Here is a 115,343-nt window from a genome sequence, read left to right on the forward strand (position 1 = left end):
CCATCATTTGCTGGACGATCTTCTTTTCATCCCGTTCATTTAGCGGAAAGTCAACTGCCTGACACACGCGTTGTAAAAACTGTTCAATTGCCGTTTGAATACGAAATTCTTGTTGACGATTTGCCCAGTTGTAATACTCGTGAAAAACTGTCCGACTTGTTTCTCGGTGCCACATGGGAACCAACTTATAATTGGTCACAGCAAATTTTTCACTATAACTGCGATTACTTTTGATTAAACGATCCAAGAAATCATCCGGCTCAGCGTAAATCTCTTCACTTAACATAAACCCTTGCGATGCACGAATTATAGTTACCATTAATAAATATGCGTGTTCAATAATTTCATGATCATCCCACAAAATATCAAAATCTGTTGAAGTCCGCATTACAAAACAAACGAGCTGCTGTCGTTCCAAGTCAAAAGGCCATTCAGTAGTCCCATAGGCTTCAAGAAAATAAGATTGGTAAAAAAAGCGAACCCAGCGCTCATCTGGAGCTGTAATTCGAAATGGTTTACGTTCTAAGACTAAACCCCTTCTCTTTAATGCTTTAGCCGTACTATTTACCATACGATAAAATGTTGCTTCACTTAGAAACAATTTATTGATCCAATATTCAGCATCTCGATTGGGATTCAAAAAAACCGCCTCAATAAATTGAAATTCATTGGAATCTTGTAGAATTTTTTGATAAATGTTATTAATCTTGTTGGACTGTACAGGCTGTGCTTTGATTCCCTTCATTTTTGAAATATCAATATGAAGGTATTCTTCTAATTCATCGTTGATATAGTTAACGTCCGTTATTAACGTTTTGGTTGAACATTCTAATGTAGCTGCAGCCTCTTCTAGTGACCACCAGCGTTGATGCTTCGTTAAAAATTCAATTAAATATAAACGTCTTTTCATGGCTGTATTCAATAACAATCTCATCTATCTCACCAACTTGCCATTTTTTTAATTTTATTTTAACATATAAGTAGTTAATGCGGGAATTATTCTGAACTTTTTATTTATTAATTTTCATTACTCCAGTTTTTTTCACAAAAATGAAATTTATGAATGATTTTTGAAAAACCGCTAACCTCTAAGGCTTTCTTAACGCCATAAAAATATAAAGTGTTATCTATTGTGAAATTTATTTAACTTTTGCCTTAATTCTCGTTAATCTAAGAGTGTAAAGAACAAGTCACAGTAAAATTCAGATTTGTCACCTACGGAAACATAGTAATGGGGGGAACGACTATGTTAAAGAAATTATGGAATAAAAGGGCAACAAAATTAATCATCCTTTGTTTAGGCGCTCTTGTTGCATTTCTTGCTTTTGACTTTTATACTTCTGGCACTACATACGGTAGCAACTCGGCAGCAGCACAAACACCAAGTGACATCATTGCACCAACAATCACAGGTGATGCTGCCATCACATTAGAACGAGGAACAAGTTTCAATCCTGCGGACCACTTTACAGTAACCGACGATCAAGACGAAAATCCTACTTTGGAAGTTCAAACACCCGTAGATACCTCAGTTGTCGGTGTTACGCCGGTCTTACTAACTGCTAAAGATGAACTTGGCAATACCAGTACAAAACAAATTATCGTTAATGTCGTTGACACTGCAGCTGAAGAAAAAGCCAAAGCTGAGGCTGAAAAAAAAGCCAAAGAGGAACAGGCTAAAAAAGAAGCTGCTGCTAAAAAAGAGGCTGAAGAAAAAGCCGCTAAAGAACAAGAACTGGCAGCACAAGCTGAAAATACGCAACAAAACACAGTTTCAGACCAAACTAGTTCAAATACAAATGAAGCTAAAAATGAGGCAGCACAAAAAGAAAACGTTAACAATAATTCGCAAAATAATAATCAAACAGCAAATACAAGTAACTCAAATCAAAATTCTGCTCCAGCTGCTCCTGCCACAATTCAACCCATGCAATTGGAAATTAACGGAAAATTTATCAACTATCAAAATGCCGGACAAGGTAGCGGACAAGCGATAATTGATGCTGACCACAGCCGTGCAGCTACATGGGGCGGTGCTGCCGTTCAATCTGGCGACGATGGTTTGAATACTCACATTATTGCGCATAACCCTGGTGCCTTCGATGTAATTTTCACCCTTGCAATAGGCTCTCAGTTTAGAATATCAGATGCAAATGGTAAAGTCACCACTTATACTGTTAATGAAATCACCCAAGTTGATGATGAAGCGTATCGGCTAAGCGATGGCGCAGATTATTGGGATAAAATGATTGGCACTGGCGGCGGTGAAAGAGTTACCTTGCAAGCTTGTATTAATGACATTCACAATCTCGTAGTATTTGCATCCAAATAAAATACTTGTCCTCCCGCAAGTATTTACTCATCAATAAAAAGCTCTTCAACAAGCGCCAGAACTTGTTGAAGAGCTTTTTAATTATGTATCCTGCTGATGCAAAGCAGGCGTTAAATCCGCCAGCCCGACACTGATACGTAATGCCCGATCCACTGCTTTCATCGTAACAGAATCCAACACACAGACTTTTTCCTTTAAGCGGCTTTTGTCAATCGTGCGAATCTGTTCTAACAAAATTACCGAATCTTTATTAATACCACTTTCTGCCGCCTTGATGCCGACATGAGTTGGTAGCTTTGGTTTTGCCATTTTAGCCGTAATAGCTGCAACAATTACGGTTGGACTAAAATGATTGCCCCGATCGTTTTGGATAATTAATACTGGGCGAATGCCGCCTTGTTCAGATCCAACAACCGGTGACAAATCAGCAAAGAAAATATCTCCGCGTTTCACCATTTAACTCATCCTCATTCAATATATTCCCGTGGTACCCGCGGTGAAATACCGCAAGCAACTTCGTAGTGAATTGTCTCTAATTTTTCTGCAACTTCCTCAAGTGTGATCGCTTCTCCACCATTTTTCCCAACCAGCGTTACTTTTGTGCCTACAGCTACTTCATCAGGTAAGCGAACCATAATTTGATCCATGCATATACGACCAACAATTTCACAAAATTTTCCGTCAACTAGAACGCTAAATCCTTGTAATTTTCGCAACCAACCATCAGCATATCCAATTGGAATAGTTCCAATCCACTCTGCCTGGGGTGTAATATACGTTTCACCGTAACCAATGCCGCTTCCTGTCGGTAATTGTTTCACCTGAACAATTTGAGACACTAATTCTAAAGCTGGCTCTAATTGATAAGGTGCTGTTAATGTATGTCCAGAAGGATTCAAGCCATATAAAGCCACGCCATAACGAACTAAATTACCAATTGGCTCATGCCATAGTGCTGTTGCGCTATTACTATCATGGACATAACGAGGTTGATAGGGTAAGTTCTCTAAAACCGCTAAAAAGCGATTTTTTTGGGTTTCATAATACGTTTTATCTGCTTGATCTGCAGTAGCAAAATGCGTGAAAATCCCTTCCCACTTCATTTGCGGTATCGCTTCCATTAAACGAACGGCCTCATTGACACTTTCAGGAGCTAAAAATCCAATCCGCCCCATGCCCGTATCAACTTTTAAATGTATTTTCAACGGTCGTGGCAATTGTTCTACCTGAAGCATTTCAAAAGCCTCCTGTAGCCACTCTACCGTCGCAACTGGAAAAGCCAAATCGTATTCACTTAATAGCTGAAGATAACTAATCTCCACCAATCCTAAAACTAAAATCGGCTGGGTAATGCCTGCTTCACGTAATTCAATGCCCTCATCAATCGTTGCGACACAAAAACCACTGGCGCCACCTTTTAATGCGGCATGAGCTACTGCTGTGGCACCATGACCATATCCATCTGCTTTAACTACTGCAAAAAGATTTGTAGTTTGCGGTAATTGCTGCAAGATATTTTGAATATTTTTTACAATTGCATTTAAATTTATAATCGCTTTTGTCGGACGGTGAATCGATGTAACCACGGTTTTTCCTTCTTTCTATCTTCAAACAAAAATTACTCTGCTAATAAGATTTGCGCAAATGCTGTTTCATCTGTGTGGGTAATACTAACAAATACTTGCCCAATATAAGGAGAAGCGGTCATTTTGGGCGCCCCTAATTCATCTGGCAGAATCTCTAGTTCTTGAAAAGTTACTTTTCCTATACCTGTACCCCATGCTTTTGAAAATGCTTCTTTACAAGCATAGCGGCCGCCTAAAAATTCAACCTGCCGTTTAAAAGGCAATTGCTGAAAAATCGCTAATTCTTTTGGTGTTAACACCCGACTAGCAAATTGTGGCTTATCTGTAATAATTTTTCTAATTCGACTTAACTCAACCGCGTCGATGCCAATTCCTTTTATCATTTGCAAACTCCTACATTACAATTTTCAAGCCGTTTCAAAAGATGTTTTTTGCTAGTCTCATTCTACCAAATGTTACGAGAAAAACCATTAAAAGACTTCACATCTTTCAAAAAGCTGTAACGAAGTTTTATAAAGTGAAATTTATTCAAACTCAAGCGTAACGCAAACTCATACGCTATGTAAACCCTTTTTTGAAATAAAAATGAAAATATTTACTATATAAAAATTTATATTATTGTTAAGAAATAGTGTAAAAAAGCCACCTGAACTATATTTCTATAAAAAAAACGTTATTTTACACTAAGACCTTTTTGCACAACAAAAAAAGACTGCCTCTTTAGATAATAAAAAACAGCGAATCACTAGAAAGTGACTCGCTGCATGTACAAGTATTAATCTTGATTGTTGCGAATAACAAAGCTGCGTTTTCCGCCACCGTCATTTTGACGACGGTCATCGCGCCGGCGATCGTTGCGTTTTTGGCCTTCTTTGTTATAGTGGCTATTTTTATTTTTGTTACGGTAGTTCCCGCCATCTTTACGATTGCGATTGTTGCTACCGCCACCACCACTGCGACGACCATTTTTATTGAAGCCTTTTTTACCACTTGGTAAAGGACGTTCTGGTGTAATTTTAACCGGTACAGCATCAGCTGGATCTTTTGCGATAGTTTTTAGCAATAAAGCGACTAAAACTTCTGGATCATAGCCTTCAATTAATTTTTCTGCTGTAGTCATGTAACGTTCCAAACCGTTTTCTTTCAACCCATCTTCAACTTGTTGTACCGCAGCACCTAGTTGACCTTTGAAAGCTTCTTTTTCGGTTGGTGGACGTAATGGTGACATCCGTTTTTTCGTTAAGTTTTCAATAACGTGCAAGTAGCTCATTTCATTTGGTGTTACAAAAGTTACTGACATTCCGCCTTTACCGGCACGACCAGTACGGCCGATACGGTGAACATAGCTTTCTGGATCTTGTGGGATATCGTAGTTGTAAACATGTGTTACACCGGAAATATCCAAACCGCGAGCAGCAACGTCAGTAGCAACTAAAATATCCAATTGGCCTGATTTAAAAGCGCGTAAAACACTCATCCGTTTTTGTTGTGACAAATCACCATGGATACCTTCAGCACGGTAACCCCGCGCTTCTAACCCCCGTGCCAATTCATCAACACGACGTTTCGTGCGTCCGAAAACGATCGCAAGTTCTGGTGTTTGAACATCTAATAAGCGCGTCATTACATCAAATTTTTCAAAATCTTTGGCCCGAACATAATATTGATCAATCAAATCAGCTGTCATTTCTTTGGCTTTAATTTGAACGTGTTCAGGATTTTTCATGAATTTTACGCCAATATTTTTAATAGCTGGGGGCATCGTAGCAGAAAATAGTAATGTTTGGCGTTCTTCAGGAACTTGAGAGATAATTTTTTCAATATCTTCTAAAAAGCCCATGTTCAACATTTCGTCAGCTTCGTCTAAGACTAATGTGCGAACAGTTCCTAATTTCAATGTGTGACGGTTAATGTGGTCAAGCATCCGACCAGGCGTCCCAACAACAATATGGGGACGATCTTTTAAGCCGCGAATTTGACGGCCAATATCGGCGCCACCGTATACAGCTTGGACGCGGATTTTTTTGTCTCGTCCTAGACGGTACAATTCTTCTTGCGTTTGAATCGCAAGCTCACGAGTAGGTGCAATAACAAGTCCTTGCAATGTGTGGTTATTTGTATCAATTTTTTCTAACATCGGTAGACCAAACGCCGCTGTTTTACCAGTACCGGTTTGTGCTTGGCCGATTACATCGCGACCTGCTAGTGCTAAAGGAATTGTTGCTTCTTGGATTGGAGTTGCTTCTTCAAAGCCGGCCCGCTCGACAGATTGCAATAATTCAGGTGATAAATTAAGTTCGTTAAATTTCAAAAGTTTCCTCCTTGAGATGTGTTTCTTATCTATAGTATTTGATGCCCCTCTACCGAAAATAACTCTCGGCAGCCTGCTGCCAAATAGCAAAAGAGGAAGGCCAAAAGAGGCACAATCAAAAAGCTAAATTTCTTCATCAAGCATAGAACTATGCTTTTTCGCTTATTCATTGTCTACTTTTGTACCGTCCTCTTAACTTCAAAAAGTGAATCTCACTTTACCCTTGATTTTCGGTATCGCGTCATTTTAACACAGAATGAAACTTTCAGCAAGTTTTCAATTTTCATCCATAATATAAAAAAGCAAACAGTCATACTCCAAACTGTTTGCTTTTTATGGTTACATTAAAGCTGATACAACTTCTGTTAATCCCATTCCGTTACTCCCTTTTAAAACAATCGTATCTGTCGGTTGTAGTTCAGCTTGAACCAATTTTATTAGTTGAGCTTTATTTTCTTTATCAAAATGATAAACCATTAGTTGGCTATCTTTTTTAGTTAAAGCGTTAAATAAAGCTTTCATCTCACTACCATACAGAAAAATGACATTAAAGCGATCATCGATATGATTTGCCATACGCGCATGCATGGTTGGTGAATCCGGGCCTAATTCTAACATATCGGCTAAAACTGCTAATTTTCGTCCCGCTGTATTTAGGTTGGCCACTGTGTCCAGTACCAAGCCCATCGCAGTTGGGTTGGCATTGTATACATCACTTAAAATCTGTGCACCGTTTTTTGCAGCTAGCCATTCTGTCCGATTTTTTGTTAATTGGAATTCTGCTAAGCCTTGTTTGATATTTTGTTGTGAGACACCAAAATACTCTCCCAACGCATAGGCAATTAATGCATTTTTGACATTATAGCCGCCAATCACTGGAATACTATATTCTTTATCGGCAACCATAAAAGTCGTTTTTGTTTTATCTTCTTTGGTAATTGTAGCGGTTAAATCACCGGCACTTAAGCCAAACGTTACAACTTTTTGCGTTAGATCAGAAACTAATGGTGTTAATAGCTCTTCATCTGCTGGGACAACCAATAAGCCGTCTCTTTTTAGCCCCGCTGTAATTTCCATTTTTGCTTTAGCAATCCCAGCTCGCGAGCCAAGATTTTCAATGTGTGCTTCGCCGATAATGGTAATTGCCCCTGCATCTGGCTGTGCCAGCAAAGACAATTCTGTCAGTTCACCGGCATGATCCATTCCCATTTCTAAAACTAAAACTTCGCAGTCTGTTGGCATATGCAAAATAGTATAAGGCATGCCGATATTATTGTTATAGTTTCCTTGTGTCTTGTATGTTTTAAACTGGGTCGCCATTACCGCAGCTGTCATATCTTTTGTCGTTGTTTTACCATTACTTCCTGTAATCGCCGCAACTTTAGGCTTAACTTTTTGTAAATAATATTGTGCTAACGTTTGAAAAGCAGCTAAAACATCTGCAACTAAAATAACGATCATATCTTTTGGTGCTTTATTGAGCTCCTGACTCCAAAATGTCGCAATCGCACCGTTTTCTTTGGCTAAATTGACAAAGTCATGCCCATCACGCTCACCTGCTAAGGGAACAAATAAACCACCAGTTGTGATTTTACGGCTATCAAATTCAATATTAGAAATAAGTGTTTCTTCCTGAAATTCATTTTGCCCAAACAAAGCAGCAATTTCTTTAACTGTTAAATTCATTATATTCTCCGTTCTAACCATATTATGAGCGCTATAAAACGCACCTTCATTTTAAACATTCTAACTTCTTGCATTAAAACAAAAAAGGTGAGATGTTCGCAAAGAATCATCTCACCTTTTCTTTATTTCACGTCGGTTAAAAAGCTTTGCCGTTGTTTATAGCGTTTTAATGCTAATTGAATCAACTCTTCGATCAAATCACCATATTTTAAGCCCATTTTTTCCCATAATGATGGATACATACTATACTGGGTAAAACCTGGCATCGTGTTTAGTTCATTTAAGAATAGTTCATTTTTATTGGTTAAGAAGAAGTCACAGCGAGACAATCCGCTACCACCTAACATAATATAGGCTTTTTTGGCGAACTCTTGCGCTTTTTCTTGCACATCTTCTGTCACTTCTGCTGGAATTTGCATTACGATTTGATTGTCGATATATTTAGAATTGTAATCGTAAAAAGCCACATCTTTTACAATTTCTCCGGCTAAAGTTGTCCGCACATCTTCATTGCCTAAAATTGCGACTTCAATTTCTCGTGCTTCAATCCCTTGTTCTACAATTGCGCGGGTATCGTATTTATAGGCTTCTTGCAAAGCATTTTGCAATTCTTCTCTGTTTTCAGCTTTTGAAATTCCTACAGATGAACCCATATTCGCTGGTTTAACAAACATTGGATATAACAAGGTGCCTTCACATTGTTCAAAAATTTGCTTTGGATTTTCTTTCCATAAGTTTTTCAAAACAGGAACATAAGGAACTTGCGGAATACCTGCAGCCTGCAAAATATATTTCGTCATAATTTTGTCCATGCCACAAGCACTAGTTAAAACCCCAGCCCCAATATAAGGCATATCGATCGTTTCTAAGAAACCTTGAATTGTTCCATCTTCGCCATTTGGCCCATGTAATAATGGAAAGACAACTGCATCATCTTCTTTGATGGTACTTGGTGAAATAATTTCACCTGTTGCATCTTTTGTATCCCAAGTTAAATTAAGAACTGATTCATTTTTTGGCTTTTCCGTCAGCAACGGTCCTTTGACCCACTTGCCATCTTTTGTGATGAAAACTAGTTGGACTTGATAGTAGTCGTAGTAGATAGCATTCAGCACTGAATAAGCTGAAAGAATTGAGACATCGTGCTCGGCACTGCGACCGCCATATAATAATACGATTTTCAAAAGTATTTCCTCCCGTGATCAACTCACATCTTTTTTATCTCTCACATTTTAGCACAAAAAAGCCTTTCGCGACATAATATTTCAAAAGTAGCTGTCAGCTATTTTTGAAGTCGATTTGTAAAATGCTTTTTAAATACTGAGTAAAATGCTTTTTTAGTTGAATTATTTGTCACCAAAGCTTTTAAACAGTACCATAGAAGAAAAAGCACGCCACTTGTGAGCAAGACTTAGGAGGTGTCAAAATGAGTCAAGAAGTGTCTAAGAAAAAAAGACTCCAGATGATTGTCAAAATTTTCACCAAATATAAAGTTATTCAAAATTTCAGCCAACAAAAAAATCCAGACGCTGTTAGAACTGCGTTTGAAGAATTAGGGCCAACTTTTATCAAAATCGGACAAATGCTATCGGTGCGGACCGATTTACTTTCACCTGCTTATATCAAAGCCTTTAAGAGCTTGCAAGACAACGTCAAAAGCGATGACTTCAGCGAAGTAAAAGCACTGTTGGAGTCTGAATGGGAACTTGCTATCTCTGATATTTTCACTGAATTTGAAGAACAAGCTTTTGCTTCTGCTTCAATCGGGCAAGCCCATCGCGCAACTTTAAAAAGCGGTCAAAAAGTTGTCGTTAAAGTCCAGCACCCCGGTATTATTTCAGCCATCAATGTTGATTTAGCCTTATTTGAAAAGGCTATCCCTTTATTTGCCAAAATTCCTGAAACAAAAGTCATTGATTTACGCAGTGTTTTACGCGAAGTCAAAACTTCCCTTGATAATGAAACGGACTTTTTAAAAGAAAGTAAAAATGCTGCGCGTTTTTATAAAAACAACAACGATTGGCATGAAGTAAAAGTCCCCCAAGTTTTTCCTGAGTACTGCACGAAAAAAGTCATCGTTTTAGAATTTATGTCCGGCAAAAGTCTGCGTTACTTGCTAGAAGCACCAAAAAATGAGATAGCCTACGAAAATGTTAGTAACCAAGCGTTAAAGAAAAAGATTGGCTTACTTTTAGTTGAATCCTTCATGAAGCAAGTTTTTGAAGATGGCTTTTTTCACGCCGACCCACACCCAGGAAATCTTTTCTTACAGCTGCTAAACCCCAATATTGAAAATTTAGCAACGGAAAGAGTCGGGCGGTTTGGACCTTTTGGATCTGAAGCAACTTGGAAAACAAAAACCCAACTTCCTCCATACCGAGTTGTCTATTTGGATTTTGGTATGATGGGCAATTTAGATGATAACTTGCGAAGTAAATTAACGGATACAGTGATTGCCCTTTACACCCAAGATACTGCTGCGGTGGCACAAGCTGTTTTGCGCTTGTGTCGTCAAGAAGGCCCTTTTGATGAGTATCGTTTTCACGATGAGCTCGAACAATTTTTAGTGGAATACTATCATCTTTCTTTAAAAGAAATCGATTTACAACAAGTGCTCAGTCAGGTAATCGGCATTTGTAACGCTAATAATTTACAAATGGACCAAGCTGTCACTATGCTAATAAAAGCCTTTGGCACCTTAGAAGGCGTGGTGGAAGAATTAGATCCTGAACTTTCGATGATGGAAGTTTTGCAAAATTTCGCGCAAAAATATTTTTTCAAACAATTTGATTTAAAAGAAGAAGCCAAAAGACAAGGCCTAAACCTCTTTAAAAATTTACGAAGTTTACCCAAACTACCTGAAAAAATTAGTAATGCGCTGGATACTGTCAGCAACGGTAAGAGTCGTGTCAACTTAGAAATTAACGACCAAAAACAAATTCTAGACCGCCTTGAAGCCATGGTCAATCGCATTGTAGTCGCTCTAGTTTTAGCAGCAGTTATTCTGAGTTCTTCACTGTTAGTCGTTTCAAGTCCTGACGCTCAGCCAAAATTTGTCGACAATTTAGGCTTATTCGGTTATATTGCGGCCTTTGTCACGATTTTATTATTGTCACTTAGCTATCTTTATCGCCGCTTTAAAAAAAGATGAATTGCTATTCTTTCTAGTCAAAAATAGGATTACAACAGATACTTTCACCCATCTGCTGTAATCCTATTTTATAATGTTTCTTGCAATAAACTTTCCATCTTTACGACAAATTCTTGGCGATCTTCTTTCGTGAAAGCTTTTGGTCCTTTTGTCTTTTGACCAGCTTTTCTTAATTTAGCCCCTAGATAGCGTTGTTCTAACAATTGATCAATTGTCGCAGCTAAATATTCTTTTCCGCTATGATGAAACACGCGGGCACCTTTTGGTGAGACTAGAGAAGCTAAGCCAAAGTCTTGCGTAATCACCCAGTCATCTGCGTTTATTTCTTTGACAATCCGATAATCTGCACTGTCAGCTCCTTTGTCCACATAAATGAACCGGACAAAATTTGGATACGTTTCAGTTGTATAGTGATCAACACTGGTCACAATGAGTACTGGCACCCGATATTTTTCCGCCAGTCCAATTACTTCTTTTTTTACTGGCGAACCGTCGCCATCCACTACAAAACGCATTTTCATTCCCCTTTTTTCATACTACGTTAGTTTTAGTATGAAGCACAACACGCGTTTTAGCAAATAAGAAGAGCATTTGGCGCCGTGTTTTTCTTTACGCAATAATGAAGAGTGAAAAATATTTTAAAAAGCATTTTTTGTTGCCCATCTTAATAAAACTTGGCGATAATGATTTAAATAAGCTGAAATACTTTATTTTTCAACTCGTAAACGGCATCACAACTAGCGGCTACTTCCTGCTCATGTGTGACTAAAATAATACATTTATTTTGTTCATGGGCAATTTTTTCAAACAATGCGACGATTTCTTTTGACGTTGTTTCATCCAAATTGCCAGTGGGCTCATCGGCAACGATCAGTTCATGGTCACAACATAGCGCGCGAACAATCGCAACACGCTGTTGTTGCCCCCCTGAAAGCTGGGTTACTTTTTTAGCCGCCAAATCACTAGTAATCCCGACTTGCGCCAAATTGGCTAAGGCATAGGCCTCAGGATCACTTTGTTGTGTTTTTGCAATTGCCATAGCTGTCAAAACATTATCCAAAGCTGACATATAGGGCAATAAATTATAAGCCTGAAAAACAATTGAGACATCTTTGCGACGATATTCCTGCAAGCCAATTTCTTTTAAAGACTGTCCTTTATACAAAATAGCTCCTGCTTTTGGTGTATCAAGACCTGTCAAAAGCGAAAGAAAAGTCGTTTTTCCAGAACCACTGCTTCCTAAAATTCCATAGAGTTTTCCTGAATCAAAACTCAGATTTACATTTTCAAACAAAGGGCCATCTGGTTCATACCAATAGCCCAAATTTTCTGTTGTTAGTGTCATTGGTTATTCCTCCTTCAATTTTTAAACTAGATTTACGAAACTAAAATCTTTTTAGGATTTAGGCGTAAAATGCCGACACTGGCTAGTAAAATGGCCAACAGACTGATTGCTAGGCCCATAGCTGCTAAACTTGCAATTTCAGTTGGAGAAACACTGATTTTCAATTCTTTAACCTCTTCACTAGTTTGCATCACACTACCAAAACCACCGCCTCTAGCGCCAAATTCGCCCATTTTACCACCAGCTGGTCCACCATTTTGCTCAGAGGGTGGATTGCCTTGATCATTTGTTCTTGATGCTTGATTATTTGTGACAGTTGTTTGATTTTGCTGTTGCAACAATTGATTTCCAACTGCATTACCAACTAAATTTCCACTAAATGTTGCAATCACCAAAGCAAAGATCATGCAGACAAAAATTTCACTAAAGAATTGCAAAATCACTTTAAAGCGCGATTCTCCTAAAGATAGTAAAACACCAATTTCATAGCGTCGTTCACGTATCGTTAACATAACAATTAAAGTTAGAATAATGACACCTGCCACAACTACTAGCACTATTATATTTTTGGCAAAATCTGAAACATTGTTCAAAGGTTGTAGCATTTGTTGATACATTTGGTCGTTTGTTTGTAAGCTATAGGTATCTGTATCGATCAATTGATTCGCTTTTTTGACAAATTTCGTCATTTCTTTAGGGTCAGCCAAATTGTAAACGGCCGAATCGATTGTATCTGCACTAGTGCTGCCTTTTAAACTATTGGCTAAAGTATAAGAAGAAAAAATCGTATTGGCAGGATTCATAAAATTAAAACGCATCCCCATACTCGTACCACTATCACTCGTTTCATAAATACCTTTTACTTTGACGGTTACATCTTTATCTTCACTATTTTTAATTTTAAAGGTATCCCCAACAGTTAAATCATTGGCACTAGCTAAGGAAGATTCAATTAAGACATTGTTACTGCCTTCATCTTTTTCAGACAATGCAGTACCTGATGTAATTTTGGCAGTACCTGCTGCAAATGTACTGTAAGAATCACTCGCCAAAACACCTGTAATTTGAAAGTCTCCTTGATCCATCTGCCCCATGTTTGCCGGCATTTGTCCACCTGGATTTTTCATATTTTCATTTTCTGAATTTTGCGTACTACTTGTATTCTCTGCTTGATCAGCTTCACTTGAAATTGGCGTAATCCCCGTACTTTTAGCCGCTGAGGTGCTAACTTCAAAAGAATAAGATTTCACCTGTGAAAGGGCGGCAATCTTTTTTGCATCCGCTAAATTTACTGGTGTCAAATTAAAGCTGGCTGGATCAGGACGATTTGATGTCTCATTGGTATCTTCTTCACTTTTTTGAAACATCGCCGCGCGATTAGTGGTGAGTGTGACTGTTGCACCAATACTTTTTTTGGCGTTTTCACTGGCAACTTCAGCTGCACTTTTAATTGTTAACCCAGCTAAAACAAAAATCAAAATTGCTGAAAAAACGGCGATTAATAACACGCTTCGCCCCTTTTTAGCCCAAAGACTTTGGTAAGCTCGTTTTAAAAAATTCATTTCAAATCCTCCTGTTGTTTTTATTTGCTTTCTCAGCCTATTTTTATCAGCTTAAAATCAGCTTAAACCACTAAAAAAACTATTTTTAATAGCAAAGAAAAAGTTTAAGTTTCATTTAGGAGGAGCATGGTAAAATGAAGCTGAGGTGAAGTGTATGTTGAAGTTACTTATAGTCGAAGATGAACACACATTATCAGATAATATCAAAGAAATTATTCAGCCCTTAGGTGAAGTAACACAAGCTTTTGATGGGGAGATTGGCTTATTTGAAGCCCAAAGTAATATTTACGATTTAATTTTATTAGACTTAATGTTGCCAGAAATTAACGGTTACGAATTATTGGCGCAACTGCGCCGTCAAAACATTCAAACGCCTGTTTTGATTTTAACGGCAAAAGACGGCATTGATGATAAAGTTACCGGCTTTCAAAAAGGAGCAGATGATTATTTGACAAAGCCTTTTTACCGCGAAGAATTATTGTTACGGGTAAAAGCATTACTTAAGCGCTCCCTTGGCTTATACGAAGAAAATCTGCTGCATTATGGGCCCATCACCTGCAATTTACAAAGTAACCAAGTTATTTTTAAAGACGAAACTTTAGCCATTCAAGGCAAGGAATTCGAGCTGCTCGTTTATTTCATTCAAAATAAAGGCGTCATTTTAACTAAAGAACAGATTTTCGACCGCATTTGGGGCTTTGATTCCGACACGACATTAACAGTTGTGGAAGTTTATATGAGCCATTTACGCAAACATCTTAAAAAAACCGGCGTAGCCGATGATTTCAAGACATTGCGCAATGTCGGTTACCTGCTGCAGGAATAGGAGTAAATTATGAATAAAGAGCTATCCAAAAAGCAACGCCGGCAATTTTTTTTATTAAATGCTGGCGCATTTGCCCTTATTTTCTTGTTATTGGGTTTTATTGTTTTACAGTTATTGCAAAGTTCTGCCTATAAACAAACAGACGAATCTTTAAAAAATATCAGCCAAGATGAGCGCAGTGTCACCATGGAAATTACACGACTCAAAGAAGGTAATCCTTTTTTGATGCCAAAATCAGATTTTGCGCCAATGGAAAACCGGAGCAATCGCTTTAATTCCCAAATGATCTTATGGAGTGCTGAGGGGAAAATTTTGAATCAAGCGGCGTTAGGTGGGCGCTTTACTGAGCTGCAAGATTTAACTTTAACGCAAAATAAATTAGACAGTATCGAAAGGATTACTGTAAAAAACGGGCAGCAACAGCTACATTTCCGTTCAATTACGCGAAAATTAGCAACGCCAAAAGAAAATGTGGCCTATGTACAATTGTTGGAAAATACCGATCAAATCGACGAATCGCTGCAGACTTTCAAAACGGTATTGATTATGTGTATGATTTTATTTTGGCTGTTATCTTTAGCAGTCAGCTATTTTATTTCAAAGAAAAATATGGCGCCCATTCTGCTCGCCTGGCAAAAGCAGCAAGAATTCGTGGAAAATGCCTCCCACGAGTTACGGACACCATTAACAATTATTCAAAATAGTTTGCAAAAGTTGTTTACAACACCTAATCACACTATCTTAGAAGAGTCTAAAGCTATCGCCCAAGCCCTCAACGAAACCAGACGCCTGAATTCTCTTACGACTGATTTACTAACTATTGCCAGAAGTGATGCAAATGAAACGACACTTACTTTAAAGCAGCTAGCACCCCAGCCTTTTCTGGCACAATTAATAAAACCTTTCCAAGAGATTGCGCAATTAGATGGGAAAATTTTTGTATTAGAAAATTACGCAGCAACTCCAGTTACCGTTGATGAAAAAAGAATTCACCAACTTTTGGTTATTCTGTTAGATAATGCTTTAAAATATACAAAAACTGGCGATAAAATTACGGTGCTTTCTCAAATTACGCATGATGATTGGCTTTTAGAAGTCCGCAACACTGGCGCAACCATTCATGATGAAGACAAAAAACAAATTTTTGAACGCTTTTATCGCGAAGAACGTTCCCGCAACAAAAATAGCGGTGGTTTTGGTTTGGGACTTTCTATCGCTTGGCAAATTGTTAAAGATCACCACGGGAAAATTTCGGTGCATGATTTAAAACCAAAAGGTGTCATTTTTAGAGTTAAAATTCCCGCTAAGCAATAAAAAGAAATACTCCAGTAGCGCACCTGTGTTTTACCATTGACTGCAAAATTATTTTCAAATACAAAAGACCAGGGGAAAATATATGGTGCAATTTTTCCCTTGGTCTTTTACTTTTATTGAGCTTGTAACCATTTTCGATATTGATTTTCCACTAATGTTACTGTTTCAATGGTCAATTCCGGTGTCATAATTGGACTTGTCAATAAGCCTTTTTTCAAACATTCATTCACGTGATCGACTTCATAAGCAAATTCACTGGTAAAAGGAATTTGTAAATCTTCCCGTCCTTCTTTGGTAAAAATCGTAGCGACTTGCGTTTTCCAAAAGTTAGGAATTTCAATGCGACCTTGACTGCCATAAATTGTCATTCCATTATCTGTACCAAATTCAGTCGTAATAAAAATATTAGCTAAAATAGCTGTCCCAAATTTCAAACTCAAGTCGCTTTGCTTATCAGAACGCCCCTTTGGCATGATCGCGTTGCCGTTCACCGCTTGATAGTTCTCCCCTGTAATGTAGTGCATATAATGAAGCGGATAACTGCCTGAACCATGCAACGTTCCCCCTCCTGATTCAAGACTTGGAAACCATTTCACGTGATCGATATTGGGATATGACGTTAGCGAGCGCATTAATTTAACTTCTCCAATTTTTCCAGCTTCGATTGCTTTTTTCACAGCTAAAGTAATCGGTAAAAAAACAGCTTTTTGCGCTTCCATCAAAAAGAGACCTTTTTTTGCAGCTAATTCAAACAGTTCACTTGCTTCAGCGGCTGATAAAGTAAACGGCTTTTCCAATAATACTGGCTTTCCTGCTTCTAGGGCTTGCTTGGCGGTTTCGTAGTGTCCTTTATTATAAGTTGCAATATAGATAATATCGATTTCTTCATCAGAAAATAGTTCCTCATAGCTACCATAAGCTTTTTTAATCTGAAGCTTGGTTGCTACTTTTTGTGCCTTGGCTAATTCTCGTGAAGCAATCGCAGCTACATCGCCTTCTTTACTAGCGCGAATTCCTGCCACAAAGCGAGGTACAATTGATGCGGTACTGACAATTCCATATGAAATCATGATAAATTCTCCTTTTTCTTGAAATTTGGCTTATTCTCACAGCAAGTTCCTTCAAAAGGTTAGCCAGCTCAGAAAAGCTGAAGGAATCGCACATTTTTGAGCCATTGATACGCTGCTGCAAAGCGAGGTATTCCTGTGAGGATGATATATTTTTGATAGCAAAAAAGCCAACAGTTGATTATCAACTGCTGGCTTACTCACAACTGTACTTAAAATTTAACAGAAACAACTTGAATTTACAAAAATCTCAGCTTTTATGAGCCAAAATTAGTCGTGATATTCGCCGCGATCCCATTTTGCTAAAAATTCATCGAAGTAATGCGCATCTGCTTGTTCTGGTTTTGGTCCTTCAACGGCATTAATTTTTTCAATTAACGCTTTGTTTTCTGGTGTTTCTTTGTATTCTGCTTTAATGAAAGCTTCAATAATATCATTGATTAAAAATTCACCAGTAATTTTTCCACCAAAACCAATTACATTGGCATTTAATTGTTCTTTTGAATAAATGGCAGTCGTCATGTCCCGCACTAGGGCAGCACGTACACCGGGCACTTTATTGACAGAGTTTGTGATCCCAACGCCGGTACCACAAATCGTCACACCAAGGTCTGCAGCCCCGCTTGCTACTGCTTCTCCGACGCGTTTACCGTAAATTGGATAATGGGTCCGGGTAAAATCATACGTGCCACAATCTATTACTTCATAACCTTTACTTTTCAAAAAATCAGAAACTGCGATTTTTGTATCTGTGACAATGTGGTCACAACCAATGGCAATTTTCATTATTCATTCTTCCTCTCATCTTTAAACTAATTTCATCATTTGTAATTCAAAAACTTACTTCTTACAGGCAGTTGGCAAAACAAAAATCTCTACGCCATTTTATTTAACATATCCACGCGAATTTGATGACGGCCACCGTCATAGTGAGCAGATAAAAATTCTTTGACAATATTTTTTGCCAACTCTTCACCGACAATTTCAGAACCAATCGTAATCATACGGGCATTGTTGTGTTCTCTAGTCATGTATGCAGAACGTTCGTCTGAAACTTCTGCAGCGACCATGCCTTTAACTTTTGTGGCTACCATAAAACTCCCCGCACCGTAACCATCAAAAGCAATTCCCATTGAGCCTTCGTTTTCTTTAATATCATTTGCGATGGCTAAAGTTGAATCAACGAAATCTGCGGCTGGTGTTTCTGTTTTATCCACGACTTCAAAACCTTCGCCAACTAAATACTCTTTGATAATATCCTTCAATTTCTTTGCCTGTGCATCTGAACCAAGTACGACACGCATTTGTATTCCTCCTCTAATTTCGCTATCTTTTCTAACTATAGATAGTGGTATATTGTTGATATTTATTTTTGACAGCTTCTTCAATACTTTTATCGGTGAATAATGCATCAATATCCCGTAAATTGAAAAAGTTATAAAAATCACTTTGGTTAAATTTATGTGCATCGGCAACCAAGTAACGCTTCTTTGCCTGATTTAAAACCAGTTGTTGAAACTTGCCTTCTTCGATGCTGAAAGTAGATACATATTCTTCCCTTACGCCATTGACTCCAACAAACGCTTTTTCAATACTTAACTTTTGAATTGTTTCATTGGCGATTGATCCCACAAAAGCGCCAGTTTTTTGCCGATAAGATCCGCCAACCAAATATAAATCCAACTGTTCATTTTCTTGTAATAAGTTAAAGACTGGCAAACTATTCGTAACAACCCGCAAATCATGTTTCATTAAATATTTTGTCATTAATTCAATTGTTGTCCCTGAACCTAAAAAAATCGTATCTCCTGAGTCAATAAATTGAACAGCCTGTTTGGCAATATAATTTTTTTCTTCTATACTAATGCGCTTTTTCTCTAAATGGGAAAGTTCCAAATCGTCTAATGGCACTATTGCAGCATTTTCAGTCACCGTACTTTTCCCAGTGGCAAATGTTTTACTTTGCGCACCACCGTGAACGCGAATGATTTTATCTTGCTGCGCCAATTCTTCCAAATCACGCCGAATCGTCATATCCGATACTTGGAGATTTTTCCGCACAAATTGTACTGTAATCACACCATATTGCTCACAAAGATTTAAAATGGAGCGTTGTCGTTCACTTTTAAGCATATGCACCCTCCTTTCATCCTCATATTAAAACAGAACAAAACATTTTTCAACAACAAAACGCGAATTATTGTTTATTTTATTTTGATTTCTAGTTGACAAGCGTTTGAAAGCGATTATAATATGAGTGTAAGCAAGGTTTAAACACACTATTAAACAAAAGCGAACAGGAGGAATTATAGTGAGTACAGGAAAAGAATTCTTTGCCCCTGACACGGTTTATGTATCTGATAAAACCACGCAAGAAGAAGTCTTCAACGAAATTTACCAAGATTTATTAAAGAAAGATTTGGTAACAGATGATTTCATCGTAAATTTGATTGAACGTGAGTTAAATTATCCAACAGGTTTAGATATGACCCCTGTTGATTCACAGTTACCTAATATTGCGATACCTCATACTGAAAGCGAATTCGTTAAAACAACGCGAATTGTGCCAATCAAAATTAATCAAGCAATCACATTTCACAATATGATTAATCCAGATGAAGAATTACAAGTTTCTTTTCTATTTATGATTTTGAATGAAGATGGTGAAGCGCAGGCCGGTTTATTGGCAGATATCATGGATTTTATTAATTCTACTGATCGCAAAAAAATGCTTGAATTCTTTACTTATGAAGATCCAAAACAAATTTACCAATTTTTAGTAGAAAATTTTAAAGGAGAGTAATCACTATGGTTAAAATTTTAGCAGCATGTGGCGCCGGAGTTAATTCCAGCCACCAAATTAAAAGCGCTTTAGAAAGCGAATTAGCAAAACGTGGGTATCAAGTAAGTTGTGATGCGGTCATGATTAAAGACATTAATGAAGAAATGTTGTCTCACTACGATATCTTTGCTCAAATTGCCAACACAGATTTAGGGTTTCCTGTTAATATTCCTGTTGTCGACGCTGGCGCAATCCTTTATCGCATTCCTGCAATGGCTGAACCGGTTTACACGCAAATGGAAGCAGCTATTAAACAAGTGCAAAAATAAATAAGTAGCAAACGGAGTTCTTTTTCTCCGTTTGCACTATCTAAAGAGGAGAAGAAAATATGAGTACAGTTATTGATTTAGCCAACAAGGTCTTCCAACCCTTAATCAATTTAGGGGCAGCGCCATTAATGACAATTGTTTTAACGTTAATCGCACTATTATTCAAAGTAAAATTCACCAAAGCATTAGAAGGTGGGCTTAAATTAGGGATTGCATTAACCGGTATCGGAGCTATTATTAATATTTTATCGACATCATTTGCTGATGCCATGCAATCATTTGTTGAACGTACAGGTCTTTCATTAAATATCACTGACGTTGGTTGGGCTCCTCTCGCTACTATTACTTGGGGCTCCCCTTACACACTTTATTTCTTATTGATTATGGTAATTGTCAATATTGTAATGTTAGTTTTAAATCGTACCAATACATTAGATGTTGATATCTTTGATATTTGGCATTTATCTATCGTTGGCTTATTTGCAATCTTTTGTGGTGCCAACTTGTTTATCGCAACAGCATTGGTTATTTTCATCGGCGTATTGAAAATCATCAACTCTGACTTGATGAAACCAACTTTTAACGATTTATTAAACGCACCTGATGCTAACCCAATGACAACCACCCACATGAACTATATGATGAATCCAATTATTATGGTTTTTGATAAAATTTTTGACAAAGTTTTCCCTTGGTTAGATAAATACGATTTTGATGCTGCTAAATTGAACAGTAAAATCGGTTTTTGGGGTTCTAAATTTGCAATTGGTATTTATTTAGGTATCTTCGTGGGGATGTTAGCTGGACAAACACCAACACAAATCTTCGCTTTAGCATTTACAGCCGCAACCTGTTTGGAGCTATTCTCAATGATTGGTGCTTGGTTTATCGCAGCTGTTGAACCTCTATCACAAGGTATTACTGATTTTGCCAGCAACAAATTAAAAGGTCGCACATTAAACATTGGTTTAGACTGGCCGTTCATCGCAGGCCGTGCCGAAATTTGGGCTGCTGCGAACGTTTTAGCACCAATTATGTTATTAGAAGCTATGATCTTACCTGGTAATAAATTATTGCCACTTGGTGGTATCATTGCAATGGGTGTTACACCAGCATTGTTAGTTGTAACACGCGGGAAATTAATCCGCATGATCGTTATCGGTGCAATCGAATTACCTGTCTTCTTATGGTCTGGTACATTAATGGCACCATTTATTACAGAAACAGCTAAAAAAGTTGGCGCATTCCCTAAAGGTTTAAATGCAGATGCTTTGATTTCTCATACAACGATGGAAGGCCCAGTTGAAAAATTCTTGGCTTACCTAGTCGGAAACGCTTCTCAAGGTGAAATCACCTTTGTCTTATACGCAGCTTTAGCCTTAGTCGCTTACTTATTAATCTTCGTCTGGTATGCACGAGAAATGAAAAAACGTAACGCTATCTACGCTGCCGAAAAAGCAAAATAATCAAACGCATTAACTATTCATTTATTACTGGCATAATAAATGTAAAGACGGAAAGAAAAAGTTCTCGTAACTTTTTCTTTCCGCCTTTTTTATAAGAACTTTTTATTTTGCCTCGTGTTAAACGGTAAAACAAAGAGCAGTCGCTGCGACAATAAGCTGAACTTTCCTAAAAATTTAAAAAAATTTTTGAAAACTCCTGCTTATTGCTTGTGACGGAATGCTTTCATTTTGCCTCTTAATTGTAAAACAAAAAAGTAGCTTTGAGAGAAAATTCTCAAAGCTACTTTTTCCAGTACCAAAATTGGTAGAAGCTTGGTCGTCCACTACCTCACTTCCAACACCCTGCAAATCCGGCAGTGAAGTTTCCTTCTGGTGTTGCTGTTTGACTCGACCACACAAGTTGGTCTTATCGACTCATCGCATGTCCACTACTCTAACCGTAAAACTCCCCCTTGTCAATCATTTCTTATTAGCCCTCGCATTATCCCAGGAGCAAACGATCTTTAAACACACTAGCTATCTCAGGTAAAAACCTTTGATCGTAAAAAAAACTCTCACCTTTCAAGGTGAGAGTAAATATCTCTAACGATTTGTTTCACTTGGCAACAAGATTGTTTGTTGTTTTCCATCGTCATAAGCATAAACTTCTTGGGGCAATTCATAAGAAAATGGGAAAGGTAAGTCTATATCCATTTCAACTTCACTATTTTCTTGCGAAAAATGCATGGTCACTTTGCCATCATGATTTAGTAATTCAAAAGCGATTAAATTATTTAAAGGTACTACTCCTTTTAAATCAAGGTCGATAATGAACCAAATGCTGTCAATTAATTCTCCTGGCATGCTAGAAACAACGCCAACAGAAGCAAAGCGGCTACGTTTTTTATCAAATACTTCAAACAAATTCAAAACCTCCTAAGGCAGTGTTTACTACGATTCATTTTTTTAGAAATGGTTTTTTTACCATCTTAATTCGTAGGTTAAACATCAGTATCGATTCTATGTCTATCATACTTTAAATAAGTAAGAATGCAAAAAAATTGCACTTATAAAGGTAATTTGTAAAAGCTTTGTTTAAATTGGAAAAGTTGCTGTAATTTTACTTTACAAAGAAAAAAAGCACCGCAAAAAAGCGGCGCTTTAAGTCAAATTTATTCAGCTTCAGCTGGTGCTTCTGGTGCTGGTGCTTCTTCTGTTTCTTCTTCAGCGACTTGCGCTTCACTTACAGCTACGATTTGTTCTTCTGGATCAGTTACAATCGTGAAGTCAGCATCTTTTGGCAAGTCGGCAACTGATAAGGCATCCCCAATTTCAAGAGCCGTAACATCTACTTCAATGCGTTCTGGTAATTTGTCTGGTGTTGCTGAAACAACGACATTGTATAATGTTTGTGTCAACACACCGCCGGCTTTCACGCCTGCTGCTTCGCCGACAAGCAATACTTCGGCTTCAACTTCTGTTTCTTCTGTCATATTTACTGACAAGAATTCAACGTGTGTTAATTTTTTAGTAAAAGTATCTGATTGTGTGCCGCGGACTAATGTGTTCACGTTTTTACCATCAATGCTTAATACGATAACAGCATTGGCGCCGTGTTCACGATAGATTTTTTCAAGAGCTGCCGCATCAACTGCAATTGGTGTACTTTCAATTTGGTAACCATTTACAACTGCTGGTACTTTACCTTCGTGACGCAATTTATTGCGTAGGGAACGGGGACGGATTGCTCTTTTTTCTACATTTAATTTTACTGCCATAACTAAATTCCTCCTAAATTTTGGCCGCAATTGCGGTAATCTTTAAAAGCAAATTTGTTACTCAGCACATCAGTGTGGTGCGTATAAAAATACGCAAAAGGACAGTCGTATGCACAACTGTCCTGTCAAAGTCGGTTAAAACTTTCTCCACCAGGTCGTAACGCTGTGTGTATGAGAAACTTTATTTACTTTACTATTTAACCTTAGGCCTTATTTAAATTTAAGTCAAGGAAAGTGCTGTTTTGCTGTAAATCCCTCTTTTTTTCGCTATAATAGACAAGACTTTGCTATTGAATAAAGGAGTAAATATGCGCTTAGACAAATTAATTGAAGAGGCACTACATACCAGCCGCAAAGAAATGAAACGCCTTTTTTTAAGTGGACAGGTAACAATTGACGGCACAAAGGAACGCCACCAAAATCGTAACGTCGATAGTCAAATCCATAAAATCATGGTCGGCAATCAACAGCTCTTTACCGACGAAGTCTATTATTTATTAGATAAACCAGCTGGCGTGGTAACTGCTAACTCTGATCTAAACCACCAAACTGTTTTTGATTGTTTAAAAAAAGCTGACAGGTATCCCGATTTATACGCTGTTGGTCGCCTAGATCGTGATACTTCTGGTTTTTTACTTTTAACAAACAACGGGCCACTCGGTTATGATTTATTGCACCCTGAAAAAAAAGTAGCCAAAGTTTATGAAGCTTGCATTAATGAAATCGTAACCGAAACTGATATCACTAAATTTCGAGATGGGATTATCTTTTTGGATGGTACACAGTGCAAACCCGCCAATTTAGAAATACTCCAAATAGATACGAAAAATCAGCGCAGCTATATCCGTCTAACCATCTGGGAAGGTAAATTCCATCAAGTCAAGAAAATGTTTTTAGCTTGTGGAAAAAAAGTACTAACTTTACGCCGACTTGCTATGGGACCTTTATATTTACCTGAAAACTCGCAGCCCGGAGATTATTTTCCCTTAACAAAAGCGCAATTAACCTTATTAAAACCTTATTTTAGATAGAAAGAAGCGAATAAAATGAATTATTCTACCCTGTTATTTGATTTAGATGATACTTTACTGGACTTTAAAGCAGCCGAAGACCAAGCCTTACAAAAGCTCTTTGCTCAGCTGAATATGACCCTAACACCAGAAATTGAAAAATATTACAAGACGATGAATCACAAATTGTGGGCTGATTATGAACAAGGTAAGTTAAGTCGCCAAGAAGTGACCAACGGCCGGTTTCAAAAATTATTTGCAACTTTAGGCAAAGATGTCGATGGTCCCGCGCTTGATCAAAATTATCGCCACTATTTAACCCAAGGACACCAATTATTAGGCAATAGCCGCCGTATTATCGCCGATTTGGCGAATAAAGCCGATTTATATGTCGTAACAAACGGCGTTTCTGAAACGCAATACAAGCGCTTAGAGGACGCAAAATTACTTCCTTATTTTAAAGATATCTTTGTTTCAGAAGATACCGGCTATCAAAAACCAATGCCAGAATATTTTGACTACGTGGCCCGCCGTATTCCTCACTTTGTTGCCCAAAAGGCTTTGGTGATTGGGGACTCTTTAACCTCTGATATTAAAGGAGCTAACAATGCTGGTTTAGACAGTGTCTGGTTAAATCCTGAAGCAAAACAATTATTACCAGATGTCAAACCAACCTATGAAGTCAAAGTATTAGATCAACTCTATCCTATTTTAGGCGCGTCATTTAACGAAAAAGCATAGCATTTTCTGAAAAAATCTATATAATAGACCTAGTACAAAAAATGAAAGAGGTTTTCTCATGACAAAGAACAAGCCCATCATTATTGGTGTGACTGGTGGCTCTGGTAGTGGTAAAACAAGTGTCAGCCGGGCAATTTTCAATAATTTTCCCGACCACTCCATCATGATGCTGGAACAAGATTCTTACTACAAAGATCAAAGTAATTTAAGCTTTGAAGAACGCCTGAATACAAACTACGATCATCCTTTTGCTTTTGATACTGATCTTTTGATTGAACATATCAAAAAATTGATGTGTTATGAAGCAATTGAAAAACCCGTTTATGACTATGTGGCCCATACCCGCAGTAAAGCAACCATCGTGCAAGAACCAAAAGAAGTCATTATTTTAGAAGGAATTTTAATTTTAGAAGATGAACGTTTACGGGACTTGATGGATATTAAAATCTATGTGGATACTGATGATGATATTCGCATTATCCGCCGTATTAAACGGGATATGGAAGAACGAGGTCGTACGCTTGACTCGGTCATTGAACAATACTTATCAGTAGTAAAACCAATGTATCACCAATTTATTGAACCAACCAAGCGCTATGCAGATATCATCGTGCCAGAAGGTGGCGAAAATCACGTCGCTGTCGACTTGATTACAACGAAAGTGGCAAGTTATTTGTCATAAAAACTCCCGATTGAGTTTAAGTCGGCGCAGCTATACTCGCCTTAAACGATGCCGCTGTTATAGCTGCTAACTTAGTATTGCATCAAAAAAGCAGTGCCAAAATTTTTGTCACTGCTTTTTTAGCTCCGCCTTTTATTCGGGCCCTTTAATAACAAAAACATGATAATCACTTTGTTATACTTCTATTTTCACCAAGACATTTTGAAATGGCACATCGTAAAATGGATCTTCTCTGCGGCCCAAGAAGTCTTTAGTCTGCTGCGGAAAAACAGCATAGCTTAAGACATCTTCCATGAAACGGGCATACTCCTTTATTTCGGCTTCAAAACCTGGTAATTGTGGCGCCAGTAAGTCAGCGGGACGTTCGGTAATCACTTTTTCATTACCGATAATTTTTTCTTTAATCGCTTCAGAAATTGCTACTGGCGGCTTGCCGTACAACCCTTTGACATAGTCTTTAATTTCTTTTGGTACTAATTTGTAACGCTCACCACTGATAATATTCATTAACGCTTGCGTTCCTACCATCTGTGACAGCGGTGTAACCAACGGCGGATAACCTAAGTCAGCCCGCACTTTTGGCACTTCAGCTAAAACTCTATCGTACTTATCTCCTAAACCTTGTTCATTTAATTGACTTAAAAGATTAGACAACATCCCACCAGGCACTTTATACAGCAATGTTTTTGGTTCCACGTCTTTTACTTTTGGATTTAATTTTCCTTCATTTCTGAATCGGTCGCGAATAGGATTAAAATGATCGGCAATTTTTTCCAATTTTCCTTGATCTAACCCCGTTTCATAACCTAATCCAGCTAAGGCGATTGCTACAGATTCTGTCGCCGGTTGACTCGTCCCACCAGCAAAAGAAGAAATTGCCGTATCAATAATATCTGCTCCGGCTTCAGCTACTTTTAAATACGTCATCTCCGCAATCCCGCTTGTCGCATGCACGTGCACATCCACTGGTAAACTAACAACATCTTTAATACGACTAACAAGTTCAAACCCGGTTTGAGGTACAAGTACCCCTGCCATATCTTTAATACAAATCGAATCCGCTCCAAGTTCGGCCATCTCTTTTGCTAGGGCGACAAAATAATCAACAGTATGAAAATCGCTAGTTGTATAAGAAATTGCGGTCTGACAATGTCCCCCAGCTGCTTTACAAGCTTCCACAGAAGTTTTTAAATTGCGCGTATCATTTAAAGCATCAAAAATACGCACAATATCGATACCATTTTCAACGGATTTTTTGACAAATTCAGTCACCACATCATCAGCATAATTTTTGTAACCAAGTAAATTTTGTCCCCGCAAAAGCATTTGGAGTTTGGTATTTTTAACTTCTTTGCGAATAGCTCGTAGTCTTTCCCAAGGATCTTCGTCTAAAAAGCGCAAGCATGCATCAAAAGTGGCACCACCCCACATTTCTAATGCGTGATACCCCGCTTGATCCATCGTTTTCAAAATCGGTAACATATCCCGCGTTGGCATCCTAGTGGCAATCAGGCTTTGTTGACCATCGCGCAAAACGGTTTCCATAAATTTAATTTTTGACAACAAATTTCCCTCCTAACTGCTAATTAAAGGCAATCAAGGGATCACTTGCGTTGACAATTGCCCCCACCTGCACAAAGATTTCAGCAACTGTCCCATCTTTTGGTGCTACAATTTCATTTTCCATTTTCATCGCTTCTAAAATCATTACGGGTTGATTCGCTGTCACTGACTCGCCGGGATTTACTAACAATTTTAAAATTGTACCTGGCATAGGGGCACTGAGTGTGTGACTACCTGCTGATGCAGCGGTAGATTTTGGTTTATCTTTGGGTGTGCTTTCTGATACAGGTTGCGCTGTCGGTGTTGGCGTTGGTGGTGGTGTGGCTGCAGCAGGCATTGGCGCTGGTACTTGCGGTGTTACGCCACCAATTTCTTCCATTTCGACTAAATACTCTTTGCCATCAATTGAAATTTTGAACTTCCGTAACATATAATCCCTCCGTCATTTTCTTTGATAAATCTTTTTAACAATAAATTGTGAATCCGGTGCTACCCCGGCGGCAATACTCGCAGCAATGATTGCCACTAATTGCGTTTCAGGATTTTTTTTCATAATTTTTTTGACCACAAAAGAACTTCCCTCTTTGTTCCCAGCAGCAATACTTGTAGCAATCACACTTATAAGTTCATTGTCATCCTCATTGGGAATAAAAAAAGGTAGCTCTTCCCACTGATCATTGTCAGTTTGCGTTTTGTGTGCCACTGCATTGTTTTGTGAAACAACTTGTCGCTGCGTTGTATCGGTTTGTTCCTTGCCAAATAAACGGCTCCAAAATCCCATCAGGCACCTCCTTTAAAGGAAAATTTAAGACGATAAAAATAATAGCTCAATTAATTTTAACATAACATTATGTAAAGCGTTTACAAAAGAGTGAGCCATTTAATCCCATAAAAAAAAGCCATGCGAACTGCATGGCTAAAACTGACTAATAAAAACCGAACTGACGAATTTTTTGTAAAAGGTATGAACAGACTGCTAGACACATCACCGAACCAACTAAAGCGGGAATTACGTAGAAGCCACCAACTTGCGGACCAGTGGGACCAAGAAAAATTCGCCCAACCCAACTACCTAAAAAACCTATTATCATATAGCCTAAAAAACCACTACGAATATCATTTCCTATAATTAATCCAGCCAATAGACCTAAAGTGCTACCAACAATGAAAGACCAAAATAACTCCAGCATTCTGCCACCTACTTTCGTCACTTATTGCTTATATTTTATCATCATTTACAATAAAATTATAATTATATGCAATAAATTCCGCTTAAAAAAGTAGATTTAAGCAAATTCTAAAGAAGAAGACTTCTTTTTCAATGCGTAATCATAGCCATTAATGACATAGCGATGCTTGCGGGTGAATCTTGCATACTTATCCACATATTTTTCACTGAACTCTTGTATCAAATAAGCCTCAGATAAAATACAGCGAGGCGTTAAAAACTCCTCAAAGCTATCGCCACAAAAAAGCTGCAAACATAAATGATAGCGATAAATTTCTTTTGTGTCTGTTGACGTTAAACCAAGTGAATGGGGGTGGTTTTCTAATGCAGTAACGAAAGTTTGATAACTTTTAGGTAACCAAATCTCATTTCCTAATAATTGACGCAATAAATATAGCCATCCTCTTTCATCAATTTGATAAGGAAGTTGTGGTGCACGACTATGTAAGATTTTTGCTTCCATCGGGGTTAGTTTAAAGCCAAAATTTTGACGCTTTAAGCTAAGTTCTTGCATGTAGGACAATAGTGCTGCATTATCCCTTTCAAAGGGCAGCATCTGCATCTTTTTTAACTGCAAAATCAAGTAACGTTTCTGACTTTCCAAACCCATCAGGCAGCTTTGAAAATTATCATCTAAGCGTAAATTGAAATTTAACCACAATGGCCGAAGTCCTTCTAAACGTCGCCACACTGTTTTCCGGGCAATATAGTGCTGCTGCGAAAGTTGCGTGATCGTTACCAAGGGATCGTTTAGTTTTTGCCACAACAAGTGAAATGTCAAACTTTCAGACAATAGTCTTTGCCACAAACGCGTTTGACAAAAATGATCTGCTAATTCAACCTGAATACCGGCATTTCGTGGCGTAAAATATATCCCGACTGCCTCTTTTTCCTCAATTTCTGCCCACCAATCACACAAGCGCTGAATCTTTGTCTTAGCGAAATGAAATGCTGCTTGCAAGTGCTCGTATGCAACCAGCTCACCTCTTTGTCCCAACGAATAAATTTGCCAAATTGCTCGTTCATCTCTTTCCAATAAGCATTGATAGATCATCTTCTCATCTCCTTATTATTAAGGTACAAAATTAAAACTGGTCTTTTTTCCATTATTTGCTTATGTAACAACTTAATTTGAAAAATAAAATGAACCTTTGCTCATTAAGATTGCGTAATATTTGGCAAGTTGCTAAAATGAATTCATTCACATATCTGCAAAATCGCCGGGTTTTGCCAACAAAAAATTGTTGAGAGTAGCACTTTATCCCATAGGCCAATGGAGGATAAAGTTCTGCTCTTTTTTTGGAGGAATTTTTATGAAAGAAATTAGAGGCTATGTCACGCGGAGTGTCTTAAGTACTTTTGGTTTGTCTTTGTATATTCTAGCCGACACTTTTTTTATTGCAAATGGTGTAGGAACTTTAGGCTTAACTGCTCTTAATATTGCTTTACCGCTCTTTAACCTTTTGAATGGTTTAGGACTACTTTTAGGAATGGGGGGTGCTACCTTGTTTGTTTTAAAAGGAGGACAAAAAAATTACTTTTCCCAGCTACTTTTGACAGGAATTATCATCGGACTCCTCTTTACTTTGTTGGGTTTAATTTTTGCAGCACCTTTAGCTTCTTTACTGGGAGCAAGTTTGGCCACATTGCCGCTAACTACGACCTACTTACGTTTCATTTTAATTATGGCGCCTTTTTTCATTTGCAACAATTTGGTCTTAGCCTTTATTCGCAATGATCATAATCCGCAACTGGCGATGAAAGCTATGCTTTTTTCTAGTCTTTTTAATATTATCTTTGACTATATTTTCGTTTTCCCAATGAATATGGGAATGGCCGGGGCTGCACTAGCTACTGTATTAGCTCCCGTTTTAAGTTTATTGATTTTAAGCACCCACAAAAAGAAAGCCAACCGTCGTTTAATTTGGCAATTTACATTACCAAAATTCAAGACCATCAGCTGTAGCACACAATTAGGCTTAGCTTCTTTTTTGACCGAAATGAGTACCGGCATTAGCATTTTAGTTTTCAATCAAGTGCTGCTTGCTTTAAGCGGAGATATTGCTGTAGCAGCATATGGCGTGCTTGCCAATATCTTACTTGTCGGCTTATCTTTGTTTACGGGCGTTGCACAGGGTATTCAGCCTTTAATCTCACAAGCGGCAGCAAAAAAAGAAGAAACAAAAGTTTTCAGCTATTTACGTTACGGTTTTACCGTGAGCCTTTTTTTAGCATTCCTGTTGTATCTCGTTATAACTCTTTTCAAGTTCCCAATTGTCGGCTTATTTAATCGCGATCACGATGCGACCTTAACACACCTTGCAACCAAAGGGATGGGGATTTACTTTTTAGCCTTGTTTGGTGCCTGCTTTAATATCGTCTTTAGTATTTTCTTTTCTGCTGTCGGTTACGCAAAACAATCTTTTACAGTTGCTTTGCTGCGGGGTTATGTATTAATTCTCCCCTTTGTAATCTTACTTGGAAAAACTTTTGGCATAGTCGGGGTATGGAGCAGCTTACCTTTAAGTGAATTTTTAACCCTATTGATTGCAAGCCTATTATTTATACAAGTAAAAAAAAGTTATCGCAGCGATATTTCCTATTAAGCGTGCTAAAATAAAAAGAGAAAGTAGAGTGATACTATGATTGCCCATAAAAGAGCCAAACGCCATGGCATTTAATAAAAAATGACATGGAGGAAAAAAACATGGAAAATATTTATGACAACGAAACATTTTTTTACAAGTACAGCCAAATGGACCGCAGCCAAAAAGGTTTAACTGGTGCTGGAGAGTGGCCAACGCTGCAAAAGTTATTACCAGACTTTAAGGAAAAAACAGTTTTGGATCTTGGCTGTGGCTATGGTTGGCACTGTCTTTATGCCGCAAAACACGGCGCAAAGAATGTAACCGGCGTAGATTTATCAAAAAAAATGTTGACAGTAGCCAAACAAAAAACAAAAGAATATCCTGTCCAATATTTACAAGCTGATATTGCCACAATTTCATTTCCTGCTGATTCTTTTGATATCGTCATGAGCTCTTTAGCTATTCATTATGTCGCTGATTTTGCTAGTTTAATTGCAAATATCAAAAGCTACTTAAAACCTGAGGGAATTTTACTTTTTTCAGTGGAACATCCCGCCTTCACGGCAGAAGGATCAGAAGATTGGTATTACGATGACAATGGAAATATTTTACATTATCCCCTTGACCATTACTTTACAGAAGGTTTACGAAAAACCAATTTCTTAGGGGAAAAAGTTGTAAAATATCATCGAACCCTCACAACTTATTTGCAGACTTTGTTAAAAAATGATTTTACGCTTTTAGATGTGGTGGAACCCTTGCCGCCAAAAGACAGGTGGCATGAAGATGGCATGAAAGAAGAACTTCGCCGCCCTATGATGTTACTTATCAAAGCACAAAAGAATTAACAGTAAAGCCGAAGTAAACTCGTTTAGTCTAAGAAAAATAAGTGTGAATTTTTTTAAATTGTTCGTCAAATTTTTAAAAGTTTTACCTTATTTCTTATCAGAGTAGTTTGTGAAGCGCAATATCCATAAAAGTTCATAGCATTGGGAATTTTTTAATACCAGCGCGAAAGAAAAATCTTATCATTTTCTCAACTAAAAAGGCTTGGGGCAAAGGTTAATCAAACCTCTGCTCCAAGCCTATTTTTATTATTTAACGTCTTCTTTGTTATCGTCTTTTAATAATGCTTTACGAGATAAGTTGACACGGCCTTGACGGTCAATTTCCGTTACTTTAACTAAAACTTCATCCCCTAATTTCACTACGTCTTCTACGTTGTTTACACGTTCATTTGCGAGCTGTGAAATGTGAACTAAGCCATCTTTACCTTTGATTAAGTTAACGAAGGCACCAAATTTTTCAATGCGGACAACTTTACCTAAGTAAACTTCGCCAACTTTTACTTCTTTGGTTAATTCTTCAATAATCTTAATCGCTTTTTGAATCATTTCTGAATCAGCTGAGGCGATTGAAACTTTACCTTCTTGATCGATATCGATTTTAACGCCTGTTTCTTCAATGATACCGTTAATGGTGTCGCCACCTTTACCGATAACCACTTTGATTTTTTCAGGATCGATTTGGATCATTTCAATCTTCGGTGCATATGGGCTCAACTCTTCGCGTGGTTGCGCCAATGTTGAAGTTAATTCTTCTAAGATTTCAAAACGTGCTTTTTTCGCTTGCGCTAATGCTTCACGTAAAATTTGTTCTGTAATACCTTGAATTTTGATATCCATTTGTAGTGCTGTAATACCATCTTTGGTACCTGCAACTTTAAAGTCCATATCCCCTAAGTGATCTTCCAAGCCTTGAATATCTGTCAAGATTGTGTAATTTTCACCATCTGAAACCAGACCCATCGCAATGCCGGCAACTGGCGCTTTAATTGGCACACCAGCATCCATCAATGCTAATGTTCCTGCACAAATACTTGCTTGTGAAGAAGAACCATTCGATTCTAAAACTTCTGCGACTAAACGAATTGTATAAGGGAAATCTGTTTCACTTGGGATCACTTGTGCTAATGCACGTTCCCCTAAAGCACCATGTCCAATTTCACGACGACCAGGTGAGCCGGCGCGACCCGTTGAACCAACTGAAAATTGGGGGAAATTGTAGTGGTGAATGAAACGTTTAGACTCTTCCACACCTAAACCATCAATAATTTGATGTTCTCCTAGTGGTGCTAAAGTACAAGCAGATAGGGCTTGCGTTTGTCCCCGCGTAAATAAACCAGAACCATGAACCCTTGGTAATAAACCAACTTCTGAGGAAAGTTGACGGATTTCGTCTAACTTACGACCATCAGGGCGGATTTTATCAATTGTAATTAATTCCCGTACCACATCTTTTTCTAAGTCCTCAGCTACTTGCTTGATTTCTTTTGTAATTTGAACCAAGTCTTCTGTTTCAATATTAGCAAATTTTTCTGCGTAAACTTCTTTGACAGTTTCTTTTACTTTCTCAATTTCATCTTCACGAGCTAGTTTTTCTTCTGTCATAACAGCAGTTTTCATAACATTGTAGTAGTTATCGTAAATGTCTTGTTTTAATTCTGGGTTAACTTGTAAAAGTTTTACTTCCATTTTTTCTTTGCCGACAGCTGCGACAATTTCTTCTTGGAAAGCAACTAATTCTTTAATTGCATCAAAACCAAATAGTAAAGCACCTAGCATATCGTCTTCTGACACTTCTTTAGCGCCGGATTCCACCATGTTAATAGCTTGTTTTGTCCCGGCTACACTCAATTCGATATCTGTTTTTTCTGCTTGTTCAACAGTTGGGTTCAACACATATTCACCATTGACACGACCAACTTCAACACCAGCAATTGGGCCATCAAAAGGAATGTCTGAAGTAGATAGCGCTAAAGATGAACCTAACATTGCAGCCATAGCAGGTGAACAATCTTGTTCTACGCTCATTACAATATTGGTTACTTGCACTTCATTACGGAAACCTTCTGCAAACATTGGGCGAATTGGCCGGTCGATTAAACGGGCTGTCAATGTTGCGTCAGTTGAAGGGCGACCTTCACGTTTAATAAAACCACCAGGAATCTTACCAACGGCATACATTTTTTCTTCATAGTTAATCGTCAATGGGAAAAAGTCTGTGTCTTTTGCTTCTTTTGAGGCAACGGCTGCACTCAATACGGCTGTATCACCATAGCGGACTAAAACTGCTCCGTTGGCTTGTTTAGCTAATTGACCGACTTCAACTTGCAAGGGGCGGCCGCCCCAAGTTGTTTTAAATACTTGCTTTGTCATAAGTTCTCCTATCTTTCTGTAGATAGTGGGCTGCTACTAAACAAATGAAAAATTTAAAATAACATTTCAAAGCTTTCATTTGGTTAGTAGTTAGCCTTACCACTACCCCAGCCTTTGTTTAGTTTTTTATAGCAAAAAAAGTGAGATTCATGCTGAACCTCACTTTTAAGACGATAACGACTAACGACGTAATCCTAAAGCTTGGATCAATTCGCGGTAACGTTGTACGTCAGTTTTACGTAAGTAAGCTAACAAGTTACGACGATGACCAACTTTTTTCATCAAACCACGGTAAGAATGGTGGTCTTTTTTGTGGACGCGTGCGTGTTCATTCAAGTGGTTGATCTCTTCAGTCAACACAGCGATTTGCACTTCTGGAGAACCAGTGTCGCCTTCGTGGCGTGCAAATTTTGTCATGATTTCGTTTTTACGTTCTTTTGAAATTGCCATGTTTTTTCACCTCACATTATTATTCTCCCTGCGACTGAGTAAAGCGTTGGTGACTCGCCAAACCAAGTGACAGGTGGTGCGCATTGCACACAGGTATACTTTACTTGATTAGAAGAGAAAATGCAAGTTGAATCCTTTTAAATTTTACTTATCGTCTTTCACAAGCAAATAAATTGAAAATTATTAAATGTAACCGTTATAATCACAACGTGCGTTTTTTTATACGCATACATAGTTTAAAAAAACTGATGTCGCTTGTTAATTGTGGCAACAAATACGTACTGGAAAAAATTGGAGGAAAAAACATGACAACATTACTTGCAGTTAAAGGACATCCCCTTGATGCCAAAGATTCTCATGCAATTCAATTATTAGAAAGCTTTTTAACTACTTATAAAGAAACTAACCCCAACGATGAAATTATCGTGGTCAATCCTTATGCTGCTGATTTTCCTGAAATCGATGGTGATATCACTTCTGGCTGGCACGCTTTAATGAACGGGGCACAATTTAACGAGCTAACAGCTGCGCAACAAGCTAAGCTGGCTGCTTTTAATGGTTTGACGGAACAATTTGAAAAGGCCGATAAAGTCGTGATTGCCAACCCATTGTGGAATTTAAGTATCCCAAGTCGCTTAAAAGCCTGGTTTGACACAATCTGTGTTGCCGGTAAAACCTTCAAATATACAGCTGAAGGTCCGGTTGGTTTAGTTACAGGTAAAAAAGCATTGCATATTCAAGCAAGCGGCGGTTTTTATAACGGACAAGACTTCGCTGCCCAGTATACCCGCCAACTATTGAACTTCATTGGTATCAGCGACTTTAGTGAAGTTTTAGCTGAAGGCTTAGACTTTGACCCAACCAAAGTCGATGAAATTATGGCAAAAGCTACAACAGAAGTAAAAGCTGCAGCAAAAACTTTCTAAGCCTTCTATTGACTTTGTTAGCCAAATAAAAAAGAGTACCTCCGTAAAAATTGCTTTGAAATTTTACGGAGGTACTTTTTTTACTAAACTACACTACTTTTTCCTAAAGCAAAAAATTTTGGACCGTTAGACAAGCTTATCCTATGACAAAAATACGTCCATTTCTGACATCCTTTAGCATCCCCAGTGCATACCTTTTCTGTTATAATATCCTTGAGGTGATTGCAATGGCACTAATCAATCGAATTCAAGGAATGGAAAGTGAATTATCCAAAGCAGAACTGCGGATTTTTCGTTATATAAAAAAGAATATTGATAAAATACCGACCATGACAGCTGAACAAATTGCCAAAGGTTCAAAAACCAGTGCACCGACTGTTGTCCGCTTTGCCAAAAAAGTTGGCGCTTCAAGTCTGACCGACTTCAAAATTCAAATTTCAGCTGAAAGTCAACAGAATGGCGGGAACCAAGAATATTCAGATGTAAAAAAAAATGAACCAATTGCATCTTTAAAAGAAAAATTGTCGCAAAATGCCCAACTTACACTACATGAAACGACACAAATCTTAAGTGACGAAAAATTAGTGGCCGCATTGAAGTTGCTGGAAACAAAAGAGCGTATTTTTGTAACCGGCGTAGGTGCTTCTCATCTAGTAGCCGAAGACATTAAACAAAAATGGGACCGTATTGGTAAAAGCGTATCTTTAGAAACGAACTATAACGCATTGTTACCACAACTTATCAACACTAAAAAAGACGCAGCCTTGTGGTTGATTTCAAATTCCGGTGAAACGCCAGAAATTGTTTACTTTGCTGAAATCGCAAAAGAATTGAAGATTCCAATTATTACCCTAACTCGTTTTGGTAATAACCGACTTTCTAAATTAGCGGATGTTTCCTTACAGGTTTCCCGACCACAAGAAGCTGACCTGCGTAGTGCGGCCACCAATTCGTTAATTGCACAGTTTTTAGCAGTGGATATTTTGTTTTACTCATATATCAGCCGCAACCAAGAAAATGCTGAAAAAATTTATCAATCACGGCAAATCATCAAAGACTTCCGGGAAAAACATTTTTAAATTTCGTCATTGTTTCTTTTTGTCTAAGCAAATGAGGCTTATGTATCTGCTTATTTCACGCCATAAAAAAATCCGTATTCCCTTTTGCTACGTGTTAGCTTGGGAATACGGATTTTTTATTTTGTTTATTTAACCCATTCATTTACTTTATCTGGATTATTTTTTACCCATTCTTTAGCAGCTTGGGCTGGATCTTTGCCGTCGTGAACGGCTAACATGACATCTTCCATGTCCTTTTGTTCCCAATGGAAGTTATCTAAAATTTTGTACGCTTGCGGTTGATCTTCTTTTAGGCCTTTACGAACCATCGTGTTGATTGTTTCAGCTCCCCCCATTGTCCCTTTAGGATCAGCTAAATATTTCAAATCATATTTAGCAAACATCCAATGAGGTGACCAGCCAGTAATAACAATTGGTTCTTTGTTTTTAATAGCTTTACCCAATGCAACAGTCATGGCGCCAGATGAAGAAGATTCAACGGTCCAATCTTTTAAGTTCGGATAAGCAGCCTGAGTTTTATCTGCTGCTTTCATCACACCAGCTCCTGGTTCAATGCCGATAATTTGTTGTTTGGCCTGATCACTTAAATCTTCAATCGAATTAACAGCCATATAGCTTGGTACCACAATTCCAAGTTTGGCACCTTTTAGATTTTCACCTAAATTTTCGACTTGATTTTTGTATTTAGCATATTGTGCCTGGTGTGTATGGGGTAACCACGCCGCTACCATGCCATCTGTTTCGCCATTGGCAACAGATTGCCACATCACCGTCATATCCAACGGTGTCAATTTCACATCATAGCCTTCTTCTCTTAAAACTTCAGCGACAACATTAGTAGAGGCTACTTCTGTATCCCATTCAACATAAGACAGGTGAATTTCTCCCTTATCAGAAGCATGGCTCCCAGCAAAAGTTGAGCCAAAAATTAAAGCGATCACGACAACAGCTACAACACCTGTGATCCATTTTTGTTTTTTCTTAGCAGCAGGAGCAAGATTTTTATTCCGTTCTTTTTTTGGTGCATTTAATTTTTGTGTAAAACGGTCGATGATGATTGCTAAGATAACTAAAGCTAAACCATTAACAAAACCATTCCCGACTTGTGCTTGTTGCAAGGCAGATAAGACCCCACGACCAAGTCCGGGAGCACCTATCATTGATGCTGTTACAACCATTGAAAGTGCAAGCATCATCGTTTGGTTGATCCCTGCCATAATCGTGCCTTTAGCTAAAGGCAATTCTAGTTTAAATAGTTTTTGTTTCCCTGTTCCACCAAAAGAATCGGAAGCTTCGACTAATTCACTTGGAATTTGACGAATTCCTAAATTTGTCATTCGAACAGTTGGTGGCAAAGCAAAAATAACAGAAGCAAAAACACCCGGCACCATTCCGATACCAAAGAAGGCAACAGCAGGAATTAAATAGACAAATGCCGGCATTGTTTGCATAAAGTCTAAAATCGGCGACACAATTGTATTGGCTTTTTCACTTTTCGCCATTAAAATCCCTAACGGAATCCCGATGATAATTGAAACGAGACTCGCAAGTAAAACTAACGTGACCGTATTCATCAAGTCATTCCATAGACCTTGGTTGTAAATAAATAATAGACCAAAAAAAGTTAAAATCGTCAGTCCTGGTTTTTTCTTTGATAAGAAAAAGGCAGCAACGGCCAATAAGATAATAAATAACAACGGTGGAATAAACAGCAAGGTATTGGTGATAGTGTCCATAATGACTTGACCAATCGTTTGCACGAAGCTAAATAACCCCGCAAAGGTTTTTGTCAACCAATCTGTAAAGTTCTCCACCCATTTTGCTACTGGAATTGCTTGTTGTAATAAATTATCCAACAAACTCCACCTCCTTGTCTCCGGTTTGAGCGAGTGCTTCAATCACACTACCGCGAATGACTACGCCCAGTAATTTATCATTTTCATCAACAACAGCTAAAGGTGCTTCAGCGTCTTTAATCACGTCAAAAATATCAGTTACTAGCATATCTTGGGGAATTTTTTTGACATTTTTATCAATGACTTCTTTTAGTGGTAATTGATCTCTTCTCGCTTCCAACGCTTTTAATGCTGTCAAACTACCCTTTAACTTACGTTTACGGTCAACTGCTAACAACATGCTGACACCTTCTTTACGCATGCGATTTAACGCCACGTTAGGCCCATCTGCTTCAATATTCATCGTAATTGCCGGCTCCATAATATTTTGTGCGGTTAACACCTTGGAGCGATCAACATCTTCAACGAAATCACGCACATATTGGTTGGCTGGATTCGTTAAAATTTCTTCACCGGTTCCAATTTGCATAATTTGGCCGTCTTTCATCAAAGCAATTCGATCACCAATTCGCAAAGCTTCGTTTAAATCATGGGTAATAAAGATAATGGTTTTTTGCACATTTTCTTGCAAGTCCAACAATTCATCTTGCATTTCCCGCCGAATTAAAGGATCTAGCGCTGAAAAAGCTTCATCCATCAATAAAATTTCCGGATCATTGGCAAGGGCTCTAGCTAGACCAACCCGTTGTTGCATCCCGCCAGAAAGCTGTTCAGGATATTGATCCTTAAAGGCGATTAAACTAGAATTAGCCAAGGCTTGCTCTGCTTTTTGGCGTCGTTTTTCTTTTGAGACACCACGAATTTCCAACCCTAATTCCGTATTTTCTAAAATTGTGCGATGTGGAAATAGTGCAAAACTTTGGAACACCATATTGATTTTATTACGACGAACTTCTTGTAAAGCTTCTTTATTCATCTTTGCAATATCTTTTCCATCGATGTAAATTTCACCATCTGTTGGGTCAATCAAACGATTTAACAAACGAATTAACGTTGACTTACCAGAACCCGAAAGGCCCATAATTACGAAAATTTCCCCTTCGTTTACTTCAAAATTCGCATCGTAAACACCGACTGTCGCACCGGTCTTCTCTAAAATTTCAGTTTTGCTTTTATGTTCTTTCATCATGGCAAGGGCTTGTTGCTGCTTTTTGCCAAAAATTTTTGTTAAGTGTTCTACTTTCACTTTAGCCATTTTGTTACCCCCTATTTATTTTTGCTGTTTTAAGCTAGTAAAACAGCTTGCCTAATAACGAAATGCAATAGTGTGTTTCTGCTATTAGGATGGAAATTTCAAGTTTGAAAACAACTTTGAAAATTTTCCTCTCAAAAAACTGACCACACTAGATTATCATCATGTGGTCACTTAGTCAAAAAAGAAAAACCAGGAAAAAACGTGAATTCGTTTTCCTGGTTATAACACTAGTCATTTATCTTCTTAAGGTTTTCTTAATATTTATCTTTTTTCTGGATAAAAGAAGTTCATCATACGTTGAAAAACTAATTCATCCCCTACAAAAAAGACCGTTTCGCCAACTTCAAATTTCGCATAAGGTCCCGGTGACAAAAGCAATCGTTCTTCATGCTGTAAGGCCACCACCGTTGCCCCTGTTTCTTGCCAGATATTCAAATCTTTAATGGATTCATTTAAGTGATTTGCCGTTTCGTCCAACTGAATTTCGTAAGGTAAAAACGGGGCCGTCTGCTGGATGCGTCTGGTTTGATTCACAAGAGTGTCTAGCAGCCCCGAAAAGTTTTCTAGCTCTTGTTGTTGCTGCTCCACGCTAGCCAAAATTTCTTTTTTTATTTCTTGAATTGAACTCACATCTTTATATTGTGCTAAAAAACGTTGCGCTTTATCACGCGAAGCAACATAAGCTCCACTACCATGACGCACATCCATAATGCCCAGATCAACTAAAACATTGATTGCTTTTCTAGCTGTTTCAGGGGAAACGTTAAAATTGCTTGCTAAAGTAGAGCGGGCATGAATTTTTTCGCCTTCTTTATAGCGGTTTTCGACAATTCGCTCTGCAATTTCAACAGCAATTTGTTGATAACGCGGGATCGTTAATTTTTTTCCGGCCATCTTCTGACCTCCTTGTCTTTCAATAACTTTCGTTTAGCTGGCTATTTCATTTTCATTATAATGAGAAGTTCTGCGTACTATTCTTACTATCACTTTCCCATTATTTTTCAAATTCTACAAGTATTTCGCAAAAAAAGTGAGGTAAAGGATATCCTTTACCTCACTTTACTTCTTTTACTCTAAAAGAAAAATTTGGTTATACTTCCACTTTCATAACTGGTGTTTTCGCTTCTGTTGCACCAATTTTTTCTAAAACTTCATTTTTTACTTTATCCATATTTGTCACTAAGACTAACATATCTGTGCCTTTGCCAGCTGCTTTAATTGCTGCTAAATCGACATCAGCCACAATCGTATCTGGTGTTACTTTTTGACCTTCTGCCACTTTCAAATCAAATGGTTTACCCTCTAATTCAACCGTATTAACACCCATGTGTAATAACACTTCTAAACCATTGTCCGTTGTAATACCAACTGCGTGCTTCGTTGGAAATACAGATGAAATCGTGCCGGTTACAGGTGCATAAATTGTACCTTCTTTTGGTACAACAAAATAACCTTCACCCATCATTTTTTGTGAAAAAACTGCATCTGTTGATTCTGAAACAGGTTTTACTTCACCATTTGCTACAGCAAAGAATTCAGTTGTCGCTGCTACTTCGCTGACAGGTGTAGTTTGTACTGGTGAAACAGCTGTTGTTGGTTCTTCTGCCATTTTTTCAGCTGCCAATTTTTCTTTTGGAATGCCAAAGAAATAAGTTGCCACAAAACCACCAGCGTAACCTGCCAATAAGCCTAATACATAACCTAACCAATGGCCGTTAGCAATTAATGGAATTAATGCTGCACCAGAAGGTCCAATTGCGGTTGCGCCAACATTACCTAAAGCGCCGATTACTGCACCCCCAACACCACCACCGATACAAGCAGTGATAAATGGTTTACCAAGTGGTAGTGTTACCCCGTAAATTAACGGTTCGCCAATTCCTAAAATACCAACTGGCAACGCACCTTTGATCATTTCTGTTAATTCTTTGTCTTTACGTAAACGAATCCACAATGCCAAAGCCGCCCCAACTTGACCAGCACCAGCCATTGCTAAAATTGGCAATAATTGTGTGCTGCCTGTTGCTTCAATCATTTGAATATGAATTGGTGTTAAAATTTGGTGTAAACCAAACATAACCATCGGCAAGAAACTTGCCCCTAATACAAAACCAGAAAATGCACCGCCGACGTTTAAGATCCAGTTAATCCCGCCAACTAAACCATTTGAAACAAAACCAGCTAAAGGCATAATTAAGAAAATTTCCGCTAATCCGATAACAAGTAATGAAATGGTTGGTGTTACAATAATGTCAATTGCTTCTGGGACGATATCATGTAATTTTTTCTCAACTTTTGAAAGTAACCATACTGCAAAGATAACACCTAAAATACCACCTTGTTGTGGCGCTAAAGGTTGACCATTAAAAAGGTTGGTGATTGGTGCTTCTGGGTTCATCCCAGTTAAGGTTACGACCCCACCAATTACCCCACCAAGTGTTGGTGTTGCACCAAAAACTTGGGCTGCATTAACACCTGTGTAGATGACTAGAAAAGAGAACATCCCATTTTTTAAGATATTCATAACATCGATATATTGTTGCCATGTCGCAGCGTCTAGTCGTCCAGCCGTAACCATATTGGCTAAAACAGAAGCAATACCTGCAACTAAACCAGCGCCAACAAAAGCCGGAATCATTGGTACAAAAATATTAGAAATATCTTTTAAAAGTGCTTTGAATGGTGATTGTTTTTGTTTGGCTTTTTGTGCTGCTTTCATTTCTGCGGCTTTTTGATTAAGTGCATCTTTACCATTTGTAGTAGCTTTAATTTCTTCACCTAAAGAAACACCCGCTTGACTTGCCATTTCTTTTGCAACTTTATTAACCTTCCCAGGACCAATAATTACTTGTAGTTGTTCATCGTCCACTACACCCAATACGCCTGGAATCGCTTTTAATTGTGCTTCATTAACTTCATCACGATCGCGAACCGACATTCTTACCCGCGTCATACAGTGGGTTACGCTTTCAACATTGTTCATGCCACCGGCGCCTTTATAAATCTCTTTTGCCAACTGCTCTAAACTCAATTCTTCTTTTGCCATTCTAACTTTCCTCCTTGAAATCATAAATTGTTTAAAATCTTCTTATTCAAGGAGCTGTAATAGTTTACTACAGCTCCATAATGCCATTAGTTTAATGTTTGTTTTACAAAACCATCTGCTGCCACTAATTTTTCAGCAGCGGTTTCTTTATTGCTGTCTGTCAAAATCATGACGATGGCTAATTTAACATTTTCATCTGCTGCTGTAAAGAAGCGTGCTGCTGTTTGATAATCCACCTCTGTTGCTTGCATGATGATTCTTTTTGAGCGTTCAACTAATTTTTCATTGGTTGCTTTTACATCCACCATTAAGTTGTTATAAACTTTGCCGATGCCAATCATTGAAATTGTTGAAATCATATTTAAGATTAGTTTTTGTGCTGTTCCAGATTTCAAACGCGTAGAGCCCGTTAAAAATTCAGGACCACAGTCAACTTCAATTGGGAATTGTGCATGTTTAGAAATTTCCGCATCTTTATTGCATGAAATCGTACCCGTAGCAGCACCAACTTGGCGGGCATAATCTAAACCACCAATAACATAAGGCGTCCGTCCACTAGCTGCAATGCCGACCACCATATCATTTTCGTTTAATTTCAATTCATGTAAATCATTGGCCCCAAGTTCTGCAGAATCTTCTGCACCTTCAACAGCGACGGTCATCGCTTTGTCACCACCAGCAATAAGTCCGATTACCATTTCTGGTTCTACACCAAAAGTCGGTACACATTCTGCAGCGTCTAAGACCCCTAAACGGCCTGAAGTGCCAGCCCCCATATAAATTAAGCGGCCGCCTTTTTTGAAAGCTGCAATTGTTGCTTCGACTACTTTTTCAATGCTAGCCAATTCTTTTTCAACCGCTAAAGCAACTTTTTGATCTTCTTGATTCATTTTTTGACAAGCTTCTTTAACAGACATCTCATCTAAGCCAAAGGTTGCTTCATTACGGCGCTCTGTTGTTAAGTTTTCTAAATTAATCTTACTCATGTTCTTCCTCCATTTGTTCAAGTTTAAATTTCATGCCACCTCTAATGTGACGAACTAAATCTTTTTCTTCTGCTACAACTTCTGCTACTACGTTAATTTTGTCATTTGCAGGTAGTGCTTCTTGGCAAAGTTGAATTTCACCTGTATAACGTAAATATTTTTCATTATCTACGGTGACACTTCCTAATGTACGGGATACTGTATTTTGGGCTACAATGTGGGGAATCTTACGAAATCTCGCATCCGCACTGCGAATGACCGCCTGCGCTTCATCGAGCCGATTCACATGCTCGCCTAAAATATAAGAAAAATATTCTGTGCCACAATCATTGACACGTAATAAAATTTCGTTGTTATTTATAAAACGTTCAAATTGTTTTTTTGTCCGTTCTTTTAAGCCTCCGTCACCAATATAGATCAAATCAACTGCTGCCTTTTTCTGCCATAAGGCGCAAGCCAAAGGGTGGTGGTAACGATCTTGCTCTAATGTTGGTAAACCTTCATAAAGCGGACCTCTTAAATTGGCATCACCTGGCACAAAGGCTTGAATAGTAAATCCATTTGCTTTTAGCCAGTGATTCTTTTCTAAAAACCAATCTTCAGCTAAACCAGTTTCTGGTCGCGGATAATAATTGTGCCAAGCTTCTAAGTGTGAAAAATCGGCATTTGCTGCCTTTAATTCAGCAATATCTTGTTGGGTGACCGTGCTAGCATTTAATGCTATTTGCAACTGGTGACTAAAGTTGGCGATTTGTTTATTGCTGATATGGTAATCCATACGCAGACCAGTCACGCCAATTGCTGTCAATTCAGCTAAGTTTTCCATTTGAAAACCAGCTTTAACTAACGCGTTACCAGAAATGTCTACCATCAAATCCAACTGGAATTCTTGACACCAACTCCCTAATTGGCTAAGACGTTCTCTGTATTTTGTTGCGTCATCTTCTGGAATGTGTAAAGAAGTAAAGATGCCTTTAAAACCAGCTTGTGCCATTTGCGCCACATAGTCTTTTTGCTGTTGGGACAGTGTTTCATTTAAAAAAATCGAAAAGCCAAACAATGAAATCCCTCCATCTTTTATGAAAAAACGATTAGTAATCGCTTACACCTCGGAGTATACATCATGATTTATTTTTACGCAACCTTTTTTCGTTATTTTTATTATTTTTTTGAAATAACATTTCTTACGCTTTGCAAAAATTTAAGAAGAAAATTTCAAAGCCCCACCAAATAGCATTCTGTGGTAAACTTACTTTTAGAAAAATCAACTTTGAGGTGAAAAATCATGATTACGATGGATGACATCATTAGAGAAGGTAATCCCACTTTGCGGGAAGTTGCCAAAGAAGTACCCATGCCCCCAACGTCAGAAGAAAAGAAACTTGGGGAAGAAATGTTAGAGTTTCTAAAAAATAGTCAAGATCCAATCAAGGCAGAAGAAATGCATCTGCGCGGCGGAGTTGGCTTAGCTGCGCCACAATTAGATATTTCAAAACGTTTAATTGCTGTCCACGTACCTAGCAACGATCCAGAAAATGATACACCAATTATTAGTACTGTTATGTTCAATCCTAAAATTTTGAGCCATTCAGTCCAAGATGCCTGTCTAGGTGAAGGCGAAGGCTGTCTGTCAGTTGATCGTGAAGTGCCTGGTTACGTTGTGCGCCATGCACGCATCAGTGTTTCTTACTATGATGAAGATGGTATTAAACATAAACGTCGTCTTAAAAACTACGAAGCCATTGTGGTGCAACATGAAATTGACCACTTAAATGGCGTCATGTTCTACGATCACATTAATGAAGAAAACCCATTCTCCTTAAAAGAAGGCGTATTGGTAATTGAGTAAGAAAAATTAGCCAAGCAAGATAAAAAAGCCGCACAAACTTTACGAAAAAAGTTCGCGCGGCTTTTTATTCTGTCTAAACAAGTTCGTTTATTCTTGGTATAAAATACCTGCTTTTGCTAAAGCATTTTTTATATTAACGAAATCCTCATCTTTTTCATAAGCAATCGTATGTAGATGAATGCCATTGGTTAATTCTGAAAGTAAGCTGGCATTGGATTGCTGGTATTTTTTCATAAAAGCTGCTACATCTGCTGGCGTTTTTATTTGCAAGTTGCCTGTTAATTCACCATAAATCTCGTGCTCGACAATGACATCAACTACCTCACCGCCATTTTGTACAATCAGATTTAATTCTTCATTGGTTCGGCTGGCATCATGCTGCACGACAATCTTGCTTAATTTGCCGTGACGCTTTTCTTGCAGTAAATATCCGCGGGCGGTCGCTTTTATTTCTAATCCAGAGGCACGCATCAACGCGATATCTCCTACGATGATTTGGCGACTAACTGCAAATTGCTGAGCAAACTTGGAGGCACTAATTGGCTTTTGCGCAATCTTCAACTGTTCTGCAATCACCTCACGTCGCTTTTTTCCCTCCATCTACTTCTCACCTTCTGACAATTTCTGCTGTTGATAGTTGCGCGAATGCGCCATAATATCGGCAAAAGTGGCTGTGATTGTCTGCTTATAGTCAGCATTTTTGACGTTTTCAGCTACCTTTTGTAAAACAGCGGCTTCTCGTTTTACATCTAAGACTGGTTGTGCCTGTTCCTTTTTAAAAGCGGCAATTTGGCTGACTGCCATCATCCGCCTTTCAAGTAAACTTACCAATTCTCGGTCAATTTGATCAATTTCTTTACGTGCTTTGTCTAATGGGCTTTTGGCATTATCCTCATCAATCATTCTTATCACCCGCGCAGGATTGCCTGCTATTACCACATTATCAAGATAAGATTTAGTCACGACACTACCTGCAGCAACTACGACATTATCCCCTAAGGTAATTCCCGGCAAAATAATTGATCCTGCTCCTAACCAGGCATTGTTCCCAATTGTAATCGGCTTGCCGCTTTCTAACCCGCTGTTGCGTTTAACTGGATTTAAAGGATGTGTTGCGGTTAAAAGCTGAACATTTGGCGCAATCATGCAGTTGTCCCCAATTGTAATCGGACAAACATCTAGCAGAACACAATTAAAGTTGGCATAAAAGTTTTTCCCCACCGTAATATTGTAGCCGTAGTCAAATTGCACTGTTGGTTCCATGTAAATATTTCCTGCTACATTGCCAAAAGTTTCTTTTAAAAGCTGGCTCCGAAGCGCCGCGTCTTCTTCTTTGTTAATCAATTGCATTTGCTCTCTAGCAAATTTACGTTCGCTAACTAATTCAGGATCTTCTGAAAAGTACAGTTGTCCTGCAATCATTTTTTCTTTTTCACTAACCATTAGTACCCTCCTAAATATTGATTTCCTTAAATAAATCTTCTGCCGCACATTGTACCATGGTAAACGGTTCCTGAATAGCAAGGGATGTTTGATTAATTGCCATAATTTTGGCGTGTTTGTCCCGGTAATAGAGCAGTTGGTTAAATGGCGCTACTTGAAAACTAGTACCGACAATTACTACTAAATCTGCAGCTCTAACCGCAGCTGTTGCATGATTAACTACATCGGTTGTAAAACCTTCACCATATAAGACGATATTTGGTCGTAAACGTCCGCCACAATTTTCATGGATATCACAAGTTAAATATTTTTCCCAAGGAATGCTTTGATTACATTTACAACAATAAACATCATATAAATTACCATGAAAATTGACAACATGCGGCGTTTTGGCTTTGTCGTGAAGCCCATCAATATTTTGGGAGATGACCCAAACAGGCTTTTTTCTTGCTAAGGCTGCAATCTTTTTATGAATAATATTAGGCTGTGCCTCCGGATGATAAAGTTGTTTGATAAATTGATAAAATTTTTGTGGCTCATAAACAAGACAATCGTGACTTAATAAATATTCTGGCTGATCAATCCCCTGATAGACTCCATGTAGCGAGCGATAATCTGGAATACCCGATGGGGTCGAAACTCCGGCACCGGTTAAAAAGGTAATTTTTGGGGCTGCATCAATTATTTTTATAGCATCTTTTATTGCTGTCATTTATAACACCTCAACTTCTATTATACGTCAGAAACACCTACTTCGCTGATTTCCTTATAAATCTGACAATTATTTAAACAAAAAAGCAGCCGCATTACTCAACTTCAAAAAACAAACGTTAACTGTTAAAGCCAACTTTTTGAAGTTGCAAATCACAACCGCCTTTTTTTATTATTGAAATAATCAGATCTGACAGATTAGCCTTTTATCTACTGAATTACTTTTACTCATTACGCATCATAAAAGCCTAAAATCATAATTCCAATCATAATCGCACCAATGACAAAATAATGTTTGGCTTTCAATTTTTCTTTTAAAAAGATACGCCCTAAAATGACCGATACAATCGCATAAGCTGAAATTAAGGGCGCTACAATAATTGCTTCTTTGGTAGAAACAGCCCCAACGTAGAAAAATTGCCCTAATGTTTCAAAAATTGCCGCAAGACCTTTGTCTTTTTCATTAAAAACAAAGACGGGCTCTTTTTTCACCCATTCTAAGTATGCCCATAAAATTAAAGCCACAATCAAAAAGGTTAATTCATAACTCATATTAGCCTGATCTTCAGGCATTAGTTTGCGATACTCTAAATAATAGCTATCTAAAAATGTCCCCATTCCATCAATAATCATATACAAAATGGGAAATAAAATTGCGATGGCACCAAAGCGATATTTTTTATCAATTTTGACACCTTCTGCCTTAAGAGTAGCATCATCTTGCTCTTTTTCAAAAATCGATAGCAGTAAAATACCAATTAAAATCATCAAAATGGCGACCAACTGTAACCAGCTGACGCTGTTGCCCATAACTAAAAAGCCTAATACTGCAGTTACAGCCCCCGAAGAATTGCTGATTGGCGAGGAAATGGAAACTTCGATATAACGTAAGCCAAAATAACCAATCGCCATTGACAAGATATACATCGCCGATACTGGCAAATACAGCACTAAATTATGCCAATCATAACTGATACCTTCGTAAATGACATAATAAAACAAAACGTGTAGTCCCATAACTAAGCCCACCATAATTGTGGTTTTCATCGCACTGTGGCTATCGTTGGGGTCATTGCCTTTCTTATAAAAAAGATCTGCTGTCCCCCAAGCTAAAATTGTTACTAGCGCTGCTACAAACCACATACTATCCACTCCCAATCTAATAAACTTGTCTTTTTAAAAGTAGCCTAAACTCTATTAATCGTCAATTAATGTCTTTACCAACACTTTATTTTCTCTACTAAAATCGGCAGGATAAATGAAAATGAATTCAATTCATGACAGCGTCTTGTAAACGTGATACAATACATTGGGAAAAACGTAACAAGTAAGTTACGTTTATGTAAAAGCGAGGTGAAACCATTGGTACCATTCATTATTTATTGGGGCGTAATCCTAGTTTGTGTTGCATGGGCTGCGTTAAGCATTTTCTTTTCTATTTTTTATTTGGCCCGCAAAGAAAACGGCAATTTATGGGCATTTGCTTTCTTTAACGTTCTTGCTGCCATCGTACAAGCAATCGTCTTGGCAATTTATCGCACCTGGGGTTGGGGAATTACACAATACTCAAGCTTGATTTATATTATCATCGGCGTATTACTTGTCTTAACCGTTGTCCAAGCTATTTTGGGTCGCGAACCAAAAGAAAGTATCGCTTAATTTAATAAAGAAAAATACTGCTTTTAAAATACAAGAAAACAATGGGTTCTCCTTTTTTCAGGTATTTTCTTAACGCAGTATTTTTTTGTATTCTCCGTATATTTTATACATATATTTTCATGAATCTTTGCTGAAACAAAACTAAAAAAAACATTGGTAAAAACTAACATCTCCTTATATAAACTTAAGCAAACCCTAGATAAATTACTAATACAACAGTATTTCAAGTGAAAATTAAAGAACCTTCATTTAACTGAAAATACTGCATAATATTTCATTTTAATGTAAAAAAGTTTGACAGCTTTATTAAATTGACGTAAAATTCTCTTGTACTATCAACTGAATACGAGATACCTCCGTCACCGAGGTAGAGGTCGCATCATTCATTAATCCTGTCGAGTAAGCAAATATTAAGAAGCAGGCCTAGGGTATGATGCCGAAATGAGTCGCGTGTTTGCTCACCGATTTGTTGGGACGCGCGGGAAATACCCGGCGGACTGTCTTAGCTTTTGGCTAAGTTGCGCTATGTTTTGTGAGAGGTTTGTCGACGAATTATGCTCTTTGTCAACAGCCGATTTCTTTTCATACGAACAGATTTCGGCTGTTTTTGTTTTCGCTGGCTACAACTTCCCCCATCTCTCTTAAGTCTTAAGTGGCCCCACTTCATTCGTTGGTATTGTCAAATACTTTTTAAGGAGCAGAACATGAACAAAAAAATCTCAGTTACCGCACTACTTACCATTATTTTAAGTTTTTTCACCGTCGCCTTTGCTGCGACACCGGCCTTAGCTGACAGCAAAACACCAGCTGAGACACTTTACGGGTAGGCATGGAAGCTGGCTATGCGCCATTTAACTGGACGCAAACCACTGATGCCCACGGCGCTGTCCCAATTCAAGGAGAAAGCTCAGCTTGGGCAGGTGGCTACGATGTTCAGATTGCCAAAAAAGTTGCCGAGGGGTTAGGCAAAAAATTAGTCATCGTTAAAACCGATTGGGATGGCCTACCTGTCGCATTGCAATCTGGAAAAATTGATGCTGTTATTGCCGGCATGTCACCTACTGCCGAACGTAAAAAAGAAATCGACTTTACCAATCCTTACTATGAATCACATCTCGTTATTGTCACACGAAAAGATAGTAAATACGCAAAAGCGAAAGACTTAGCTGATTTTAAAGGCGCTAAAATCACTGCACAATTAAATACCTTTCACTATACCGTAATTGACCAAATTCCCGATGTAAAAAAAGAACAAGCGCAAAAGAATTTTTCTGCAATGCGGGCGGCATTATCTTCTGGTGTGATTGACGGTTATGTCTCAGAACGACCAGAAGGCGTGACTGCAACATCCGTTGATAAAAGTTATGCTATGGTAGAATTTGCCAAAGATAAAGGCTTTAAAACCAATCCAGAAGATGTCCAAGTCGCTGTCGGAATGCGTAAAGGTGATCCTGATGTCGCAAAGGTTAATGAAATTTTAGCGGGTATTTCTGAAGATGAACGCACAAAATTGATGGATGCTGCCATTAAAGAGCAACCTGCTGCGACAGAAGAAAATGAAGCAGAGTCTGGCTTTTTACACGATATTAAAACCATTTGGGGCCAATACGGCGGACTATTTTTACGTGGGGCGGGCTTAACTTTATTGATTGCCATTGTCAGCACGATTTTAGGAACGAGCCTTGGTTTATTAATCGGCGTTGTTCGCTCATTACCAGAAGCAGAAAACAAAGCTGTTTTCATCTTCCAAAGAATTTTTAATTGGCTACTTTCTGTTTACATTGAAGTTTTCCGGGGTACACCAATGATGGTTCAAGCGATGGTCATCTATTATGGACTCGCACAAGTTTTCCAAATCGATTTGAATCGAACCTTAGCTGCTTTTATCATTGTTTCGGTTAATACCGGAGCTTATATGTCTGAGATCGTTCGTGGTGGTATTTTTGCCGTTGACCCTGGTCAATTTGAAGCCGCTCAAGCCATTGGGATGACTCACGGACAAACCATGACAAAAGTTGTCTTGCCTCAAGTAATCCGCAATATTTTGCCAGCGACAGGTAATGAATTTGTCATTAATATTAAAGATACAGCTGTACTAAGCGTTATCTCTGTTGCGGACTTGTTCTTCCAAGGAACATCTGCTGCCGGAACCAACTACAAGTTCTTCCCAGTCTTTACAATTGTCGGCATCATGTATTTAATTATGACCTACAGCATCTCCCGCATTTTACGTTTTGTGGAAAAACGGATGGATGGTCCCCAATCTTATATCAAAGCAGATGAAGCTGATTTAGAAGCAGAAGAACAATAGGCACAGGCTTAGGAGGAAAGAACATGGCAGAACAAATTATTAACATTCAGCATTTGAAAAAAAGCTTTGGTGAAAATGAAGTTTTAAAAGATATCGATTTTTCTGTAGCTAAAGGTGAAGTTGTTTCAATTATCGGTTCCTCTGGTTCTGGTAAATCAACTTTATTACGCTGCATTAACTTACTAGAAAAACCTACTAGTGGTGAAATTTATTATAAAGGGGAAAATGTTTTATCCCCAGGTTATAGCCTGACAAAGTATCGGACGCATTTAGGCATGGTTTTCCAATCCTTTAATCTGTTCAACAATATGAACGTTTTGGAAAATTGTGTCACTGGTCAAACCACAGTTTTAAAACGAAACCGCGCTGAAGCAAAAAAGATTGCTTTAGAAAACTTAGAAAAAGTTGGTATGGATCGCTACGTTGATGCCAAGCCTGCTCAATTATCCGGTGGTCAAAAACAACGGGTAGCCATTGCGCGTGCGTTATCAATGGATCCAGATGTGATGCTTTTTGACGAACCAACTTCTGCGCTAGATCCTGAAATGGTAGGAGAAGTTTTAAAAACCATGAAAGCTTTAGCCCATACTGGTCTAACCATGGTAGTCGTAACCCACGAAATGGATTTTGCCCGTGATGTCTCTGATCGCGTAATCTTCATGGATAAAGGTGTTATCGCTGAACAAGGTTCACCAGAAGATATCTTTGCAAATCCAAAAGAAGAACGCACCAAAAAATTCCTACACCGCGTTTTAGACAAAGACGAATAATTGTTACACCGGATAGATTTTAGAAGATAATAAATCTTCTAAAACCTACCCGGTGTTTTTTTTCGACAGATTTTTTCTAAATAAATCACTTATGGTAAGATTATGGGGCTAAATTTACGAACTAACGCGCTGTGAAACTAAGCAAATTAGGCTTACGAAGACTTTTTATCTACCGGTTTAAAAATCCATCATTGAAATTTTCAGAAAATTATCCTAAAATGGAGCCAATGCTTTTCAAACTTTTAAAAATTTGTGTGAGTGTAGTGCTCACCTACAAAGGATGAATGATTTATGGAACCACAAGAATTAAATCGTAGTTTAAAAAATCGCCATGTCCAATTAATCTCAATCGGAGGCGCGATTGGAACAGGACTTTTCTTAGGTGCCGGCAAATCGATCCAATTAGCTGGACCTTCCATTTTATTTGCCTATTTAATTACCGGCTGCGTTTGCTTTTTGATTATGCGCTCTTTAGGCGAGTTACTTTTATCAAATACGGACAAACACTCTTTTTTAGATTTTGTTGCGGAATATTTAGGCAAAAAATGGGCATTTTTAACCGGTTGGACCTATTGGTTTTGTTGGATTTCAATTGCCATGGCCGACTTAACTGCCACTGGACTTTACGTGAGGTATTGGTTTCCGCAAGTCCCCCAATGGCTGCCTGAAATTATTGCCTTAGTTTTACTAGTTGCCTTAAACATGATTGCTGTGTCTTTATTTGGCGAATTGGAGTTTTGGTTTGCTTTAATCAAGGTGGTGGCCATTATTGCTTTAATAATCGTAGGCGCCTATATGATTGTCACCCATTACAAAACCGCTGCAGGGACAGTTAAAATCAGCAATGTCTGGAATCACGGTGGCTGGTTTCCAAAAGGTGCCTCTGGCTTTATTCTCTCTTTTCAAATGGTAACTTTCGCTTTTGCCGGAATTGAGTTGGTTGGACTTGTTGCTGGCGAAACCAAAAATCCGAAAAAAGTTTTACCAGAAGCAATTAACAACATCCCTATTCGAATTATTCTATTTTATTTAGGAGCATTGTTTGTCATTATGGCAATTTACCCTTGGAATAGTTTAAATTCCAGTGAAAGCCCATTTGTTGAAGTCTTCTCTGACATTGGTATTACTGCTGCTGCTACTGTCATTAATGTAGTCGTTTTATCAGCCGCCGCATCTGCTTGTAACAGCGCGATTTACAGTACCGGCCGTATGTTACGCTCTTTAGCTCAAGAAGGCAGTGCGCCAAAGCCCTTTGAAAAATTAACCAAACATCAAGTTCCAGGTAATGCCATCTTCTTTTCGGCATTAGTCATTTTTATTGCCGTCATTTTAAATTACTTTATGCCCAGTGAAGTATTCACCATCGTAACAAGTGTTGCGACGACTTGTTTTTTGTTTATTTGGGGTATCTTGGTTTACACCCATATGAAATATCGCAAAAGTATGCTGGGAAAGAAAAGTCACGACTTCAAAATGCCCCTTTACCCTTATAGCAATGTCTTAATTTTTGCCTTTTTATTATTTGTTGCCGTCGTTTTACTTTTATCAAAAGAGACGCGTATTGCAGCCTTGGTAACGCCAGTTTGGTTTGTTATCTTGTGGCTCATTTATCATTTTAAATTCGAGCGAAAATAAAATGAGGGCCTTTTGTTACAATTATTTGTTACCTGCAAAAAGCGTTGGTAATGAAGGATTCCCCTTCACTACCAACGCTTTTTATCTATATCAGGGAGGATAAATTCCCCTGCGAAAATGAAAAAATTTATAGATGCAATCCTGCTTGAATTTTGGCGGCTGTTTCGTAAGAAGGAATCCAAATGGCAGAAACAATAAAACGACCAAACAACCCAATCGTAGGATGCCAAAAAACGGCTGCCACTAATAATAGATTAATCACCATTGAAAAACTGCTACGACGATCATTGCGCAACAACTGTGTTCCCCGGGTGTTGTCATCATTCGCTTTTAAAATTTGCTTTGTTAAAATACCAAATGAAAAGCTCCACATGGTGTACACCACCACATAAGCTAACGCTGGCCAGAACATCCCCGGATTACTTCCCACCCACTGCGTGACAGCTGGACACAAAGTTAACCAAAAAAGCCAAAAAATATTGGCCCAAATGACCCGGTCATCGACTTTTTCTGTCATCTTCATCACCCGATGATGTGTCACCCAAATAACCGCGACAAAAATAAAACTGATAGTATACGCAGTTAACACATCCCGCATGGCTAAAAGTGATGCTAAAGTTGGCGCTTGGGGAAAACGAATTTCCAATACTAAAATGGTAATGACGATTGCTACAACACCGTCAGTAAAAGCCGTTAAACGTCCTTTTGTCACAATATTCACCTCGTCTTATTTTAGCATACCTAAAGATTATGGGCACAAGTAATCCTTTTATCCCCTGCTTTAGCGCGTTTTTATTCAAACTTTCAGAAAACTCTTGAAAATCAAGACCTTTTCTGTTATTTTTGTAACACTTATAAAACGGTACATTTGTCATTTAAAGAATCTTTTCACAAGAGCAAATGACTTATTTATCGAAGCATTTTGCAATTATTTTTAGAAAACACAATTTTAGAGGTGGGAAAATGGAAAAGAAACTGCAATTTAAAGATTATTTGTTTGTCGGTTCAATGTTATTTGGTTTATTCTTTGGAGCGGGGAATTTAATTTTCCCAGTGCACATGGGACAGCTAGCCGGTGCTAACGTCTTTCGCGCGAATTTAGGTTTTTTGGTTACTGGTATTGGCTTACCTTTTTTAGGTGTTTTAGCTATCGGTTTATCCCGCAGCAGCGGACTTTATGATTTAGCTTGTCGTGTCAATAAGACCTATGCCAAAATTTTTACTATTTTATTATACTTAGTTATCGGACCATTTTTTGCTTTACCTCGGTTAGCAACAACCTCTTTTGAAATTGGCTTAGCGCCTTTTTTGGCTAAGGAGCAAACTACACTAGCATTAGCAGGCTTTAGTATTTTATTTTTTGTAGCTGCCTGGGCATTATCCCGCAAGCCAACAAAATTATTAAATTATGTCGGTAAATTTTTAAATCCGTTGTTTTTATTACTATTAGGAATTTTAATTTTATTAGCTTTTTTAAATCCCATCGGTGGTATTCAGGCTACGCCTATTCAAGCAGACTACACCAATCACGCCTTTTTAACAGGCTTTACTGAAGGCTACAACACCTTAGATGCTTTAGCTTCCCTTGCTTTTGGGATTATTATTGTGACGACCTTAAAAGATATGGGCGTTAAAAAACCCAGCACGATTGCCATCGATACGGTTAAATCGGGTTTTGTCAGCATTCTTTTAATGGGTATTATTTACACTTTACTGGCTTTAATGGGAACCATGAGTTTAGGTAAATTTGCCATCTCTGAAAATGGGGGCATTGCCTTAGCAGAGATTGCCCGCCACTATCTTGGTACCGGTGGAAGTATTTTACTAGCCTTTATCGTTATCATCGCTTGTTTAAAAACTGCAATCGGGTTAATTACGGCTTTTTCGGAAACATTCGTTGCATTATTCCCCCAACAAAAATATACAACTTTTGTTACTGGTGCTAGTTTTTTAGCCTGCTTATTTGCCAATGTTGGACTAACGAAGATCATTGAGTTTTCAACACCGGTGTTGATGTTCACGTATCCGTTAGCCATCACTTTAATTTTATTAGCTTTACTTGGACCTTTGTTTAAACAAAGAGCTAGCGTGTATCGACTTACCACGTATTTCACTTTGTTTGCTGCAATCATTGACGGTTTGAACGCTGCCCCTGCCTTCTTGAAAAATTTAGCTCCGGTTCAAAGTCTCTTACACTTTGCGACAGATTACCTTCCCTTTTTCAAACTGGGAATGGGCTGGATTTTACCTGCTGTCATCGGCTTTGGTGTAGGTTTAATATGGACCGTCATCAAAAAAGCCCCAGTTGAAAATTCGCAGTAAATTTTCTTAAAAACAAAATATAAAATAAACAAACAACAGCGCCTGGCTTCTTTTTAAAAGCCGGCGCTTTTGCGTGTGCTTATAACTGACAGTCTGACAAAAAAACGATACAATGAGGGAAAAGGAGTCAAATTACGGAGGGATATTTATGGTATATGAAGAGCTGATGATGGACTCATCAACCTTGTTAAAATTTAAACTGTTCCGCAAAATGATGTTTATTGGGCGACAGAATTACCCAATTGCAGAGCTGGCCCAAGAAATGGATTTAAACTACCAGCAAACTGTCATCGACTTAACGGAAATTGATAAAGATATTAGTAAGATTCATCCTGAACACGAAAGCTTTTTAATCGGGGCTGGCAAAATTGATTGTCTTAATTTAACGGCCACCATCGACGAGTACCGTTACTATCTATTACAAGGTTCAGTGCCATTTCAATTTATTTTATATTTTATGAATGAAGAAAATCCAACGATTGAAGATTTCTGTGACCGTTACTTCTCAAGTCGCTCGACAGTATCGCGTAAGATTGAGAAGTTAAAGAACTTCTTGAAATCTTTTAATCTGCGCTTTACATACACTGAAGCTGGCATGGTAGGGGATGAACGCCTTGTACGCTTGGCCTTATTCAATTTAATCTGGTTGGGTTCTAGAGGGATTACTTGGCCTTTTAGTGTGTCCGAAGAAAAAGTTGAAAAAATTGTCGATGCCTTTGGCGAGTACTTCCCACTTTCCCGTACTTATTTAGGTCGTTGGGAATTAAAATACTTTGCCGCGATTTTCTTATTGCGAATTGAAAAAGGTAATTTTGTAAAATATGACAAAGCTTACGACTGCTTGATGAAAGATAACGATTATTATGATTTTTCTCGTTTGAATCCTTTAGTAGACAATAAATTGACGTCACGGCAAAATAAAGCAGAGTCTAGCTTTATTTTCTTCTTGGCACACTTTATTCCTTTTTACACGTTAGAAGATGATCCAACTTTAACGCAAACCATTAAAGACTTCAGCGAAAAACCAAATCCTGTTTATAACTTGGTGGCAAAATTCTTAGATTTTGCCAAAGCTGACTTATTTTCAGACAACCCTGCGCTTTTGGATCAACCAATGGTACTAGGAAATCTATTAAATATTACCTTTGGTTATTATGTCATTAAATATCGGTTTCCAACTATTCAACGACTATTGGGACCAAAACAAGTTTTTGAATCGCCAATTCGAGAAATGGAAGCTAAAATTCACACTTTCTTTACCGAGATGAGTGAACAAGAACCTTATAATAGCTTTGTTAATAATGCGACGATTAGCAGTTTGGTCAATGGCTTTACGCAAGTTTTAATGCCTCTTTACGATACAACTACAAAAGCGCATAAAGTAGAAGTTGGTGTGGCTTTAGAACACAATTATCTACTTGTTAAAAGCGTTTATCAGTTTATGTCTGACTTACAATTTGTTAACGCTGAAACATACAACAGCCAAAAACGTGACCAATATGATTTAATTATCAGCTCTTCTTTATTAGTAAAAAATCAGTACCCTGAATTAAACGTCTTTTTATGGGAACACGGTTTAGATGATGAACAATACATCATCTTATACAAACGTCTACGCAAGATTTTTAACGAAAAAAATAAATAGACGCGCAATTAAGGGGGAGATTTAATGCGTTTTAAAGGCGGACGACAAAGTAAAAACGTCGAAGACCGTAGAAGCAGTTCCGGCGGTTTATCCGGTGGTGTAATCGGCGGGGGCGGGATTGGCCTACTTTTAATCGTTTTATTCTCTTTATTCTTTTCTGGTGGCAATATCGATTTGGGGTCACTTTTAGGAACTGATAATAGCCCGATTACTGCCCAACAGCCCACTGGTACAGATGATCAAAAAGAATTTGCCAGCGTTGTTTTTGGCCACTTGGAAGATTATTGGAACACAGAATTCAAAAAAACAGAATACGCGCAACACCAACCAGATTATCAAGATCCGACATTGGTTTTATACAGCGGCAGTGTGCGCTCGGCTTGCGGCCAAGCTTCTTCTGCGGTTGGACCATTTTATTGTCCTGGAGATCAAAAAGTCTATCTAGATTTGAGTTTTCAAACAGAATTGTCCCAGCGCTTTGGCGCAACGGGTGATTTTGCCATGGCTTACGTTATTGCCCATGAAGTCGGACACCACGTTCAATACGAACTTGGCACCTCTGAAGAAATGGACCGCCTTCGCAGTCAGCTCTCAGAAAAACAATATAATCGTTACAGCGTCGCTTTAGAATTGCAGGCTGATTATTTTGCCGGTTGCTTTGCTCGCTATCTCGAAAATAAAACGTACCAAGGACAGCCTATCTTAGAAGCTGGTGATATTGATGAAGCCATTCATGCTGCCAATCAAATTGGCGACGATACCTTACAGCAAGAAGCTCAAGGTTATGTTGTTCCAGATAGCTTCACCCATGGCACTTCTGAGCAGCGCGTCGATTGGTTTAAACGCGGCTATCAATACGGTGATTTAAAACACGGAGATACCTTTCGTGCCTATAATTTGAAACTTTAGTTTTTAGTTATCAGTATTTTTTCCTTAATACTTTTTTAAAGATATTTACCAACTTCTGTATCTTTGATTCACAAAAAATTCATAAATACTTTGTAGTATATAAGTGTACCAACAAACAACCCTAACTAACACTTTTTCATTTTTAACTCCTTGCCCGTCGCCTCCCTAGCGACGGGCCCTTTTTTAGTTTCGCATTTTTTAAATAAAAAAAACCACGCAAACAAACGTTGCGCAGCTGACTAGACTATTCTAATTTTACTTGGCCCTTATGCGCGAGTAATACTCGTGCGTTGCCCTTCTTTATCTAAAATACTGACTTTACGAATCGACTCTAAAGGAATCATCCGCATTTGCTGTTCATTATTTTGCGGTTTAATGACTAAATGATTGGGATTTAACTGCTTATTTAAAATCCAACCATACACGGTCTCGTATTTAACACTATTCTTGGCTATATCCAACTGTAAAACTACTAAACTTTCCTTTTCAGCTGCTAAAACTAAAGTTTCTGCCATCTCCACTGAAATTTTTGCCTGCAGTTCTTCTTCCATACTGTCACTTAAGAATCCTTTTAATAAGGCATTCGAGGTGTTGGCCACGAAATTGCCGAATTTTTTGACATTCATTTTTTCTTTCATTTCTGCCACCCCTTTGTGATAAGTAAGCATATTTTATCAAATTTCCGCAAAAAGACAAGCTTTTTTGACTGCCTAAGCCTTAGTCAAAATTTCAAACCATGGTTTTAACCCCATTTTTACTAGTTTTTTTGTTTCATTAAAATCACCTGTATAATAAGGATCTGGAATAAAAATATCTTCTTTACCAGCTACAACAGACATAAAAGACGCCACTTGTGCTGTTTTATCCGGTGGTGCCACAGCTAAAATGTCGGCCATATTCTCTTTATCCATGCCCACAAGATAATCAAAATGGTAAAAGTCATCAGCTTTTAATTGTCGAGAAAACATTTGTGCGACATCAACGCCTGCTGCTTTCAAAATTTTTTGGGTGCCCAGATGAGGTGGATTTCCGATCTCCCAGCGACTAGTCGCAGCAGAATCGACTTCTATTTTGCAGCCTCTTTCATTAGCATATTGTCGCAATAATCCTTCTGCCATTGGCGAGCGACAAATATTACCTAAACAAACAAATAAAATACTAGCCATGTCTTTACCTCCTACTGATCATCTTGTTGATATAACCGATACGAATAAAGCTCTACGTCTTTTGCCAGCCGAAACATTTGGGTCGCAATTTCTAACGGCGACTCTGGATAATCTGCTTCAATCCAAGCTAACAAGACACCACTACAGCCATAGGCAAAAAAGTGACCATAAAAGTCTTTATCAGATTCTGACAAATAGTTTTCTGTATCAAATTCTTCAAACAATTTACGAAAAAGACGTCCGACAATTTGTGAAAATTCGCGAATTAGGATTTCTTTTCGATCGGCTACGGTTTTTCGATAGAAATCTCCCCGTGAATGAATCGCCCGCAACATTTGTAAAACCTGTTCTTCCCAATTGTCCAAAGACAACTCGTCACTTGTTAAAAAGTTTAATGCCTCACTATAATAAATAAATCGTAGTAATTCATCTTTGTCGGCAAAATGATAATAAAAAGTCTGGCGGTTAATACCAGCTTGACTGGCGATTGTTTGCACGCTGATTTTATTATAATCTGTTGTTTTCACCAGTTCGATTAACGCTGTCGCAATTTTTACTTTTGTCTGATTAACAGCCATACCAACACACTCCATTATTCATAAGGGTAACCAAAATGTTCGTAAGCCAGGCTGGTAGCGATTCGTCCCCGCGGCGTTCGTTTTAAGAATCCCTTTTGAATTAAAAAAGGTTCATACATATCTTCTACTGTCTCAGTTTCTTCGCCGATATTTACCGCTAATGTACTTAAGCCAACCGGGCCACCACCATAAAGCTCAATCATAGTTTTGATTAGTTTTTGATCGACATAATCCAGTCCTGCTTCATCTACTTGTAATAATCGTAGCGCTCTGGCGGCAATTTTATCATCGATAATCCCATCTGCTTCCACTTGGGCAAAATCGCGCACACGCTTTAACAAACGATTTGCAATTCGCGGCGTGCCACGAGAACGCCGGGCAATTTCATGGGCACCAGTTGCCACAATGTCGGTAGCAAAAATATCAGCTGAACGCAAGACGATTTCTTTTAAATCGGTCTCTTCGTAATACTCCAAGTGACTAATAATTCCAAAACGATCCCGTAATGGTGCCGAAAGCATTCCTGCTCGCGTCGTTGCCCCCACTAAGGTAAAAGGAGGCAAGGGAAAATGGACAGGATGAGCTGTTGGTCCTTGTCCTACCATAATATCCACATAAAAATCTTCCATCGCCGAGTAGAGCATTTCTTCTGCTACTCGCGGCAAGCGATGAATTTCATCGATAAATAAAACATCGCCAGGTTCTAATTCGTTTAAAATTGCGACAAGATCACCTGGTTTTTCAATCGCAGGGCCGCTAGTGGTCCGAATATTAACCGCCATTTCATTGGCGATCACCATCGCCATAGTGGTCTTACCTAATCCTGGTGGTCCATACAATAAGACGTGATCTAAAGACTCTTCTCTATTTTTGGCCGCCGCAATATAAATAGATAATTCATGTTTTACTTTATCTTGCCCAATATATTGCGACAAAAATTGTGGCCGCAATGATTTTTCTAATAATTGTTCTGCAGATTCTTTTTCTGGTGAGACAATTCTCTCTTCTGTCACAGTTTTCCCCCCTCTCTATTTTTTCATTACAAGCTTTAAGGCAGCCCGTAAATATTCGTCTGTCGTTTGCATTTCTTCATTCGCCAAAGCTTTTTCAACTTTTTTGACCTCTTTGGCACTATAGCCTAATGCTCCTAAAGCCTCCATTGCCTCTGTTAACGCCATCTTACCATTTGCATGAGGTAAGAGTTCCAAATTCATTTGTGGGTCGTATAAGTCCCCTAATTTGCCTTTTAAATCCAAGATCATTTGTTGGGCCGTTTTTTTACCCACACCAGGAAATTTGGTTAAATACGTTACATCCCCTGATTCAATCGCATTGATCATACCGGTATGCTCTTCACCGGCCATAATCGCCAAAGCCGACTTTGGACCAATGCCTGAAACGCTGATTAAGCGTAAAAAAAGTTGCTTTTCCGCTAGCGTTTTAAAACCATATAAGCTATGGACATCTTCTCTGATAACTTGCTGGACGTACACTTTTGTTTCTTTATTTTCGTGAAAGCGATAAGGGTTTCCTACTGCAATCTGATAGCCAATCCCTTGATTTTCTAACACGATATAAGCCGGAGTTATCCCCGTAATTTTGCCGATTAAATACTCGTACATTATTTTGTCCTTCCTGTACATACGTTCCCCTTATTGTAGCATAGTTTGGAACTAGACAAAAGCTGACTATTTTACCAACGGCAAATATTCTTTGTAACCAGCAGCTTCCATTTTGGCTTTGGGGATAAATTTTAATGCCGCAGAATTAATGCAATAGCGCAGGCCTCCTAACGCTTGTGGCCCATCACTAAAAACATGCCCCAAATGTGAGTTGGCTTCTTTGCTTCTTACTTCTACTCGGTGCATCCCGTGGGAAAAATCTGCTTTTTCTTTGACACCTAGTTTTTCAATTGGTTTTGAAAAAGCAGGCCAGCCACAACCAGCATCGTATTTATCCGTCGAAGCAAAAAGGGCCTCGCCACTAACAACATCCACATAAATTCCTTGTTCATAAAAATCGTCGTATTTCCCAGTAAAGGGCCGTTCCGTTGCATTTTCTTGTGTTACCGCATATTCTTCTGGTGTTAATTGCTTTTTCAATTCTTCTTTATCCATGAATATCACCTCTTAAGAAAATAGTACGCCCCTGTGTCTGAAAGCAGAAATTTTATGCCTACAAAATACGCAGTAAATATTGGCACGAAAATCAGTGGCTTATCTGACTTTTTATCCCGCTACTTGCTGCGCATTTTTTAATTTATTTTTTTCAACATTTGATTCACAACGCCTACCGGAAAGCCGACAATACTATAATAATCACCATCAACTTTTTTAACAAATAGGCTTGCTTGACCTTGAATACCGTAAGCACCAGCCTTATCTGCATACTCTCCTGTATCCAGATACCGATTAATTTCTTCATCACTTAATTCAAAGAATAAAACTTTGGCAGGAACCAATTCTTGCAAAACTTGATGCCCCTTACGCATCACAACCGCCGTATAAACATGGTGCATGCCACCACTCATATCCTTTAACATGGTAAAAGCTTCTGCTCTTGATTCAGGCTTACCCAAAATTTTGCCATGATTTACTACAATCGTATCACTTGCAATCACCAAATCATTGGGATGTTTAGCTGCAATAACCTTGGCTTTTTCTTTTGCCATATGAATCACGTATTCTTCGGGTAAATCTGTTTTTTTTACCGTTTCGTCAATATCTGCCGGTTCAACTTTAAAATCCGCTACCAAACGCGCTAACAATTCTTTTCGTCTTGGGGATTGTGATGCTAAAATAATTGCCAAGAAAAATTCCTCCTTTAAATTGCCCTTTACAATAACCTTTATAGCTAAATGATAAATCTTTACTTCTAACGCCACTGCCAAGTGTAAAACTACTCCTTCTTACTTTCAACTGATAAGCATGAAGAAAAAAAGCGGAGGAAACTGAATAGACCTAAAAAATAAGGACAGAATTTTTAGAAATTGTTTTTCAAATTTAAAAAATTTCCACCAGAAAAAATCGGGAAAGAGTGATTTCCCGATTTTTTCTTTTTTATTTTATTTCACCAATTCCCGCTACTGTTAAATCTTGAATGCTGGCCGCAGTTTGATCTGCTGTCACGTTAGCTTTAAAGGTAACTTTGTCGCCTTCTTTAATAAAAATAGCGTAGGGACTGTTGTTTGAATTGACGCTATAGACAGTTTTATCGTCTTTTAGCATAAAGGATACAACAGTATTACTACCATTTGCTAACACAACCACACGTTGGACGATACCGCTTTTTTCAGCTAAGGAATCCGCATCGGTGCTGCTATTATTGCTGCCTTTAGTTGCAAGTTCAATCCGATAAGCATCTAGTGCGCTTTGCGCATTTTCGGCATCGACAACAATATCGTTATCCACCGCATTGATATAGACATATTTTTTGAAGATTCCTTTGGTATCCATCAACGAAACAATCCACGTTGGAACGCCATCAATGTTGTAAAGAACAGGCATTTGGGCATCCCATTTCTTTTCTGGATAGATTTTAGCAGCAATGGAAATCGCACCGTCACTATCCATAATCCCAACTTCCAAATCACGGTAATAAGTCAATTGACCACTGCGGGCATTAATTAATGAATACCCCAACGCAGAATCTTGATCATCATCGCCACTGGTAAAGTCGGTAAAATAATTTAATTGCCCTTCTTTACTAAGCATTGGCGTAATTTGACCAGCGGCATAAATACCATTGTCTGTAGGAACCTTCACATCTTTTTTGGCCCCAAAAATAAATTGGTTCCACCAGCCTTGCCCATAACGCCCGAAGAATTCATTCATACTATTCGCCGCGGCTGAAGTAATGGGTGCATCCACAAAAGCTGGTGCCTTTTTACTGTCATAAAGCTTAACTGCTCCTGTTTGGGCGTTTAAGACTGCCGTTTTGAAATTGTCATAATGCATTAGTCCGGTTACGCCATATTCTTTATACAGTGTTTGAATGTAGTAAGGAATTCCTTTATCATCAATTTCTAAATTGATTTTGCCATAAGAAGCATATCCGGGAAACGCAGCATAAATTTTTCGTCCGGCATCTTGATTAAAGAAAGCCGAGGGGGTGTACTTCAATGGCTCTTTGACAAATTCTGGCTGTGCATTAATATCCGTAGCACTAATTTTGAAATAACCTGGAACTTCTCCAAGTTTAAGCCACTTGAAAAAACCATTGTATTCCACTGTTGCCACATAAACGTATTCCCCATTAATCGTCTGGGCAGTAATGCCATCTAAGGTGAACATATTGGAGTTTGGAATCACTGAGAATTTTTGTAGCATTTTCCGCTTGGCCATATCTGGTGCAATTGCAATTGGGGTCTCTTTGGTAGAAGTTAATACCTCTGCTTTTTCCTCTGTTTTAGCATGGATGGAAGAATAAACTTCGTCAATAGAAGTAATTGCACTAATTTTAGAAACAGCAAATAAAATTACCATCAGGGCCACCACACTACCAAACAATTTTCCCAACTGCACAGGAGAAGTTTTTTTATCAAAAGAAACATCCACCCGTTTTCCGGTTACATTTAATGTTTTTTGACGAATTTTACGCCCCGTTTTTACAAGGGTTAGCAAACCTCCAGCTAACAAGATTGCGGCAAATGCACCCCACAAGTTGTACCATAAAAGTGAACTCAAGTTTTTACTTGGAAGTGCAAGATACAAAAAAATACCCATGAAAAGCAGTTCAAAAACGGTTAACCCAACTAATCCTTTTTTAGAACTGTTTTTTTCCATCAGGGCAATTAATAAATTGACAACAATAATACCAATACCAAACAACCCGGTTAAAACAACAAAATCAACAATCATTCACAACACTCTTTCCTTAATAAGACTTTTATTTATTATGCCAGAAAAAAACAGAAAATACTTCATACTTTAGAGGTATTTTCAAAAGATATCCCCCTCACTCGCTTTTTCATCTGGCTAAAAAAAGCTAGCGGGAAAACTGCCGAAACAATCTTCCTGCTAGCTTAAAAAAAATTAATCTTCCAGACCACTCATAGGTGAACGGTGAGGATCTTGAATGCGCTTGAATAACTTCTCCATATCACCATTACTAAAATGAATCAATACTGGACGACCATGGGGACAATTAAATGGATTTTCACATAGCGTCAAATCTTGCAGCAACACACGCGCCTGCAATTCATTTAAGTGATGGTTGGCTTTAATGGATCGCTTACAGCTCATCATGATCGCTGTTGCTTCCCGAAACTTTTTGACACTGACATTTCCTGTCGTTAGCAACATATCAATCATTTCACGGGTGATACTTTCTTCTTGTCCAGCAGGATACCACGTTGGATGCGCGCGAATAATGAAACTATTGGCACCAAAGTCTTCTAGTTGAATCCCAACCTCCAGCAGCATTTCTTTTTTCTCCCGCAATTTTATAGCGTCGCTATTGGGATAATCCAACACAATCGGAACGAGTAGTTCTTGCAAGCTGTTGCCTACATCGCCAATTTTTTCACGGAAATACTCGTATTTAATCCGCTCTTGGGCTGCGTGCTGATCAATAATATACAGGCCATCACTACTTTGGGCAAAAAGATACGTGCCGTGCATTTGTCCAAAGTATTCCAATTGTGGAAAACGTTCTACTGGTTTTTCAGCTTCTAAAGCTGCGATTGCTTTGTTTAAAGCTTGGCTGCCATTTTTATCCTGGAGATTAAATTCTGGGTGATCTAACTCACTTTGCAATTCTTCGGCAAGTTCTGCTGGTGATAGTTCTACTTCACGCTCGGGTGTAATTTCTGCTGAGAAAGTTGGCTTATCTTCAATTTTATTATCCACAGGAGAAATAAAAACCGGCTCATCTTCATCTTGTTGGGGATAACTTGGCGCAACGGGAAATTCTGTTGGAATTTCTGCTACTTGTGAACTATTATAAAATTCATTTGTCTTCTCATCAGCTGTTGGCACGGGATTTTCAGCGCTACTTTCCTCAACTTGTCCACAATCATCCACAGCTTTATCCACAGACTGTGAATTACGATAAACAAATTTGCCGCTGCTAGGATCAAACGTTAAACCGTTGTTTTTCTTTTCAGCAGCCGGCAATGCCATTTGTAATTGTTCTGTTTTTTCTTGTTCATCACGGGAAATTTTTTTCTTAAAGCCCAAGTTTTCTCCCGCATCGGGAATAAGATTTTCTGCCCGCAGCCGTTCATTGATTGCTTTACTAATTAACTTTGTTAACTCTGGCTCTTTGGATAGACGAACTTCTTGTTTGGTTGGATGGACATTCACGTCCACTAATAGTGGGTCCATGGTAATTTCTAAAACCGCAATGGGAAAACGTCCAACCATTAATTTTGAACCATAACCAGTAATAATGGCTTTATTTAACGCAAAGTTTTTAATATAGCGTCCATTAATGATGGTTGAAATATAATTACGGCTAGCACGTGTTACTTCAGGTAAAGAAATAAAGCCTGTGACCGTAAAATCTAAATCTTTTGTATCAATAGCCAACATCTTTTTCGCAGTTTGAACACCAAAAATACCGGCGATCGTTTGCTTCAAATCACCATTACCCGCAGTGGTGAGCATTTTATTGCCATCGTGAACAAGACGAAATGCAATATTTGGATGGCTCAATGCCAAGCGGTTGACGATATCCCCAATATTAGATAATTCCGTTTGCAATGTTTTGACATATTTTAAACGGGCTGGCGTATTAAAGAATAAATTTTCAACTGTAATTTTAGTTCCTTGTCGTAATGGCGCCGCTGTGTGCTGGATTACTTTGCCACCTTCTAGTTGCAACAAAGAACCTTGCGTAGTATCTTGAATCGCTGTTTCTACCGTTACATATGATACAGAGGCGATACTCGGCAGTGCTTCACCACGAAATCCCAATGTTCTAATCCGAAATAAATCATCCCGACTGTGAATTTTACTTGTTGCGTGGCGTTTAAAAGCATTTTCCACATCATCTTCGGCAATACCTTCACCATTATCTGTTACTTGAATTTTTTTTAGCCCAGCTTCCTCGACTAAAATATCAATTTGACTAGATCCTGCATCAATCGCATTTTCAACTAATTCTTTCACCACTGATGCAGGGCGTTCCACCACTTCACCAGCAGCAATTTGATTGGCAAGACGTTCAGATAACTCTTGAATTTTACCCATCGTCTGCCTCCTTTTCTAAATTCGTTTTTGCAACTCGTATAAAATATTTAACGCTTCTCGTGGCGTTGTATCCAATAAGTCTAATTTTTTCAACGTATCAATGACACCTAATTCTTCTGTGGAAACTTCTTGGAATAATGAAATTTGCTCGACTTCTTCTGACACTTTTGACGCAGGTGTGGTAACGGTTGTCTCTTGTGTTTCCAAATGCTGCAAAATCGTTGCGGCCCGTTCCAGTAAATCCGTTGGCAAGCCTGCAATTTTGGCCACATGAATACCGTAACTCTTATCAGCAGCCCCTTCCATCATTTTATGCAAGAAAACAACTTCACCATCTTTTTCCACCGCGCCTACGTGAATATTACGCAACTGGGGCAATGCTTCATCTAAAACAGTTAATTCGTGGTAGTGGGTTGAAAAAAGGGTCTTGGCTTTTACTACTTTGTGAATATATTCAATAATAGCTTGCGCCAGTGCCATCCCGTCATAGGTTGCTGTGCCGCGCCCCAATTCATCAAATAAAATTAAACTATTCGGTGTGGCATGCCGTAACGCTTGATTAGCTTCCATCATTTCCACCATGAAGGTACTTTGACCAGCAATTAAATCGTCACTTGCACCAATGCGGGTAAAAATACGATCAAAAATTGGCAGATTGGCACTTTGGGCTGGTACAAAACTTCCCATCTGAGCCATAATGACAGTCAATGCTAACTGCCGCATGTAGGTACTCTTACCTGACATATTCGGTCCGGTGATTAAAAGAATTAACGTTTCACGATCCATTGTAATGGAATTTGGGATATATTCTTGATGGCCCAAAACTTTTTCCACAACGGGATGTCGTCCTTCTTTAATCGCTAATTCTTGTTTGTTATTCATAGCTGGTCGCACATATTGATAGCGCTCCGCAATTGTGGCAAAACTTTGCAACACATCGGTGGCACTAATTGCTTTGGCTAATTTTTGCAAGCGGCTGATCGCCTTTTTGATTTCTTCTCGTACGGCTAAAAAGAGCTGGTATTCTAAATCCACTGATTTTTCTTCAGCTTCTAAAATTTGCGTTTCCAATTTTTTTAATTCTGGGGTAATAAAACGTTCCGCATTGGCTAAGGTTTGCTTTCGTTCATAACGGCCTTCTGCTAAATTTGCTAAGTTGGCTTTGGTAATTTCAATATAATAGCCAAAGACGCGGTTAAAGCCGACTTTCAAATTTTTAATTCCAGTAGCTTCTCGCTCACTTGCCTCTAACTCAGCTAACCATTGTTTGCCGTTACGCATGGCCAAGCGATATTGGTCCAGTTGCGCGTTAAAACCGTCTTTAATGACATTGCCTTCTGTAATGGCTAAAGGGGCCTCTTCATTAATAGCTTGTTCAATTAAAGCAACTAAATCATCCATCGGTTCTAGATCAAGTAGCAGATCATTCCATGCACCATTATTAATCCCGCTTAAAAGATTACGAATTTGCGGAACTTGCATGAGCGATGTTTTTAGTTGTAGTAAATCACGCCCATTCACATTGCCAAAAGCTACCCGACCAGCTAGGCGTTCTAAGTCATACACTTTGGTTAAGGCTGCTTGTAAATCAGCCCGCTCAAAATAGCTGTCTAATAAAGACTGCACCATCTCTTGACGCAGCGTGATTTGTTTGTTTTGAATTAAGGGACGATCTAACCACTGTTTTAACAAGCGCCCCCCCATGGCTGTCTTGGTTTCATCTAAAAGCCACAATAGCGTACCTTGTTTTTTACCCGTCCGAATCGATTGTGCCAACTCCAAGTTAAACTTCGAATAGTAATCCATCTTTAAGTAGTGATCTGGTTGATAGCTTTCTGCTTTTTGAATATGGGCTAAGCTACGCTTTTGGGTCTCTGCTAAGTAGCATAATAACTTACCCGTAACTTCTTTTTCAGTTACTTCTTTTAATTCACTGGTTAAAAATTGAAATTCAGCATTATCCGTCATTTCCATTTGACTAGAAAAGACGAGATTTAACCGTTCTTGCAACGTCTTTTTTAACTCTTCTGTAATTTCACTAGTAAACACAATTTCTTTTGTTTGCAAAGCACTGGCTTCGTTTAAAACAGCTTCTTCATCTGGCAGTATTGCGGCCTTCAACTCACCTGTACTTAAATCCACGTATGCAAATCCATACGTATCACCGTCAAAATTCAAAGCGGTCAAAAAATTATTGTCTTTTGCTGCCAATCCTTTTGCATCCATGACTGTCCCCGGCGTGACCAATTGGACAACTTCTCTTTTTACCATGCCCTTAGCAGTTTTGGGATCTTCTACTTGTTCACAAATAGCAACTTTGTATCCTTGTTCAATTAACGTATCAATATAGCCTTGAGCCGCATGATACGGGACACCACACATGGGGATTGGATCATCTGCATTACGATTGCGGCTGGTTAAAGTCAGCTCTAAAATTTGAGCAGCTTTAATCGCATCCTCGTAAAACATTTCATAAAAGTCTCCTAAACGGTAAAATAAGAAAGCATCTTGATAGTTTGCCTTAATACTTAAATATTGTTCCATCATGGGTGTATTTTTAGTCTTTTGAGGCATGAAAGCTCCTCCTTTAGTTATTCAGTAGCTCACACTAACTGTTTTGTACCAGGGTAAAATTTATTTTTTTACTTCACTTATTAGCTTAAAAATTTCCTAGACTAATTTTCTGTTTTTTCCTGTTCGTTGTGACTCTCTAAGGTTTGATTCACATCTTGGGAGATACTTTCCGTAATAAAATGCAGTAAATCATTAGCTAGTGCCAGTTTTTCGCGATAAGAAATGACCAACGGATGATTTTCATATTCTTTAGTATATTCATTCGCTGCTGAAATTGCGGCTTTTTGTGCTTCTGGCTTGTCATAATGATCGTATTGTACCGCCTCTTTTTGCGCTGCTTTAATTTTTTCTTCCAGTTCTTTTAAGCGGGGATTATTTGCCACTTTTGCTGCAATTTGACGATAGTCTTTGACAACTTCATTTTCTGCTAGCGCCTGAACTAATTCATTTAATGCGGCCGTTACTGCTGGTTCAAAGTTTTCCATTTTTTCTTCCTATTCATAAAATGGACGATCTGCTGAAATTTGAATCGTCTCTATTTTTTTGGCATGACCATTTTTTTCATCAATATCAATCACACAAGCAGATAGGATACTTCTTCCTTCTTCTACCACTTCAAAGCGTTGTGGCAAAGCTGTGATAAAGCGTTCAATGACCCCTTCTTTTTTCATGCCTAAAATTCCGTCATAAGGCCCTGTCATGCCGACATCACTTAAAAATGCTGTTCCTTTTGGTAAAATACGCCCATCATTTGTTTGCACGTGGGTATGGGTTCCGACAACAGCCGAAACCTTACCATCTAAATACCAGCCCATAGCCTGTTTTTCGCTAGTCGTTTCCCCATGAAAATCGACAAAAATATACGGTGTCCGCTTGCGGGCTGCTGCTACTAATTCATCTGCTTTCGTAAAAGGATCATCAATCGCTGTCATAAATGCCCGGGCCTGCAAATTGATTACTGCTAGCTCAATTTCATTTACTTTAACAAAAACCATCCCCACACCGGGTGCTTTAGCAGGAAAGTTAGCTGGGCGAATCATTTTTTTAGCATCCCCGATAAATTCAAATATCTCGCGATTATCCCAGGTGTGATTTCCTAGTGTTACGACATCCACACCATCTTGCAAAAATTTTTTATAAATTTTGCCTGTAATCCCCCGACCCCCGGCGGCATTCTCCCCATTTGCAATCGTTACTTGCGGACGATACTTTTTCTTTAACTTGGGCAAATACGCCGTAATCGTTTCTCTACCTAGTGTTCCAACAACATCTCCAATAAATAATACCCGCACAAATTTTCCTCTTCTCTTAAATGTCTTGTTCCATTATAGTGGTTTTTCCAAGGAAAAAAAAGTGTCCATCACTAGCGTTAACTAACGGTAATAAAAAAGAGCGCGCGCACTCCTTTAGCTTTTGTGCCATAAGATCAAAATATTTTAAACCGGATGCCAAAATTAAAAAAATATCGTGGTTTGTTGCCGATAAAATTCGTTTATTTCTGTTAATTTCTGATAGTAAAAAAAGTGCCTTGTCGATCGACAAAGCACATTTAATACATCATTAAAATGAAAGTGGCCGTTGATCGTTTTCGTGGATGATTTCCCGAAAATCAGCTAGTCCTAGTGCTAAGCCACGAATTAATATTTCAGCGGTACCAATGTTGGTGGCGAGGGGAATCTCGTACACATCACACAACCGAATCAAAGCTGTTACGTCTGGTTCATGGGGTTGCGCGGCAAGTGGATCGCGCAAAAATATCACCATGTCTAAGTCATCAGCCGCAAGCATTGCGCCGATTTGTTGGTCGCCACCTAAAGGACCCGACTTGTAGCGATGGACTGAAAGTCCCGTTGCTTCTGCAATTTTCTGACCTGTAGTTCCAGTCGCAAACAGTTCATGTTGCGCTAAAATATCTCGGTAAGCCGTTGTCATTTGTACCATCAAATCTTTTTTGCGATCGTGTGCAATTAGTGCGATTTTCATCTTTTCCACCTCCAAATTATTTAAATTAAAGCTAATTCTTGTAAGGCTTTAAAAATCCCGTCTTCATCATTTGAAGCAGTTACAATAGATGCAACATCTTTCACATCATCTTCAGCATTTCCCATCGCCACACCGATTCCAGCTGCAGCCAACATTTCTTTATCATTTTGGCCATCGCCAAACGTAATAATATCTTCTTGTTTTATGCCGAGAGTTCTTCCCAAATGGAGGATTGTGGCAGCTTTTGAACCATTTTCTGGAATTATATCCACACATTTTTCATGCCAACGAACAAAACGCAACGCCGGATATTTTTCATCAAAACGGCCTTCATAATTAGCGTCATAAAAAGCTAACGCTTGATACACTTCTTGTTGGTTTTTAAAATCAGGATCAAATTTTGGCACATGAGAGCCAAAAGAGCGCATCGCTTCGTCCATGACGGAAACATTAAAATCACTATGGCGACCCATTGCATCCATCCCAATAAAAGCGGTATCGACTCTTAATTCATCCAGTTCAGAAATTAGCGCTGTTAGTTGCGCTTCATCCAATAAATGCTTATAAACCTGTTTGTGGTCTAAAAAAGCGGCTGAACCATTGCAAACCACATAGTTATGAAAAGCTAATTTTTTCAAGACCGGTTGGGCCAAAAACCGACTACGACCGGTAGCAACCATGACCAAATGGCCATTATTGCGCAATTTTTCCAAGGCTTTTATTGTATTGGGTAAGGCTTCTTTTTGACTGTTCAACAATGTTCCATCAATATCAAAGGCAATTAATTTTCGCTTCATTTTTTACTCGCTTTCTTTAGCTGCTTGCTGCCTTCTCTTGTAGCAAGCGGACTTAAATTATTCTGGGCAATAAATTGTGTTACATAAACTGGATCTGTTTTGCTATATTCCCGCAATGACCAACCAATAGCTTTTTGAATGAAAAATTCTGGCGTACTCAGATCCCACATGATCGCTTTTTCTAGTAAAACCAAATCTGTCGCAGTTTTACTTTGCAACTGCAGATTAATACTCATCCTGCGCAACCAAAAATCTTCTGCCTGATAAAACCAGCTGAACACTTCTGCTAAGCTTTTAGGATAGGCCTTAATGTAATCATTAAACCCTTTACGCCACGCATCAATGCTGTCCCACCACTCTTTTTGCGCCACTAGTGGCAAATAAGCTCTTAACTCAGACAATTCAAGCCGTAAAACATTTTTATTAAACAAATCAATCGCTAAATACTGGTATTCTCGCGCGTCTTGCTGATAATAATAAAAAATTTCTTCTTGCAATGTGGCTGTAGACCATTGGCGACTTGCCTTTAAAAGTTCTTTTTGCACCTTAGCGCGTAGTGGTTTTGGAATACCCAAAAAAGGAAATTTATTTTTCATATATTTAGCCATGGGAATAGCTTGACTTGGATTAGGCACAAAAGTTAATCGTGACATAAAATCTCCTTATGAATTTGCAGCGTTTTCTTTCTTATCAACGTCAATTGTAAAAGTTATTAGAAAAACAAGCAAGGTTTCATTTTTCAAAATCAGATTACATAACAAAAGACAAACTAAATTACACCTCAAAAGACTATTACTACTTACAGTTTGTCAAAAAAAAAGCTGTAACAAAACTTATCTCACGCAAATCTTCTTTGCAAAGATTTGCCAATCAAAAGTTTTGTTACAACTATTAAAAATTAGTCAACATAAATGGATTTCGAATTGTTTAACCAAGCAAAGCCTAAGCCCATCACCAAGCCGCCGCCAATATAATTCCCGATTAAAGCAAAAATAAGATTATGAAAAACAGTACCTGCTGTCATACCTTCAATTGCTCCACCAGAAGCAAAATAAGCTAATGAAAAAGCTGGGAAGTTTGCGATCACGTGTTCATAGCCTAAAAAAGCAAAGATAAAAATGATAAAGATAATTGCCGCTACTTTACCAGCATCATCTTTCATACGCATACTAATTAAAACCGCCGTATTCACCACGATATTAGCAAACATCGCTTCAATCAAAATTTGCATCGTTGATTTTTCCAATTTACCAGTAATGGAGGTAAAGAAGAAATTATCTGGTTCTAAACCTTGAAATGGCCCTGTTTGAGCAATTAAAAAGCCCACTACCAAACCGCCAATCAAGTTAAACAAAATACAAGAAAATAAAATTTTCGCAGCTAACCCAAAATTCAAACGTTTACGATAAACACCAACAGTCATGTATAACATATTTGAAGTTCCCAATTCGGCATTCAAATACAAAATCATTACAAGTGACCAACTGAACATGAAGGCATACAACATTTTGCCCAAACCTGGCACAATATGCTCGCCTTTCATTGCGATTGCAAATGCTACAGCCGTTCCCAAACCTAAAAATAAACAAGCTAAAATTGCACGGACCGCATAACGAAAGTAACTTCCTTGGATTAAATCAACTTTCTTTTCAATCGATGTGTCAATTTTTGAAAATAACGGTGATACAGGATTCATCTCTTTTCTCCTCTACTTTAAGTGAATAATTATAAATACCCACTTATTTTATAGAGGCAATTCGGTTTTGTAAAGTTCTTTCGGGAAATTTCTGAAAAAGTACGTAACAAAATTACAAGACGATGATTATCTTTAATCTTTTTTTCAAATATCGTTAGTTTTCAAAGAGAAAAATAACTCTTTTTGCCAATGTAAAATGACCGTTGTCTAAGTCATCTTGATCCTATTTCACTAAAATAATCTATTTATACTAAAAATGCGGATAAATAAACAACGTTTTTTATTCCCATATCCTATCATTTTGTAAAAGCAGCCTAGTAGAACAATTTTTCTTGACTATAGCTAGAAAATTATCGTATACTAAGCTTTGTGTAAAATAATGCAGCAGAAGAATAATAGCTCGTCACCAGTCCATCGCTGGCATGCCAGTTCAATTGTGTAACCGCGGCTGCAAAGGTGAAGATTGAAGGATGAACTGCACGAATATGAATTTTTCATCGGATTATTTTACTCCAAAAAACAATTTTATTTTATTGGAGGAATTTTTAAATGTCACGTTATACTGGACCATCATGGAAATTATCACGTCGTTTAGGTATCTCATTATCTGGCACTGGTAAAGAATTAGCTCGTCGTCCTTTCCCACCAGGTCAACACGGCCCTAACAGCCGCGGCAAAAAATCTGAATACGGCTTGCAATTAACTGAAAAACAAAAATTACGCCACATGTACGGCATGAACGAACGTCAATTCCGTAACTTATTCGTTAAAGCTGGCAGAATCAAAGAAGGTAAACTTGGTGTTAACTTCATGATCTTGTTAGAACAACGTTTGGATAACGTCGTTTACCGCCTAGGTTTGGCTACTACTCGTCGTCAAGCTCGTCAATTAGTTAACCATGGTCATATCACGGTTGACGGCAAACGCGTTGACATCCCTTCATACCACGTTGAAGTTGGTCAAGTGATCGGTGTTCGCGAAAAATCTCAAAACAACGTAGCTGTTCGCGCTGCTTTAGAAGCAACTATCGGACGTCCTGCTTTCGTTAGCTTTGATGATGAAAAATTAGAAGGTTCATTAACTCGTTTACCAGAACGTGAAGAAATGACACCTGATGTTGACGAATCATTCGTCGTTGAATTCTACAACCAATTAATGTAATCACGATTACATTGTACGCAAATCCTTTATCTTCAAGGATTTGCGTTTTTTATTTGTCAAAAAAATATTCTACCTTCGATTTCACCTTAGATTTTTTTAGAATTTACTTATTATCAACATAATCCATGAGATTTTCTACAGCTAACCGATCCGCTTCATCGCTAATGTGTGTGTACGTATCTAGAGTTAGATTAATGCTTGCATGCCTATCGTATTCATAGTTTCATAAAACAACTTTTTGTAGTATCGGATTAAATAAAAAAAACAGTCGTCAAAAGACGACTGCACATTTCTAATGAATCACACTTCTATTTTAAAGCGAAATTTATTCCAGATTTCCAAAGTAATACAATTGCCACTCACCTTTATCAATTCGCTTTAAATACCAACACCAATCGCGGTAAAAAGTATTGGGACGTAAATTTTCATACCCAGCTGGACCCACGTAAAGGGTACTGGTCAACAATAAATATTCTGTTTTTGGGGCAACTTCTTTTTCACTTTTTAGACGGGCATATTTTTGTAATTTTTCTTGATACGATAATGTATCTAAGCGGCAATTTTTAAAGACTTCAGAAAAGCCACCTTTTACAACTTCTGCAGCCGCCTGAATTTCCTTTTCTGAATAATGTTTTGAACTGGCAAAATCTTCTTTAACACTTTCTGCTTTCCCCGCTGGTTTATAAAAGGATAATAAGAGTAGTGCTAGCGCTACAATACCAAAAACTACCAGCATCTGCTTTTTCAACTGCTTCATAATTTCTCCTCTAATTCTTTTTTTAAGCGAATTCTTTACTATCATACAATATTTTAAATTTTTTTGGTTAACTATTTCAAAAAACACTTTACTTTTCGTTAACCAAGAAATATAATCTTGTTAACCATTTGTAAATGGAGTTAACGAAAGTGAGTGAAAAAAATGCGTATTTCTTTACGGGAACAATTATTAGCAGCAATTTTTGCAGGGATCATTTCTATTTTATCCCAAGTAACAATACCTTTGGGTTTAATCCCCTTGACTTTACAAACCTTCATCATTGGCTTAACCGTCACCATTTTAGGAACGAAAACCGGAACTTGGGCGATTACCATCTACCTTATCTTAGGTCTAATCGGTGTACCCGTTTTTGCTGGCGGTAGCGCTGGATTTGGTGTACTTTTCGGACCAACGGGTGGTTTTTTGATCGGTTTTATCTTCAACGGCTTAGTAACCGGCTCTATTTTAGAAGCCACGCAAAAAAATTATTTTTGGGCAGTTATTGCAAATATCGTCGGTGCCATGGTGACACTTTTTTTTGGTACTGCTTGGTTGAAATTTGGCACCGGTATGGAATTTTTAGCCGCGCTTAAAACTGGCTTTATTCCCTTTATCTTACCAGGAATCATCAAGGCTGTTGCTTGTGGTGTTTTGGGTATCTTCATTTTGCGTCGCTTGCCTCAACGTTATTTTGCTTCTAGCAAATAATAGCAAAAAAAATGCCGTGATTTTCATCACGGCATTTTTTTATTTTACAGCGTCTTTTAATTGTTTGCCTGGTTTAAAAGCTGGTGTAACAGATGCTGGAATTTCAATTTCTTCACCAGTTTGTGGGTTGCGACCTTTACGTGCAGCACGTTTACGTGTTTCAAAAGTACCAAAGCCCATAATTTGTACGCTTTCTTCTGACTTCAATGTTGTTTCAACAGTATCGATGATGGCAGCCAAGACAGCAGTCGCGTCTTTTTTTGTAACCCCTGATTTTTCAGCAACAGCTGAAATTAAATCTGCTTTGTTCATTAATAATTCCTCCTACTCGGAATAAAATAATTAGGATGTTATTCAATCCTTGTCTTTTATTCTAGCAAAACCCTTGATATGACGCAATAGAAAACACTTTCTATGATTACTATTAAAATAATTGTAATAATCTTAATAATAATGTAACAGCATTTTTTCAGAAATTATCAGAAGTGTTATCATTTGTCTTTTTAAATAAAATCTGTTTTTATAGTAATGTTTGAGTTTTTTAGCTTACTTTTTTGCACTTATTTTAAACGCAAACAAAAATTTGAGGAGGTTTTTTATTTGGATTATTCACTAATGACACGCCTAGCAGCCGAATTTGTCGGTACAGCTTTTTTAATTATGCTAGGTAACGGCGCTGTTGCAAACGTCGACTTGAAAGGAACAAAAGGGTACGGCAGTGACTGGATGTTAATTGCTGTTGGTTATGGGTGTGGGGTTATGATCCCGGCCATGATGTTTGGCTCTATCAGCGGTAACCATATCAACCCAGCTTTTTCAATTGGTTTAGCTGTTGCCGGCATGTTCCCTTGGAGCGAAGTTTTGCCATATATTGTAGCGCAAATGCTTGGTGCCATTGTGGGACAATTAATCGTCGTAGCGTGTTATAAACCATACTACGATCAAACAGAAGATACCAATCATGTTTTAGGAACATTTTCAACGATTAACAGTGTTGGTTCAAAATTAAACGGTTTTGTAAATGAGTTTTTTGGTTCATTTATTTTATTCTTTGGAGCGATCGGAATTACCAAAGCACCATTTTTCCAAAATAATTTAGGAACTGCTCATTTTGCTTTAGGTTTTCTAGTTTGGACCTTGGTTGCGTCATTAGGTGGACCAACCGGGCCTGGTTTAAACCCTGCTCGTGATTTAGGGCCTCGAATTCTTCACAGTATTTTACCTTTAAAATATAAAGGTTCTTCCCAGTGGGACTATGCCTGGGTACCCGTTTTAGCACCAATTTTAGCAAGTATCGTCGCAATTTTATTATACAAAGGTTTATTTTTATAATCTTACTTGAATCATTGCAACAAATAAAAAGTAGTACCAAAAGGCCCTTTATCAGGTGTTTTGGTACTACTTTTTTAATAGTCAATCATGGTGACGGCTTGTTCAAATTCGCTTTTTAAATGTTGCTTTTGATATTCTTTAAACTGAGCTTCATGAGCTTTTAATACGCCTCGCAATTTCATCGGGTTGTATTCTTCCACTAATTGATTTTCTAAAACAAACTCTCGTGTCAGCTGCCATTCAAAAAAGTAGCCAAAAGGACGGCAGCTATAGCGTGTCCCATTTATTTTTTTATCATCAAAGCGACGATGGGTATGGCCAAAAACCACTTGTTCAAGATTATCATAGTGATCTAAAAGCTCCCCTAATTTTTCTGAACCCAAAAAAGCGTTTAACTCGTTCCAACGTTTTAATTTGGGATCTGTTTGATAGACAATAAATTCCTTTTTAGGAACAAAATGCGTTGCTAAAATGACTTTTTTATCGGCTTTTTTTAAAGCATCTAATAATTTTTTTAAACGTTTTTGCAATTGCGCATCTACTTTTTGATCACTTTCTTCTCGTTTAATCACGCGGTCATACCAATAAAGCCGCTTGATTGCTTCGATTTTTTCTTTATCTTTTAGCGTTGAAAAACGATAGTCATACCACCCATTATAGCCCACTAAAACTGTTTTTTGATTTAAAGCTAAAGCTTTCTGATTTAAAAAAGCTGGATTGGGGTAATCTTCAATTTCCGCAGCAGTTAAATCTGCCATTTCATGATTGCCCCAATTAAAAGTAGTCGGTAAGTATTGCTCAAAATAGGCGACAATTGCTTGTGCTTTTTCCACTTTGTTGGCCAAATCACCGGCGAAATGGAGCCGATCTGCTTTTTTTTCTTTTAAAACGGACAATAACTGTGCTAAATCTTCCGTTGTAAAACGATTGATATCTGCATGAAGATCACTAACAACCGCTAATTTTCCCATCATTACCACCTGCAATCACTTTATCAATTCGTAAGATAGGAATATTATTCGCTAAAATTCCACTATCTCCTTTTAATTGCAATGTCTGGAGTGTTTGATTTACCACTAGACGCGTATTTTCTTCCAAATACCGTTCGGAGCTTTTTTTAATTTTTAGCGGTCCAATATCTGTTATTAAGGTCTCGTTGTAGACATTTAGTCCCACCGCAGGATAATCAGCTGGCGTGATAATAATCCGAAAACTTAAATCCAAGCGACAGCTAAGACCGGTGTTAGCAAAAGGGCCATCTCCATCTTCAAAATCGAGGTAAACTAAATCACCTGGCTGCATTTTATCACGGATTAATTTCACAACTTCAGTATCAATTGAAAGTTTCATATTATCATTTCCTTTCAAAGTATCTGTTTTTTTAACTATTGTATATTTTACTAGCCCAGCTTACATGACGCGTTTTTGCCAATCGGCAGCAGTAATCAGATACAAAGCCTCATCAATTAGCTCGCCCTTCCATAAACGACTGCTTTTGATTTCGGCAACTTTTTTCATCCCTATCTTTTCCATCACACGCCCAGATTTAGCATTTTCCAAATTATGATAGGCACTAATTGCGACTAACTTCATTTTATCAAAACCTAAAACGAGTAAAGCAAAAGCCGCTTCTGGCATTAAACCTTGCCCCCAATAAGCTTTATTTAACGTATACCCTAGCTCGCCTCGACCATAATTAGCTTCCACCCGTAGATCGATTGTGCCAATCATTTTACCGCTCTTTTTTTCCTCAATGGCATACTTGCCTAGGGGATCTGCCATAAAATAGTTGGCAATAGCAAATTTACTATCTTCTAAACTGCGATGGGTTTGAAAAACATAGCGGGTTGTTTCTTCGTCACTTGCGTATTCATACATATCTTTTGCATCCGTTATTTTAAGCGGTCGTAATCGTAAACGATTGGTCTCCAATACGGTATTTTCAGCGAATGTCAAAGGAATATTAACGAATTCTTCCATTTTACACCTCTATTTCATTTGTTTTTATGCGTTTAGTTCTTTTCCCCGGAGATACATTTTTTCAATTGTTGTCTTTTGCCACTGCTGCGGATCGACGTTAAATAAGTCTTGGGAAAGAACAATGATGTCAGCACTTTGACCAACTGTAAGCATCGCTGTTTGCGCTGTTTCTACCATACGTGCTGCAGCTTTTGTATACATGCTTAAGGCAGTAACAAGATCGATTGCCTCTTTATGATTTAAATCCTCCCCATTTGCGCCAAGACGTGTAACCGCACAAGCAAGACTAGCAAAAACATCATCTGGTTTAATCCAAGCGGTCGCAGGAGCATCAGAAGATAATGCTGTCGGCACCCCACTTTGTAACATGGAAGCTAGGGGATAACATTCCTTCAAACGTTTTTCATCTAAATTTTGAAAATAAGCAGCATATTCAGCGTACAAGAAAATAATTTGTGTTACAAAGGCAAAATTCATTTTTGCATCCCGAAATTGTTTTAATATTTTATCATCTAGTAATGTTGCGTGTTCAATTCTGACCGAAGGACGATCAGATAACCACGGTTGTAAATCACCATAAGTATCCAAAATAAGCTGAATTGCGGCATCCCCCATCGCATGGATCGCAATTTGACAGTTATTTTCTTTTGCAAATTTATATGCCAGTTGTAAGTCTTTAGCAGTATTAATGGAAAATCCGGTGGTAGTCGCATTTTTATAAGGTTTTTTAACTCTGGCAGTTCGATTGGAAATCGTCCCATCCATAAACAATTTAATTCCTGCAACATGCACGTGGGGATGGGTAGGTTGCGGTAATTTAGTCAAATTGAAGCGTTTAATTTCATCGATGGAGTAATACAAATAAACTTCTTGTTCCAAGGTGCGACGAGCTGCTTCTGAATAAATTTCAGCATAATCAAATGGTGCAACCAAACTAATCATGTCACTAATCACACCGATACCACGACTACGATAATGTGCGGCCAATTTCAAGGTGCGTTTGACGACATTTTCAAAGGTGTCCTTTTCTTTGACTGCTTTAATTAATTTACTGGCGCCATTTTCCAACATTACGCCATTGGGTTCACCATTTTCAAAATGTCCAATCATGCCCCCAAAAGGATCGGGAGTCTCTTTTGTAATGCCGGCTAATTTTAGCGCCACAGAGTTAACTGCACAAGAATGACAATCTGAACGCAAGACATAAACGGGTTGGGTAGTGGATACCTTGTCTAAATCGTGACGTGTTGGCGTGCGGGATTCTGCAAGTTTTGATTCATCATACCCCCAACCTTCAATCCACGCATCTTTTTTGCCTACTTGAGGGGAATTTTTTAAAGCTGCAATCATCTCTTCAATACTGAAAATATTTGGTGGCGTACAAGCAACACTACCTAATGTTTCTGAAATCCACAACGGATGAGTATGGACATCCCAAAAACTCGGTAAGGTCAACCGCCCTTTTAAATCCACTACTTCATCAGCAGCACGTTTGCGTGCGGTTTGACTATCCCCAATCCAACTAATTGTCTCATCTGTTATCTCCATGGCAGAGACAAATTTTTCACCGGTAAAAATTTTACCATTTATTAAAATGCGTTTCACAAAAATCCCTTCTTCGTCCTTTTCTTTTTATTATAGTACAAAAAAAGCTTTAAAATAGTAAAAATACCAACGCTACCTCCAAATCGACAACTGAAATAAGCATAGTCCATAAACTACAATCAAATAAAAAACACGTCACAAATCTAAATAGGCTTAGGAGAACTGGTGTAAACAACCCCCAAGCTTCAGATTGATGACGTGCTTTTTTGTGATTATGAACGCTCCATCTGGCGCACTTTTAAAAAGTTCAAGCCAGCTGGTATTAAAATCACCAGCAAAATTCCCCCAATGATTTGAAAAAGAGAAAGGCTGTCGATATATGTACTAACCAATAAAAATAAAATAATCAACGGTAACAGCATTTTTTCCCCTAAGTTTTCCAAAACAGTCGCCTTCTTTCTTCTTTGTTGTTCATCTACTAACAATTAGTATACCCCTTTCATTTTCAGAAAAAAAGGCGATTTCCAATGAAATCCTGCAAATAATCAGAATGCAAGCATTTTCTTACCTTTTCTTTCAAACATGCTATAATTAGCTTATCAGAATTATTGGGGGAGACGAGATGACAGACGAATTACAACAGCACTTGGATAAGGGGCGCTATGGTACGCCGTTAGTTAATCCTGATGAACAACATAAATATATGGGAACATTTCGTGAACGCTGCTATTTAAGCATGACCATTGCGCAAATGAAAAATCCCACTGATAAAGACAGTTTTTTAACTGAATTAAAAAAACATGAAGATGCCACGATTCTTTTAAATGGCCAAATGCCAGAAAGTATACAAGGCGAATATATTCAACTGGCCACTAAAAACAACGCAAAATTTACAGTCGTGAATGATTTTGTAGATGCTAATCCCGACAGCTTTGGTTTGCTATTAGTTGCTAAAGAAGCCGTCAACGAGCCGGTAATTGATGTGGAAAAAAAATATCCTGAAGAAAATGAAGAAAAAACAGAACAAAAACCGGAGAAAAAAACCGGCTTTTTTGAGCGCTTATTTCATTAAAATCAAAATTAAAGCGATGAGACAGCTGATGATCTGCTGACAAAAACGAGTTTTAAATGATTTGATAACTCAATCATTTAAAACAGCTTAATTAGGAGGGATTGCTATGACACAACCAGAGTACACTGCTTTAAAAACGGAATTACTAGAAGCCCTTGATACGCATATTGATATTTTGAAGGATGCTTCTTATATTCAACCTGATCATTTGGATGGAATTATGTTTATGATGCGCAGTTTTGGCTTTATGTTGGACCGTGCACCAAAAGTTTTATCTTGTGATGATCCAGATGAAATGAATTATCTAATGTTCCAATATTACAGTTTGTTAACGGAGCTGAAGTACAATTTAACCTTGAATTTTCCTTATGCCAAAATCAATAATAAAAGCTTACTAGAAATTGTCGATGCTTTTCCTACAACTTACGAGAAAGAAATGAAAAACTGGTGGGAAGCTACGACTGGCTTAAAAGTGGAAGAAACCAAGCAAACCATTGAAATTAAAAGTTTTGAATATTAAAAAATAAAAATCAGATACGCTGTCGCTAAAATTACGCAGCGTATCTGACTTTTTTAATTTAATTGATCTCAGGATATAAAAATCGCAACACGTCCATGGTCAAACGCCGGCTTTTTCCGCCAAAGGGATAGACATGCATGTGCATGGCGGGATTAAAATTGGCTTCTATAATGCCATAGGCTTTTTCTTTATTGGCGGGTTTTTCTTTGTCCGGAATAATTAAATCAATCCCGGAAATTTTAGCCCCCAAGGCTGTTACCGCATCTGCTGCAATTTTTTTATAATCTGCTGCAAAGTCATCGGTCACATCGATAGAATCCCCACCTGTGCTAACGTTAGAATTTTCCCGCAAATAAACCGTTACACCAACTCCTGGAACGCTGTTGGTTGTGTAGCCTTGTTCTTTTAGCATTAATTTTTCAAGCTCGCCTAACTGGATTAATTCTAGCGGCGAACGATGCTGTGTTCCTCTTAGCGGATCTTGATTTTTTGCAGCCACTAATTGGGCAATGGTATGCTTTCCATCACCGACAATATTTGCAGGTACTCGCAACATGATGGCTTTAACCTCACCGTCTAAAACAAAGAAACGATATTCAGTTCCTGCCATAAATTCCTCTACTAAAACAGCTGTGTCCTCAGCAAAGGCAATTGTTAAGGCTTCTTTGAAATCTTCTAGACTGGCACCGTTTTTAAAAATGGATATTCCCAAACCATAATTGGTAGATTTCGGTTTGACCACAAAGCCACTTTTAGCAAATTTTGGATAAGCAAGCAGTGCCGCATCGATATCCGTAAACTCCATTCCTTGCGGTACGCGAAAGCCCGCTTTAGCTAAGACTTTTTTTGTCACCGTCTTATTGGCCATCATTAACGGTACAACATAACTATCTTTACTGGTCATATTCGCATTTTTGACATATTCGGTGCGCCCAGCAAAACGTAATTGTAAAAACTGATCCTGCTCGTCCAAAACAGTAACTTGGACACCTTTTTGAATCGCATCAAACATCATGATTTGGGTTGATAATTCCATATCAGCAAAACCAGCCAATTGATAGGGTTTCGCCCACGCTTTTGCTTGGTTTTCTTTGGCAACTTTGCGTCCCCAGTTTATAGGATTTTCTTTTGTAGCTGCATACAAACGTGCCGCAAAAGTTTCGCTAGGATCTACAAAAGCATTTTCAACAAAAGTAAAGAAGTCCGTTGGTAATGGTAGCTGCAATTTTTTCACCATAGCCTTAAGTCCGGCCACCAAGTCCATTCCTTCTTCGACATAATCGGTCAGGTGATCAGGTCGTTCCAAGGCCACAAAATTATTAATTTCATCTCCTTTTGCTACCCATTCATCCGCGGCTGCCTCTTCGGGTAAATAAAGCATATACAACATAAAGGCATGGAAAAATTCCACTTGCTCTTGGCTAATGCCAAAGGGCGTAAAGGGATTTAAGTCAATATTGCGTAGTTCAATATAACGAATACCAGTTTGCGCTAAGTCCGAAACTTTTTGCCCACCCCGCAGGCGCACTGGCGCATAAAACTCTTTTTCTTCTGAAAGTTTACCGCTTTCTACCATCTGTGCAATATCGGCTAAATATTTTGCTAAACTTTCATAAGAAACATGCACATCATTGTGATTGGTATAACCAAAGCGACTGTTGCGGATACTACGTACAGGTTCATTTGGTGCATCTTCTGCCACAAAATAGCCTTCGTTACTCGTTGGTGTAGCACCAAATAAATAGGTTAAAAACCAGCGATAACGCAAATAGTTACGCGTAACTTTCAAGTAGACTGCCGTTTTAAAGTCAGTAAAATCTGGGTATTCACTTTGACTTGCAAATAAATTTTGTAACAAATCTGCGCCAAATTCGAAGTTGAAATGAATGCCTGAGACCATTTGTTTTCTTTTACCATAGGCTTTAGCCAAATAACGACGGTATAAAATATCTTCAAAAGTGTCTAATTTCGCAATAACGATGTCTTCATCTTTTGCCGGTAAACGAGGTGGCATACTCATTGGCCACATAAATTCTGCTTGCGACATTGAACGATAGGTAACGTCGTGAATAGCCGCTAACCATCGCATCAATTCACTTGCTGTTTCAGCTACAGGTGTGACTAATTCCAATTGGGTTTCGGAAAAATCAGTTTGAATATACGGGTGATACGCACGATTACCTAAGACTGAGGGATGATCTGTTTTGGCCAAGGTGCCCTCTGCTGTAATCCGTTGACTTTCTTTTTCGACACCATAGCGGGCTTGCCAAAGATAGGGTTGTACCGCTTCTTGATGCAATAATTCTTTAAATGTTTTCATAAGCAGCTTCCTTTTAGTTAGTTTCATGCTCATTATATGGGAAAGACAGCATAAAAAAAATGGAATTGCTCAAAGTTAAGGAAAATCCCATTTTACCTTAACTTTTCACCATTCCATTTTTTATTTTTGCGTAGCCACGCTAGCGTTAAAAAACGAAGCTGTCGCATCTATTCTCATTGCTTAGCAAATTCTCGATGATGATAGGCCGCCAAATAATATCCCGTCAACGTAGCCGGAAGTCCCAAAAATAAAAAAAGACGCCAATCATGAAAATCAAAAAAATACACGAGTAAAAAACCGAGTAACGTTAATCCAAAATACCGCTGTACTTTCCCCATTTTTAATCCCTCACTTCACGCTTTTAAAGTGTTGTTCCTCCTGTTAATACTATTAACACCCAATAGGCAACAAAGCCCAAAATAATCGCGACCACGACTTGGAGAATCTTTCCAATTATTTTTCTTTGTTCCATGATGTATCCTCCGTTTTTAACCCCACGCAACCTAAAAAAAAATTCTAATAGCATCCACCATATCATCTTCAAATTATAACAACAGTCTCATATCTGAATATTTTCAAATTTACTAAAAGCAAACTAAAAAAAACTGTCTTAGTAATAAATGTAACCCATTACATTTATTACTAAGACACTAATATTATAAAACAAGAAGACAAATTTTAAAAAATGCGAATTCCTATTTTAAAGAATTTAAAATAACGTTCTAAAAAGGTCCCGTTACGACGACTTTACCTATCATATGTCCTTTTTCAACTAACGCAGTCGCTTTTTTCAAATTTTTTGCATTAATTCCGCCAGAAATTGTTTTGGTTAACGTTGTGTGAAGCTCTCCTTCATCAATCAATTGCGCAACGTGAGCTAAAATTTTCCCTTGACTTTCAATTTCTTGGTTGAAATCCGTTTTAGTAAACATGTATTCCCAATCAAAACTAACCGATAAATTTTTCCATGCAACTAATGGCAGCGCCTCTTTCACCTCTACAATGGTGCCAACATGTCCTAAGGGCGCAATTAAGCTACTAACGGCTTCAAAATAAGGGGTAATGGCATAGAGTACGGCGATATAATCAAACTTATTTGTGCCAGTCGCTTGTAAATTTTGTTCCAGATCACCGTGATAATCAATCGGATAATCGACTTGATTATAGCGCAGCCATTCAAAATTATGCGGACTGCTCGTACCATAAACACTTAAGCCGGCCCAGTGCGCCAGTTGACTCATAATTGAACCCACCCCGCCTGCGCTATTAATAATTAAAATCTTCTTACCCTCATTAGCATTTTTTTCTGCCACTAAACCAAATTTTTCAAATAATAGTTCATAGGCAGTCAACGTTGTTAACGGCATGGCGGCAGCCTTTGCTTCAGTCAATGTTTTAGGAGCTAGGGCACAAATACGGCGATCAACCAATTGCAATGCTTGATTACTACCAGCGCGCTTTTTTGTCCCTGCATAATACACTCTGTCGCCCACTTGAAGATCGTGGACATTTGCCCCTGTCGCCACTACCTCTCCAACTGCATCAAAGCCTAAAATTTGTGGCGTTAACGTCTTTTGAGCATTTTGTCGCAATTTGGTATCGACTGGATTCACAGAAACCGCCCTAACTGCAACTAATAGATCATTGGCTAAAGGCTGGGGACGTGGCACCATTATATCTTGAAAACTATTGGGATCACTTAGTGGTAATCCTTCATAAAATCCTACTGCCGCAATTTTTCCCGTCATACTTACTCGCCCCTTCACAAAAATAAAACTTATTTTAAGGTTGCTACTTAAATAAGTGTAACAAACATCCCATTTTTATACCTTTATTCCCGCTTCAAAAAAGCACTTTCAATAAAAGTTAATAGAAATGTTAAAATTAAAGAAAAACTGTAACCAAAGCTAAAAAAAAACGTATTTATAATGAAGGGGTGAAAAAGATGAAGTCAGAATTGGCAATTTTATATGAGCGCTACGCCAAAGAATGCTGGCTTTATAGTTTGAGCCTGACAAAAGATGTAACGCTCGCAGAAGATTTAGTAAGTGATGCTTTTTTTAAACTTTTAGACGCTTTTGCTACTTTACCAGAAGAAAGGGTAAAATTTTGGTTGTTACGTGTGATCAAAAATCATTATATCGATATTACTCGCAAGAAAAAGCGTTGGCACATTATCCCCTTAACAAAAACAACGGCACAGACAATTTCTGATTCTGATTTTTCACCTTTGGAGCAGCTGTTACAAACTGAGGAAAAAATACAGCTCTATCACGCACTAGATACCTTGCCGCAAGACCAACAAGAGCTGCTCTATTTATTTTACTTTCTCGATTGGCCAATAAAAGAAATTGCTGCACTTACAAATTTATCCCTTGGACAAGTAAAGACCCGTCTGTATCGCAGTCGCAAGCAATTAAAGGAGATGTTACAAGATGACTCAACAAAATTTTGATTTTAAAAAAGTTCAAAAAAAAATACAACAAAAAAATCATCGTCGGGGAATACTGCTTGTTTTTAGTGCGGTTCTTGTGACGATCCTACTATTTTTAGCAGTACCCAAAGTTTTGAATCAATTCTTTTATAATCCAACTGGTCAAAACGCCTATGTAGAAGGTAACCAGTATATTTTCGATCGCCAAATTTATAATGAATTGACAATCCCAGATTATGACATGACGGATTTGACGATGGAACAAACAGGAATTGGAACTTATCAAATCAACGAAACCTATCGCTCTAAATACAGCAACCAAATAATCGGTACTAAGACATTTGAAATTAAGCGGAATAAACTTTACTTGAATAATTCTGAGTTTCATTATTTCACGCCCACATTTAGCCAAGAAATGCTCCCTTCAAACCAACTAGCTGACACAAAAGTTGTCAAAGCTGATACCGCTCTTGCAAAAAGCAATCTGAGAGAAAATATCAAGCCGCTGCCAAAAAGCACCTATGTAAATGTCAATCTTGTTTTTAAAGCAGATAAAAGTATTAGCGCCTACCAAGAGTGGCTAAAACTCAATACTAACAACGTGAATACATTGTGGCAGGCTGTGCGCCCTTCACAAAAGACAATTGATGACACGAATAACCCTGTTGTCGTAGGGTTTAATCCTGCTGGCGGCTTTTCGGGTATTGGCGTCGGCATTAAAAATGAAAAGCAATTAAATGATGATTTTCCCTTATTGGTTAGCCACCTAGCTGACACAAAGCAAAATCAATGGTCAGAAGAAAAACGCCAAACCACCCATTTTAAATCATTACTGCAATACTTAATCAAAAACGAGAGCTTTCTAGCACAAGACCCTAGTAAGATTCAAGCTACGACGTTAAAAAATGTTTTAGCAGATGTGAACAAAAATGGCCTCAAAATATATGGCGTAACCCTATATTTACCCGCCTTTGAATTAGAAAAGATTTTAACAGATGACGCGGTAAAAAGCGCCACTGTAACTAAAGTAGATGTCTTTCCCCTCACCAGTCAAAGTGGGCAGCTGTCCGGATTTACTTATCCACCAGAAAAATAAATCATTGAAATCGTGACAAATCATAGTTTGAATTAACTCTAGACGATTACATTCAAACTATGATTGTCAGTCACTATTTTCTTGGCCGGCGATAAAAAGCATTTAATTGCTGCTGATTTTTAATAACGATAACCTTTTGTGGGTATTGGTTTTGAATGATTTGATAGTGCTTTCTCACATTCGAAGTTCGTCCTTTCCAGATAATCCACCAGAAAAATTCCCAACTAAAATGTTCTGGAGAGTTAGCTGCCATATCCGGTCTAGATTTACCATGATAACGCACTGTTCGTTTAAATATCCGCCAAAGAGCGGCATAACGGGGAAATAATAAGAGTACAATTTGGTCTGCCTGTTTCAAACGTTCTGCTTGATAATAGCGGGTATAATTGCCGTCAATAATCCAATCTGGTTTTCCCATAAAATCTTCGACAATCTCTTTGGCAACAGTTTCTGGACGCGTTTGCCAGTTGTCAGTGAACTGCACTTGATCTAAATGCAGGTAACTAATACCATACTGCTTGCCTAAATAGGCGGCTAAAGTCGACTTACCGCTACCAGAATAACCTAAAATTGCAATTTTCATCCTATCCCCGCCTTAGACTACAGTATTTTTTTAGTATAGCAAAAAAAGAGGTTGGAACAGAAGCGTCTAACTCCGAGGAGTTGCTGCTGATTCCACCGTTTATTCAGATACGAATAGTCTGGGACATAACTCAAAAAGTTATGTCCCAGACTATTTTTACTGCATGAAATTTAGCGCAATACATTGGATACGCAAAGTTATCTGGTTAAAAAGGTTTGCTTTCCTCAATTGCTACGTAAAATTTCAGCCATCGCTTTACCTTTTGCCAGTTCATCAACTAACTTATCTAAGTAGCGAATTTTTTGCATCAAAGGGTCTTTTATTTCTTCCACCCGTACGCCACAAATCACACCTTTAATGGAAGTTGCTGCTGGATTAAGTTGTGGCGCTTTTAAAAAGAAGTTTTCAAAATCGGTATCATTTTGTATCTCCCTAGCTAATTGTTCTTTGTCAAAGCCCGTCAGCCACATGATAATTTCATCCACTTCAGCTTTACTGCGGCCTTTGCGTTCTGCTTTTTTTACATATAAGGAATATACTTTAGCAACAGGCATGATAAAAATTTTCTCTGACATAACTGTCCTTTCTGAGCTATTTTACCACCGTATAACTATCAATGGTGTTGCCCTTGTCATCTTTTAGCACCAACCAACTATTGGTACCGGCAAAATATAAAAAATTGCCCAACTCATTCACACTTTTAAAAACAATATCTGCAATCGTCGTAAAGTCTTTCACCTTATCTGCATTTTCATCCCGTAATTGATTGGCAAATCGTACCGCAAAGCCTACGCTACCATCTTTATTCAAAGGTGCTTCGGCTTTTAATTTCGCTCCTTTTAATAAGACTAATTCATTACGCTTACGCCAAATTGCCTCTCCTGTAGCGCCTTCATGGTTAATGTGAAACGTGATGTCACTGACTTTTTTATTCCAGCGGTGTTGTGCTTTGGCCGGTTTTTTCTTCACTTTGGCCATTGGATAGCCTAAAAAATTAAAGACAGAAAAAAGATCCAACTGAAATGTTGCAAGGTTATCATATTGATTACTTGGAATTTTTTCAGTCGGGGCTTTCGTGATGACTTCTAAGCCATTTTCTTCCCAAACATTTACTAAATGTTGCAATAAAAGCACTGGCTCAATTTCCCACGGCACCTCAATGACAATAGTTGGCTGGGTAACTGATTTGGGCGGCGTAAGTTCTATTGTCTTAACCTGTCTTTCTTCTGTCGTTATATAAATTCCCCGCTCCACTTTAGGCAAAATCTTCTTTGTTGGTACAAAATACAAGTGGCTTTGCCATTTTTCCCAATAGATTTCTCTTAAATCCTCTGTAAGTTTTACCGCTAATTCCAAGTCCATCCTAACGCCTCCATCTTTTTTCTTTGCTTTTATTTTAGCTGGAATGTAACTTGAGGACAATCAATGCGCTTTTAAAAGCTCGCTAAAATTTTTTCTATCACTAGGACATATGTCCCACTATAAATATCCTTTCGCAAAACGCTGCAATTGGTCCGGCTGTAAAATTTCGTAGCCATTGCCAACTTTTGTCAAAACGCCAGTTGTTATTAAATCATTTAGCAAACGAAACATATGACGGTAGCTCATTCCAATTGTCGCCGCCACATCGGTTAGATTATCGCTAAAGAAATTTTTATATGCCGATTGCAGGATATAATCACATAGACGCTGTTTTCCTGGATAAAAAGCCGCCGATAAAAAATTTTCCGAACTAAGCTGTAGTTTTTCGGCCAAACCTTGTGCCATTGTGTTCATAAAAAGACTATTCTGTCGCAAGTAGGCTTCATTGGGCAAAATCGGCAGGGCAATACACTGAAAATCAGACAATGCCACCATTGTCGTTTCCGCCTCATCTTTTCTCATAGCAAACTCCATATCGCCAATAATACCTTCAGAAATATAGTAGGCTAAAACCAAATTTTTGCCATTATCAGCTAAGGTACAAACTTTCGCTTTGCCGGATAAAACAAAAAGCAAGCGATCCAACAACGCACCTTGGGTAATGATGGTTTCTCTTTGTTCAAATTGCCACAACTCACACCCTCGTAAATGGTCTTTTGCTAAATTCCATTCTGCCAAAATTTGTTCTTGTTTAACATTTAGCGACTTTTTTTGCAATGTATCCGCCTCCAATCGCTTTCATTATGACATATGTCCTATCTGGATAAAACTAAAAGACGCTAAACTAGTTTCAGGAGGTGAGGAAGATGTTACAATTTATTATTTTATTTAGTATCATCACCGCATTTTTACTCTTGATCAAATTCATGCAAGTCCGGATTCAAAAAGGAAGTCGCAGCTACCATGAACAATTGGCTCATTACGAAAATGCTTGGCAAAAACAAGTACTTCGTCATGCCTTGAGTAGATAATTATAAATGCAGAAAATACCGATTAGCTCTTTTGCAAAATCTCAGAAATTTGTATTTTGATGCTCTTTATCAGAGACTGATTCTTGCATTTTTTTAAAGAGCTGGTATTTGGAAATGAAACATTTCAAAAGTACGCACTAGCCCCCTAACTATTGCGTCAGAAAAAAACAGGAACTGCCTTACAAAAAGTAGGCAGTTCTTGTTTTTTTGTATGGCAGTTTATCTTTTATTGCAGCTAAAAAAATGCAACAAAATGCTTTTTTCTGCCACTGCTAAATCATATGTCGCTAATGCGTGCTACTCGCTTTGCTCTAATTTAACATTCTCATGGTCATATACAAAGATTAAGAGGGTTACAAAACCGACAATCAAGGTTGCAAAGTTCTCTTTTAACACTTGAACTGTAAAAGTATAGGCTTCTTTCTCTTTGCCAACTTGCACTGTTGCAATTTTTTCTACACCTTTAATGATAGCAAAGCTATCTCCTAAAAATGTTCCCGTAAGTGTTAAACCTTCTCCTTTAATTTCATAACTCGTACGGAAATTTTTCATATCTTTGACGATACTAATTTCATTATAGGCTCTTAGTTTCAAAAACAGCCGTGGTAAGTCGACATACCCCATGCTATAGCGTTTACGCTTTATTTCCCCTAATTCTTGCCCATCAGTGTTATACAGTCGGTATCTTTTACGTGTGGGCAAGGTCAAAACCTCTGACAAAAAATAAACTTCCTTTTTATTTTCTAAAACTTGGCATACTTTGGTCTCTTCAGCACTTTTAACAAACGTCAATTCCCTCATTTTCTTTCCTCCTTACATGTTCTTCTTTTTTTGTAGCTTAAAATTTCTATCATAAAAAACGAAAACGTCTATTTTCTTAAACGATTTAATATTTCTATAACCGCTGGGTAATCGTCATTATCTGTGCCATCAAGATTTTCTGCCATTAAGGAAAAGGCAAATTTTTCATACAAGCCAATGGCATCGTGACTCCACGTTTGTGTATGCAGATAAATTGTCGCTTCTTCTGGCATTATGGTTTGAAAAATTTGCAATATCCGTGCTACCAATGCTTTTGCCAGTCCTAGTCCCTGATACTTAGGATCAACTGCCAACCAATGAAATAAAGGATAACTTTCTCCTTGAATTTCTTTTTGCCACGCCGTACAGGTTGCAACTTTTTTACCATTGGGATCGACCACAAACAACATCTGCTGGGCTAACTTTTCTTTGTAGGGTGCAAAGGTACGTTTGAAATAGCGCATTGCTTCGGTTGTATTTTCAAATTCTAAAACACTCGTTTCAATTTCACTCCACGCTTTTTCATCACCAACTTGATAAAATTGAAATGAAAATCCCTTTGGCAAAGCTGCCGCTAAAATCGGCAGCGTCAGTTTGCGTTTCATCCAAACTTCTTTATAAGGAATTGATTTATCTAACAATACTAAACTCTCCTTTTACTCTATATCTTGGGCCAGACGGACCATATCTTTTAATACCAGACCATTTTCAATAATTTCTTCAGGATAATGGCGCACAAAAAAGTCACGCTCAATATGGGTCATCCGAAAGCCACATTTTTGATACAGATAAAGTTGTTCCATCCCAGTTGATCCGGTACCAATTTCAACTGTTCGAAAACCATTTTTCTTACTCCACCAAAGAGCATGGCCTAACAGCGTTTGTGCTAATTTTTGTCTACGAAATGGTTTGGCAACTGCTACGTTCATGATTTCAACGGTTTCCGGCCGTGTCGGCAATAACACGATAACCCCTGCCAATTTCCCTTCTTGTCGCAATTCAAAAGCTGTCCCTCGTTTTGTATAGTCTCTCACTATTTTTTCTGCCGGATCGGCCTCTAATAACAAAGTTAAATGCTGCTCTGTAATACTATTAAATTCACTTATTTCCATACTTACGCTCCTATTTTTAATTCTCTTTACTTTCTATCGATCGGTAACAAAATCAAAGAATTTCTTTCTACAAATAATATTTTTTTACGACACAGTGATATTTACTTTTATTTTTCTTCATTGCCATAAGTTTGATATTTGCCTGGTGTGACACCTTCATATTGCTTAAACATGCGAATGAATGTGTTGACATTCTTGACTCCTACAGACTCAGCAACTTCATTAACTTTCATTTTTTTCTCCATTAATAATTTTTTCGCATAATTTACTTTCAATTGATTCAAATAACTCTTGAATGTAATCCCTGTTCCTTCTTTAATTAGACGAGACAAATAGGATTCTGTTAATTTAAAGTTTTCAGCTAAATCAGATAGAGATAGATCCTCTTTATAATTTATATCAATATATTCCAGCACACGTTTTATAATATCTTGCGCCTCTTCTTCGCTCTCTTTGGCAGCAGTAAATACTTCTTGGAATAATGTCAAAAACACTCTATAGAGCTCTTTGGAATCTGTACTAATTAGCTGTTCAAATAGTGTTTGATTATTCGTATAGAAATCAGCAAAATCTACACCCAACAATTGCGTAATTCGTTTTATTGTATTAATTAAAGACTGCTTTAAATCTTCTAACGCATGGGTCGTAAGTCTTTTTTCAATGTAATTTGTTCGTAAAATATTCTCAACCAGATTACGTGCTTCCTCAATTTTTCGCGCTTTAACAAGATGAACAAGTCTTTGCTCAGCTTCAACAGAGTAAACAAAATCATTGCCTTTATCTAGAGAACGATTAATAATAATTTGTTCAGGTTTAAATAAGCTGTCTGTATTTAAACTAAAAACGTCTCTAAAAACCGATGCAAAATCTGTAATCGTATCAAATGGAACTGATAGGAAAAACTGACTTTCTAAATGAAGATTATTTGCCAAGAGGTTACGTAAATCTTCAATTCTCCTTAAGACCCCCGCTTGTTCTTTCGTAGAATAAATTAAAGCAAATCGTCCGGAATCAATCGGTTGGACGTATAACTTAATATTTTTCGTATCTGTCCCATATTCAATAATCCTTTGTCGTGCTTTTAGCAGCTCTCTTTCTTTTAAGTTCTCTTCATCTGTTGAACGTCCCTTAATCGTTAAAATTGCAATTAAACCACCTGATTTTAGTGACTCTAACCCCACACTAGAAGCGATTCTTTGAAGATCATTAGGTGGATATTTCCCAAGTAAAACATTTTTGAAAAACATTTCTCTAATGTCTTCAATATTTGATGCTTGAAAGCGATCATAGTCCGCACGACCCGTTTTTAAATCTTCAATTTTTTTCAAGAGAATTTCCACGTTTACGCTACCGCTATCATCATGTTGAATTTCTGAGATTATTTTGCGATAAGGACGATAATTCGTTCGACTAAAATATAGCGTCAGTAATGAACCCAACAACAAAGAGGCAACTAGAACAGCGACAATAACCCACACAGTATCTAAGGGTAAACGACTTAAGTTCTTTTGCGGCACGATATAGACATAAGCCAACGAAGGAACGATGTTGGAAAACTTCCAAAAAATAGAATTATCTGACTCTACTTTATGTCCAATTAGATTCGATTTTTGTGGCTTTATCGGAACTAAAGAAGATAATATACTAATCCCATCTCCAAGGTTCTTTTTGCTCGCCTCTGAATCTTGAAAGTATAACTTTCCTAACTCATTAATATTTTCTTGTGCGTGAAGGCGCTGCTTATCCCAATTTACAATAAAATATAACGAAGCTGGATTATCTGCTTGATAAATTTTTCTTAGTAGATAAATACTTTGATTTACGGTAATAATACGAATTCTATACCGATCATCATCATTAAAAAATTCTTGAATTTCAGGATTGTCCTTGGGTATCCCAATAAAACTTAAATAATCATCAAAATCAAAATAACCATTCAATCCTACAACTTTTTGATTTATCCCTTGTGTGATTCCGAGATTATAACCTAACTGATAGCCTGAAAAAAGATTATCTTTCATTTGGTCGAAGATATCTGAAAATAATGCATAATTATTTTGTTTTACATTGGCTAATTCTTGGATCTTTTTATTGTCGGCTAACATTTGTGTTGAATCAATTGCCGTCTCAATCTGTGAATCAATCCGTGCACCTTCTCTTTCCAAATAGAACTCTACCTCAACGGCAGACTCATAACGCTGACGGCTCAATTCTTTGGAAATAAAAACAAAAAGTAATAAAACTGTATATAAAACAATAATGATGGAAAAAGAGAAAAAAATCTTTTTGTATATTGTATTCCTCATTTGACACCCCCATTGAATTATGGCACAGTTTTTATGCTAAAAAAAGACAAAAAGACAACGGTTTCATAAATCATTCATCAAAAATTAAATAATAAATTTATTTTTCGATTCATTTTTTATACCGTTGTCACTTTATCAGTATATTCGAGTTGTTTTTACTTCATATGGTGATATTTCAAAAGCTACATGCCCTTTACTACAATCAGATTCATCTAGTTCTAATAAATTCGTCGGATTCCAATTAACATCCTTCATTCCCAAAATTTCAAATTTACTACGACCGCCAGAATAATCATGTACTCGTAAAATAAAGCCTTTTCCATTTTCAGCTTTTTTTATTGCATCAATTGCAACGCCACCTTCAACAGATAACTGTAGTGCTGGTAGCAAATGATCCTCTTGATTTAAGACGGTAATAGGATTGTTGATTTCCCACGCCTCTCTAACCGTTCCTCCTGAAATACAATCCCCACTATGAGGAAAAATACTGTAAGTGAAACGATGATGCCCCTGGTCAGCTTCTGGATCAGGATATATACCACCTTTTAATAGAGATAATCGCATTATATTCCCTTTAATATCATAACCATATTTACAATCATTCATTAAGCTGACACCATAATTTCTTTCAGATAAATCCGCCCACTGGTGCCCAACTGTTTCAAATTTAGCCATATCCCAGCTGGTATTCCAATGGGTAGGTCGCTTAACATTTCCATATTGAATATCATAGGTTGCTTCTACAGCACGTACATCTACTTCAAACGCTACTTTCAATAGCCGTTGTCGCTCTACCCAATCCACATCTGTAATAAAATCTATTCGTCTTGAATTCGCATAAAGACGTACTTTTTGAGTAAGTTCAGATTTACCAATTTTTGCATCAAAAGTAATTTCTACAAAAAATTCGTTATTTTCAGTCAACTCAAAACTTGTAAACGGTATCTCCATCATCTTTTCTTGATAAAAAATATCAATATCCCACGCGTCAAAGTCCTTAGGCTTATCTTCAAAAATTTGCAACTGATTGCCTTTTCCTTTTAATACTTCACGCTCAAAATCTTTATCATAGAGACTTGTAAAGTGACCATCCTCATTCCATTTCAAAACATAATGGGGAGTTTCAACATAATTTTCTTTCACGACTCCAGTTACGTGCTCTGTTGCGACTACCTCATCAATTGGTGTTAAAAGTCTATCAGAAAGCGCTGGTAAGTCTGGAACATAAATATACTTTTTATCTTTTGTTTTGACTGTAGAAAAAATATTTCCTTGTTCATCTTGGTAGCTATCTGCGCTTTGCAATGGAATACAAACAAGTGTATCTCTTAACCAAGCAGCAGTGTTAACGAGCAGTAATTTATCTGTTTTCTTGTTTAATTGCTGATATAAATTCTGAATTTCCTTTTTGACCATAATAAATTCTTCTTTATGATCTTGGTAAACTTCTTTAATGGAGGAGCCAGGAATGATATCGTGAAATTGATTTCGCAATAAAATCTCCCAGAGTTCAAAAAGTTTTTCTTTAGGATAATCATAGCCTTTAGACTCTGCGAATGTGTACAAAATTTCCAATTCGCGTAATGCAAGCTCTGTTTTTCGATTCATTTTTTTCACGTAACCTTGCGAAGTATATGTTCCGCGATGGTATTCTAAATATAGTTCTCCATCCCATTTATGAACATAATGATCTGTCTCACTAAAAGTTTTTTGTAATTCTTCAAAGAATTCTTTTGCTCTTCCTGTTTTAACTTTTGGCAGGCCTGCCACTCGATCCATTTGTCTACGTTTTTCCAACATGTCTCGCGTAACACCACCGCCACCATCTCCATGTCCATAAGAAATCAAAAGACTAGAATTAATGTCTTTATCCCTGTATCCTCTGTAAGCTCCCAAAACTGTTTCTGGCTCTAGAAGGCCATTATACGTATAAAACCATTCAGATGCCCAACTGGCATGCGGTTTGGGCTCTGGTGTTGTAATGAAGTGCGTTAAGATCTCACTACCATCCATTCCCTTCCAAATAAAAGTATCGTGAGGCATCCGATTAAATTGATTCCAGCTAATTTTTGTAGTCATAAAAGTATCAATGCCACTTTTCTTCAAAATCTGTGGCAGCGCCCATGAGTAACCAAAAACATCTGGCAACCATAAATAGTTCACTTCTTGACCAAATTCTTCTTTAATAAATTTTGAACCGTGTAAAATTTGTCGCGTCAATGATTCACCACTGGGAATATTACAATCTGATTCTAACCACATCGCTCCGTCAACTTCCCAACGCCCCTCTGCAACACGTTCCTTAATTTTCTGATATATCTCAGGATAATCATTTTTCATATACTTATATAGTTGAGGCTGAGTTTGTAAAAAAATATAGTCTGGATATTTCTCCATTAAGCGTAACACGGTAGAAAAGCTTCGAGCTGCTTTTTCTCGTGTATGCTTTAACCGCCATAACCATGCTACATCAATGTGAGTATGGCCAATCGCCGTAATCTCAACATTATCATCTTTCTCAATTTCATCAATTTTTTCAGATAGATAAGTTTCCGCTTGTTCAATTGAAGTATAAAATGCATTACTACCAGGGTAAGACCAATCAACCTTCGTAAATGCTCGATTTAACACATCTAATAATTGATATCTGATTGGGTCATTATCACTTAATTCCAAAATAGTATTCAAGACAACATCTGACAGATAGTATAATCCATCTGTTTGTTCGTCTAACACTACTAACTCCGCTTTTTTGAATTCATGCCGTTGAATTTTTTCTGGTCCGCCACCTTCAAGACCAGACCACAACCGCAAGGATACTGTGACTTCTTTTCCGTATAACGCCTCATCTAAAAAAACCTCTTGATGATTACTATCTACACCTTGGTAAGGTTTGCCATTGATAAAAAGAAGCGACTCAAACCCAGAATTATATCCACCGCCTGTTCGGCCAAAATCAAAAAGAAACAGTAATCGTCCACCATCAGGAATTTTCACCACTTGCTGAATCCATAGATAAAAATCTCGCCCACTCCACTGATCTCCTAATTTGAACGTTTGCCAATCATTAAAATCTACTGGTGGATATTTTTCTTCTTTTGTGACATCTTCTTTAATAAACCAATCCGTAATCTCTACCTTGCTCTGATAGCGGAGCTCTTTTAAACTATCAATTCGGTTACGCAGCTTTTCTTCTACAAATGTAAAATTCATCATCCTTTTGTTGCTCCTCCCATACTAAATCCTTTAGACATGAAGTTCTGTGAAATAGCATATAAAATTACAACTGGTAAAGAATATAAAACCGAAAAGGCCGCCAGTCGGCCATAATTAACCATGCCAAAGTTACCAAAAAATTGAAAAATTGAAACTGACGCAGGCATTTTATCTGGAGACTGGATTAGAATATACGGTACAAAAAAGTTCCCCCAACTTCCAGAAAAAGTAAATATCCCAACTGTAAAAATTCCAGGTAACATCAGTGGTGCAACAACTTTTTTTATTCCTTGCCAAGTAGACGCACCGTCAATCCATGCCGATTCCTCCAGATCTAGCGGGACTGAGTCCATAAAATTTTTCATCATCCAAATTCCATATGGCAGTGATGAAGCCGTTAGAAAGAACGTAAGTGCTATTAGTGAATCTTGAAATTTTAAGTATAAGAACATTTGAAAAACAGGTACAATAACCGCTGTCATTGGCAAAGACGTCATAAATAAAATCGTCATCATAAATGATTTTTTATAGCGAAGCTTATAACGCGAAAGTGGATAGGCAGCCAATACACAAAGCCCCACTACCAATAATGCTTGGCAGCCTGAAATCAATAGACCAATGCCAAAAGAACGAACTAATCCGCCATCAGTAATAATTGAAATAAAATTTTCTAAGGTAAAACTTTTAGGCATCTTCAATGCCTGAATTGCACCTGTATCCACAGATGCAAAAAGCATCCATAATAACGGAAGTAAAAATAAAATTCCTAATAAAGTTAGAATGATATAATGGATTGCCGTTTCAATTTGATAACTTCTTTTAACCATTTCATTCACCTACACTTTCACTTTCAAAGTTTTCATGTAAATAAGACTTGCTATTGCTCCAATTACTAAGAGAACTAAAGAAATAGCCGTTCCATATCCTAATTGATAACTCACAAATGCTTGTTTATACATAAATACAGGCAAAGTAGCCGTGCTTACCCCAGGGCCACCACCAGTCATTGTATAAATCAAGGTAAATACGCCTAAAGTCTGTAAGGTTACCAACATCAAGTTTGTTGCAATTGTACCTTTTACCATTGGAATTGTAATTTTGGTCACAATTTTCCAGCGTGAAGCACCATCCATAATAGCTGCTTCTTCTACTTCTTTTGGAATATCATCTAACGCCGATTGAAAGACCATCATTGAAAAAGCAGTGCCTCGCCAAATATTTGCAATAATTACACTAGCCATCGGAAAAGTGAACAACCATGCTATTGGCTCGATATTTAATAATCCCAATACCCAATTGGCTGTACCACTTTCACTAAGAAATGCCACCCAACAAAATGAGACAACAACCTCTGGTGTGACCCAAGCAGCAATAATAATCAAACCAATTACTCTTCGAAACGTTTTATTTTTTTCTCGCATTAAAAAGGCAATCAGAAATCCTAAAAAGCATTGGCCTAATACTGCTGAAAAAAATACAAAAATGATTGTATTCCAGACACTAGTTCGAAACTCTGGATCTTGAAACATGCGTGTAAAGTTTTCAAAACCAATAAATTGCAATTGACTTGCTTCAGCACCTGTCAACGCTAGATTTGTAAAAGAAAAAATAAAAGTTAAAATCATCGGACCAATAAAGAAGATTAACAACAAAACCCAACTTGGTAATAAAAAGAAAATTGACTTCAAGTTATCAGATAGTGGTTTTCTTTTATTTTCATGTTTTGATGGTTCAATTAATCCGTTTTCCATATTTTTCACCTACTTAAGTAAAAGGCGGCTGTAAAGCCGCCCATATATTATTTTTTAATATTCTCTTCTCCTACAATCCGCGTCACATTGGTTGCATAGTCTTTTGCTGCTTGTTCTGGCGTTTTTGAACCTGTCGCCACAGATTCCACCATGTTTTGAATTTCGACAGATACGTTTGGATACTTATCGTCAGCTGGACGGAAATGCGCATTCTTTAAGAAACTAGTAGCTTCAGCAATGAACGGTTGATCTTTGTATTCTGGTAATTCAGCGGAATCATCACGTACTGTTAAATTCCCTTCTGCAATTGCACGCTTGGCTTGTTCTTCTTTACCACCTAATGCTTGTATAACTTTCCATGATGCTTCTTTATTTTTAGCTTTTGCAGGAATTGCCCATGTCCAACCACCAGACATTGTAGTAGTTCCTGGTGCATCGCCATTTTGGGTTGGCATAGCAGCAAATCCAAAACGCTCGGTCATGTTTTCAACTGGAGTTGCTCCTGATTCAGTCCAATTTCCCTGACTCCAGAATCCATCCAAAAGCATAGCTACCTCATCTTTAGGAAATTTTTCTTGGAACATTACTGAACCGTAGTTACTATTAATAGCAATTGATAAGGATGGTCCTAATTTTTTCTGATTATAAATTTCATCAATAAAGTTTAATGAGTCCAAAATACCTTGGCTATTCACGTCCCATTTTCGGGTTTCTGAATCAAATAATTGGTCTTTTGTTCCATATAACAACATTTCAAAAGTTTGCATAGAAACAGACTCACCGTTTGCTTTTGCTACTCCCATACCAAAAGGAATTACTTTTGGTTGCGTCTCTTTCACTTTTTCTGCTGCAGCTACAATATCTTCCCATGTTTTTGGTTGCCAGTCTTCAGGTAAACCCGCTTTTTTAAATACATTTTTATTAAACCAAATTCCTCTGGAGTCTGATGTTCCTGGAATAGCATATAATTTACCATCTTGAGCAATAGATCCTGCTTTCAAATTCTCAGTGTAATTACTCCAATCGTCCCATTTTGCTACGTAGTCATCTAAAGCTGTCAAATAGCCGGCATTGGCATCCGAGTTTAGCATGAAAGAATCCTCTGCAACAATATCTGGAGCAGTACTCTCTGATTGCATTGATAAAGCAACTTTAGAAAAATAATCACCCTCACTTGCAGTAATAGAAGATGGCGTCACTTTAATATCTGGATTATCTTTTTCAAATTTCGGAATAAATTCTTCTTCTAAAAATTTCTGCATCTTATCATGATCTCCGGTATTGCGCCAAGTAATTTTAATTTCTGTTTTTCCATCTTTACTGGCAGAACTTTCCTTTGCATCATTTCCACATCCAGCAACTAAAAACGGAACTACTAATAAAGAAGTAAACAAAGCGATTTTTTTCATTTTTGAGTTTTTCAATTTCCTAACCTCACTTCAGCTATTATTTAACTAATCCATCACTAAACAATTAATTCCGGCCGCAACTAATTGTAAGCACTTACAATATTACTTAAGTATTCAAAAAGCTCAATCATTTAAAAAAATAATTATCATCAAAATTTGCATTCAATCATAAATTTTGATGATAAAATCATTTTTTGGTGATTGGACTCCAATCTCATCACAAAAAAAGCTGTAAAAATCATTACTGATTTTTACAGCTTTTACTACTTCGATTAAAAATTGAACTTTAAAAGAGTCATTAACTTTTTTCTTATTGTACGTCAATCTTTACGTTTACAGTTTGAAGTGGTACGTCATAAAATGGATCTTCACGGCGTCCTAAGAAATCTTTTGCTTGTTGTGGGAAGACAGCGTAACTTAACACGTCTTCGATTGACTTTGCGTACTCTTTGATTTCTTCTTCAAAACCTGGTAATTGTGGTGCTAGTAAATCTGCAGGACGTTTTGTGATAACTGGTTCATCCCCGATAATTTTTTCTTTAATATCTTCTTTAATAGCAACTGGTGGTTTACCGTATAGGCCACGAACGTAATCTTTGATTTCGTTTGGTACCATTTTGTAGCGTTCACCAGCCAAAATATTCATTAATGCTTGCGTACCGACCATTTGTGATAGTGGTGTTACAAGTGGTGGGAAACCTAAATCTGCCCGCACTTTTGGCACTTCAGCTAAAACTTCATCATACTTATCTGCATTGCCTTGTTCAGTCAATTGACTTAATAAGTTAGATAACATACCACCGGGAACTTGATAAATTAAAGTTTTTGGTTCTGTATCTTTTACTTTAGGATTTAGTATTCCTTCATTGCGGAAGTGATCGCGAATTGGATTGAAATAATTTGCGATTTCTTCCAATTTATCCATTTTAAGACCGGTATCAAAACCAAGACCTGATAAAGCGATAGCAACAGATTCTGTCGCCGGTTGACTCGTCCCACCTGAAAATGATGAAATTGCAGTATCGATAATATCCGCTCCAGCTTCAGCTACCTTTAAGTAGGTCATTTCTGAGATTCCACTGGTTGCATGGGTATGAACTTCCAATGGTAAAGCAATACTATCTTTAATGCGGCTCACCAATTCAAAACCAGTCGCAGGGGTTAAAACTCCTGCCATATCTTTAATACAGATTGAATCTGCACCTAGTTCTGCCATTTCTTTGGCTAAAGAAACAAAATAATCGACGGTATGAAAATCGCTAGTTGTGTAAGAAATCGCTGTTTGACAATGACCACCAGCTTCTTTACATGCTTCAATTGAAGTTCGTAAATTACGGGTATCATTTAAAGCATCAAAAACCCGCACGATATCGATTCCATTTTCAACAGATTTCATGACGAATTCACGTACAACGTCATCTGCATAATTTTTGTAGCCGAGTAGATTTTGACCACGTAATAGCATTTGTAATTTCGTATTTTTGACTTCTTGGCGGATTTTGCGCAATCTTTCCCACGGGTCTTCATTTAAAAACCGTAGACAAGAATCAAATGTTGCGCCTCCCCACATCTCCAATGAATGAAAGCCAGCTTCATCCATCGTTTTGATGATTGGTAACATATCTTCAGTGGACATCCGCGTTGCGATTTGACTTTGTTGGCCGTCTCGCAAAACTGTTTCCATAAAGCGAATTTGTTTGGTCATCTCCCTACTCCTTTCTATCTTCTATTATACTTGCAATTTTTGCTTGCATTTCTTCAATTGTATGTGTTCTAGCCCGACCACAAACCTTGGCGTCTTTATTGCAAATGAGGCATTTTCTAGCAGGAAAGCCTAAATCTTGCCGACTAATTGACTGCATTTTACCATCTTTTAGCCACAAAACATCTAAATCAACCAAGCGGCCTTGTGGGTGTTTTTCTTCGATTTCAATCATTTTTCGTTTTAACAGCTCCGGGGATATCTCTGCTAAAAGTAAAAACTCCAAACCGGTTTTACGGGAAAAATAATTTGTTTCAATGATAAAGAAATCTTTTAATTCTTTGCGAACTGTCTCGACCAAAGTGATAAATGTTTTTTCCAAAGCCGGAGTATTTTTAACCGGCCCTGGAATATTCATTGTTGCTGAAAGCAAGCTTGCGTTAGCACATTTTTTTAAAAGTTCATGTTGCAATGCAACTCTTTGTTCACGAGCAGCTAACATTTCGGATAGCGCAACAGTTTCACCTTGAAAATAATTAGACATTTTTGACCACATCGATGATTGAGCCATCGCGGTATTCAATTAAAGCTACGACTTTATCGCCGTATTGAATTGGTTGCGGTTCTCCTACGATGCTATATGCTTTTTCTTTTAATTCTTCAATCGTAAATTGTGGTACATCTAGTTTTTTGAAGTGTTCAATCAAGTCTTGGCGCGCTGGATTGATAGCAATCCCAACTTCTGTTACCACGACATCAATACTTGAACCTGGCGTAACAACCGTATTTACTTGATCGACAATTGTTGCAATCCGACCACGAATAATCGGTGCAATAACCAAGCTCATTTTGCAAGCCATTGAAGTATCTGAATGTCCCCCTGAAGCGCCACGGATAACCCCATCAGAACCTGTAATAACATTTACATTAAAGTTTGTATCAATTTCTAAAGCAGATAAAATTGCTGTATCTAGTTGATTAATCACAGCACCTTTACTTAATGGTGAAGCATACATGTTAGCATCAATTTCATAGTGATTTGCATTTTTTCCTAATGAAATAGCAGAAGGATGATCAAAATCTTGCACATCGATAATTTTTTCCACAAGTCCTTCTTCTAATAGTTCCACCATAGCATTGGTGATTCCACCTAAAGCAAAGCTGGCTTTAATACCATCTTTAAGCATTGCTTCGCGCATAAAACGTGAAACCGCTAAAGCTGCGCCACCTGTACCTGTTTGGAAAGAAAAACCTTCTTTGTAATAAGGTGAATTTGTAATCACTTTTGCTGCATATTCGGCAATTAATAATTCTTTTGGATTTTTAGTAAAACGTGTTGCACCTTTTGCAATTCCGTTTGGATCACCAATGGCGTCAACTTCTACTACATAATCAACATCTGTTTGAGGAATGCTGATTGGTGTATTTGGATAAGGCATTAAAGTATCAGTAATGATAACGACTTGATCAGCATATTTAGCATCAATCATAGCATAGCCTAAAGAACCACACGTTGCTTTACCAACCGTACCATTGGCATTGCCGTATTCATCTGAGCTTGGTGCGCCTAAAAAGGCAACGTCAATGTGGACATCTCCTGTGGCAATCGCCCGGGCACGCCCACCGTGGGAACGGATCACAACCGGGTTTTCCATAATTCCTTCTGAGATGGCTGCGCCGACTTTGTCCCGCAAACCACTTGACGTAATATTGGTGACCACACCGTTTTTAATGTGATCAATTAATGGTGCATGAACATTGGCAATAGAACTTGGTGCAATGGATAAATTTTTAATCCCCATTTTAGCAATTTCTTCTAAAACCATATTCATAACAAAGTCACCTTCACGGAAATGATGGTGGAATGAAATTGTCATGCCGTCTTTTAAGCCCGTTTTTTCAATCGCTTCACGAATACTCCCTAAAAGTTTCGTGTCTCTTGGTTTAACAGGTTTAATCTTACGACTTGATTCTTGGTATTCTTTGATATTTGCTAATTCACCTTCAAAAACACCATATTGTTCAGCAAATTGTGTTGGAATTTCGCGACCTAATTTATTTGTTGTCATTTTAAATATCCTCCTCGGAAATCAACTTGGCAGCTTTTGCTAAAGCAATGACACGTTCTGCCCGTTCCACGATAGGTTTATCTACCATTTTTCCGTTAACTGAAATAACGCCAGATCCTTTGGCTTCGGCTTCTCTGATTCCCCAAATTACTTCTTTTGCGTTTTGAATTTCTTTTTCAGTCGGTGCATATACTTTATTGACAAGTGGAATCTGGCGCGGATTAATCACTGATTTTCCATCAAAACCAAGTTGTTTAATCATTTCAACTTCTTTTAAGAAACCTGCTTCATTATCGACATCTGAATAAACTGTATCGATTGCGGCAATGCCGGCTGCTCTTGCAGAATGAAGAATGAAACTACGGGCAAAGAACAATTCTTGTCCATCTGGATAGCGGCGCGTCTTCATGTTGGTTACATAGTCTTCTGCACCAAGGGCAATACCAATTAATCGGGTAGAAGCTTTCGCAATTTCCCGGGCATTTAAGACGCCTTCAGCTGATTCAATCGCTGCCATCATTTTAGTAGTCCCAACGACAATTCCATTTGCTTCTTCTACTTTTGTAATTTCAACATCCACATCCACAATATCTTGTGCTGTTTCAGTTTTTGGCAAACGGATAACATTGACGCCAGCTAAGACCATTGCAGCAATATCTTGTGCACCTACTGTATCCAAACTGTTAATTCGGACTACGGTTTCCACACTGCTGTAATCAAATGTTTTTAAAGCAAAGTGAACCAAAGTCCGAGCTGAGTCTTTTTCTTTTAAAGAAACAGCATCTTCTAAGTCAAACATAATTGAATCAGCACCATATAAAGGCGCATCTCTCAACATTGCGGCATTAGCACCAGGTACAAACATCATCGTTCTTCTTAAGCGTTCCATGAGTCGATCTCCTTCCAGTCGTATTCTGCGACTTCACTCGCACGGTAAACCGCGGTCAATGTCCGCGCTTGAATGGTACAATCCAATGCACCTTTGTCGACTGCTGTTACCTTAGCAGCTGTTACATCCAAGCGTTTTAATGTGTTTTCAATCAAATCACGAATTTCTTGTCCATATTGTTTCTCAACACTACTATCTAACGCAATTGCAATTTTTTCTTCTTGGTTTGGAGCGACAGTAACCATAATGTCACTTGACTCCACAGTACCAGCTACTGCACTTTTTTTGATTTCCACAATTTTCACCTCAAATTTTATTTTTCTCTTTCAAGTAAGCTAAAACAGTGTCCGGAACGAAGGATTGGACAAGTGGCTCATTGTGATCTTGGAGTGCTTGTCGTACTTTGGTTGCGCTGACGATTTCACCTTCAATTGCCAAACGAGGCAAGATAGTCAGTGACAGATCCGGACGAAATACTTCTTTCATCGCTTCATTGTAAACATTGGTTACTTTTGAATAAGGTTCCTCTCCAACAAAGCGCTTTTTAATATGCAATACAGGTGCGATACGTTCTTTAAAAAGGGTTGCATCTAAACGGGCTTGAACGCTAGCAACATTTAACTCGGCACGATCTTTTAAGAAATAGGCTGGGAATGTTAAAGATGACACCATATAATCTCTGGCCGGTAAAACCGTCACATCTTCAAACTCTTTTAAGCCGTTTTTAACTAAAGCGAAGCGTTCAGGACTGGAAAATTCTGATTTTTCTTCTGAGACAACAAAAACATAGACATGATCACAAACTTTACGTGCTTGTTCCACCAAGTATTTATGGCCTAAGGTAAACGGATTAGCATTCATCACGATACTACCGTTTTCACCTGGATGATCAAAACGAGCAATATAATTTAAATAGTCGTCAAAACTAGGTTCTCCTTGTTCCATAAACAATACTTCTTTAGTATTCATGATTTTTTTGAATCCTAAAGAACGAAAAATAACTTCTTTATCCGGTGCAGTGTAAACAAAGTAGTGAAAAATATCCTCTTCATGCAAGCGTTCAATTAAATGAACAATAATTTGTGTCAACAAGTTTTCAGATTGATATCTTTTGCATACTAATAAATACTTAATGATATTGTCTGACAGAGATCCGGTCGCTATTAATTCTTCACCATCATAAATTCCTACAGTATACGTCGCATCTTCAGCAGGATGCAGCCCACCGGCTTGTAAAAATTCACTCCACTGATTATGGTCTTTTACATCTTGGATCAACCAGAGTCTTTTTAGTGTTAACATCTTTTCTCACCCGATTATTTTTTATTTTGGCGGAAATAATTTCGCCAATAATTGTGAGGCTGCGTAAATGATTAAGATTACGACAAAAACGCCACCCCAACCAAAACCTAATAGTTCAAATGCAATTTTTAAATCTTCAAACATGGTTTTCCTCCTTTTGTTATCAAGCTGTTTTTCACTTGCAAATTATTATGCTAATAGCGCTAATAACAGACCGCCTGCGATAACAGAAGCAATCTGACCTGAAACGTTGGCACCAGCTGCATGCATCAAAATGAAGTTTTGCGGATCTTCTTCTGTCGCCATTTTTTGAATAACACGACTTGACATTGGGAATGCAGAAATACCAGCAGCACCAATCATTGGGTTTACTTTTTCTTTTCTAAACAAGTTCAACACTTTGGCAAACAACACACCACCGACAGAGTCCATCACAAATGCGACTAAACCTAACCCGATAACGATTAATGTATCTACTTTTAAGAAATCGTTGGCTTGCATTTTTACTGAAATTGTTAAACCAAGTAAGATACTTACCAAGTTAACCAATTCGTTTTGTGCAGAAACTGACAAACGATCTAAAACGCCACATTCTCTTAACAAGTTACCAAACATTAAGAAACCTACTAATGGCAATGACACTGGCGCAATCAAACCTGCTACGATCGTAATAACGATTGGGAATAAAATTTTTGCTGTTTGTGATACCGCCCCAGCATGATAGGTCATGCGGATTTGACGTTCTTTTTTCGTTGTAACAGCTTTAATGGCTACTGGCTGGATAATTGGTACCAAGGCCATGTATGAGTAAGCCGCTACCATAATTGCCCCCATATATTTTGAGTTCAATGTGTTCGCCACAAAGATTGAAGTCGGACCGTCTGCGGCACCGATAATCCCGATTGAAGCAGCATCATTAATATCAAAGCCAAGTAAAACGGCTACGATAACAGTAAAGAAAATACCAAATTGGGCAGCTGCACCGAATAATAGCAAGAACGGATTTTGTAATAATGGCCCAAAATCGATCATGGCACCAATCCCGATAAATAATAGTAGTGGGAATAATTCTGTACTGATTCCGGCATCAAATAATACTTGGAAAGGACCAGCTTCGCCACCGGCTTGTAAAACACCTGAATTTGGGAAGTTCACTAAAATTGTTCCCAGACCCATTGGCACCAATAATGTTGGTTCGTATTCTTTTTTAATCCCTAGGTACATCAACAAGCCGCCGATTAGCATCATGACAATTCTTCCCGGCTCTTGTCCCATACCGATAATTCCTTCTAAAAGAGTTTCCACTTAATTCACTTCCTATATCAAATTTTCATTTCTAATTGATCAAATTAACCAATTGTAATTAACGCTTCACCAGGGTTAACCATTTGGCCTTGTGTCACATGAATTCCTGTTACTGTACCAGCTTTTGGTGCAACAACTTCATTTTCCATTTTCATCGCTTCTAAAATCATAACTGGTTGATTTTCTTTGACTTCATCGCCAACGTTTACTAAAATTTTCAAAATTGTTCCTGGCATTGGAGCTGTCATTGCATCTGCGCTTGCTGGTGTTGTAGCGGCAGTTGCTTGTGGTGCTTCTTCTTTTGGCGCTGCTGCAGGAGCTGTTTGAACTGGTGCAGCTGCTTGTGGTGCTGGTGCTGCCGGCTGTGGCACGCCGCCAATTTCTTCCATTTCTACTAAATACTCTGTTCCATCAATTGCAATTTTGAATTTACGTAACATAATCATTCTCCTCTTTCATAGATAGTTTTATTTTTTCATGATTTTCTTGACCGTCAATTGACTGTCTTCTTGTTCACCTGCAGCAATACTCGCTGAGATAATGGATACGAGCTTGGCCTCAGGATTGCGTTCTAAGATTCGTTTCACGACAAACTGGCTATCTGACTGTTCACCGGCCATAATTGCGGAGGCAATAACGCTAACAAGTTCATAATTTTTTGGATCTGTTTCAATATAAGCGGGTACTTCCTGCCATGGTGATGTAGGTTGTTTCTCTACTGCAGAAGGTGAGATAGGTTGCGCTTCTTCGGTTTTCTTTTGACGGAAAAAATCCCATAATCCCATCGACTCACTCCTTTCTTTTCATCTTCTTAAACCTTGTCGGCTACAGATAATTTCAAAATTTGGTGTTACTGTCTTACAACATCCTCATTATAGAATGATTTACTTTATTGAGAAGATTTGCTTTCTGATTAAATTGTTCTTTTACTGTTTCAAAATCACATATTTTACTAAAAACGCTTTAAAACGTTGATTTAACAGCCTTTTCACTCTGTTAAGATTTTATTAATAACTTTTTAAGCACTAAATAAGATTTGTTGTCTCAAATTGTTTTTTTCGTGTTCCTTTTTAAAAAGCTTGTTTTTTTTTAGAAAATTCTTACGTATGATGTAAGCGTTAGCAGAAGAATTGTGAAAAAATGCATTTGTTAGCCAGCTTTTACATCACATTTTGTCGCTAGCACAAAAAAACTGTTTTTGAAAGGAAGAAGGAAATGTTACTTACTATTTTGTCTTACCTCATGATTATCGTCTTCATGTTCGTTATCATGAAAAAGAAATTATCTCCACTTACGTCATTAGTTATTATTCCTTTAGTATTTGCTTTAATCGCACTGGCTGCTGGTGTAACCGCACCACCTGTCGTTGACGGTGTAGCCGGTAGCAACAATATCGGCGATTGGGTTATGGAAGGTATCAAAACAACCTCTAACACAGGGATTATGTTATTATTTGCCATCCTTTACTTCTCTATCATGTTAGATGCTGGTCTTTTTGATCCAATCACTAAAAAAATGATCCATTTTGCCAAAGGCGATCCAATGAAAGTTTTGATTGCCACTGCAGTTGTAGCCGCAGCTGTTTCTTTAAACGGTGACGGTACAACAACAACATTAATCTGCTGTTCTGCTTTTATTCCAATCTATAAAAAATTAGATATGAAATTAATGAACCTAGCTGTTTTGGTTATTTTGCAAAACACAATCATGAACTTATTGCCATGGGGCGGACCAACTGCACGGGCAATGGCCGTGTTAGATGTTGGTGCTGAAATTCTAGCTTACCTAATGCCAGGTATGATTCTTTCTGTTTTATTCGTTATCTTTATAGTAGCACCTCACATGGGACGTCAGGAAAGAAAACGCTTAGGGATTAAAGAATTATCAGATGCAGAAATTGAAGAAATGACTGCTGTTACAGACCCAGAAACAATGGCAATTCGTCGTCCAAAACTTTTTGCTTTTAATGGAATCATGACTATTGCTTTAATTGCTTGGTTAGTATTGAGTTCATTTGCAGATCAAATTGGTTTACCTGGTTGGTTTGCACAACCACCATTGTTCTTGTTCTTATTAGGTACTTGTATTGCGTTAATCGTAAACTACCCTGTCTTAAAAGATCAGTCAGCTCGTATCGGCGCTAACGGTGGCGACGCTGTTCAAGTAGTTATTCTAGTTTTTGCTGCTGGTGTCTTCATGGGTATTTTCCAAGGTTCAGGTTTAGCTGAAGCATTGGCAACAAGTTTCACTTACATTATTCCAAAACAACTTGCTGGTTTCTGGGGTATTGTAATTGCATTAATTTCAGCACCAGGTACATTCTTCATCTCAAATGATGGTTTCTACTTTGGTGTTATGCCAGTCTTAGCTGAAGCAGGTCGTGCTTATGGTTTTACCAATATGCAAATGGCGCTTGCTTCATTAATGGGACAAGCATTCCACTTATTGTCACCATTAGTAGCATTTATCTACTTACTACTACGTTTAACAAAACTAGATATGGGACAATGGCAACGAGAAGCTGGGAAATGGGCCGCTTGTATCTTCGTCATCTTCGTGGTAACGATTATGTTATTCGGTCACTTACCGTTTTATATCCCACAAAAATAAAGTTACAAAAAAAACCGGGCCACTTTCGACCCGGTTTTTTTCTTTTTATTACCTACTATTATCTAAAAGAAAAAACGCTTGTTGACAAATAACAAGATAGAAAATATGATGAGGCGAGAAATCAAGTCCCAATTCACTTAAAAAGACTTCCATAAAAGGATGATTGATAAAAATGAACGCAACCATTGCAGCCGTTAAAAATAATTTAGACTTATCTCAAAATCAACCCTTAAAACTTTCTATTTACGAAGCATTTCGAAAAAGTATTATTTTAGGTCAAATTCCTGCTGGTGAGAGGATCAACGAAAAAGAATTCTCAGAAACGCTAAATATCAGCCGGACCCCGATTCGCTTTGCTTTGCACCAATTAGTAGAAGAACAATTAGTCGAACATGTTCCCCGCGTTGGTATCGTAGTTAAAGGAATTAGTATAAAAGACGCCCACGAAATTTATGATATTCGCAAGTCGCTGGATACACTTGCGACAATTAAGGCCATGCAGCTTATGACCCCAAAAGATTTCGATGATTTGCGGGCTTTATTAGAAGAAGGCGACCGCCTCAATCAAGAAGATAAAGTCGATGAAGTTTTACAAAACTTCTCTGACTTCAATTCGTTTATTTATGAAAAGAGTCAGATGAAACGTTTGAAAACTATTGTGACAGATCTACAAGCCTACCTCGTTTATTTTCGTGATATCGCCATTCGCTCATCTGAACGGCGTTATCGCGCACTAGAGGAGCATTGGCTACTTTATCGCGGTATGGTGACAAACGATATTACCCAAGTAACGCTAATTACCCATGAACATTTAAACCACTCCTTACAATTTATTTTACAAGAAATGGAGTCACATCAAATTGAATAACCAATACCACACCGTCGTTGCCGCAGCTAAAAAGGGGCTTTTTTACGAAGTTGCCCTTTCACCAAAACCAGGGCTAGTGGACCGTCTAACTAACGGCGCTCACAAAGATATGGATTTTTATTTATTCATTGATAGCATCTTGGCGCTATCCCCTTATTTTTCTCAATATTTAAAAGCCGGACTACAACACCAGGGAACTCCGGCTGAACTGTTTTATACTTTACGCCAACTAGGCCAACAAGCTGAAGCGGCCATGTTTACTGCGACAAATGGAATCAACACCCATAAAGGTGCCAATTTTTCTTTTGCGGTTTTATTAGGTGCGACAGGACTACATCTACAAAAAAGCCAGTTGCCTTTGACTGCAACTGACTCTGAAAATATTTTAAAATTAAGTCAAGCCATTACCAAAGACTTATTAAAAACCGACTTTAAAAATGTTGCATCAAAAAAAGAACTGACACACGGTGAAAAGCTTTACCTAGCTAAAGGAGCGACAGGCATTCGTGGTCAAGCCGCAGCAGGTTATCCGGCTTTAGGAGAAGTTTTACTTCCTTATCTGCGGGCAAATCGTAATTTGCCCCGTGAAGAATTATTATTACGGGCATTGGTCTTTTTAATGAGTGAATTAGAAGACAGTAACGTCTTACATCGCGGCGGAGCAACAGCCCTTACTACGCTAAAGGCAGAAATGCAGCAACTCCATGCAAAAGAGTTAACCAACGCAGAACTAATAAGAGCGCTCATCCAATATGATGAAATTTTAATTTCTCGCAATT

At 37.9% G+C, this 115,343-nt stretch carries 114 protein-coding genes, 1 pseudogene and 1 riboswitch (2 of these 116 cut by a window edge); of the genes and pseudogenes, 33 read left to right on the top strand and 82 right to left on the bottom strand.

The features are described 5' to 3' along the window. Positions 1-910 carry the 5' portion of an AcpB/EbpR/MafR family transcriptional regulator gene (locus AC6R0T_RS11130; protein ID WP_242595813.1) on the bottom strand. Its footprint begins 665 nt before the window's first position, so only the first 910 of its 1,575 coding nucleotides appear in the window; its start codon is at positions 908-910; the stop codon falls past the left edge of the window. Positions 911-1,246: 336 nt separating this feature from the next. On the opposite strand from AC6R0T_RS11130, the gene AC6R0T_RS11135 reads away from it, so the two are divergent. After that, the gene (locus AC6R0T_RS11135) at positions 1,247-2,332 is read left to right on the top strand and encodes an immunoglobulin-like domain-containing protein (RefSeq protein WP_303753474.1); all 1,086 of its coding nucleotides are present in this window, start codon (positions 1,247-1,249) and stop codon (positions 2,330-2,332) included. An 81-nt stretch (positions 2,333-2,413) separates the two neighbouring features. Here the strand turns inward: AC6R0T_RS11135 and AC6R0T_RS11140 are convergent, their stop codons facing one another. The 6 genes from AC6R0T_RS11140 to AC6R0T_RS11165 all read right to left on the bottom strand — a co-directional run bounded on the left by AC6R0T_RS11140 (position 2,414) and on the right by AC6R0T_RS11165 (position 9,099). Next, on the bottom strand, positions 2,414-2,788 hold the full coding sequence (locus tag AC6R0T_RS11140; protein ID WP_206903569.1) for a type II toxin-antitoxin system PemK/MazF family toxin: 375 nt from the start codon (positions 2,786-2,788) through the stop codon (positions 2,414-2,416). An 11-nt stretch (positions 2,789-2,799) separates the two neighbouring features. Next, positions 2,800-3,918, bottom strand: coding sequence for an alanine racemase (gene alr, locus AC6R0T_RS11145; protein ID WP_303753473.1), 1,119 nt, complete (start codon positions 3,916-3,918; stop codon positions 2,800-2,802). Positions 3,919-3,950: 32 nt separating this feature from the next. After that, positions 3,951-4,301, bottom strand: a complete 351-nt coding sequence (gene acpS, locus AC6R0T_RS11150; protein ID WP_206903567.1) for a holo-ACP synthase — start codon at positions 4,299-4,301, stop codon at positions 3,951-3,953. A 392-nt stretch (positions 4,302-4,693) separates the two neighbouring features. Continuing rightward, positions 4,694-6,229: a degradosome RNA helicase CshA gene (cshA, locus tag AC6R0T_RS11155; RefSeq protein ID WP_206903566.1), complete on the bottom strand. Its 1,536-nt coding sequence runs from the start codon at positions 6,227-6,229 to the stop codon at positions 4,694-4,696. Positions 6,230-6,568: 339 nt separating this feature from the next. After that, positions 6,569-7,915, bottom strand: a complete 1,347-nt coding sequence (locus tag AC6R0T_RS11160) for a UDP-N-acetylmuramoyl-tripeptide--D-alanyl-D-alanine ligase (protein ID WP_303753472.1) — start codon at positions 7,913-7,915, stop codon at positions 6,569-6,571. A gap of 122 nt (positions 7,916-8,037) precedes the next feature. Next, positions 8,038-9,099 carry a D-alanine--D-alanine ligase gene (locus AC6R0T_RS11165; RefSeq protein WP_206903561.1) on the bottom strand — a complete coding sequence of 354 codons (1,062 nt, stop codon included), beginning with the start codon at positions 9,097-9,099 and terminating at the stop codon, positions 8,038-8,040. A gap of 242 nt (positions 9,100-9,341) precedes the next feature. Between AC6R0T_RS11165 and AC6R0T_RS11170 the strand changes: the two genes are divergently transcribed. Further along, complete coding sequence (locus AC6R0T_RS11170; protein WP_303753471.1) at positions 9,342-11,066, top strand: ABC1 kinase family protein; 1,725 nt, start codon at positions 9,342-9,344, stop codon at positions 11,064-11,066. A 68-nt stretch (positions 11,067-11,134) separates the two neighbouring features. Here AC6R0T_RS11170 and AC6R0T_RS11175 read toward each other — a convergent pair whose 3' ends face one another. The 3 genes from AC6R0T_RS11175 to AC6R0T_RS11185 all read right to left on the bottom strand — a co-directional run bounded on the left by AC6R0T_RS11175 (position 11,135) and on the right by AC6R0T_RS11185 (position 13,973). Then, on the bottom strand, positions 11,135-11,581 hold the full coding sequence (locus tag AC6R0T_RS11175; RefSeq protein WP_303753470.1) for a YaiI/YqxD family protein: 447 nt from the start codon (positions 11,579-11,581) through the stop codon (positions 11,135-11,137). Positions 11,582-11,754: 173 nt separating this feature from the next. Further along, positions 11,755-12,411 (bottom strand): ABC transporter ATP-binding protein, encoded by a 657-nt coding sequence (locus AC6R0T_RS11180; RefSeq protein WP_303753469.1) that lies wholly within the window; start codon positions 12,409-12,411, stop codon positions 11,755-11,757. Positions 12,412-12,443: 32 nt separating this feature from the next. Further along, the gene (locus tag AC6R0T_RS11185) at positions 12,444-13,973 is read right to left on the bottom strand and encodes an ABC transporter permease (protein ID WP_303753468.1); all 1,530 of its coding nucleotides are present in this window, start codon (positions 13,971-13,973) and stop codon (positions 12,444-12,446) included. A gap of 154 nt (positions 13,974-14,127) precedes the next feature. On the opposite strand from AC6R0T_RS11185, the gene AC6R0T_RS11190 reads away from it, so the two are divergent. Next, positions 14,128-14,799 (top strand): response regulator transcription factor, encoded by a 672-nt coding sequence (locus tag AC6R0T_RS11190; protein ID WP_206903556.1) that lies wholly within the window; start codon positions 14,128-14,130, stop codon positions 14,797-14,799. 9 nt (positions 14,800-14,808) lie between these two features. Further along, positions 14,809-16,113, top strand: coding sequence for a sensor histidine kinase (locus AC6R0T_RS11195; protein ID WP_303753467.1), 1,305 nt, complete (start codon positions 14,809-14,811; stop codon positions 16,111-16,113). A 113-nt stretch (positions 16,114-16,226) separates the two neighbouring features. Here AC6R0T_RS11195 and AC6R0T_RS11200 read toward each other — a convergent pair whose 3' ends face one another. From AC6R0T_RS11200 to AC6R0T_RS11215, 4 genes are all read right to left on the bottom strand, one after another. Next, complete coding sequence (locus AC6R0T_RS11200; protein ID WP_303753466.1) at positions 16,227-17,183, bottom strand: Gfo/Idh/MocA family protein; 957 nt, start codon at positions 17,181-17,183, stop codon at positions 16,227-16,229. A 267-nt stretch (positions 17,184-17,450) separates the two neighbouring features. Further along, on the bottom strand, positions 17,451-17,966 hold the full coding sequence (gene lacB / locus AC6R0T_RS11205) for a galactose-6-phosphate isomerase subunit LacB (protein ID WP_230711247.1): 516 nt from the start codon (positions 17,964-17,966) through the stop codon (positions 17,451-17,453). A gap of 89 nt (positions 17,967-18,055) precedes the next feature. Continuing rightward, entirely contained in the window at positions 18,056-18,484 is a 429-nt protein-coding gene (lacA, locus tag AC6R0T_RS11210) for a galactose-6-phosphate isomerase subunit LacA (protein ID WP_230711246.1), read from the bottom strand. Positions 18,485-18,515: 31 nt separating this feature from the next. Then, positions 18,516-19,313, bottom strand: a complete 798-nt coding sequence (locus AC6R0T_RS11215) for a DeoR/GlpR family DNA-binding transcription regulator (RefSeq protein ID WP_206903551.1) — start codon at positions 19,311-19,313, stop codon at positions 18,516-18,518. Between the two features lie 178 nt (positions 19,314-19,491). On the opposite strand from AC6R0T_RS11215, the gene AC6R0T_RS11220 reads away from it, so the two are divergent. Genes AC6R0T_RS11220 through AC6R0T_RS11230 form a run of 3 tightly spaced genes read left to right on the top strand, consistent with a single transcriptional unit; the run spans position 19,492 to position 21,757 of the window. Continuing rightward, positions 19,492-19,983: a PTS sugar transporter subunit IIA gene (locus tag AC6R0T_RS11220; RefSeq protein WP_303754047.1), complete on the top strand. Its 492-nt coding sequence runs from the start codon at positions 19,492-19,494 to the stop codon at positions 19,981-19,983. Between the two features lie 5 nt (positions 19,984-19,988). Then, entirely contained in the window at positions 19,989-20,291 is a 303-nt protein-coding gene (locus AC6R0T_RS11225) for a PTS sugar transporter subunit IIB (protein ID WP_206903548.1), read from the top strand. Between the two features lie 59 nt (positions 20,292-20,350). Further along, positions 20,351-21,757 (top strand): PTS galactitol transporter subunit IIC, encoded by a 1,407-nt coding sequence (locus AC6R0T_RS11230; RefSeq protein ID WP_206903547.1) that lies wholly within the window; start codon positions 20,351-20,353, stop codon positions 21,755-21,757. Between the two features lie 582 nt (positions 21,758-22,339). Here the strand turns inward: AC6R0T_RS11230 and AC6R0T_RS11235 are convergent. Both AC6R0T_RS11235 and AC6R0T_RS11240 read right to left on the bottom strand, forming a co-directional pair. Beyond that, positions 22,340-22,660, bottom strand: coding sequence for a DUF960 domain-containing protein (locus tag AC6R0T_RS11235; RefSeq protein ID WP_173103702.1), 321 nt, complete (start codon positions 22,658-22,660; stop codon positions 22,340-22,342). Positions 22,661-22,908: 248 nt separating this feature from the next. Further along, positions 22,909-23,514, bottom strand: a complete 606-nt coding sequence (locus AC6R0T_RS11240; RefSeq protein ID WP_303754048.1) for a 50S ribosomal protein L25/general stress protein Ctc — start codon at positions 23,512-23,514, stop codon at positions 22,909-22,911. Between the two features lie 308 nt (positions 23,515-23,822). On the opposite strand from AC6R0T_RS11240, the gene AC6R0T_RS11245 reads away from it, so the two are divergent. Genes AC6R0T_RS11245 through udk form a run of 3 tightly spaced genes read left to right on the top strand, consistent with a single transcriptional unit; the run spans position 23,823 to position 25,947 of the window. Further along, complete coding sequence (locus AC6R0T_RS11245) at positions 23,823-24,545, top strand: 16S rRNA pseudouridine(516) synthase (protein WP_230711243.1); 723 nt, start codon at positions 23,823-23,825, stop codon at positions 24,543-24,545. A 15-nt stretch (positions 24,546-24,560) separates the two neighbouring features. Continuing rightward, positions 24,561-25,265 carry a YjjG family noncanonical pyrimidine nucleotidase gene (locus AC6R0T_RS11250; protein ID WP_230711242.1) on the top strand — a complete coding sequence of 235 codons (705 nt, stop codon included), beginning with the start codon at positions 24,561-24,563 and terminating at the stop codon, positions 25,263-25,265. Between the two features lie 58 nt (positions 25,266-25,323). Beyond that, the gene (gene udk, locus AC6R0T_RS11255) at positions 25,324-25,947 is read left to right on the top strand and encodes a uridine kinase (protein WP_206903543.1); all 624 of its coding nucleotides are present in this window, start codon (positions 25,324-25,326) and stop codon (positions 25,945-25,947) included. Between the two features lie 174 nt (positions 25,948-26,121). Here the strand turns inward: udk and AC6R0T_RS11260 are convergent, their stop codons facing one another. From AC6R0T_RS11260 to AC6R0T_RS11280, 5 genes are all read right to left on the bottom strand, one after another. After that, the gene (locus tag AC6R0T_RS11260; protein WP_303754049.1) at positions 26,122-27,510 is read right to left on the bottom strand and encodes an oxaloacetate decarboxylase subunit alpha; all 1,389 of its coding nucleotides are present in this window, start codon (positions 27,508-27,510) and stop codon (positions 26,122-26,124) included. 19 nt (positions 27,511-27,529) lie between these two features. Further along, positions 27,530-27,940, bottom strand: coding sequence for an acetyl-CoA carboxylase biotin carboxyl carrier protein subunit (locus AC6R0T_RS11265; RefSeq protein ID WP_206903541.1), 411 nt, complete (start codon positions 27,938-27,940; stop codon positions 27,530-27,532). 12 nt (positions 27,941-27,952) lie between these two features. Next, on the bottom strand, positions 27,953-28,291 hold the full coding sequence (locus AC6R0T_RS11270) for a hypothetical protein (RefSeq protein WP_303754050.1): 339 nt from the start codon (positions 28,289-28,291) through the stop codon (positions 27,953-27,955). Between the two features lie 145 nt (positions 28,292-28,436). After that, positions 28,437-28,700, bottom strand: coding sequence for a GlsB/YeaQ/YmgE family stress response membrane protein (locus tag AC6R0T_RS11275; RefSeq protein WP_206903539.1), 264 nt, complete (start codon positions 28,698-28,700; stop codon positions 28,437-28,439). A gap of 96 nt (positions 28,701-28,796) precedes the next feature. Next, on the bottom strand, positions 28,797-29,792 hold the full coding sequence (locus AC6R0T_RS11280; RefSeq protein ID WP_303754051.1) for a helix-turn-helix domain-containing protein: 996 nt from the start codon (positions 29,790-29,792) through the stop codon (positions 28,797-28,799). Positions 29,793-30,051: 259 nt separating this feature from the next. On the opposite strand from AC6R0T_RS11280, the gene AC6R0T_RS11285 reads away from it, so the two are divergent. After that, positions 30,052-31,344: an MATE family efflux transporter gene (locus AC6R0T_RS11285; RefSeq protein ID WP_303754052.1), complete on the top strand. Its 1,293-nt coding sequence runs from the start codon at positions 30,052-30,054 to the stop codon at positions 31,342-31,344. Positions 31,345-31,445: 101 nt separating this feature from the next. After that, the gene (locus AC6R0T_RS11290; RefSeq protein ID WP_303754053.1) at positions 31,446-32,174 is read left to right on the top strand and encodes a class I SAM-dependent methyltransferase; all 729 of its coding nucleotides are present in this window, start codon (positions 31,446-31,448) and stop codon (positions 32,172-32,174) included. A 246-nt stretch (positions 32,175-32,420) separates the two neighbouring features. On the opposite strand, the gene pnp is transcribed toward AC6R0T_RS11290, so the two are convergent. Both pnp and rpsO read right to left on the bottom strand, forming a co-directional pair. Then, entirely contained in the window at positions 32,421-34,544 is a 2,124-nt protein-coding gene (gene pnp / locus AC6R0T_RS11295) for a polyribonucleotide nucleotidyltransferase (RefSeq protein ID WP_303754054.1), read from the bottom strand. 180 nt (positions 34,545-34,724) lie between these two features. Next, positions 34,725-34,994 carry a 30S ribosomal protein S15 gene (gene rpsO, locus AC6R0T_RS11300; protein WP_016173693.1) on the bottom strand — a complete coding sequence of 90 codons (270 nt, stop codon included), beginning with the start codon at positions 34,992-34,994 and terminating at the stop codon, positions 34,725-34,727. Positions 34,995-35,299: 305 nt separating this feature from the next. Here rpsO and AC6R0T_RS11305 point away from each other — a divergent pair, with 305 nt between their 5' ends. Together AC6R0T_RS11305 and AC6R0T_RS11310 are read left to right on the top strand one after the other, a co-directional pair. Next, positions 35,300-35,920, top strand: a complete 621-nt coding sequence (locus AC6R0T_RS11305; RefSeq protein ID WP_206903534.1) for an FMN-dependent NADH-azoreductase — start codon at positions 35,300-35,302, stop codon at positions 35,918-35,920. A 227-nt stretch (positions 35,921-36,147) separates the two neighbouring features. Then, positions 36,148-36,999 carry a MurR/RpiR family transcriptional regulator gene (locus AC6R0T_RS11310; protein ID WP_206903533.1) on the top strand — a complete coding sequence of 284 codons (852 nt, stop codon included), beginning with the start codon at positions 36,148-36,150 and terminating at the stop codon, positions 36,997-36,999. A 125-nt stretch (positions 37,000-37,124) separates the two neighbouring features. Here the strand turns inward: AC6R0T_RS11310 and AC6R0T_RS11315 are convergent, their stop codons facing one another. The 6 genes from AC6R0T_RS11315 to AC6R0T_RS11340 all read right to left on the bottom strand — a co-directional run bounded on the left by AC6R0T_RS11315 (position 37,125) and on the right by AC6R0T_RS11340 (position 45,142). Further along, positions 37,125-38,855: an ABC transporter permease/substrate binding protein gene (locus AC6R0T_RS11315; RefSeq protein ID WP_303754056.1), complete on the bottom strand. Its 1,731-nt coding sequence runs from the start codon at positions 38,853-38,855 to the stop codon at positions 37,125-37,127. Further along, positions 38,848-40,050, bottom strand: a complete 1,203-nt coding sequence (locus AC6R0T_RS11320) for a quaternary amine ABC transporter ATP-binding protein (protein ID WP_206903531.1) — start codon at positions 40,048-40,050, stop codon at positions 38,848-38,850. The genes AC6R0T_RS11315 and AC6R0T_RS11320 overlap by 8 nt, the downstream gene beginning before the upstream one ends. 261 nt (positions 40,051-40,311) lie before the next feature. Further along, complete coding sequence (locus tag AC6R0T_RS11325) at positions 40,312-40,944, bottom strand: GntR family transcriptional regulator (protein WP_206903530.1); 633 nt, start codon at positions 40,942-40,944, stop codon at positions 40,312-40,314. 196 nt (positions 40,945-41,140) lie between these two features. Next, complete coding sequence (locus AC6R0T_RS11330; protein WP_206903529.1) at positions 41,141-43,096, bottom strand: glucose PTS transporter subunit IIA; 1,956 nt, start codon at positions 43,094-43,096, stop codon at positions 41,141-41,143. Positions 43,097-43,182: 86 nt separating this feature from the next. Continuing rightward, positions 43,183-44,082 carry an N-acetylmuramic acid 6-phosphate etherase gene (murQ, locus tag AC6R0T_RS11335; protein ID WP_206903528.1) on the bottom strand — a complete coding sequence of 300 codons (900 nt, stop codon included), beginning with the start codon at positions 44,080-44,082 and terminating at the stop codon, positions 43,183-43,185. Then, complete coding sequence (locus AC6R0T_RS11340) at positions 44,075-45,142, bottom strand: MupG family TIM beta-alpha barrel fold protein (RefSeq protein ID WP_303754057.1); 1,068 nt, start codon at positions 45,140-45,142, stop codon at positions 44,075-44,077. Before AC6R0T_RS11340 ends, murQ begins: the two co-directional genes overlap by 8 nt. Before the next feature lie 225 nt (positions 45,143-45,367). Between AC6R0T_RS11340 and def the strand changes: the two genes are divergently transcribed. Beyond that, positions 45,368-45,931, top strand: a complete 564-nt coding sequence (gene def, locus AC6R0T_RS11345; protein WP_303754058.1) for a peptide deformylase — start codon at positions 45,368-45,370, stop codon at positions 45,929-45,931. A gap of 87 nt (positions 45,932-46,018) precedes the next feature. On the opposite strand, the gene AC6R0T_RS11350 is transcribed toward def, so the two are convergent. The 4 genes from AC6R0T_RS11350 to AC6R0T_RS11365 all read right to left on the bottom strand — a co-directional run bounded on the left by AC6R0T_RS11350 (position 46,019) and on the right by AC6R0T_RS11365 (position 49,228). Further along, entirely contained in the window at positions 46,019-46,531 is a 513-nt protein-coding gene (locus tag AC6R0T_RS11350; protein WP_303754059.1) for a transcription repressor NadR, read from the bottom strand. Next, positions 46,532-47,374, bottom strand: coding sequence for a chorismate mutase (locus AC6R0T_RS11355; RefSeq protein WP_303754060.1), 843 nt, complete (start codon positions 47,372-47,374; stop codon positions 46,532-46,534). A gap of 10 nt (positions 47,375-47,384) precedes the next feature. Continuing rightward, a complete protein-coding gene (locus AC6R0T_RS11360) occupies positions 47,385-48,086 on the bottom strand; it encodes an NAD-dependent protein deacylase (RefSeq protein ID WP_303754061.1) in 702 nt (233 codons plus the stop codon). 230 nt (positions 48,087-48,316) lie between these two features. Beyond that, positions 48,317-49,228: an EamA family transporter gene (locus AC6R0T_RS11365; RefSeq protein WP_206903522.1), complete on the bottom strand. Its 912-nt coding sequence runs from the start codon at positions 49,226-49,228 to the stop codon at positions 48,317-48,319. Positions 49,229-49,447: 219 nt separating this feature from the next. On the opposite strand from AC6R0T_RS11365, the gene AC6R0T_RS11370 reads away from it, so the two are divergent. The 4 genes and pseudogenes from AC6R0T_RS11370 to AC6R0T_RS11385 all read left to right on the top strand — a co-directional run bounded on the left by AC6R0T_RS11370 (position 49,448) and on the right by AC6R0T_RS11385 (position 54,460). Next, on the top strand, positions 49,448-49,744 hold the full coding sequence (locus tag AC6R0T_RS11370; protein ID WP_206903655.1) for a hypothetical protein: 297 nt from the start codon (positions 49,448-49,450) through the stop codon (positions 49,742-49,744). 360 nt (positions 49,745-50,104) lie between these two features. After that, positions 50,105-50,278, top strand: a riboswitch (Lysine riboswitch). A gap of 170 nt (positions 50,279-50,448) precedes the next feature. Then, a pseudogene (locus tag AC6R0T_RS11375) lies at positions 50,449-52,055 on the top strand (ABC transporter permease subunit). Between the two features lie 23 nt (positions 52,056-52,078). After that, positions 52,079-52,825: an amino acid ABC transporter ATP-binding protein gene (locus AC6R0T_RS11380; protein WP_303754062.1), complete on the top strand. Its 747-nt coding sequence runs from the start codon at positions 52,079-52,081 to the stop codon at positions 52,823-52,825. A gap of 291 nt (positions 52,826-53,116) precedes the next feature. Then, on the top strand, positions 53,117-54,460 hold the full coding sequence (locus tag AC6R0T_RS11385) for an amino acid permease (RefSeq protein ID WP_230711223.1): 1,344 nt from the start codon (positions 53,117-53,119) through the stop codon (positions 54,458-54,460). A 127-nt stretch (positions 54,461-54,587) separates the two neighbouring features. Here AC6R0T_RS11385 and AC6R0T_RS11390 read toward each other — a convergent pair whose 3' ends face one another. Next, positions 54,588-55,172: a TMEM175 family protein gene (locus tag AC6R0T_RS11390; protein ID WP_206903518.1), complete on the bottom strand. Its 585-nt coding sequence runs from the start codon at positions 55,170-55,172 to the stop codon at positions 54,588-54,590. A 251-nt stretch (positions 55,173-55,423) separates the two neighbouring features. Here AC6R0T_RS11390 and brnQ point away from each other — a divergent pair, with 251 nt between their 5' ends. The 3 genes from brnQ to ypfJ all read left to right on the top strand — a co-directional run bounded on the left by brnQ (position 55,424) and on the right by ypfJ (position 59,336). Beyond that, positions 55,424-56,782: a branched-chain amino acid transport system II carrier protein gene (gene brnQ / locus AC6R0T_RS11395; protein WP_206903517.1), complete on the top strand. Its 1,359-nt coding sequence runs from the start codon at positions 55,424-55,426 to the stop codon at positions 56,780-56,782. 148 nt (positions 56,783-56,930) lie between these two features. Next, positions 56,931-58,427 (top strand): helix-turn-helix domain-containing protein, encoded by a 1,497-nt coding sequence (locus AC6R0T_RS11400; RefSeq protein WP_303754063.1) that lies wholly within the window; start codon positions 56,931-56,933, stop codon positions 58,425-58,427. A gap of 24 nt (positions 58,428-58,451) precedes the next feature. Continuing rightward, entirely contained in the window at positions 58,452-59,336 is an 885-nt protein-coding gene (ypfJ, locus tag AC6R0T_RS11405) for a KPN_02809 family neutral zinc metallopeptidase (RefSeq protein WP_206903515.1), read from the top strand. A 266-nt stretch (positions 59,337-59,602) separates the two neighbouring features. On the opposite strand, the gene AC6R0T_RS11410 is transcribed toward ypfJ, so the two are convergent. The 16 genes from AC6R0T_RS11410 to AC6R0T_RS11485 form a co-directional block, all read right to left on the bottom strand. Then, entirely contained in the window at positions 59,603-60,004 is a 402-nt protein-coding gene (locus AC6R0T_RS11410) for a hypothetical protein (RefSeq protein WP_526159396.1), read from the bottom strand. 42 nt (positions 60,005-60,046) lie between these two features. Beyond that, the gene (locus AC6R0T_RS11415; RefSeq protein WP_303754064.1) at positions 60,047-60,502 is read right to left on the bottom strand and encodes a low molecular weight protein-tyrosine-phosphatase; all 456 of its coding nucleotides are present in this window, start codon (positions 60,500-60,502) and stop codon (positions 60,047-60,049) included. An 11-nt stretch (positions 60,503-60,513) separates the two neighbouring features. After that, positions 60,514-61,080: a TetR/AcrR family transcriptional regulator gene (locus AC6R0T_RS11420; RefSeq protein WP_206903512.1), complete on the bottom strand. Its 567-nt coding sequence runs from the start codon at positions 61,078-61,080 to the stop codon at positions 60,514-60,516. Between the two features lie 14 nt (positions 61,081-61,094). Further along, a complete protein-coding gene (gene ruvB / locus AC6R0T_RS11425) occupies positions 61,095-62,093 on the bottom strand; it encodes a Holliday junction branch migration DNA helicase RuvB (protein ID WP_206903511.1) in 999 nt (332 codons plus the stop codon). A 15-nt stretch (positions 62,094-62,108) separates the two neighbouring features. Then, complete coding sequence (ruvA, locus tag AC6R0T_RS11430) at positions 62,109-62,702, bottom strand: Holliday junction branch migration protein RuvA (protein WP_303754065.1); 594 nt, start codon at positions 62,700-62,702, stop codon at positions 62,109-62,111. A gap of 66 nt (positions 62,703-62,768) precedes the next feature. Beyond that, positions 62,769-63,197 (bottom strand): peptide-methionine (R)-S-oxide reductase MsrB, encoded by a 429-nt coding sequence (gene msrB / locus AC6R0T_RS11435; RefSeq protein ID WP_282462066.1) that lies wholly within the window; start codon positions 63,195-63,197, stop codon positions 62,769-62,771. A gap of 137 nt (positions 63,198-63,334) precedes the next feature. Then, on the bottom strand, positions 63,335-63,889 hold the full coding sequence (locus AC6R0T_RS11440) for a Maf family protein (protein ID WP_206903508.1): 555 nt from the start codon (positions 63,887-63,889) through the stop codon (positions 63,335-63,337). Between the two features lie 250 nt (positions 63,890-64,139). Then, entirely contained in the window at positions 64,140-65,939 is a 1,800-nt protein-coding gene (locus tag AC6R0T_RS11445) for a TgpA N-terminal domain-containing protein (RefSeq protein WP_303754066.1), read from the bottom strand. A gap of 174 nt (positions 65,940-66,113) precedes the next feature. Continuing rightward, entirely contained in the window at positions 66,114-68,273 is a 2,160-nt protein-coding gene (mutL, locus tag AC6R0T_RS11450; protein WP_206903506.1) for a DNA mismatch repair endonuclease MutL, read from the bottom strand. A 15-nt stretch (positions 68,274-68,288) separates the two neighbouring features. Then, on the bottom strand, positions 68,289-70,847 hold the full coding sequence (mutS, locus tag AC6R0T_RS11455; RefSeq protein WP_303754067.1) for a DNA mismatch repair protein MutS: 2,559 nt from the start codon (positions 70,845-70,847) through the stop codon (positions 68,289-68,291). Between the two features lie 101 nt (positions 70,848-70,948). Next, positions 70,949-71,332, bottom strand: coding sequence for a YlbF family regulator (locus tag AC6R0T_RS11460; RefSeq protein WP_303754068.1), 384 nt, complete (start codon positions 71,330-71,332; stop codon positions 70,949-70,951). 9 nt (positions 71,333-71,341) lie between these two features. Then, positions 71,342-72,139 carry a TIGR00282 family metallophosphoesterase gene (locus AC6R0T_RS11465; protein WP_230711213.1) on the bottom strand — a complete coding sequence of 266 codons (798 nt, stop codon included), beginning with the start codon at positions 72,137-72,139 and terminating at the stop codon, positions 71,342-71,344. Positions 72,140-72,407: 268 nt separating this feature from the next. After that, complete coding sequence (gene mgsA / locus AC6R0T_RS11470) at positions 72,408-72,830, bottom strand: methylglyoxal synthase (RefSeq protein ID WP_206903502.1); 423 nt, start codon at positions 72,828-72,830, stop codon at positions 72,408-72,410. Positions 72,831-72,850: 20 nt separating this feature from the next. Then, positions 72,851-73,627 (bottom strand): Cof-type HAD-IIB family hydrolase, encoded by a 777-nt coding sequence (locus AC6R0T_RS11475; protein ID WP_303754069.1) that lies wholly within the window; start codon positions 73,625-73,627, stop codon positions 72,851-72,853. Then, the gene (locus AC6R0T_RS11480; RefSeq protein ID WP_303754070.1) at positions 73,624-74,280 is read right to left on the bottom strand and encodes a DNA alkylation repair protein; all 657 of its coding nucleotides are present in this window, start codon (positions 74,278-74,280) and stop codon (positions 73,624-73,626) included. The genes AC6R0T_RS11475 and AC6R0T_RS11480 overlap by 4 nt, the downstream gene beginning before the upstream one ends. 245 nt (positions 74,281-74,525) lie before the next feature. Then, positions 74,526-75,323: a formate/nitrite transporter family protein gene (locus tag AC6R0T_RS11485; protein ID WP_206903499.1), complete on the bottom strand. Its 798-nt coding sequence runs from the start codon at positions 75,321-75,323 to the stop codon at positions 74,526-74,528. A gap of 549 nt (positions 75,324-75,872) precedes the next feature. On the opposite strand from AC6R0T_RS11485, the gene rpsD reads away from it, so the two are divergent. Then, on the top strand, positions 75,873-76,484 hold the full coding sequence (rpsD, locus tag AC6R0T_RS11490; RefSeq protein ID WP_230711209.1) for a 30S ribosomal protein S4: 612 nt from the start codon (positions 75,873-75,875) through the stop codon (positions 76,482-76,484). A gap of 325 nt (positions 76,485-76,809) precedes the next feature. Here rpsD and AC6R0T_RS11495 read toward each other — a convergent pair whose 3' ends face one another. After that, the gene (locus AC6R0T_RS11495) at positions 76,810-77,241 is read right to left on the bottom strand and encodes a hypothetical protein (RefSeq protein WP_206903494.1); all 432 of its coding nucleotides are present in this window, start codon (positions 77,239-77,241) and stop codon (positions 76,810-76,812) included. Positions 77,242-77,403: 162 nt separating this feature from the next. Between AC6R0T_RS11495 and AC6R0T_RS11500 the strand changes: the two genes are divergently transcribed. Then, positions 77,404-77,949: a biotin transporter BioY gene (locus AC6R0T_RS11500; RefSeq protein WP_230711207.1), complete on the top strand. Its 546-nt coding sequence runs from the start codon at positions 77,404-77,406 to the stop codon at positions 77,947-77,949. 39 nt (positions 77,950-77,988) lie between these two features. On the opposite strand, the gene hbs is transcribed toward AC6R0T_RS11500, so the two are convergent. Continuing rightward, positions 77,989-78,261 (bottom strand): non-specific DNA-binding protein Hbs, encoded by a 273-nt coding sequence (gene hbs / locus AC6R0T_RS11505; RefSeq protein ID WP_206903439.1) that lies wholly within the window; start codon positions 78,259-78,261, stop codon positions 77,989-77,991. Between the two features lie 288 nt (positions 78,262-78,549). On the opposite strand from hbs, the gene AC6R0T_RS11510 reads away from it, so the two are divergent. Further along, complete coding sequence (locus tag AC6R0T_RS11510; RefSeq protein WP_206903438.1) at positions 78,550-79,281, top strand: MIP/aquaporin family protein; 732 nt, start codon at positions 78,550-78,552, stop codon at positions 79,279-79,281. A gap of 74 nt (positions 79,282-79,355) precedes the next feature. Here the strand turns inward: AC6R0T_RS11510 and AC6R0T_RS11515 are convergent, their stop codons facing one another. The 5 genes from AC6R0T_RS11515 to AC6R0T_RS11535 all read right to left on the bottom strand — a co-directional run bounded on the left by AC6R0T_RS11515 (position 79,356) and on the right by AC6R0T_RS11535 (position 83,291). Next, positions 79,356-80,252: a putative phosphoesterase gene (locus AC6R0T_RS11515; protein ID WP_206903437.1), complete on the bottom strand. Its 897-nt coding sequence runs from the start codon at positions 80,250-80,252 to the stop codon at positions 79,356-79,358. Then, the gene (locus AC6R0T_RS11520; protein WP_303754071.1) at positions 80,230-80,631 is read right to left on the bottom strand and encodes an iron-sulfur cluster biosynthesis family protein; all 402 of its coding nucleotides are present in this window, start codon (positions 80,629-80,631) and stop codon (positions 80,230-80,232) included. The genes AC6R0T_RS11515 and AC6R0T_RS11520 overlap by 23 nt, the downstream gene beginning before the upstream one ends. 60 nt (positions 80,632-80,691) lie before the next feature. Beyond that, complete coding sequence (locus AC6R0T_RS11525; protein WP_206903435.1) at positions 80,692-81,261, bottom strand: GNAT family N-acetyltransferase; 570 nt, start codon at positions 81,259-81,261, stop codon at positions 80,692-80,694. Between the two features lie 24 nt (positions 81,262-81,285). Next, entirely contained in the window at positions 81,286-82,866 is a 1,581-nt protein-coding gene (locus AC6R0T_RS11530; RefSeq protein WP_303754072.1) for an amidohydrolase, read from the bottom strand. 212 nt (positions 82,867-83,078) lie between these two features. Beyond that, a complete protein-coding gene (locus AC6R0T_RS11535; RefSeq protein ID WP_303754073.1) occupies positions 83,079-83,291 on the bottom strand; it encodes a hypothetical protein in 213 nt (70 codons plus the stop codon). Positions 83,292-83,428: 137 nt separating this feature from the next. Here AC6R0T_RS11535 and AC6R0T_RS11540 point away from each other — a divergent pair, with 137 nt between their 5' ends. Beyond that, on the top strand, positions 83,429-83,878 hold the full coding sequence (locus AC6R0T_RS11540; RefSeq protein WP_303754074.1) for a YueI family protein: 450 nt from the start codon (positions 83,429-83,431) through the stop codon (positions 83,876-83,878). Positions 83,879-83,984: 106 nt separating this feature from the next. Continuing rightward, on the top strand, positions 83,985-84,398 hold the full coding sequence (locus AC6R0T_RS11545; RefSeq protein WP_206903432.1) for a hypothetical protein: 414 nt from the start codon (positions 83,985-83,987) through the stop codon (positions 84,396-84,398). A 58-nt stretch (positions 84,399-84,456) separates the two neighbouring features. Here the strand turns inward: AC6R0T_RS11545 and gshAB are convergent, their stop codons facing one another. From gshAB to AC6R0T_RS11560, 3 genes are all read right to left on the bottom strand, one after another. Then, entirely contained in the window at positions 84,457-86,718 is a 2,262-nt protein-coding gene (gshAB, locus tag AC6R0T_RS11550) for a bifunctional glutamate--cysteine ligase GshA/glutathione synthetase GshB (protein ID WP_303754075.1), read from the bottom strand. A gap of 173 nt (positions 86,719-86,891) precedes the next feature. Continuing rightward, positions 86,892-87,056, bottom strand: coding sequence for a hypothetical protein (locus AC6R0T_RS11555; protein WP_206903430.1), 165 nt, complete (start codon positions 87,054-87,056; stop codon positions 86,892-86,894). A 384-nt stretch (positions 87,057-87,440) separates the two neighbouring features. After that, positions 87,441-88,466, bottom strand: a complete 1,026-nt coding sequence (locus tag AC6R0T_RS11560; RefSeq protein WP_206903429.1) for a zinc-binding alcohol dehydrogenase family protein — start codon at positions 88,464-88,466, stop codon at positions 87,441-87,443. Positions 88,467-88,663: 197 nt separating this feature from the next. Here AC6R0T_RS11560 and AC6R0T_RS11565 point away from each other — a divergent pair, with 197 nt between their 5' ends. Then, positions 88,664-89,173 (top strand): RNA polymerase sigma factor, encoded by a 510-nt coding sequence (locus tag AC6R0T_RS11565; RefSeq protein WP_303754076.1) that lies wholly within the window; start codon positions 88,664-88,666, stop codon positions 89,171-89,173. After that, a complete protein-coding gene (locus AC6R0T_RS11570) occupies positions 89,154-90,248 on the top strand; it encodes an anti sigma factor C-terminal domain-containing protein (protein ID WP_303754077.1) in 1,095 nt (364 codons plus the stop codon). Before AC6R0T_RS11565 ends, AC6R0T_RS11570 begins: the two co-directional genes overlap by 20 nt. Before the next feature lie 73 nt (positions 90,249-90,321). Here the strand turns inward: AC6R0T_RS11570 and AC6R0T_RS11575 are convergent, their stop codons facing one another. The 4 genes from AC6R0T_RS11575 to AC6R0T_RS11590 form a co-directional block, all read right to left on the bottom strand. After that, positions 90,322-90,831: a P-loop NTPase family protein gene (locus AC6R0T_RS11575; protein WP_303754078.1), complete on the bottom strand. Its 510-nt coding sequence runs from the start codon at positions 90,829-90,831 to the stop codon at positions 90,322-90,324. A gap of 224 nt (positions 90,832-91,055) precedes the next feature. Beyond that, positions 91,056-91,406, bottom strand: a complete 351-nt coding sequence (locus AC6R0T_RS11580; RefSeq protein WP_303754079.1) for a DUF2200 domain-containing protein — start codon at positions 91,404-91,406, stop codon at positions 91,056-91,058. Positions 91,407-91,422: 16 nt separating this feature from the next. Next, positions 91,423-92,193, bottom strand: coding sequence for a hypothetical protein (locus AC6R0T_RS11585; protein ID WP_303754080.1), 771 nt, complete (start codon positions 92,191-92,193; stop codon positions 91,423-91,425). 117 nt (positions 92,194-92,310) lie between these two features. Beyond that, positions 92,311-92,970 carry a cyclic nucleotide-binding domain-containing protein gene (locus tag AC6R0T_RS11590; protein WP_282462048.1) on the bottom strand — a complete coding sequence of 220 codons (660 nt, stop codon included), beginning with the start codon at positions 92,968-92,970 and terminating at the stop codon, positions 92,311-92,313. A gap of 89 nt (positions 92,971-93,059) precedes the next feature. Here AC6R0T_RS11590 and AC6R0T_RS11595 point away from each other — a divergent pair, with 89 nt between their 5' ends. After that, positions 93,060-93,224, top strand: coding sequence for a hypothetical protein (locus AC6R0T_RS11595; RefSeq protein ID WP_206903422.1), 165 nt, complete (start codon positions 93,060-93,062; stop codon positions 93,222-93,224). 297 nt (positions 93,225-93,521) lie between these two features. Here AC6R0T_RS11595 and AC6R0T_RS11600 read toward each other — a convergent pair whose 3' ends face one another. From AC6R0T_RS11600 to AC6R0T_RS11685, 18 genes are all read right to left on the bottom strand, one after another. Continuing rightward, positions 93,522-94,025 carry an LURP-one-related family protein gene (locus AC6R0T_RS11600; protein ID WP_303754081.1) on the bottom strand — a complete coding sequence of 168 codons (504 nt, stop codon included), beginning with the start codon at positions 94,023-94,025 and terminating at the stop codon, positions 93,522-93,524. Between the two features lie 68 nt (positions 94,026-94,093). Beyond that, on the bottom strand, positions 94,094-94,666 hold the full coding sequence (locus AC6R0T_RS11605; protein WP_303754082.1) for a GNAT family N-acetyltransferase: 573 nt from the start codon (positions 94,664-94,666) through the stop codon (positions 94,094-94,096). A gap of 15 nt (positions 94,667-94,681) precedes the next feature. Further along, positions 94,682-95,137 (bottom strand): GNAT family N-acetyltransferase, encoded by a 456-nt coding sequence (locus AC6R0T_RS11610; protein ID WP_206903419.1) that lies wholly within the window; start codon positions 95,135-95,137, stop codon positions 94,682-94,684. Positions 95,138-95,244: 107 nt separating this feature from the next. Continuing rightward, positions 95,245-97,443 carry a helix-turn-helix transcriptional regulator gene (locus AC6R0T_RS11615; RefSeq protein WP_206903418.1) on the bottom strand — a complete coding sequence of 733 codons (2,199 nt, stop codon included), beginning with the start codon at positions 97,441-97,443 and terminating at the stop codon, positions 95,245-95,247. Positions 97,444-97,578: 135 nt separating this feature from the next. Beyond that, positions 97,579-100,659, bottom strand: a complete 3,081-nt coding sequence (locus AC6R0T_RS11620; protein ID WP_369598791.1) for an alpha-mannosidase — start codon at positions 100,657-100,659, stop codon at positions 97,579-97,581. Further along, positions 100,656-101,486: a carbohydrate ABC transporter permease gene (locus tag AC6R0T_RS11625; RefSeq protein WP_206903417.1), complete on the bottom strand. Its 831-nt coding sequence runs from the start codon at positions 101,484-101,486 to the stop codon at positions 100,656-100,658. The genes AC6R0T_RS11620 and AC6R0T_RS11625 overlap by 4 nt, the downstream gene beginning before the upstream one ends. A gap of 9 nt (positions 101,487-101,495) precedes the next feature. Continuing rightward, a complete protein-coding gene (locus AC6R0T_RS11630) occupies positions 101,496-102,410 on the bottom strand; it encodes a carbohydrate ABC transporter permease (RefSeq protein ID WP_206903416.1) in 915 nt (304 codons plus the stop codon). Between the two features lie 47 nt (positions 102,411-102,457). Beyond that, positions 102,458-103,819, bottom strand: a complete 1,362-nt coding sequence (locus tag AC6R0T_RS11635; protein ID WP_206903650.1) for an extracellular solute-binding protein — start codon at positions 103,817-103,819, stop codon at positions 102,458-102,460. A 310-nt stretch (positions 103,820-104,129) separates the two neighbouring features. After that, the gene (locus AC6R0T_RS11640) at positions 104,130-105,524 is read right to left on the bottom strand and encodes an oxaloacetate decarboxylase subunit alpha (protein ID WP_206903415.1); all 1,395 of its coding nucleotides are present in this window, start codon (positions 105,522-105,524) and stop codon (positions 104,130-104,132) included. Positions 105,525-105,528: 4 nt separating this feature from the next. Continuing rightward, positions 105,529-106,065 carry a citrate lyase holo-[acyl-carrier protein] synthase gene (gene citX, locus AC6R0T_RS11645; RefSeq protein WP_206903414.1) on the bottom strand — a complete coding sequence of 179 codons (537 nt, stop codon included), beginning with the start codon at positions 106,063-106,065 and terminating at the stop codon, positions 105,529-105,531. Beyond that, entirely contained in the window at positions 106,058-107,590 is a 1,533-nt protein-coding gene (gene citF, locus AC6R0T_RS11650; RefSeq protein WP_206903413.1) for a citrate lyase subunit alpha, read from the bottom strand. The genes citX and citF overlap by 8 nt, the downstream gene beginning before the upstream one ends. 1 nt (position 107,591) lies before the next feature. Further along, positions 107,592-108,479, bottom strand: coding sequence for a citrate (pro-3S)-lyase subunit beta (gene citE / locus AC6R0T_RS11655; RefSeq protein ID WP_206903412.1), 888 nt, complete (start codon positions 108,477-108,479; stop codon positions 107,592-107,594). Then, entirely contained in the window at positions 108,467-108,775 is a 309-nt protein-coding gene (citD, locus tag AC6R0T_RS11660) for a citrate lyase acyl carrier protein (protein WP_206903411.1), read from the bottom strand. Before citD ends, citE begins: the two co-directional genes overlap by 13 nt. Positions 108,776-108,785: 10 nt before the next feature. Continuing rightward, the gene (gene citC / locus AC6R0T_RS11665; RefSeq protein WP_206903410.1) at positions 108,786-109,781 is read right to left on the bottom strand and encodes a [citrate (pro-3S)-lyase] ligase; all 996 of its coding nucleotides are present in this window, start codon (positions 109,779-109,781) and stop codon (positions 108,786-108,788) included. Between the two features lie 21 nt (positions 109,782-109,802). Next, on the bottom strand, positions 109,803-109,925 hold the full coding sequence (locus AC6R0T_RS11670) for an OadG-related small transporter subunit (RefSeq protein WP_095006513.1): 123 nt from the start codon (positions 109,923-109,925) through the stop codon (positions 109,803-109,805). Positions 109,926-109,970: 45 nt separating this feature from the next. Then, complete coding sequence (locus tag AC6R0T_RS11675; protein ID WP_206903409.1) at positions 109,971-111,086, bottom strand: sodium ion-translocating decarboxylase subunit beta; 1,116 nt, start codon at positions 111,084-111,086, stop codon at positions 109,971-109,973. 44 nt (positions 111,087-111,130) lie between these two features. Beyond that, a complete protein-coding gene (locus tag AC6R0T_RS11680) occupies positions 111,131-111,526 on the bottom strand; it encodes an acetyl-CoA carboxylase biotin carboxyl carrier protein subunit (protein ID WP_303754083.1) in 396 nt (131 codons plus the stop codon). Between the two features lie 27 nt (positions 111,527-111,553). Further along, the gene (locus AC6R0T_RS11685; protein WP_206903407.1) at positions 111,554-111,871 is read right to left on the bottom strand and encodes a hypothetical protein; all 318 of its coding nucleotides are present in this window, start codon (positions 111,869-111,871) and stop codon (positions 111,554-111,556) included. A 430-nt stretch (positions 111,872-112,301) separates the two neighbouring features. Here AC6R0T_RS11685 and AC6R0T_RS11690 point away from each other — a divergent pair, with 430 nt between their 5' ends. The 3 genes from AC6R0T_RS11690 to citG form a co-directional block, all read left to right on the top strand. Next, positions 112,302-113,696, top strand: a complete 1,395-nt coding sequence (locus tag AC6R0T_RS11690) for a CitMHS family transporter (protein ID WP_303754084.1) — start codon at positions 112,302-112,304, stop codon at positions 113,694-113,696. A 172-nt stretch (positions 113,697-113,868) separates the two neighbouring features. Beyond that, positions 113,869-114,564 (top strand): GntR family transcriptional regulator, encoded by a 696-nt coding sequence (locus AC6R0T_RS11695; protein ID WP_206903405.1) that lies wholly within the window; start codon positions 113,869-113,871, stop codon positions 114,562-114,564. Further along, on the top strand, positions 114,557-115,343 hold the 5' portion of the coding sequence (citG, locus tag AC6R0T_RS11700) for a triphosphoribosyl-dephospho-CoA synthase CitG (RefSeq protein ID WP_303754085.1). The gene runs 71 nt beyond the window's last position; 787 of the gene's 858 nt are visible here — the first part of the coding sequence; the start codon lies at positions 114,557-114,559; its stop codon lies beyond the right edge, outside the window. Before AC6R0T_RS11695 ends, citG begins: the two co-directional genes overlap by 8 nt.

Source organism: Enterococcus sp. S86.2, from assembly GCF_059834485.2.

Coding starts and splice junctions, on each gene's coding strand:
- AC6R0T_RS11135 (WP_303753474.1), top strand. CDS start 1,247: ATGTTAAAGAAATTATGGAATAAAAGGGCAACAAAATTAATCATCCTT.
- AC6R0T_RS11140 (WP_206903569.1), bottom strand. CDS start 2,788: ATGGTGAAACGCGGAGATATTTTCTTTGCTGATTTGTCACCGGTTGTT.
- acpS (WP_206903567.1), bottom strand. CDS start 4,301: ATGATAAAAGGAATTGGCATCGACGCGGTTGAGTTAAGTCGAATTAGA.
- AC6R0T_RS11160 (WP_303753472.1), bottom strand. CDS start 7,915: ATGAATTTAACAGTTAAAGAAATTGCTGCTTTGTTTGGGCAAAATGAA.
- AC6R0T_RS11170 (WP_303753471.1), top strand. CDS start 9,342: ATGAGTCAAGAAGTGTCTAAGAAAAAAAGACTCCAGATGATTGTCAAA.
- AC6R0T_RS11175 (WP_303753470.1), bottom strand. CDS start 11,581: ATGCGTTTTGTAGTGGATGGCGACGGTTCGCCAGTAAAAAAAGAAGTA.
- AC6R0T_RS11180 (WP_303753469.1), bottom strand. CDS start 12,411: ATGACACTAACAACAGAAAATTTGGGCTATTGGTATGAACCAGATGGC.
- AC6R0T_RS11185 (WP_303753468.1), bottom strand. CDS start 13,973: ATGAATTTTTTAAAACGAGCTTACCAAAGTCTTTGGGCTAAAAAGGGG.
- AC6R0T_RS11190 (WP_206903556.1), top strand. CDS start 14,128: ATGTTGAAGTTACTTATAGTCGAAGATGAACACACATTATCAGATAAT.
- AC6R0T_RS11195 (WP_303753467.1), top strand. CDS start 14,809: ATGAATAAAGAGCTATCCAAAAAGCAACGCCGGCAATTTTTTTTATTA.
- AC6R0T_RS11200 (WP_303753466.1), bottom strand. CDS start 17,183: ATGATTTCATATGGAATTGTCAGTACCGCATCAATTGTACCTCGCTTT.
- lacB (WP_230711247.1), bottom strand. CDS start 17,966: ATGAAAATTGCCATTGGTTGTGACCACATTGTCACAGATACAAAAATC.
- lacA (WP_230711246.1), bottom strand. CDS start 18,484: ATGCGTGTCGTACTTGGTTCAGATGCACAGGCAAAGAAATTGAAGGAT.
- AC6R0T_RS11215 (WP_206903551.1), bottom strand. CDS start 19,313: ATGCTTAAAAGTGAACGACAACGCTCCATTTTAAATCTTTGTGAGCAA.
- AC6R0T_RS11225 (WP_206903548.1), top strand. CDS start 19,989: ATGGTTAAAATTTTAGCAGCATGTGGCGCCGGAGTTAATTCCAGCCAC.
- AC6R0T_RS11230 (WP_206903547.1), top strand. CDS start 20,351: ATGAGTACAGTTATTGATTTAGCCAACAAGGTCTTCCAACCCTTAATC.
- AC6R0T_RS11240 (WP_303754048.1), bottom strand. CDS start 23,514: ATGGCAGTAAAATTAAATGTAGAAAAAAGAGCAATCCGTCCCCGTTCC.
- AC6R0T_RS11245 (WP_230711243.1), top strand. CDS start 23,823: ATGCGCTTAGACAAATTAATTGAAGAGGCACTACATACCAGCCGCAAA.
- AC6R0T_RS11250 (WP_230711242.1), top strand. CDS start 24,561: ATGAATTATTCTACCCTGTTATTTGATTTAGATGATACTTTACTGGAC.
- udk (WP_206903543.1), top strand. CDS start 25,324: ATGACAAAGAACAAGCCCATCATTATTGGTGTGACTGGTGGCTCTGGT.
- AC6R0T_RS11265 (WP_206903541.1), bottom strand. CDS start 27,940: ATGTTACGGAAGTTCAAAATTTCAATTGATGGCAAAGAGTATTTAGTC.
- AC6R0T_RS11270 (WP_303754050.1), bottom strand. CDS start 28,291: ATGGGATTTTGGAGCCGTTTATTTGGCAAGGAACAAACCGATACAACG.
- AC6R0T_RS11275 (WP_206903539.1), bottom strand. CDS start 28,700: ATGCTGGAGTTATTTTGGTCTTTCATTGTTGGTAGCACTTTAGGTCTA.
- AC6R0T_RS11280 (WP_303754051.1), bottom strand. CDS start 29,792: ATGATCTATCAATGCTTATTGGAAAGAGATGAACGAGCAATTTGGCAA.
- AC6R0T_RS11285 (WP_303754052.1), top strand. CDS start 30,052: ATGAAAGAAATTAGAGGCTATGTCACGCGGAGTGTCTTAAGTACTTTT.
- AC6R0T_RS11290 (WP_303754053.1), top strand. CDS start 31,446: ATGGAAAATATTTATGACAACGAAACATTTTTTTACAAGTACAGCCAA.
- pnp (WP_303754054.1), bottom strand. CDS start 34,544: ATGACAAAGCAAGTATTTAAAACAACTTGGGGCGGCCGCCCCTTGCAA.
- rpsO (WP_016173693.1), bottom strand. CDS start 34,994: ATGGCAATTTCAAAAGAACGTAAAAACGAAATCATGACAAAATTTGCA.
- AC6R0T_RS11305 (WP_206903534.1), top strand. CDS start 35,300: ATGACAACATTACTTGCAGTTAAAGGACATCCCCTTGATGCCAAAGAT.
- AC6R0T_RS11310 (WP_206903533.1), top strand. CDS start 36,148: ATGGCACTAATCAATCGAATTCAAGGAATGGAAAGTGAATTATCCAAA.
- AC6R0T_RS11320 (WP_206903531.1), bottom strand. CDS start 40,050: ATGGCTAAAGTGAAAGTAGAACACTTAACAAAAATTTTTGGCAAAAAG.
- AC6R0T_RS11325 (WP_206903530.1), bottom strand. CDS start 40,944: ATGGCCGGAAAAAAATTAACGATCCCGCGTTATCAACAAATTGCTGTT.
- AC6R0T_RS11330 (WP_206903529.1), bottom strand. CDS start 43,096: ATGGCAAAAGAAGAATTGAGTTTAGAGCAGTTGGCAAAAGAGATTTAT.
- murQ (WP_206903528.1), bottom strand. CDS start 44,082: ATGAGTAAGATTAATTTAGAAAACTTAACAACAGAGCGCCGTAATGAA.
- def (WP_303754058.1), top strand. CDS start 45,368: ATGATTACGATGGATGACATCATTAGAGAAGGTAATCCCACTTTGCGG.
- AC6R0T_RS11350 (WP_303754059.1), bottom strand. CDS start 46,531: ATGGAGGGAAAAAAGCGACGTGAGGTGATTGCAGAACAGTTGAAGATT.
- AC6R0T_RS11355 (WP_303754060.1), bottom strand. CDS start 47,374: ATGGTTAGTGAAAAAGAAAAAATGATTGCAGGACAACTGTACTTTTCA.
- AC6R0T_RS11360 (WP_303754061.1), bottom strand. CDS start 48,086: ATGACAGCAATAAAAGATGCTATAAAAATAATTGATGCAGCCCCAAAA.
- AC6R0T_RS11365 (WP_206903522.1), bottom strand. CDS start 49,228: ATGTGGTTTGTAGCAGCGCTAGTAACAATTTTAGCTTGGGGGACAGCA.
- AC6R0T_RS11380 (WP_303754062.1), top strand. CDS start 52,079: ATGGCAGAACAAATTATTAACATTCAGCATTTGAAAAAAAGCTTTGGT.
- AC6R0T_RS11385 (WP_230711223.1), top strand. CDS start 53,117: ATGGAACCACAAGAATTAAATCGTAGTTTAAAAAATCGCCATGTCCAA.
- brnQ (WP_206903517.1), top strand. CDS start 55,424: ATGGAAAAGAAACTGCAATTTAAAGATTATTTGTTTGTCGGTTCAATG.
- AC6R0T_RS11400 (WP_303754063.1), top strand. CDS start 56,931: ATGGTATATGAAGAGCTGATGATGGACTCATCAACCTTGTTAAAATTT.
- ypfJ (WP_206903515.1), top strand. CDS start 58,452: ATGCGTTTTAAAGGCGGACGACAAAGTAAAAACGTCGAAGACCGTAGA.
- AC6R0T_RS11410 (WP_526159396.1), bottom strand. CDS start 60,004: ATGCTTACTTATCACAAAGGGGTGGCAGAAATGAAAGAAAAAATGAAT.
- AC6R0T_RS11415 (WP_303754064.1), bottom strand. CDS start 60,502: ATGGCTAGTATTTTATTTGTTTGTTTAGGTAATATTTGTCGCTCGCCA.
- AC6R0T_RS11420 (WP_206903512.1), bottom strand. CDS start 61,080: ATGGCTGTTAATCAGACAAAAGTAAAAATTGCGACAGCGTTAATCGAA.
- ruvA (WP_303754065.1), bottom strand. CDS start 62,702: ATGTACGAGTATTTAATCGGCAAAATTACGGGGATAACTCCGGCTTAT.
- msrB (WP_282462066.1), bottom strand. CDS start 63,197: ATGGATAAAGAAGAATTGAAAAAGCAATTAACACCAGAAGAATATGCG.
- AC6R0T_RS11445 (WP_303754066.1), bottom strand. CDS start 65,939: ATGATTGTTGATTTTGTTGTTTTAACCGGGTTGTTTGGTATTGGTATT.
- mutL (WP_206903506.1), bottom strand. CDS start 68,273: ATGGGTAAAATTCAAGAGTTATCTGAACGTCTTGCCAATCAAATTGCT.
- mutS (WP_303754067.1), bottom strand. CDS start 70,847: ATGCCTCAAAAGACTAAAAATACACCCATGATGGAACAATATTTAAGT.
- AC6R0T_RS11460 (WP_303754068.1), bottom strand. CDS start 71,332: ATGGAAAACTTTGAACCAGCAGTAACGGCCGCATTAAATGAATTAGTT.
- mgsA (WP_206903502.1), bottom strand. CDS start 72,830: ATGAAAATCGCACTAATTGCACACGATCGCAAAAAAGATTTGATGGTA.
- AC6R0T_RS11475 (WP_303754069.1), bottom strand. CDS start 73,627: ATGAAGCGAAAATTAATTGCCTTTGATATTGATGGAACATTGTTGAAC.
- AC6R0T_RS11480 (WP_303754070.1), bottom strand. CDS start 74,280: ATGTCACGATTAACTTTTGTGCCTAATCCAAGTCAAGCTATTCCCATG.
- AC6R0T_RS11485 (WP_206903499.1), bottom strand. CDS start 75,323: ATGAATCCTGTATCACCGTTATTTTCAAAAATTGACACATCGATTGAA.
- rpsD (WP_230711209.1), top strand. CDS start 75,873: ATGTCACGTTATACTGGACCATCATGGAAATTATCACGTCGTTTAGGT.
- AC6R0T_RS11495 (WP_206903494.1), bottom strand. CDS start 77,241: ATGAAGCAGTTGAAAAAGCAGATGCTGGTAGTTTTTGGTATTGTAGCG.
- AC6R0T_RS11500 (WP_230711207.1), top strand. CDS start 77,404: ATGCGTATTTCTTTACGGGAACAATTATTAGCAGCAATTTTTGCAGGG.
- hbs (WP_206903439.1), bottom strand. CDS start 78,261: ATGAACAAAGCAGATTTAATTTCAGCTGTTGCTGAAAAATCAGGGGTT.
- AC6R0T_RS11515 (WP_206903437.1), bottom strand. CDS start 80,252: ATGGGAAAATTAGCGGTTGTTAGTGATCTTCATGCAGATATCAATCGT.
- AC6R0T_RS11520 (WP_303754071.1), bottom strand. CDS start 80,631: ATGAAACTTTCAATTGATACTGAAGTTGTGAAATTAATCCGTGATAAA.
- AC6R0T_RS11525 (WP_206903435.1), bottom strand. CDS start 81,261: ATGGAAGAATTCGTTAATATTCCTTTGACATTCGCTGAAAATACCGTA.
- AC6R0T_RS11540 (WP_303754074.1), top strand. CDS start 83,429: ATGACAGACGAATTACAACAGCACTTGGATAAGGGGCGCTATGGTACG.
- AC6R0T_RS11545 (WP_206903432.1), top strand. CDS start 83,985: ATGACACAACCAGAGTACACTGCTTTAAAAACGGAATTACTAGAAGCC.
- gshAB (WP_303754075.1), bottom strand. CDS start 86,718: ATGAAAACATTTAAAGAATTATTGCATCAAGAAGCGGTACAACCCTAT.
- AC6R0T_RS11555 (WP_206903430.1), bottom strand. CDS start 87,056: ATGGGGAAAGTACAGCGGTATTTTGGATTAACGTTACTCGGTTTTTTA.
- AC6R0T_RS11560 (WP_206903429.1), bottom strand. CDS start 88,466: ATGACGGGAAAAATTGCGGCAGTAGGATTTTATGAAGGATTACCACTA.
- AC6R0T_RS11565 (WP_303754076.1), top strand. CDS start 88,664: ATGAAGTCAGAATTGGCAATTTTATATGAGCGCTACGCCAAAGAATGC.
- AC6R0T_RS11570 (WP_303754077.1), top strand. CDS start 89,154: ATGACTCAACAAAATTTTGATTTTAAAAAAGTTCAAAAAAAAATACAA.
- AC6R0T_RS11575 (WP_303754078.1), bottom strand. CDS start 90,831: ATGAAAATTGCAATTTTAGGTTATTCTGGTAGCGGTAAGTCGACTTTA.
- AC6R0T_RS11580 (WP_303754079.1), bottom strand. CDS start 91,406: ATGTCAGAGAAAATTTTTATCATGCCTGTTGCTAAAGTATATTCCTTA.
- AC6R0T_RS11585 (WP_303754080.1), bottom strand. CDS start 92,193: ATGGACTTGGAATTAGCGGTAAAACTTACAGAGGATTTAAGAGAAATC.
- AC6R0T_RS11595 (WP_206903422.1), top strand. CDS start 93,060: ATGTTACAATTTATTATTTTATTTAGTATCATCACCGCATTTTTACTC.
- AC6R0T_RS11600 (WP_303754081.1), bottom strand. CDS start 94,025: ATGAGGGAATTGACGTTTGTTAAAAGTGCTGAAGAGACCAAAGTATGC.
- AC6R0T_RS11610 (WP_206903419.1), bottom strand. CDS start 95,137: ATGGAAATAAGTGAATTTAATAGTATTACAGAGCAGCATTTAACTTTG.
- AC6R0T_RS11615 (WP_206903418.1), bottom strand. CDS start 97,443: ATGAGGAATACAATATACAAAAAGATTTTTTTCTCTTTTTCCATCATT.
- AC6R0T_RS11620 (WP_369598791.1), bottom strand. CDS start 100,659: ATGATGAATTTTACATTTGTAGAAGAAAAGCTGCGTAACCGAATTGAT.
- AC6R0T_RS11625 (WP_206903417.1), bottom strand. CDS start 101,486: ATGGTTAAAAGAAGTTATCAAATTGAAACGGCAATCCATTATATCATT.
- AC6R0T_RS11630 (WP_206903416.1), bottom strand. CDS start 102,410: ATGGAAAACGGATTAATTGAACCATCAAAACATGAAAATAAAAGAAAA.
- AC6R0T_RS11635 (WP_206903650.1), bottom strand. CDS start 103,819: ATGAAAAAAATCGCTTTGTTTACTTCTTTATTAGTAGTTCCGTTTTTA.
- AC6R0T_RS11640 (WP_206903415.1), bottom strand. CDS start 105,524: ATGACCAAACAAATTCGCTTTATGGAAACAGTTTTGCGAGACGGCCAA.
- citX (WP_206903414.1), bottom strand. CDS start 106,065: ATGTCTAATTATTTTCAAGGTGAAACTGTTGCGCTATCCGAAATGTTA.
- citF (WP_206903413.1), bottom strand. CDS start 107,590: ATGACAACAAATAAATTAGGTCGCGAAATTCCAACACAATTTGCTGAA.
- citE (WP_206903412.1), bottom strand. CDS start 108,479: ATGGAACGCTTAAGAAGAACGATGATGTTTGTACCTGGTGCTAATGCC.
- citC (WP_206903410.1), bottom strand. CDS start 109,781: ATGTTAACACTAAAAAGACTCTGGTTGATCCAAGATGTAAAAGACCAT.
- AC6R0T_RS11670 (WP_095006513.1), bottom strand. CDS start 109,925: ATGTTTGAAGATTTAAAAATTGCATTTGAACTATTAGGTTTTGGTTGG.
- AC6R0T_RS11680 (WP_303754083.1), bottom strand. CDS start 111,526: ATGTTACGTAAATTCAAAATTGCAATTGATGGAACAGAGTATTTAGTA.
- AC6R0T_RS11685 (WP_206903407.1), bottom strand. CDS start 111,871: ATGGGATTATGGGATTTTTTCCGTCAAAAGAAAACCGAAGAAGCGCAA.
- AC6R0T_RS11690 (WP_303754084.1), top strand. CDS start 112,302: ATGTTACTTACTATTTTGTCTTACCTCATGATTATCGTCTTCATGTTC.
- AC6R0T_RS11695 (WP_206903405.1), top strand. CDS start 113,869: ATGAACGCAACCATTGCAGCCGTTAAAAATAATTTAGACTTATCTCAA.